This window comes from Paraburkholderia ginsengiterrae, assembly GCF_001645125.1.
GTDB lineage: Bacteria > Pseudomonadota > Gammaproteobacteria > Burkholderiales > Burkholderiaceae > Paraburkholderia > Paraburkholderia ginsengiterrae.
On record NZ_LXKA01000110.1, the window covers coordinates 173,015 to 288,357 of the forward strand.

General features: G+C 60.0%; 104 protein-coding genes, 1 tRNA gene and 2 pseudogenes (2 of these 107 running past the window's edge). 59 read left to right on the forward strand and 48 right to left on the reverse strand.

The features are described 5' to 3' along the window. Positions 1-542: the 5' end (the start) of a phosphoenolpyruvate carboxykinase (GTP) gene (locus A6V37_RS08900; protein ID WP_064266898.1), read on the reverse strand. Its footprint begins 1,315 nt before the window's first position; only the first 542 of its 1,857 coding nucleotides appear in the window; the start codon lies at positions 540-542; its stop codon lies off the left edge, out of view. Between the two features lie 380 nt (positions 543-922). Between A6V37_RS08900 and A6V37_RS08905 the strand changes: the two genes are divergently transcribed. Further along, the gene (locus A6V37_RS08905) at positions 923-1,936 is read left to right on the forward strand and encodes a D-2-hydroxyacid dehydrogenase family protein (RefSeq protein ID WP_064285927.1); all 1,014 of its coding nucleotides are present in this window, start codon (positions 923-925) and stop codon (positions 1,934-1,936) included. 95 nt (positions 1,937-2,031) lie between these two features. Here A6V37_RS08905 and A6V37_RS08910 read toward each other — a convergent pair whose 3' ends face one another. Next, positions 2,032-2,907 carry a patatin-like phospholipase family protein gene (locus tag A6V37_RS08910; protein ID WP_064266900.1) on the reverse strand — a complete coding sequence of 292 codons (876 nt, stop codon included), beginning with the start codon at positions 2,905-2,907 and terminating at the stop codon, positions 2,032-2,034. Positions 2,908-2,944: 37 nt separating this feature from the next. Continuing rightward, positions 2,945-3,349: a PaaI family thioesterase gene (locus A6V37_RS08915; protein WP_064266901.1), complete on the reverse strand. Its 405-nt coding sequence runs from the start codon at positions 3,347-3,349 to the stop codon at positions 2,945-2,947. 201 nt (positions 3,350-3,550) lie between these two features. On the opposite strand from A6V37_RS08915, the gene A6V37_RS08920 reads away from it, so the two are divergent. After that, positions 3,551-3,626: transfer RNA gene (locus tag A6V37_RS08920), tRNA-Lys, on the forward strand. An 89-nt stretch (positions 3,627-3,715) separates the two neighbouring features. On the opposite strand, the gene A6V37_RS08925 is transcribed toward A6V37_RS08920, so the two are convergent. Then, the gene (locus A6V37_RS08925; RefSeq protein WP_100249363.1) at positions 3,716-6,016 is read right to left on the reverse strand and encodes a spermine/spermidine synthase domain-containing protein; all 2,301 of its coding nucleotides are present in this window, start codon (positions 6,014-6,016) and stop codon (positions 3,716-3,718) included. Between the two features lie 314 nt (positions 6,017-6,330). Here A6V37_RS08925 and A6V37_RS08930 point away from each other — a divergent pair, with 314 nt between their 5' ends. After that, positions 6,331-6,918, forward strand: coding sequence for a LysE family translocator (locus A6V37_RS08930; RefSeq protein WP_064266903.1), 588 nt, complete (start codon positions 6,331-6,333; stop codon positions 6,916-6,918). Between the two features lie 21 nt (positions 6,919-6,939). On the opposite strand, the gene A6V37_RS08935 is transcribed toward A6V37_RS08930, so the two are convergent. From A6V37_RS08935 to A6V37_RS42780, 7 genes are all read right to left on the reverse strand, one after another. After that, positions 6,940-7,785: a helix-turn-helix transcriptional regulator gene (locus tag A6V37_RS08935; protein ID WP_064266904.1), complete on the reverse strand. Its 846-nt coding sequence runs from the start codon at positions 7,783-7,785 to the stop codon at positions 6,940-6,942. A 134-nt stretch (positions 7,786-7,919) separates the two neighbouring features. After that, positions 7,920-8,714 carry an ABC transporter substrate-binding protein gene (locus A6V37_RS08940; protein ID WP_064266905.1) on the reverse strand — a complete coding sequence of 265 codons (795 nt, stop codon included), beginning with the start codon at positions 8,712-8,714 and terminating at the stop codon, positions 7,920-7,922. A 118-nt stretch (positions 8,715-8,832) separates the two neighbouring features. Then, positions 8,833-9,987 (reverse strand): pyridoxal phosphate-dependent aminotransferase, encoded by a 1,155-nt coding sequence (locus A6V37_RS08945; RefSeq protein ID WP_064266906.1) that lies wholly within the window; start codon positions 9,985-9,987, stop codon positions 8,833-8,835. 301 nt (positions 9,988-10,288) lie between these two features. After that, positions 10,289-11,692, reverse strand: coding sequence for an ATP-dependent RNA helicase DbpA (gene dbpA, locus A6V37_RS08950; protein WP_064285928.1), 1,404 nt, complete (start codon positions 11,690-11,692; stop codon positions 10,289-10,291). 45 nt (positions 11,693-11,737) lie between these two features. Then, positions 11,738-11,938 (reverse strand): hypothetical protein, encoded by a 201-nt coding sequence (locus tag A6V37_RS08955; protein ID WP_064267182.1) that lies wholly within the window; start codon positions 11,936-11,938, stop codon positions 11,738-11,740. A 97-nt stretch (positions 11,939-12,035) separates the two neighbouring features. Continuing rightward, positions 12,036-12,467, reverse strand: a complete 432-nt coding sequence (gene cadR, locus A6V37_RS08960; RefSeq protein ID WP_064266908.1) for a Cd(II)/Pb(II)-responsive transcriptional regulator — start codon at positions 12,465-12,467, stop codon at positions 12,036-12,038. Positions 12,468-12,516: 49 nt separating this feature from the next. Beyond that, a complete protein-coding gene (locus A6V37_RS42780; protein ID WP_167361431.1) occupies positions 12,517-13,023 on the reverse strand; it encodes a hypothetical protein in 507 nt (168 codons plus the stop codon). Between A6V37_RS42780 and A6V37_RS08970 the strand changes: the two genes are divergently transcribed. After that, a complete protein-coding gene (locus tag A6V37_RS08970) occupies positions 12,970-15,036 on the forward strand; it encodes a heavy metal translocating P-type ATPase (RefSeq protein ID WP_279616157.1) in 2,067 nt (688 codons plus the stop codon). The genes A6V37_RS42780 and A6V37_RS08970 overlap by 54 nt on opposite strands. 52 nt (positions 15,037-15,088) lie before the next feature. Here A6V37_RS08970 and A6V37_RS08975 read toward each other — a convergent pair whose 3' ends face one another. Then, positions 15,089-16,105: a helix-turn-helix domain-containing protein gene (locus A6V37_RS08975; RefSeq protein WP_064266910.1), complete on the reverse strand. Its 1,017-nt coding sequence runs from the start codon at positions 16,103-16,105 to the stop codon at positions 15,089-15,091. Between the two features lie 342 nt (positions 16,106-16,447). Here A6V37_RS08975 and adh point away from each other — a divergent pair, with 342 nt between their 5' ends. Next, positions 16,448-17,968: an aldehyde dehydrogenase gene (gene adh, locus A6V37_RS08980; protein WP_064266911.1), complete on the forward strand. Its 1,521-nt coding sequence runs from the start codon at positions 16,448-16,450 to the stop codon at positions 17,966-17,968. Between the two features lie 64 nt (positions 17,969-18,032). Further along, entirely contained in the window at positions 18,033-18,428 is a 396-nt protein-coding gene (locus tag A6V37_RS08985) for a DUF779 domain-containing protein (RefSeq protein ID WP_064266912.1), read from the forward strand. 47 nt (positions 18,429-18,475) lie between these two features. Here A6V37_RS08985 and eutC read toward each other — a convergent pair whose 3' ends face one another. Genes eutC through eat form a run of 3 tightly spaced genes read right to left on the reverse strand, consistent with a single transcriptional unit; the run spans position 18,476 to position 22,111 of the window. Then, positions 18,476-19,273, reverse strand: a complete 798-nt coding sequence (gene eutC / locus A6V37_RS08990) for an ethanolamine ammonia-lyase subunit EutC (protein ID WP_064266913.1) — start codon at positions 19,271-19,273, stop codon at positions 18,476-18,478. Further along, positions 19,270-20,664 (reverse strand): ethanolamine ammonia-lyase subunit EutB, encoded by a 1,395-nt coding sequence (locus A6V37_RS08995; RefSeq protein WP_064266914.1) that lies wholly within the window; start codon positions 20,662-20,664, stop codon positions 19,270-19,272. The genes eutC and A6V37_RS08995 overlap by 4 nt, the downstream gene beginning before the upstream one ends. A gap of 43 nt (positions 20,665-20,707) precedes the next feature. Further along, the gene (gene eat / locus A6V37_RS09000; RefSeq protein WP_064266915.1) at positions 20,708-22,111 is read right to left on the reverse strand and encodes an ethanolamine permease; all 1,404 of its coding nucleotides are present in this window, start codon (positions 22,109-22,111) and stop codon (positions 20,708-20,710) included. Between the two features lie 250 nt (positions 22,112-22,361). Between eat and A6V37_RS09005 the strand changes: the two genes are divergently transcribed. The 5 genes from A6V37_RS09005 to A6V37_RS09025 all read left to right on the forward strand — a co-directional run bounded on the left by A6V37_RS09005 (position 22,362) and on the right by A6V37_RS09025 (position 28,655). Further along, positions 22,362-23,228 (forward strand): AraC family transcriptional regulator, encoded by an 867-nt coding sequence (locus tag A6V37_RS09005; protein WP_064266916.1) that lies wholly within the window; start codon positions 22,362-22,364, stop codon positions 23,226-23,228. Positions 23,229-23,910: 682 nt separating this feature from the next. Beyond that, positions 23,911-24,213: a hypothetical protein gene (locus tag A6V37_RS41710; RefSeq protein WP_064266917.1), complete on the forward strand. Its 303-nt coding sequence runs from the start codon at positions 23,911-23,913 to the stop codon at positions 24,211-24,213. Between the two features lie 1,078 nt (positions 24,214-25,291). After that, positions 25,292-26,857 (forward strand): recombinase family protein, encoded by a 1,566-nt coding sequence (locus A6V37_RS09015; RefSeq protein ID WP_064266918.1) that lies wholly within the window; start codon positions 25,292-25,294, stop codon positions 26,855-26,857. Between the two features lie 29 nt (positions 26,858-26,886). After that, a complete protein-coding gene (locus A6V37_RS09020; RefSeq protein ID WP_165614422.1) occupies positions 26,887-27,756 on the forward strand; it encodes a ParB/RepB/Spo0J family partition protein in 870 nt (289 codons plus the stop codon). Then, on the forward strand, positions 27,753-28,655 hold the full coding sequence (locus tag A6V37_RS09025) for a plasmid partitioning protein RepB C-terminal domain-containing protein (protein WP_064266920.1): 903 nt from the start codon (positions 27,753-27,755) through the stop codon (positions 28,653-28,655). The genes A6V37_RS09020 and A6V37_RS09025 overlap by 4 nt, the downstream gene beginning before the upstream one ends. Positions 28,656-28,980: 325 nt before the next feature. Here the strand turns inward: A6V37_RS09025 and A6V37_RS09030 are convergent, their stop codons facing one another. Then, positions 28,981-31,434 carry a recombinase family protein gene (locus tag A6V37_RS09030; RefSeq protein WP_242665765.1) on the reverse strand — a complete coding sequence of 818 codons (2,454 nt, stop codon included), beginning with the start codon at positions 31,432-31,434 and terminating at the stop codon, positions 28,981-28,983. 343 nt (positions 31,435-31,777) lie between these two features. On the opposite strand from A6V37_RS09030, the gene A6V37_RS09035 reads away from it, so the two are divergent. From A6V37_RS09035 to A6V37_RS09115, 19 genes and pseudogenes are all read left to right on the forward strand, one after another. Beyond that, the gene (locus A6V37_RS09035; protein ID WP_064266922.1) at positions 31,778-32,149 is read left to right on the forward strand and encodes a hypothetical protein; all 372 of its coding nucleotides are present in this window, start codon (positions 31,778-31,780) and stop codon (positions 32,147-32,149) included. 828 nt (positions 32,150-32,977) lie between these two features. Then, positions 32,978-35,686, forward strand: coding sequence for a type VI secretion system Vgr family protein (locus tag A6V37_RS09040; RefSeq protein ID WP_075643437.1), 2,709 nt, complete (start codon positions 32,978-32,980; stop codon positions 35,684-35,686). 227 nt (positions 35,687-35,913) lie between these two features. Next, positions 35,914-37,854 carry a hypothetical protein gene (locus tag A6V37_RS09045; RefSeq protein ID WP_131799838.1) on the forward strand — a complete coding sequence of 647 codons (1,941 nt, stop codon included), beginning with the start codon at positions 35,914-35,916 and terminating at the stop codon, positions 37,852-37,854. Between the two features lie 42 nt (positions 37,855-37,896). Beyond that, positions 37,897-38,979 (forward strand): formylglycine-generating enzyme family protein, encoded by a 1,083-nt coding sequence (locus A6V37_RS09050; RefSeq protein WP_082902641.1) that lies wholly within the window; start codon positions 37,897-37,899, stop codon positions 38,977-38,979. A gap of 30 nt (positions 38,980-39,009) precedes the next feature. After that, a complete protein-coding gene (locus A6V37_RS09055; RefSeq protein WP_082902642.1) occupies positions 39,010-39,942 on the forward strand; it encodes a DUF3592 domain-containing protein in 933 nt (310 codons plus the stop codon). A 43-nt stretch (positions 39,943-39,985) separates the two neighbouring features. Beyond that, positions 39,986-40,375, forward strand: coding sequence for a PAAR domain-containing protein (locus tag A6V37_RS09060; protein WP_064266926.1), 390 nt, complete (start codon positions 39,986-39,988; stop codon positions 40,373-40,375). Beyond that, a complete protein-coding gene (locus tag A6V37_RS09065) occupies positions 40,372-40,872 on the forward strand; it encodes a DUF4123 domain-containing protein (protein WP_064266927.1) in 501 nt (166 codons plus the stop codon). The genes A6V37_RS09060 and A6V37_RS09065 overlap by 4 nt, the downstream gene beginning before the upstream one ends. Then, a complete protein-coding gene (locus A6V37_RS09070; protein WP_064266928.1) occupies positions 40,865-41,215 on the forward strand; it encodes a hypothetical protein in 351 nt (116 codons plus the stop codon). The genes A6V37_RS09065 and A6V37_RS09070 overlap by 8 nt, the downstream gene beginning before the upstream one ends. Next, positions 41,215-41,799, forward strand: coding sequence for a restriction endonuclease fold toxin 5 domain-containing protein (locus A6V37_RS09075; RefSeq protein ID WP_064266929.1), 585 nt, complete (start codon positions 41,215-41,217; stop codon positions 41,797-41,799). The genes A6V37_RS09070 and A6V37_RS09075 overlap by 1 nt, the downstream gene beginning before the upstream one ends. Positions 41,800-41,827: 28 nt before the next feature. Then, complete coding sequence (locus A6V37_RS09080) at positions 41,828-42,547, forward strand: immunity 52 family protein (protein ID WP_242665772.1); 720 nt, start codon at positions 41,828-41,830, stop codon at positions 42,545-42,547. A gap of 23 nt (positions 42,548-42,570) precedes the next feature. Further along, the gene (locus A6V37_RS40540) at positions 42,571-42,723 is read left to right on the forward strand and encodes a hypothetical protein (protein WP_157447859.1); all 153 of its coding nucleotides are present in this window, start codon (positions 42,571-42,573) and stop codon (positions 42,721-42,723) included. Next, positions 42,711-43,061: a hypothetical protein gene (locus A6V37_RS40545; protein WP_064267186.1), complete on the forward strand. Its 351-nt coding sequence runs from the start codon at positions 42,711-42,713 to the stop codon at positions 43,059-43,061. The genes A6V37_RS40540 and A6V37_RS40545 overlap by 13 nt, the downstream gene beginning before the upstream one ends. Beyond that, entirely contained in the window at positions 43,061-43,666 is a 606-nt protein-coding gene (locus A6V37_RS09090; RefSeq protein WP_064266930.1) for a restriction endonuclease fold toxin 5 domain-containing protein, read from the forward strand. The genes A6V37_RS40545 and A6V37_RS09090 overlap by 1 nt, the downstream gene beginning before the upstream one ends. A gap of 14 nt (positions 43,667-43,680) precedes the next feature. Continuing rightward, positions 43,681-44,391, forward strand: coding sequence for an Imm52 family immunity protein (locus A6V37_RS09095; RefSeq protein WP_064267187.1), 711 nt, complete (start codon positions 43,681-43,683; stop codon positions 44,389-44,391). Positions 44,392-44,695: 304 nt separating this feature from the next. Further along, positions 44,696-45,253, forward strand: coding sequence for a hypothetical protein (locus tag A6V37_RS09100; protein ID WP_064266931.1), 558 nt, complete (start codon positions 44,696-44,698; stop codon positions 45,251-45,253). Between the two features lie 184 nt (positions 45,254-45,437). Then, positions 45,438-45,722: a hypothetical protein gene (locus A6V37_RS09105; RefSeq protein ID WP_157447860.1), complete on the forward strand. Its 285-nt coding sequence runs from the start codon at positions 45,438-45,440 to the stop codon at positions 45,720-45,722. A gap of 223 nt (positions 45,723-45,945) precedes the next feature. Continuing rightward, a complete protein-coding gene (locus A6V37_RS09110; RefSeq protein ID WP_064267188.1) occupies positions 45,946-46,206 on the forward strand; it encodes a hypothetical protein in 261 nt (86 codons plus the stop codon). Positions 46,207-46,460: 254 nt separating this feature from the next. Further along, positions 46,461-46,601 (forward strand): annotated as a pseudogene (locus A6V37_RS42130) (chromosome partitioning protein ParB); the annotation flags it as partial. A gap of 128 nt (positions 46,602-46,729) precedes the next feature. Then, positions 46,730-47,131, forward strand: coding sequence for a ParB/RepB/Spo0J family partition protein (locus A6V37_RS09115; protein ID WP_242665766.1), 402 nt, complete (start codon positions 46,730-46,732; stop codon positions 47,129-47,131). Between the two features lie 69 nt (positions 47,132-47,200). Here the strand turns inward: A6V37_RS09115 and A6V37_RS09120 are convergent, their stop codons facing one another. The 16 genes and pseudogenes from A6V37_RS09120 to A6V37_RS09185 form a co-directional block, all read right to left on the reverse strand. Continuing rightward, a complete protein-coding gene (locus A6V37_RS09120) occupies positions 47,201-48,304 on the reverse strand; it encodes a hypothetical protein (RefSeq protein ID WP_064266934.1) in 1,104 nt (367 codons plus the stop codon). Between the two features lie 61 nt (positions 48,305-48,365). Beyond that, complete coding sequence (locus A6V37_RS09125; protein WP_064266935.1) at positions 48,366-49,121, reverse strand: hypothetical protein; 756 nt, start codon at positions 49,119-49,121, stop codon at positions 48,366-48,368. A gap of 136 nt (positions 49,122-49,257) precedes the next feature. Beyond that, complete coding sequence (locus A6V37_RS09130; RefSeq protein ID WP_064266936.1) at positions 49,258-49,719, reverse strand: ubiquitination-like system serine protease family protein; 462 nt, start codon at positions 49,717-49,719, stop codon at positions 49,258-49,260. Further along, complete coding sequence (locus tag A6V37_RS09135; protein WP_064266937.1) at positions 49,716-50,891, reverse strand: ThiF family adenylyltransferase; 1,176 nt, start codon at positions 50,889-50,891, stop codon at positions 49,716-49,718. The genes A6V37_RS09130 and A6V37_RS09135 overlap by 4 nt, the downstream gene beginning before the upstream one ends. Beyond that, positions 50,866-51,156, reverse strand: coding sequence for a multiubiquitin domain-containing protein (locus A6V37_RS09140; RefSeq protein WP_064266938.1), 291 nt, complete (start codon positions 51,154-51,156; stop codon positions 50,866-50,868). Before A6V37_RS09140 ends, A6V37_RS09135 begins: the two co-directional genes overlap by 26 nt. Before the next feature lie 174 nt (positions 51,157-51,330). Then, a complete protein-coding gene (locus A6V37_RS09145) occupies positions 51,331-51,882 on the reverse strand; it encodes a winged helix-turn-helix transcriptional regulator (protein ID WP_064266939.1) in 552 nt (183 codons plus the stop codon). Between the two features lie 19 nt (positions 51,883-51,901). Further along, positions 51,902-52,999 (reverse strand): hypothetical protein, encoded by a 1,098-nt coding sequence (locus tag A6V37_RS09150; protein WP_064266940.1) that lies wholly within the window; start codon positions 52,997-52,999, stop codon positions 51,902-51,904. Between the two features lie 454 nt (positions 53,000-53,453). Further along, positions 53,454-53,735 carry a hypothetical protein gene (locus A6V37_RS09155; protein WP_064266941.1) on the reverse strand — a complete coding sequence of 94 codons (282 nt, stop codon included), beginning with the start codon at positions 53,733-53,735 and terminating at the stop codon, positions 53,454-53,456. Between the two features lie 104 nt (positions 53,736-53,839). Then, a complete protein-coding gene (locus A6V37_RS09160) occupies positions 53,840-54,550 on the reverse strand; it encodes a hypothetical protein (RefSeq protein ID WP_064266942.1) in 711 nt (236 codons plus the stop codon). Positions 54,551-54,587: 37 nt separating this feature from the next. Next, positions 54,588-55,466: a helix-turn-helix domain-containing protein gene (locus A6V37_RS38880; RefSeq protein ID WP_242665767.1), complete on the reverse strand. Its 879-nt coding sequence runs from the start codon at positions 55,464-55,466 to the stop codon at positions 54,588-54,590. 90 nt (positions 55,467-55,556) lie between these two features. Beyond that, positions 55,557-55,913 (reverse strand): annotated as a pseudogene (locus A6V37_RS43105) (TniQ family protein); the annotation flags it as partial. Positions 55,914-55,917: 4 nt separating this feature from the next. After that, complete coding sequence (locus A6V37_RS43110) at positions 55,918-57,444, reverse strand: TniQ family protein (protein WP_082902646.1); 1,527 nt, start codon at positions 57,442-57,444, stop codon at positions 55,918-55,920. An 87-nt stretch (positions 57,445-57,531) separates the two neighbouring features. Continuing rightward, the gene (locus tag A6V37_RS09170) at positions 57,532-58,581 is read right to left on the reverse strand and encodes a TniB family NTP-binding protein (RefSeq protein ID WP_064266944.1); all 1,050 of its coding nucleotides are present in this window, start codon (positions 58,579-58,581) and stop codon (positions 57,532-57,534) included. 49 nt (positions 58,582-58,630) lie between these two features. Next, complete coding sequence (locus A6V37_RS09175; RefSeq protein WP_064266945.1) at positions 58,631-60,658, reverse strand: DDE-type integrase/transposase/recombinase; 2,028 nt, start codon at positions 60,656-60,658, stop codon at positions 58,631-58,633. Further along, a complete protein-coding gene (locus A6V37_RS09180) occupies positions 60,639-61,334 on the reverse strand; it encodes a TnsA endonuclease N-terminal domain-containing protein (protein WP_082902647.1) in 696 nt (231 codons plus the stop codon). The genes A6V37_RS09175 and A6V37_RS09180 overlap by 20 nt, the downstream gene beginning before the upstream one ends. A 297-nt stretch (positions 61,335-61,631) precedes the next feature. Continuing rightward, positions 61,632-62,054: a helix-turn-helix domain-containing protein gene (locus A6V37_RS09185; protein ID WP_064266947.1), complete on the reverse strand. Its 423-nt coding sequence runs from the start codon at positions 62,052-62,054 to the stop codon at positions 61,632-61,634. Positions 62,055-62,457: 403 nt separating this feature from the next. Here A6V37_RS09185 and hsdR point away from each other — a divergent pair, with 403 nt between their 5' ends. The 4 genes from hsdR (at position 62,458) to A6V37_RS09205 (ending at position 69,560) form a co-directional block, all read left to right on the forward strand. Then, entirely contained in the window at positions 62,458-64,812 is a 2,355-nt protein-coding gene (gene hsdR, locus A6V37_RS09190; RefSeq protein ID WP_064266948.1) for an EcoAI/FtnUII family type I restriction enzme subunit R, read from the forward strand. An 18-nt stretch (positions 64,813-64,830) separates the two neighbouring features. After that, positions 64,831-66,300: a type I restriction-modification system subunit M gene (locus A6V37_RS09195; protein WP_064266949.1), complete on the forward strand. Its 1,470-nt coding sequence runs from the start codon at positions 64,831-64,833 to the stop codon at positions 66,298-66,300. Further along, a complete protein-coding gene (locus A6V37_RS09200) occupies positions 66,297-68,051 on the forward strand; it encodes a restriction endonuclease subunit S (protein ID WP_064266950.1) in 1,755 nt (584 codons plus the stop codon). Before A6V37_RS09195 ends, A6V37_RS09200 begins: the two co-directional genes overlap by 4 nt. A gap of 570 nt (positions 68,052-68,621) precedes the next feature. Continuing rightward, positions 68,622-69,560, forward strand: coding sequence for a 5'-nucleotidase (locus A6V37_RS09205; RefSeq protein WP_064266951.1), 939 nt, complete (start codon positions 68,622-68,624; stop codon positions 69,558-69,560). A 121-nt stretch (positions 69,561-69,681) separates the two neighbouring features. Here A6V37_RS09205 and A6V37_RS09210 read toward each other — a convergent pair whose 3' ends face one another. The 5 genes from A6V37_RS09210 to dnaA form a co-directional block, all read right to left on the reverse strand. After that, positions 69,682-70,353, reverse strand: a complete 672-nt coding sequence (locus A6V37_RS09210) for a hypothetical protein (protein WP_064266952.1) — start codon at positions 70,351-70,353, stop codon at positions 69,682-69,684. Positions 70,354-70,361: 8 nt separating this feature from the next. Continuing rightward, positions 70,362-71,384: a hypothetical protein gene (locus tag A6V37_RS09215; RefSeq protein ID WP_064266953.1), complete on the reverse strand. Its 1,023-nt coding sequence runs from the start codon at positions 71,382-71,384 to the stop codon at positions 70,362-70,364. Positions 71,385-71,907: 523 nt separating this feature from the next. Beyond that, entirely contained in the window at positions 71,908-74,379 is a 2,472-nt protein-coding gene (gyrB, locus tag A6V37_RS09220) for a DNA topoisomerase (ATP-hydrolyzing) subunit B (protein WP_064266954.1), read from the reverse strand. 115 nt (positions 74,380-74,494) lie between these two features. Then, positions 74,495-75,598, reverse strand: a complete 1,104-nt coding sequence (gene dnaN, locus A6V37_RS09225) for a DNA polymerase III subunit beta (RefSeq protein WP_064266955.1) — start codon at positions 75,596-75,598, stop codon at positions 74,495-74,497. A gap of 220 nt (positions 75,599-75,818) precedes the next feature. Continuing rightward, positions 75,819-77,447 carry a chromosomal replication initiator protein DnaA gene (gene dnaA, locus A6V37_RS09230; RefSeq protein ID WP_064285930.1) on the reverse strand — a complete coding sequence of 543 codons (1,629 nt, stop codon included), beginning with the start codon at positions 77,445-77,447 and terminating at the stop codon, positions 75,819-75,821. A 393-nt stretch (positions 77,448-77,840) separates the two neighbouring features. On the opposite strand from dnaA, the gene rpmH reads away from it, so the two are divergent. The 4 genes from rpmH to yidC all read left to right on the forward strand — a co-directional run bounded on the left by rpmH (position 77,841) and on the right by yidC (position 80,486). Further along, positions 77,841-77,975, forward strand: coding sequence for a 50S ribosomal protein L34 (gene rpmH, locus A6V37_RS09235; protein ID WP_004198824.1), 135 nt, complete (start codon positions 77,841-77,843; stop codon positions 77,973-77,975). 23 nt (positions 77,976-77,998) lie between these two features. Next, positions 77,999-78,478: a ribonuclease P protein component gene (locus tag A6V37_RS09240; protein ID WP_064267189.1), complete on the forward strand. Its 480-nt coding sequence runs from the start codon at positions 77,999-78,001 to the stop codon at positions 78,476-78,478. Between the two features lie 88 nt (positions 78,479-78,566). Then, on the forward strand, positions 78,567-78,797 hold the full coding sequence (gene yidD, locus A6V37_RS38895) for a membrane protein insertion efficiency factor YidD (protein WP_075643442.1): 231 nt from the start codon (positions 78,567-78,569) through the stop codon (positions 78,795-78,797). A 30-nt stretch (positions 78,798-78,827) separates the two neighbouring features. Continuing rightward, the gene (gene yidC, locus A6V37_RS09245; RefSeq protein WP_064266957.1) at positions 78,828-80,486 is read left to right on the forward strand and encodes a membrane protein insertase YidC; all 1,659 of its coding nucleotides are present in this window, start codon (positions 78,828-78,830) and stop codon (positions 80,484-80,486) included. A gap of 144 nt (positions 80,487-80,630) precedes the next feature. On the opposite strand, the gene A6V37_RS09250 is transcribed toward yidC, so the two are convergent. Next, positions 80,631-81,038, reverse strand: coding sequence for a transcriptional regulator (locus A6V37_RS09250; protein WP_064266958.1), 408 nt, complete (start codon positions 81,036-81,038; stop codon positions 80,631-80,633). A 369-nt stretch (positions 81,039-81,407) separates the two neighbouring features. Between A6V37_RS09250 and mnmE the strand changes: the two genes are divergently transcribed. From mnmE to A6V37_RS41260, 3 genes are all read left to right on the forward strand, one after another. After that, positions 81,408-82,802 carry a tRNA uridine-5-carboxymethylaminomethyl(34) synthesis GTPase MnmE gene (gene mnmE / locus A6V37_RS09255; protein ID WP_064285957.1) on the forward strand — a complete coding sequence of 465 codons (1,395 nt, stop codon included), beginning with the start codon at positions 81,408-81,410 and terminating at the stop codon, positions 82,800-82,802. A gap of 175 nt (positions 82,803-82,977) precedes the next feature. Next, positions 82,978-84,192 carry a tyrosine-type recombinase/integrase gene (locus A6V37_RS09260; protein ID WP_064266959.1) on the forward strand — a complete coding sequence of 405 codons (1,215 nt, stop codon included), beginning with the start codon at positions 82,978-82,980 and terminating at the stop codon, positions 84,190-84,192. A gap of 246 nt (positions 84,193-84,438) precedes the next feature. After that, positions 84,439-84,600: a hypothetical protein gene (locus tag A6V37_RS41260; protein WP_165614420.1), complete on the forward strand. Its 162-nt coding sequence runs from the start codon at positions 84,439-84,441 to the stop codon at positions 84,598-84,600. Between the two features lie 85 nt (positions 84,601-84,685). On the opposite strand, the gene A6V37_RS09265 is transcribed toward A6V37_RS41260, so the two are convergent. Continuing rightward, positions 84,686-85,012: a hypothetical protein gene (locus A6V37_RS09265; protein ID WP_064266960.1), complete on the reverse strand. Its 327-nt coding sequence runs from the start codon at positions 85,010-85,012 to the stop codon at positions 84,686-84,688. 223 nt (positions 85,013-85,235) lie between these two features. On the opposite strand from A6V37_RS09265, the gene dinD reads away from it, so the two are divergent. From dinD to A6V37_RS09310, 9 genes are all read left to right on the forward strand, one after another. Further along, positions 85,236-86,117 (forward strand): DNA damage-inducible protein D, encoded by an 882-nt coding sequence (gene dinD, locus A6V37_RS09270; RefSeq protein ID WP_242665769.1) that lies wholly within the window; start codon positions 85,236-85,238, stop codon positions 86,115-86,117. A gap of 194 nt (positions 86,118-86,311) precedes the next feature. Next, positions 86,312-87,937, forward strand: a complete 1,626-nt coding sequence (locus A6V37_RS09275; RefSeq protein ID WP_064267192.1) for a methyl-accepting chemotaxis protein — start codon at positions 86,312-86,314, stop codon at positions 87,935-87,937. A 64-nt stretch (positions 87,938-88,001) separates the two neighbouring features. Next, positions 88,002-88,466 (forward strand): chemotaxis protein CheW, encoded by a 465-nt coding sequence (locus A6V37_RS09280; RefSeq protein ID WP_064266961.1) that lies wholly within the window; start codon positions 88,002-88,004, stop codon positions 88,464-88,466. Next, entirely contained in the window at positions 88,463-89,908 is a 1,446-nt protein-coding gene (locus A6V37_RS09285) for a CheR family methyltransferase (RefSeq protein ID WP_064285931.1), read from the forward strand. Before A6V37_RS09280 ends, A6V37_RS09285 begins: the two co-directional genes overlap by 4 nt. Further along, complete coding sequence (locus tag A6V37_RS09290; protein ID WP_064266963.1) at positions 89,901-90,590, forward strand: chemotaxis protein CheW; 690 nt, start codon at positions 89,901-89,903, stop codon at positions 90,588-90,590. Before A6V37_RS09285 ends, A6V37_RS09290 begins: the two co-directional genes overlap by 8 nt. After that, positions 90,587-93,040: a hybrid sensor histidine kinase/response regulator gene (locus A6V37_RS09295; protein WP_064285932.1), complete on the forward strand. Its 2,454-nt coding sequence runs from the start codon at positions 90,587-90,589 to the stop codon at positions 93,038-93,040. Before A6V37_RS09290 ends, A6V37_RS09295 begins: the two co-directional genes overlap by 4 nt. A gap of 5 nt (positions 93,041-93,045) precedes the next feature. Continuing rightward, positions 93,046-94,062, forward strand: a complete 1,017-nt coding sequence (cheB, locus tag A6V37_RS09300; protein WP_064266965.1) for a chemotaxis response regulator protein-glutamate methylesterase — start codon at positions 93,046-93,048, stop codon at positions 94,060-94,062. Between the two features lie 38 nt (positions 94,063-94,100). Next, complete coding sequence (locus A6V37_RS09305; RefSeq protein ID WP_064266966.1) at positions 94,101-95,195, forward strand: diguanylate cyclase; 1,095 nt, start codon at positions 94,101-94,103, stop codon at positions 95,193-95,195. 140 nt (positions 95,196-95,335) lie between these two features. Continuing rightward, positions 95,336-95,761, forward strand: coding sequence for an HIT family protein (locus A6V37_RS09310; protein WP_064266967.1), 426 nt, complete (start codon positions 95,336-95,338; stop codon positions 95,759-95,761). A 212-nt stretch (positions 95,762-95,973) separates the two neighbouring features. On the opposite strand, the gene A6V37_RS09315 is transcribed toward A6V37_RS09310, so the two are convergent. Continuing rightward, entirely contained in the window at positions 95,974-96,162 is a 189-nt protein-coding gene (locus A6V37_RS09315; protein ID WP_064267193.1) for a hypothetical protein, read from the reverse strand. 293 nt (positions 96,163-96,455) lie between these two features. Here A6V37_RS09315 and speG point away from each other — a divergent pair, with 293 nt between their 5' ends. Both speG and sap1 read left to right on the forward strand, forming a co-directional pair. Then, complete coding sequence (gene speG, locus A6V37_RS09320) at positions 96,456-96,998, forward strand: spermidine N1-acetyltransferase (protein WP_064266968.1); 543 nt, start codon at positions 96,456-96,458, stop codon at positions 96,996-96,998. A 451-nt stretch (positions 96,999-97,449) separates the two neighbouring features. After that, a complete protein-coding gene (gene sap1, locus A6V37_RS09325) occupies positions 97,450-97,788 on the forward strand; it encodes a surface attachment protein Sap1 (RefSeq protein ID WP_064266969.1) in 339 nt (112 codons plus the stop codon). Positions 97,789-98,073: 285 nt separating this feature from the next. On the opposite strand, the gene A6V37_RS09330 is transcribed toward sap1, so the two are convergent. The 5 genes from A6V37_RS09330 to A6V37_RS09350 all read right to left on the reverse strand — a co-directional run bounded on the left by A6V37_RS09330 (position 98,074) and on the right by A6V37_RS09350 (position 105,106). Continuing rightward, a complete protein-coding gene (locus A6V37_RS09330; protein ID WP_064266970.1) occupies positions 98,074-99,807 on the reverse strand; it encodes an IlvD/Edd family dehydratase in 1,734 nt (577 codons plus the stop codon). A gap of 33 nt (positions 99,808-99,840) precedes the next feature. Further along, on the reverse strand, positions 99,841-100,845 hold the full coding sequence (gene araH / locus A6V37_RS09335) for an L-arabinose ABC transporter permease AraH (RefSeq protein WP_064266971.1): 1,005 nt from the start codon (positions 100,843-100,845) through the stop codon (positions 99,841-99,843). 88 nt (positions 100,846-100,933) lie between these two features. Beyond that, positions 100,934-102,475 (reverse strand): L-arabinose ABC transporter ATP-binding protein AraG, encoded by a 1,542-nt coding sequence (gene araG, locus A6V37_RS09340; RefSeq protein WP_064266972.1) that lies wholly within the window; start codon positions 102,473-102,475, stop codon positions 100,934-100,936. A gap of 99 nt (positions 102,476-102,574) precedes the next feature. Then, positions 102,575-103,579 carry an arabinose ABC transporter substrate-binding protein gene (locus A6V37_RS09345; RefSeq protein WP_064266973.1) on the reverse strand — a complete coding sequence of 335 codons (1,005 nt, stop codon included), beginning with the start codon at positions 103,577-103,579 and terminating at the stop codon, positions 102,575-102,577. A gap of 78 nt (positions 103,580-103,657) precedes the next feature. Next, on the reverse strand, positions 103,658-105,106 hold the full coding sequence (locus tag A6V37_RS09350) for an aldehyde dehydrogenase family protein (protein WP_064285933.1): 1,449 nt from the start codon (positions 105,104-105,106) through the stop codon (positions 103,658-103,660). 190 nt (positions 105,107-105,296) lie between these two features. Between A6V37_RS09350 and A6V37_RS09355 the strand changes: the two genes are divergently transcribed. Continuing rightward, on the forward strand, positions 105,297-106,274 hold the full coding sequence (locus tag A6V37_RS09355; protein WP_064266975.1) for a LysR family transcriptional regulator: 978 nt from the start codon (positions 105,297-105,299) through the stop codon (positions 106,272-106,274). Positions 106,275-106,419: 145 nt separating this feature from the next. Then, a complete protein-coding gene (locus A6V37_RS09360; protein ID WP_064267194.1) occupies positions 106,420-106,974 on the forward strand; it encodes a YaeQ family protein in 555 nt (184 codons plus the stop codon). A gap of 20 nt (positions 106,975-106,994) precedes the next feature. Here A6V37_RS09360 and A6V37_RS09365 read toward each other — a convergent pair whose 3' ends face one another. Further along, complete coding sequence (locus A6V37_RS09365; RefSeq protein ID WP_064266976.1) at positions 106,995-107,420, reverse strand: VOC family protein; 426 nt, start codon at positions 107,418-107,420, stop codon at positions 106,995-106,997. Positions 107,421-107,814: 394 nt separating this feature from the next. Here A6V37_RS09365 and ada point away from each other — a divergent pair, with 394 nt between their 5' ends. The 4 genes from ada (at position 107,815) to A6V37_RS09385 (ending at position 112,474) form a co-directional block, all read left to right on the forward strand. Then, positions 107,815-108,984, forward strand: a complete 1,170-nt coding sequence (gene ada, locus A6V37_RS09370; RefSeq protein WP_064285934.1) for a bifunctional DNA-binding transcriptional regulator/O6-methylguanine-DNA methyltransferase Ada — start codon at positions 107,815-107,817, stop codon at positions 108,982-108,984. After that, positions 108,981-109,898, forward strand: coding sequence for a DNA-3-methyladenine glycosylase family protein (locus A6V37_RS09375; protein ID WP_064266978.1), 918 nt, complete (start codon positions 108,981-108,983; stop codon positions 109,896-109,898). The genes ada and A6V37_RS09375 overlap by 4 nt, the downstream gene beginning before the upstream one ends. A gap of 244 nt (positions 109,899-110,142) precedes the next feature. Next, a complete protein-coding gene (gshA, locus tag A6V37_RS09380; protein ID WP_064285935.1) occupies positions 110,143-111,759 on the forward strand; it encodes a glutamate--cysteine ligase in 1,617 nt (538 codons plus the stop codon). 214 nt (positions 111,760-111,973) lie between these two features. After that, on the forward strand, positions 111,974-112,474 hold the full coding sequence (locus A6V37_RS09385) for a hypothetical protein (RefSeq protein WP_064266980.1): 501 nt from the start codon (positions 111,974-111,976) through the stop codon (positions 112,472-112,474). Positions 112,475-112,486: 12 nt separating this feature from the next. On the opposite strand, the gene A6V37_RS09390 is transcribed toward A6V37_RS09385, so the two are convergent. Further along, a complete protein-coding gene (locus A6V37_RS09390; RefSeq protein WP_064266981.1) occupies positions 112,487-114,049 on the reverse strand; it encodes a DHA2 family efflux MFS transporter permease subunit in 1,563 nt (520 codons plus the stop codon). A gap of 138 nt (positions 114,050-114,187) precedes the next feature. Beyond that, positions 114,188-114,730 carry a MarR family winged helix-turn-helix transcriptional regulator gene (locus A6V37_RS09395; RefSeq protein WP_064266982.1) on the reverse strand — a complete coding sequence of 181 codons (543 nt, stop codon included), beginning with the start codon at positions 114,728-114,730 and terminating at the stop codon, positions 114,188-114,190. 252 nt (positions 114,731-114,982) lie between these two features. Between A6V37_RS09395 and A6V37_RS09400 the strand changes: the two genes are divergently transcribed. Further along, positions 114,983-115,343, forward strand: partial view of a hypothetical protein gene (locus A6V37_RS09400; RefSeq protein ID WP_064266983.1) — the 5' portion only. The gene runs 2 nt beyond the window's last position; the window shows 361 of its 363 coding nt (coding positions 1-361); its start codon is at positions 114,983-114,985; only part of the stop codon is in view: it crosses the right edge, with 1 base visible at position 115,343.

The following is a 115,343-nucleotide window of genomic DNA, read 5'->3' on the forward strand; positions in this document are numbered from 1 at the left end:
ACGAATTCGCCGTCTTCACCCAGCACGTCGTACACCTTGCGGCCCATGCGCGTCATGATGCGCATGTTGGTCACCACGTAGGGGCTATCGCTCAATTCCACGCCGATGTGCGCGATCGGCGAGCCGAGCGGGCCCATCGAGAACGGCACCACGTACATGGTCCGGCCGCGCATGGCGCCTTCGAACAGACCATTGAGCGTGGAGCGCATTTCAGCGGGCGCGATCCAGTTGTTGGTGGGACCCGCGTCTTCGCGGCGCTGCGAGCAGATGAAGGTGCGATCTTCGACGCGCGCCACGTCGGATGGATCAGACCAGGCCAGATAAGAATTGGGACGCTTAGCCGGATTGAGTTTCCTGAGGGTGCCCGCTTCGACCATCTGCGCGCACAGCCTGTCGTATTCCTCCTGCGAACCGTCGCACCAGACGATTCTGTCCGGCTTGGTCATAGCGGCAACGCGCTGGACCCAGTCGATCAGTTTGGGGTGCTTGACCCACGTGGGCGCCTCGATAGTGGGCTGCCCTTCGAATGAGGGATGATTCATCGACTTGTCTCCGTTCTGAAGCAATAGAAAAACGGTACAAGCCCGGTAAAACACTGCATGCGAGAGGCGTTCCATGCTTCACGCCAGGGTGCCCGCAACCCCGACGCGCCATAGTGCAGGTCATTCCGGGCTACACAGCCTGTTGGGCGGAGAGGCCTACGGACGGGGCTTCTGCAACCGTCTGTAAAGCGACTTGCATCAACACGCAACAAACTGTTAAAAACGATGTCAATCGGCCTTGCCGTGGCGCTGCCGTTCTTCGGCGGCAGCTTCTACGGTAAGGCATTCAGCCAGACCGGCATGTGACCTAAGTCACATGGTGGGACAGTCAGCATAACACTCCGTTCCGCACCTCTAAGGTGCGCCGCAAGACACATACCATGAAGATTGCCATCCTCGACGATTACCAGGACGCCGTTCGTAAGCTCGACTGCTTTCAATTGCTGGCCGACCATGAAGTCAAAGTTTTCAACAACACCGTTCGCGGTCTTGGCCAACTCGCAAGTCGCCTTTCCGAAGTCGACGCGCTCGTCCTCATTCGCGAACGCACACGCATCAGCTCCCAACTACTCGACAAGTTGCCGCGTTTGCGCATGATCAGCCAAACCGGCAAGGTATCGAGCCACATCGATCTGGCGGCCTGTACCGAGCGCGGCATTGCCGTGCTGGAAGGCAGCGGCTCGCCGATCGCACCGGCCGAATTGACGTGGGCTCTTATCATGGCGGCCCAACGGCGTATTCCGCAATACGTAGCAAACCTTAAGCAAGGGGCCTGGCAGCAGTCCGGTTTGAAGACGTCGGCGTTGCCGCCGAACTTTGGTTTGGGTCAAGTGCTGCGTGGTCAGACACTGGGGATCTGGGGTTACGGCAAGATCGGCCGGCTGGTTGCTGGCTACGGCAAGGCGTTCGGCATGAATGTGCTGATCTGGGGCCGCGAGCATTCGCGCGAAGCCGCGCTCGCCGACGGCCATGCTGTGGCCGAGCGCCGCGAGGCGCTGTTCGAGCAGAGCGATGTGCTGTCGTTGCATCTGCGCCTGCATGACGACACGCGCGGCATCGTGAAGCAGGAAGACCTGATGCGGATGAAGCCGACCGCGCTGCTCGTGAACACGAGCCGGGCCGAGTTGCTCGACGAAAACGCGCTGGTGAATGCGCTGTCGCATAACCGTCCGGGGATGGTCGCGATCGACGTGTATGAAAGCGAGCCGATTTTGCAGGGCTACAGCCTGCTGCGCATGGAAAACGTGATCTGCACGCCGCACATCGGCTATGTGGAACGCGAGAGCTACGAGCTGTATTTCAGCGCGGCGTTCAGGAATATTCTGGCTTTCGACAAGGGCGACACGGCCAGCGTGGCGAATCCGGAGGCCCTGCAGGGCGGCCGCCGGCGTTAAACGCCGGACTGCGGCTAGCGGCGCGTCTTCGCGCGCCGCGGATTTTCGCTGGCGGGCGCGTCTGCGCCGCGCCCGCGTTCACCTCGGCGGATGTCTCAACGCGCTTCGTGCGCGCCGGCTTCCAGCAGATCGGGCATGCGCTCGAGGAAAACCTCGCCGTCAGCGCGGCCGAGGTTGTACGCGTGCACCATCTGCGAGGGGCTCGTGTAGTCCCAGCTCGAAATCGGCACCTTGCGCGACGGCTGGACGTAGAGCCGTTGCTGCACACCGTGCGGCACGACGAACATCTGTGGACGCGGGTAGAGACGCGTGACCATGACCAGCACGTTGCCCGGCGCGTCGGCGTCGAGCGCGCCGACCGGCACGTTGTCGACCATGCCGCCGTCCAGCACCGGCCGGCCGTTGCGCCGCAGCACCGGGGTGAACGGCGGCGTACTCGACGATTGCAGGATCAGATCCGCGAGATCCTCGACACTCGCACAGTCCTGCGCGCGCACGAATTCCGGATGAAAACCGAGCGTCTGACCGAGCGTCGGATGCAACGTCTTGCGCACATATTTTTCGATGTTGTATGCGATCAGGCCCGCGGCGACCGCGCTGCGCGCGCCAAGCCAGCGCGGCAGATGCGATACGCCGATGCGGATTTCCGGCGCATTGGCGAGCGTCGAAAACTTTTCGCCGTAGATGTCGAGCAGCGCTTGCCGGTAGATGCGGTAATGCGGAAACACTGACTCGCCGCGCAACAGGTTGCCCCAGTAGGCGTTACGCGTGTTGTGCCGCAGCGCGTCTTCGTAATAGCGCATGACCCAGTCGGAATCGCGTGTGTAGAGCATGCACGCGGTGGCGGCGCCGGCCGAAATGCCGGCGATGACACGCGGACGGATATGCAACTCCGGCTGAACCACGTCCCAGAAACCCGCCTGCCACCAGCAGCGATTGCCGCCGCCGGCGAAAACGACCTGATCGAACATCTTGGCATTTCCCTCTAATGCGGCATTCCGGCCCGTTCTAGTCGAGCAGCGCGTAGGTGGTGGTGGCATGGACGGCCATATTGCCGGACTCGTCGAATAGCTCGACTTCGCCGAACACCAGGTTGCGGCCCATGCGCAGCACGCGCGCGGTAATCAGCACGTCGCCGTTGCGCACCGTGCGCATGAAATTGATGTTGAGCGACACCGTGCTCATCGGTTTGAAGCCGCCGAGCGCGGCGGAAATGGCGACGATCATGGCCGTGTCGGCGGCCGCCATGAAGACCTGCCCGCAGATCACGCCGCCGGAATGGCGCAGGCCGCCGGAAAACGGCAGGCGCAGCGTGGCACTTTCTTCGTCGACCTTGACCGGCGTAAGCGTGAGCGCGCGCACCCACGGCGCGAGGATGCGGTCGAGCAGTTCAATAATCTCTTGGTCACTCATGGCAATCCCCGGTCGAAAGCCGCATGACACCGCGTGCGGCAAGATATCGCGACATGATACCGGGACGATGCATGCAGCGGCTTTTTCACGATAGCGCGCCAGCCGAGGGATGCCTCGAGTCGGGGGATGCAGATTTTTATAAGAAATCTGCTAAAGGGGCTTGGCAAGCTCAAAAAGTTACTGCATAATTTCGCTTCTGTTGGGGCGTTAGCTCAGTTGGTAGAGCAGCGGACTCTTAATCCGTAGGTCGAGTGTTCGAGTCACTCACGCCCCACCAAAGAATTCAAAGGGTTACAAGCGATTGCTTGTAGCCCTTTTTCGTTTACGTCCTTTACGTCCGCCAATCCGAAATCTCCGCAGCGGCGCTCACTCCAGCCCAAGATCGTGGCGCCACTCGCTTCCCATGTTGTCGTCGGTGACCGGCGCCCTGCCCGCCGTGCGCGCGAGAATTCGCGAGCATGGCTCGACCCACTGCTCGTGGCTCGACGCGTCGGTTGCGGTGAACTTAGCCTTCAGCAGCTCCCAACCGCCGCGATCGTCCAACATTTGGCGACTCTCGGAACTGAGCACCGGCCGGCCGTCGATCCGATAGGCATCCAGCGTGCGGTGCCAGTTTTCGAAATCCCAGTTCAACGGCGAAAGCGACACGACCATGTGATTGGAAAACCGCGCCCCGTAGGGAAACGCGAGGCAAGCGGTGCGCTGTACCCGCTCGGAGTCAGTTGTGTTGTAGAAGAAAACGCCGTCCGGCTTCAGATGGGCTTTGACCAAGGCCAGAAATTCGCTCGACAGCAGATTCGCCGCATTGGCCCTGAAGTACCACGTGGTATTTGAAACGACCACATCGAACCGGCGTCCCGCGTTCAGAAGCAGCCAGCGACGACCATCGTCGGTAACAATATGCACTTTCGGATTGGTCAGCACCGACGCCACCTCGGGCGTTTGAGCCAGCAGCTGCAGATAACCAGGGTTGATCTCGACGATGGTCAGCGACGCGACCTGCGGGTTGTTGGCAATGACCTGCGCCCATGAGCCCGATGCGAGCCCGATCATCAGCACGTCGCGCGGCTGGCGATGAAAGAGGCTCAGCGCATAGGGCCGCACGATGCCGTTGGTATCGTTCATCAGGTCGGTGTTGAAGCGGCCGTCATACATCCCGTTCCCGTAAACCGTTCCGGTTCGGTCGACGGTGATGATGCCGCTGCGGTTCTCTATGACATGTGTGAACTGTCCCTTGGCGTCGGGCGAGCCTTTCCAAAGCAACGCTTCGAGAACGCCGGACGTCACCGCAGGCAGCAACGGCACGACGAGGGCGCCCACGGCGACAGCCAGTCCCGCCTGCCGCCATTTCGCACGTCGCGTGGCCGGCAACGCGGCCGCAAGAAGCAGCCCGCAAGTGAGCCCCGTGCCGACCAGCACCGTGGCGATCTGGACCAGGCTGAGCCTGTCCATCAGCACGAAGCCGGTGAGCACGCTGCCGACCGCAGACCCCGCAATATTGGCGAGATACAGCAGCGCGGTGCGCATTCCTGCCCGGTCGTCGGGCGTCACGCCGAGATGGGCGAGGCACGGCAGCAAGGTCCCCCAGTAACGGGCGAACACATACACCATCAGCAATGCAACGCCCAGCAATCCGCGCTCGAGCCACGCAAGATGCGCAAGCAAAGGCAGAAACAGCAAGCCGACGAGGTTAGCCTTCAAGAGGCTCCCGACAACCCGCCGCGGCGCGTCATCGCCGGACGTCGCGCACCAATCTCCTGCTTGGCGCGAGCCGGAAGCCAAGCCGACGAGAAACGCGCCCAGCGTCACTGAGAAAGCTGCGGCGCTACCGCCCGTCGCATAGGACAGGGTGCGAACAAAGAAGACCTCGTAGGACAGCGAAATGAAGCCGCCCGCGAAGGCCAGGGCAGTGACCGGCGCGAAGCGCAGCGTCGCCGTCTTCGCCACGGACGCCATCTGATCGAACGCGACCGAGGACGTAGCGCGATCGCTGCGCCAGTAGGCACCGAGCGCGCCCAAGGCCACCATGACGTTCATCGAGACGGCCAGGTAGACAGACAATTGCATGCCGAGGAACGGAAACAGCAGCACGGTGGAGATCAGGCAGGCCGCACCTGCCCCAAGCGTGTTGACGTAATACAGACGCCCGACCGAACTCCCCACATTGCCGGACCGGTTGGCGAGATGACCGACCAGCACCGGCAAAGTCGCGCCCATCAGTAGCGTAGGCACGGCCACGAGGGCAAGAGTCACCATGCCGATCACAGGAAGTGGCATGCCCAACGCGAGCACCCCGACTTTATCGAAGACGCCGAGCGATACGATGCCGAAGCTTCCGGTCAACAATTCGATTGTGGCGAGCAGAAGCAGCAGTGGAATATTCCGCCGCTTTGACAGCCATCCCCCTGCCAGGCTGCCGAGCCCGAGGCCAAGCATGAAGGCCGTGACGACAATCGTCACCGACTCGATGTTGACACCAAAAATGCGAAACAGCGCGCGCTGCCAGACGAGCTGATAAATGAGCGCGGGAAAGCCGGAAAAGAAAAAAAGCGTACACAGAAGGCGGGTCCATCGTCCGCCCGGCTCGCCTGCACTTTCTTGGCCGACGGATCGTGAGGACACGAGCGCCGACGTGATTGGCTGTTCAGGTGATTCCGTAGAATTCACGATAGCCCCCGGTATGTTGTTATTGCTTGTTTTCTATTTGGTACGCCTGACGGTGCGCATCAGTCGTAGGTCCTGCAGATTAGCCGACTTCGCGCTCCGCCCATGGTTGACTATCGCACATATCGGGAAATGGCTGTGGTGCGATTCAACAGTCGCTCCCAGCGAGATGGCAGTGCGACGCGCTGTTCATCTGGGCAGGCTGAGCGACAGACTTCGAGCTAGCGCCCCCAAAGCAATTTCCTTCAATACACCCCATCCCCGCCCCGATACCGTTGACGTCGCAAATCCCGCGCACCTACGTATCGAGGCATCAGATGACCGCACTACTCTCCATGGCCGCGTTCGCGCTCGCCTGCTCCATTTCTCCCGGCCCGGTGAACGTCGTGGCGCTCAGCGCCGGCGCCCAGCACGGACTCGCCGCGAGCATGCGGCATGTCACCGGCGCGACCGTCGGTTTCACCGTACTGCTTCTACTGATAGGCTTGGGGCTGCACGAACTGCTCGCCCATTTCCCCCATCTGATCACCATCGTCAAATGGACGGGCGTCGCCTTCCTGCTCTATATGGCCTACAAACTCGCCGTCGACGACGGCAAGCTCGGCGCGGACAAACCCGCCCGCGGCCCCTCCTTCGCCTACGGCGCGGCGATGCAGTGGCTCAACCCGAAAGCGTGGCTCGCGTCGCTGGCCGGCATGGGCGCGTATGCGGCCGACGGCGACGGCAGGCTCGTCTGGCAATTCACCGTGGTGTACTTCGTGATCTGCTATGTGTCGATTGCGAGTTGGGCGTACGCCGGCACGTTCCTGCGGAAATACCTGCAGGAACCGCAGCGAATAAGGCTATTCAATCGCTCGATGGCGGCGCTGCTCGCCGCTAGCGCGCTCTATCTGCTGGTCGCCTGACGCGCCGCGCAGCCTCGCGATTCAAGTGCGATATTGCCCCGGCGTCGCCGCGACCAGCCGCTTGAAGGTGCGCTGTAAATGCGCCTGATCGGCGAACCCGGCGTCGAGTGCGACATCCGCGATCACACGGCCGCGCCGGAGTTGCGCGCGACTGTACTGAATGCGCCGGTTTATCAGGTAAGCGTGCGGGGTCATGCCATAGCGCTGTTTGAAAGCGCGAATCAGGTGCGATGGGGACAGCTCGGCCGCCTCGCACACTTCTTCCAGTTTCAGCGAACGCGTGCAGTTTTCAGCGATGAACTCCGCCGCACGCGTGATCTGACGGCTCGCGTCGTAATCCGGCGGTGCCGCCGGATTCAGCGAATGTTGCACTTCGGAGAAGAAAGTGATTGCCGCGCTTTCCTTGCGCAGCATGTCGGCGTCGTGATCGACGAGAATCGTGTAGAGCCGGTTCAATCCGTCGAACAACGCCTCATCCAGTGTCATGGTTTGGGAGAACGCGCGGAACGCCTGGTTCCCGCTGAAACCCAGATCGTGTTGCAGCTTGGTGAGCCACGCCACATCGACATGCAGCATGCGGTACGACCAGCGCTCGTCGGCAACCGGATTGCACGCATGCACGTCGTCCGGATTCATCATGACGACCGCCCCCGCGCCGATCCACTCACGCGCGTGGCGATTCACATACACGCTGCGCCCACCGGTGACCGCGCCAATCGAGAACGTCTCGTGCGAGTGCTTCGCGTAGCAAACCTCACGGCCGTCTTCAATGGAACGCGCCTCGATGAACGGCAGCGCGTCACTGCGCCAGAACTTCGGCGCCCTGGCGCTGTTCGCGTGAATTGCCGTCTCCGTCATCTCGCTCATCTCGCGCGCTCCGATCGTTGCGTGGGCGTCGCTATCTTAGCGAGGCCCACGTATCGTAGCCGCCAAACGCACAGTCAACAAGCCAACTGACGGACAACCCACACAGCGCTATATCCGGATAGATACGCAGCGGATTATTTCGCCGACACGTCGATGTTGCCGAGATATTTCGCGGCCAGCGTCTTTACCGTACCGTCGGCCTGCACCTTCGCGATCGCGGCGTTCAACTGGTCACGCAGCGCCGTATCGCCCTTGCGAATGCCGTAGGCGATGCCGCTACCCAGAATCTTGTCGTCACGCACAGGCTCGCCGACAAAGGCATAGCCGTTGCCGCTCGGCTTCGACAGAAAGCCCGTTTGCCCCGCAGGCGCCAACACGAGCGTTGCGTCGAGACGGCCCGCCACGAGATCCGTATAGACCTGGTTCTGATCCTGATACGGCACGATAGTCACACCGGCCGGTTCCCAGTGCGTTTTCGCGAACGTTTCCTGAATCGACGCCTGCAACACGCCGACGCGCTTGCCCTTCAGCGAAGCGGGCGTCGGCAGCAGACCGCTGTCGCGTTTCGCGATCAGTTGCGTCGGCACGCGATACACGACAGTCGTGAAATCGATCGCCTGGCGGCGCTGCTCGGTCGCGTTCATCGCCGAATTGATCGCGTCGAACTTGCGGCCCTGCAGCGCGGGAATCAGCCCGTCGAACGAGGTTTCGACCCATTTGCATGTCAGGTGCGCAGCAGCGCAAACCGCATTGCCGACGTCGATATCGAGCCCCTGCAGGTCACCATTCGGGCCTTTCGATTCGAACGGCGGATACTGCGCTTCGAGTCCGAAACGCAGCGTCGAGGTATCGGCAGCGCTCGCGGCAGACGTCGCAGCGAGCGACGCGAATGCGCAGGCCAGCGCCAATAGAGGCTTGAGCAACTTCATAACAGGTCTCCCTTTCCCATCGATTGTGTTGTCACGCCGCCATGCGGCGCGCTGTTGCGTGACGGCGCGACGATCATACTGCGTTCAAAAATGCCGCCGTCGCGTGTCGCATACCAGATCAGATCTCGCACAAACGCCGCGCGCCTTCGATCAAGGTCGCGTCATCCTTCGAAAAGCTCAGGCGGATCAGGCCCGAATCCGTGCCGTCGGTATAAAACGCCGACAGCGGAATCGTTGCGACACGCGCATCGCGAATCAGGCGCAGCACGAAGTCGCTATCGCTTTCCTCGGAGAATCCACGAAACCGCGCGAGCATGAAGAAGCTGCCTTCGCTCGGCAACAGCTCGAAGCGCGATTCACGCAGCGCATGCGTGAGCAGGTCGCGCTTCCTCTCGTAGAACGCGGACAGGCCGAGGTAGCTTTCGCGATTGGCCAACGCGTCGACGAACGCGTGCTGCATCGGTGTATCGGCAGAAAACACCATGAACTGATGGACTTTGCGAATCTCGTTCATCAACGCGGCGGGTGCGAGGCAATAGCCGACGCGCCAGCCCGTCACGTGATACGACTTGCCGAACGACGAGACGATCACGCTGCGCTCCGCGAGCTCCGCATGGCAAGCCATGCTCTGATGTTTCGCGCCGTCGAACACCACGTGCTCGTAGACCTCGTCGGCGAGAATCACGATATCGGTGTTGCGGGTGATGGCCTTCAGGCGCGCGACGTCGGCTTCGCTGAACACGGTCGCGGTCGGATTGTGCGGCGTGTTGATGATGATCATGCGGGTCTTCGGCGTGATCGCGGCGGCAACCTCGTCCCAGTCCACGCGGAAGTCGCTCAAGGACAGTTTGATCGCCACCGGCGTGGCGCCTTGCAGACGGACAATCGGGCCGTAGCTGTCGAACGAGGGCTCGAAGTAGATCACTTCATCGCCGGGGTGCACCAATGCGCTGATGGTCGAATACAGCCCTTCGCTGGCGCTGGCGATCACGGTCACTTCGCTGGCCGGGTCGTAGCGCACGCCGTACAGCGTTTCGACCTTGTCGGCGAGCGCTTCGCGCAAGGCGGTGATGCCGGCCATCGGTGCGTACTGGTTGTGGCCGGCGCGCATGGCTTGCGCAACACCGTCGATCAGCTTCGCGTCCGGCGCAAAATTCGGCGCGCCCTGCGACAGGTTCAGCGCATCGTGTTGCGCAGCCAGTTGGCCGATCACGGTAAAAATCGTCGTGCCCACATCAGGCAATTTCGAGCGGGCTTGCATGGCGCTCTGCATAAGGCTGTCTCCCTTTCTTCATCCGGCAGCGGATTCGCGGACGGCCGACTGTGCGGCGGTCCGTTCCAGTGTGGTGATTAGGCATCAGCCAATGAACCGTCACAATCGAAACTTTGTCATGCGTGGCATGCGTTTACGTCATGGCTGGCGCGAACGGGCGCCTGGCCAGGAAAGGCAGGCCGGATCGGGGCTTGAAGGGAAGAATTGGCGCGACGGGAAGAACGCGGAAAACTGCAGAGGTATGACGTAATGTGATGCGGACGACCGCGGGCACCGCGCCTGCGGCCGTCCTCGCCTTCGATCAGGCGTCGTCCATCCGCCGGACTTTGACTTTCTTGCCCTTCACCTTGCCGGCACTGAGCTTGCGCAACGCATCGCGCGCGATGCTGCGCTCCACCGCCACATACGTGGACATTTCCGTCACGTTGATCTTGCCGATCTGCGAACCTGCGAAACCGGCCTCACCGGTCATCGCGCCGAGCACGTCGCCGGGGCGGATCTTTTCCTTGCGGCCGCCGAGAATCTGCAGCGTTTCCATGGGCGGCAGCAACGGCTCGTTGCTCGCCGCTTCGAGTTCGGACAGCTTGTGCCATTCGACATCGCGTTTTTGCGCCTGTTCGAGACTGCCGACGCGGCCCATCTCGTTCATGCTCGCGAGACTCAGCGCCCAGCCTTCCTGATCGGCGCGCCCCGTGCGGCCGATGCGGTGCACGTGCACTTCCGGATCCGGCGTCACGTCGACGTTGATCACCGCTTCGAGTTGCGCGATGTCGAGACCGCGCGCGGCGACGTCGGTGGCAACCAGCACCGAGCAACTGCGATTGGCAAACTGGATCAGCACCTGATCGCGTTCGCGCTGGTCGAGTTCGCCATGCAGCGCGAGCGCATGAAAACCCTGCGCGCGCAGCACGTCGAGCAGATCGCGGCATTGCTGCTTGGTATTGCAGAAGGCGAGCGTGCTCACCGGACGATAGTGATTCAGCAGCAGACCGACGGCGTGCAAGCGCTGATCTTCGGTCACTTCATAGAAGCGCTGCCGAATCTTGGTGTTGTCGTGCCGTTCGGTGAGTTTTACTTCCTTCGGATTCCGGAGGAATTGTTGGCTCAGCTTGCCAATGCCGTCGGGAAACGTCGCCGAGAACAGCAGCGTTTGGCGTTCTTTCGGGCATTGCTTCACGACGGTGGCGATATCGTCGAAGAAACCCATGTCGAGCATGCGGTCCGCTTCGTCGAGCACCAGCGTGTTGAGCGACTGCAACGGCAGGCTGCCGCGCTCGAGGTGATCCATGATGCGGCCCGGCGTGCCGACCACGATGTGCGCGCCGTGCTCGAGGCTTGCGGTTTGCGGACGCATCGGCGTGCCGCCGCACAGCGTCAGCACTTTGATGTTTTCTTCCGCGCGGGCGAGACGCCGGATTTCCTGCGTGACCTGATCGGCGAGTTCGCGCGTCGGGCACAGAACCATGGCCTGCACGGCGAAGTTGCGCACGTCGAGGCGCGCCAGCAGCGCCAGCGAAAACGCCGCGGTCTTACCGCTGCCGGTTTTCGCCTGGGCAATCAGATCGTGGCCGGCGAGCGCGATCGGCAGGCTCGCGGCCTGAATCGGCGTCATCTCGACATAACCGAGCTGCGTCAGGTTAGCGAGCGCCGCGGGCGGCAGCGGCAGCAGGCTAAACGGCGCGCCGGCGGTGGTGGGGCTGTTCATAGGGGTAATGGCTCGTTGTCGGCTGGAGGCGGCTAAAGGCAAAAATTATTCGGCCATGGGGCCATGGTCGGGACGGCCTTCGAGCTGTTCGTACAGGACCGAACCGTCCTCCCCGTCGAAACGCTCCACGTAATTGCGCGCGCCGCACATCGGACAACGAAACAGGAGCCCCTGCCCTTCATTCTTGATGACGACGTCCGATTGCTCCCACTGCGCCTCGCAGGACTGATTTCTACAGGTAAACACGTTGATTCTCCAACTGGATTCGATGATGTATTGGACAGGCCGCACGAGCGGCCCAGCCATGAACGAGGTCGCCGCCGCGGATTACCGCTGACGCGCTTCAGCCCAGGTGCGTGTGCCGCGCACGCGGCGCGCTCACATCCATTTCGTTGAGGCCTTGCACGATGCCGCAATCTTCCACGGCCTGGTCGCCGTGGCACTGCTCGCGCAGTGCGGTCAGTTGCATTTTCAGCTGCTTTAGCTCGTCGATGCGCGTGTCGACGTGCGCAATGTGCTCGTCGATCAGGTCATTGATGCCGCCGCAGCCGTTCGCGGGCGCGTCCGTCAGACTCAGCAACGCCCGGATTTCGTCGTGGGTCATGTCGAGCGCGCGGCAATTCCGGATGAAGCGCAGCCGCTCGACGTGCTTCGCCGTGTAGCTGCGGTAATTGGCCTCAGTGCGCTCCGTTTCGGGCAACAGGCCCTCTTTTTCGTAGAAACGGATGGTTTCGGTCGTGCAATGGGCGATTTTCGCCAATTCGCCGATTTTCATGGCCCCTCCGGATGGCGGTCTTGACCTTGTAGTGGCTTCAAGGTGTTTACTAGACCACAAATCGAACCAGGAAGCCACCATGCCTCAAGCCAATCTCGCCGAAGCTGACCGCCTCGAACCGGTGAAACCCCGCGCCGACGGGCACGAAGGGCATGCTCACGAGCATCAGCACGCGCATGGGCACGACGCGCCGTGCAAGGGGCTTAGCCACGAAGCGCACGAACATGAAAACCACGGCCACGGGCAACAACGCAAGCACGGGGACGAGCATGGCCACGGCCACGACCACACTCATGGGCGTAAACATGACCACGGCCACGACCACCCTCACGCGCATAAGCATGACCACGGCCACGACCACCCTCACGCCCATAAGCATGAGCACGGCCACGCGCACGACCACGCCGCCTCGGCTTGCTGCTCCGCAGCCCCCGCGCCCACACCCATCCGGCTGCCGCAATCCGAGGCCGTCGGCGGCGATCTGCGCACGGCGATCCGCATCATGCAGATGGACTGCCCGACCGAAGAAGCGCTGATCCGCAAGAAACTCGGCCACATGCCGCACGTGCGCAGCATGGACTTCAACCTGATGCAACGCGTGTTGACGGTCGTGCACGCACCGGAAGCGCTCGACACGATCCTCGCCGCGCTGCGCTCGCTCGACTTCACACCGGAACTGGCGGACGCCAATCCGGGCGCCGCGCCGCAAACGCCGTCCAAGCCGTGGTGGCCGCTCGCTCTCGCCGCCGTCGCCGCGGCGGGCTCAGAGGCCGCTGGCTGGCTCGGCGCACCGGTCTGGCTACCGGCGGGTCTGGCGATCCTCGCCATCCTCTCCTGCGGCCTCACGACGTACCGGAAAGGGTGGCTCGCGATCCGCAACGGCAACCTGAACATCAATGCGCTCATGAGCATTGCGGTGACCGGTGCGCTGCTCCTGCGCCAATGGCCTGAAGCCGCGATGGTGATGGTGCTCTTTACCGTCGCCGAACTGATCGAAGCGAAGTCGCTCGACCGCGCCCGCAATGCGATCCAGGGCCTCATGCAACTCACGCCCGAGCAGGCGAGCGTGCAGCAGCCCGACGGCAGCTGGCGCCTCACCGACCTCAAGGCGATCGCGCCAGGCGCCGTGGTTCGCGTGAAACCCGGCGAGCGGATCGCACTCGACGGCGAGATCGTGACGGGCCGCTCCAGCGTGGATCAGGCGCCGATCACTGGCGAAAGCCTGCCGGTCGACAAGACCGTAGGTGACACCGTGTTCGCCGGCACGATCAATCAAGCCGGCTCATTCGACTACCGCGTCACGGCCGCGGCCAGCAATACGACGCTGGCGCGCATCATCCACGCGGTCGAGGAAGCTCAAGGCGCCAAGGCGCCGACGCAGCGTTTCGTGGATCAGTTCGCCCGCGTGTATACGCCCATCGTGTTCGCCGTGGCGCTGGCCGTGGCGGTCGTGCCGCCGCTGCTGTTCGGCGGGGCGTGGCAGGTGTGGGTCTACAAGGCGCTGGTGATGCTGGTGATCGCCTGCCCCTGCGCGCTGGTGATCTCGACGCCGGTGACCATCGTCAGCGGTCTCGCGGCGGCGGCCCGCAAAGGCATTCTGATCAAAGGCGGCGCTTACCTCGAACAAGGCCGCAAGCTGGCCTGGCTCGCGCTCGACAAAACCGGCACGATCACCCACGGCAAGCCCGTGCAAACCGAGTTCGAGCTGTTCGCCGATGTTGAGGTCGTGCGTAGCCGGACGCTTGCGGCGAGTCTCGCGGGGCGCTCCGATCATCCGGTATCGCTGGCGATCGCAGCAGCGGCGAAGGCAGACGGCATGTCCACCGCTACCGTCGACGCCTTCGAGGCGCTCGCCCGCCGCGGCGTGCGCGGCGAGATCGACGGCTTGCCGTACTGGCTCGGCAATCATCGGCTGGTCGAAGAACTCGGGCGTTGCTCGGGGGCGCTGGAAGCCCGGCTGGACGAACTCGAGGGCCAAGGCAAAACGGTCGCGATGCTGGTGGACAGCGAGCGCGTGCTGGCCCTCTTCGCGGTCGCCGATACGGTGAAAGAGACGAGTCGCGCCGCCATCGCCGACTTGCATCGCCTCGGCGTGAACACGGCCATGCTCACCGGCGACAACCCGCACACCGCCGCCGCGATCGCGCAGAAAGTCGGTATCGACGAAGCGCGCGGCAACCAGTTGCCGGAAGACAAGCTGAGCGCGGTTGCGCAATGGTCGTCGCAGGGTGCGACAGTCGGCATGGTCGGCGACGGCATCAACGACGCGCCCGCGCTGGCCCGCGCCGACATCGGCTTCGCGATGGGCGCGATGGGCACCGACACGGCAATCGAGACCGCCGACGTCGCGCTGATGGACGACGACCTGCGCAAGATTCCGTCGTTCATTCGCCTGTCGAAGTCGACGCATTCGGTGCTGGTGCAGAACATCACGCTGGCGCTCGGGATCAAGAGCGTGTTCCTCGTGCTGACCGTGATCGGTCTGGGCACCATGTGGATGGCCGTGTTCGCCGATGTGGGCGCAAGTCTGCTGGTGGTGACGAACGGGTTGCGGCTGCTGCGCAAGTGAGAGCTTTGCGGGCCTGAAGCCAAGCTAGTGACGCGCGGTTGTGGGCAGCAACTCAGGCTAGCGCAGCGCCCGCGGCCTTCAATGTATCCGACGGCCGCATGCCAAAGAGCTTGCGGTAGTCGGTGGCGAACTGGCTAAGATGCCAGAAGCCCCACGCCGCCGCGACATCCTGCACCGAGCGCGATTCAACCGATGCATTCGATAGATCGCGCCGCGCGCCGTTCAGGCGAATCGTCCGCAGATAAGTGGCGGGCGCCATGCCGAGCACGTCCTGAAAGCAGTATTGCAGCGTGCGCCGGCTCACGTGCAGCCGTTCACACAATTCCGGCACGTTCACCGCGCGCTCGCGATTGACCAGCACATACTCCCGCGCTTCCGACACGATCGACTGACGACGCGGCCGCGCGGGCATCGCCGCCGGCTCCGAAGCCGGCAACGCACCGACGTCGAACAGCGACGCCAGCACCGAGGCCTGCAGGTTGTTGCGCGCGAACGAGGACAGCGGTGCGCTGCTTGCCGCGCCATCGTCAAGCAATCTGCGCAATGACGCGCACAACTGCGCCTTGCGCGCCATGCCGATCGGCACGACCTCCGTGTTCGGCACATGATCGGCGAGGCCGACGCGCTCCACCTCCGCCGCATAACGGCGCAACGCCTCGCCTTTCACCACCACCCCGAAAATTTCGTAACCCGCCGAGGTCAGCAGCTCGAATTCGATCCCGCCCGGACGGAACGCAAGTGCGTCGCCCGCGATCACCTGGGCGTCGATGCGTCCCGAACCCTCGGGACATGTCGGAATGCCGAACCAGTAAGCGTCTTTCTGCACTTCGCAGGTTTGCCGCAGCGTATGGCTAGTCGTTTCGACGAACACCTGCATGTGGTCGAGGCACAGCTCAGTCAGGGCGCCGACGAAACATCCCGCAGTCAACTGGTCATAGGTCTGGCTCCAGCCGTGAAGACTGCGCGCCTGCTCGTCCGCATCGTGAGCGACACGGGTCTGCACGCGGAAGCTCGGCTGCGGCGTGAGCGTCGGATCTGACAGGCTTTCGTTTGAAGTGGCTATCGTCATACCGGATCTGCGCAAACAGAATATCGAGTAGTAAGGCGAGAGGGCACGCAATTCCTATGCCGAACGGGCTCGCGGCCCGCCTCGCGCGAATCGCATCCGCAAGCGCACAGCAGCTGTTCAACCCCTGCTCAATGAATGAACAACGCTGCGCACATTGCTCAGAAACAGGACGTTCGCCCAACACCAATTGAACAGCGTACCGCATCACACCGCGCGAGAGTGCCTGTTGCACGTGCACAGATCACCAGCGCGGTGCATTGGCACGCTTCTGGCTCTTGCCTGTCGCGGCCAAGCGAAATATCGCGCCGAATATAGCCCATTCAACATGTGAGGAGCACACAGATGAATCACGCAGAGATGCAGTTTCTGACCACCGAATTCCCGTACAAGAAGCAGTATGCGAATTTTATCGGCGGCGAATGGGTGAAGCCCGCGGGCGGTGAGTACTTCGATAACGTATCGCCGATCACTGGCGAGCCGTTTACGTCGATTCCGCGTTCGCGCGAAGCCGATATCGAACTCGCGCTCGACGCCGCGCATCGCGCGAAAGCGGCGTGGGGCAAGACCTCGACCACCGAGCGCGCGAACATCCTGAACCGCATTGCCGACCGGATGGAAGCGAACCTGCAACGTCTCGCCGTAGCCGAGACGATCGACAACGGCAAGCCGTTGCGCGAAACCATGGCCGCGGACATTCCTCTCGCCATCGACCACTTCCGCTACTTCGCGGGCGCCGTGCGCGCCCAGGAAGGCTCGATCTCCGAGATCGACGACGACACGGTTGCGTATCACTTTCACGAACCGCTCGGCGTGGTCGGCCAGATCATTCCGTGGAATTTCCCGATCCTGATGGCCGTGTGGAAGCTCGCTCCCGCGCTCGCCGCCGGCAACTGCGTAGTGCTCAAACCGGCCGAGCAAACGCCGGCGTCGATTCTCGTGCTGGTCGAACTGATTCACGACCTGCTGCCCGCGGGCGTGCTGAACGTGGTCAACGGCTTCGGCCTCGAAGCCGGCAAGCCACTCGCTTCCAGCAAGCGCATCGCCAAGATCGCGTTTACCGGCGAGACCACGACCGGCCGCCTGATCATGCAGTACGCGAGCCAGAACATCATTCCGGTGACGCTCGAACTCGGCGGCAAGAGCCCGAATATTTTCTTCGCCGACGTGATGAATGCGGACGACAGCTACTTCGACAAGGCGCTCGAAGGCTTCGCGATGTTCGCGCTGAATCAGGGTGAAGTGTGCACGTGCCCGTCGCGCGTATTGATCGATGAAAAGATCTACGACCGCTTCATGGAGCGTGCGTTAAAGCGCGTCGCGGCGATTGCGCAAGGGCATCCGCTCGACACCAAGACGATGATTGGCGCCCAGGCCTCGCAGGAGCAACTGGAAAAGATTCTCTCGTACGTCGACCTCGGCAAACAGGAAGGCGCCCAATGTCTGATTGGCGGTGAACGCAATACGCTTGGCGGTGAGTTGAGCAAGGGCTATTACGTGAAGCCGACTGTGTTCCGCGGCCACAACAAGATGCGCATCTTCCAGGAAGAGATCTTTGGGCCGGTGGTGTCGGTCACGACGTTCAAGACCGAAGACGAAGCGCTCGAGATCGCCAACGACACGCTCTACGGCCTCGGCGCCGGCGTGTGGACGCGCGACGGCACGCGCGCCTATCGCTTCGGCCGTCAGATTCAGGCGGGCCGCGTCTGGACCAATTGCTATCACGCCTATCCGGCACACGCCGCGTTCGGCGGCTACAAGCAATCGGGCATTGGCCGCGAGAATCACAAGATGATGCTCGACCATTATCAGCAGACCAAGAACCTGCTCGTCAGCTATAGCGAGAAGCCGCTCGGCTTCTTCTAAACGCGACGATCCCGTTCGAGCGAGCCGCATGACGCGGCTCGCTCTTTTTACACGAGGGCATGTGATGGCTAATGAGAAAGAAGTCGCCCGCGTAATCGCAACGCCTGCCGCGGTCGAGTTGATCGACAAACTGCGCGCCGAACATGGGGCCGTGCTGTTCCATCAATCCGGTGGATGCTGCGACGGCAGCGCACCGATGATGTTTCCGCAGGGCGAATTTATGGTCGGCTCGTCCGATGTGAAGCTCGGCATGATTGCGAACGTGCCGTTCTACATGAGCGAATCGCAGTTCGAATACTGGCAGCACACGCAGTTGATCATCGACGTGGTGCCGGGAAATGGCGGAATGTTTTCTTTGGAGCGGCCCAGCGGTTTGCGCTTTCTCACGCGCTCACGCCTTTTCGAGGATGACGAGAACGCGTGGCTGGAAACACATCCTGTAGAACGGGCCGATGCTTGAAGAGGCACGAGCGTGCGTGAATGCGTTCGAGTGCCTAGTTTACGTTCTTACGCCGCGCCCGGATTTGAGTTGTCGCTAACCGCAGGTGCCGCTGGTGTATGCGCCAGCGCTGCATCGCTATCGTCTTTCAGGCCTACACCGGTGAGACCCAAACGCCGCGCATGCGTCAGCAGGTAGTGCAACTTGTGCGCGGCCAGCGGATAGTCGAGTCCTTCCGGGCGCACGTTAGAAATACAGTTGCGCTGCGCGTCGCTACAACCGACTTTCGGCCCATACGTCAGGTAAATACCGAGGCTATCGGGCGAACTCAAACCTGGCCGCTCACCAATCAGCATCACCACCAGTTTCGCGCCGAGCAATTCGCCAATCTCATCACCCAGCGCGACGCGTGCCTGACGCGCCACCACCACAGGCCCAATCTTCCAATCCGCGAGACGCGGAATGACTGCTTGCAACAGCGGGATAGTTTGCTTCGAAGCGGCGAACGCTGAAAGGCCATCGCCGATCACAAACACCACTTCCGGCGACTCGTTCGGCACCGCCGTCAGTGCAGCACGACTTGCTTCCGACAAGCGCCTTCCGAGATCAGGACGCCGCAAGTAATGCTCCCGATCCGGCGCTGCGCTCTGCACGTCGAGCGTGCTGAAGTTTTGCGCGCGCAACTGTTCGTGAAGCACGTCCGCATCGAGTGGATGATGCACGGCGTCACGCGCCTGCGCGTGCGACAGGTTGAACGCCAGCAGCGGCGCCGTCGGCAAACTGCTGCCCGCGCGGCCCAGCGCGATGCGCGCGTTGGTGAACTGACGCAACGCGTTCCACGGATTCTTTTCGAGGAAGTCGCTCATGCTATGCCCATCCAATCACGCGCGCCTTCCAGAAGCGGTTGCTGTGTCGTTGCACTCAGCAACGCGCCGCGCGCATCGGTGATCTGCATCGACTCCAGCCATTCTTCGAATTCAGGCGCGCGCCGCAAACCGAGCACATCGCGCACGTACAGTGCGTCGTGGAAAGACGTGCTTTGATAATTGAGCATCACGTCGTCCGCGCCGGGAATGCCCATGATGAAGTTGATACCCGCGACGCCGAGCAGCGTGAGCAGGTTGTCCATGTCGTCCTGATCGGCCTCGGCGTGGTTCGTGTAGCAGATATCGCAACCCATGGGCACGCCGAGCAGCTTGCCGCAGAAGTGATCTTCGAGACCGGCGCGCGTGATCTGTTTACCGTCGTACAGATACTCCGGCCCGATGAAACCCACCACCGTGTTCACGAGGAACGGATTGAACTTGCGCGCGACCGCGTAGGCGCGCACTTCGCACGTCTGCTGATCGACGCCAAAGTGCGCGTCCGCCGACAACGCGCTGCCCTGTCCCGTTTCGAAGTACATCAGATTGTTGCCGACCGTTCCGCGCTTCAGCGACAACCCTGCTTCATACGCTTCCTGCAACAGCGCGAGCGAAATGCCAAAGCCGGCATTCGCTTTCTCCGTGCCCGCGATCGACTGAAACACCAGATCGACCGGCGCGCCTTTTTCAATCGCGGCGATCGTATTGGTGACGTGAGTCAACACGCACGATTGCGTCGGCACCTGATAGCGCTGACGGAACTCGTCGATCATCACCAGCAGCTTGGTGATCGCGGCGAGATTGTCGCTGGCCGGGTTGATGCCGATCATCGCGTCGCCGCAGCCGTACATCAGACCATCGAGCATCGAGGCGGCGATGCCCTTGACGTCGTCGGTGGGATGATTCGGTTGCAAACGCACCGACATGTGCCCCGGCAACCCCACCGTGTTGCGAAAGCGCGTAATCACCGGACGTTTACGCGCGGCCGCTATCAGGTCCTGATTGCGCATGAGCTTCGATACCGCCGCGACCATCTCAGGAGTGAGGCCCGCAGTGATGCGCGTGAGCGCGTCGGCATCGGTCGTATTGCTCAGCAGCCAGTTGCGAAAATCGCCAACCGTGAGATGCGCGATCTCCGCGAACGCCTGCGGTGAATGATCGTCGATCACGAGACGCGTGACTTCGTCGCTTTCGTACGGAATCAGCGCTTCGTTGAGGAAGGTGCGCAACGGCACCTGCGCGAGCGCCATCTTGGCCGCCACGCGCTCTTCCTCGCTCGCTGCCGCAACGCCCGCGAGCTGGTCGCCAGAACGCTGCGGACTGGCCTTCGCCATCAGGGTTTTCAGATCGGCAAAGCGATAGGTGCGGCTGCCAATCGTCTCGGTATAGCTCATTTCCACGACTCCATCGCCGCTGCTCACGCAGCGGCTCGATCCGTCACTCTTCGAGCAAAACGTCCGCCGGCGCGGTTTCGCGTTGATGGCGCGTCAACAGGAAGTAGACGTAGCCCAGCGCGAGAAAGATCGCAAACACGATCGCCACCAGAAAATTGAAGTAAACCATCGTCGCCAGACAGATTACCGCGGCCACCAGCGCGAACGCCGGAAACACCGGAAACAGCGGCGCGCGGAACGGGCGCTCCATGTTCGGCTCGACGCGGCGCAGCTTGAACAGCGACAACATGCTGATGATATACATCACGATAGCGCCAAATACCGACATCGTCACGATGTTCGCGGTCAGCGTCTGGCCGCCGAACTGGATCAGCTCGTCGCTATAGATCGCCGCGATGCCGACCACGCCGCCCGCAAGGATCGCGCGATGCGGCGTCTTGAAGCGCGGATGCACCTTCGAGAGCCACTCCGGCAGATAGCCCGCGCGAGCCAGCGCGAAGATCTGCCGCGAATAGCCGAGGATGATGCCGTGAAACGAAGCAACCAGCCCGAACAGGCCCAGCCACACCAGCATATGCATCCAGCCGCTATGCTCGCCGACGATGAATTTCATCGCTTGCGGAAGCGGATCGTTGATGTTCGACAGCTTGGTCCAGTCGCCTGCCGCGCCGGCAAACACCATCACGCCAATGGCCAGCACGACCAGCGTGAGAATGCCGGTGATGTAGGCGATCGGGATCGAGCGCTTCGGGTTCTTCGCTTCTTCAGCGGCCATGGCAACGCCTTCGATGGCGAGGAAAAACCAGATCGCGAACGGAATCGCCGCGAACATGCCATGAAACGAGCCCATGCTGAAAGTGTCCGCGCCGGACCAGCCGCCCTTCGTGAAGTTGGACCACTGAAAACCCGGCGACACCACGCCCATGAAGACCAGCAACTCGAAGATCGCGAGTAGCGTCACGCACAACTCGAACGCCGCGGCAATCTGCACGCCGACGATATTCAACGCCATGAAGACGAGATACGCGCCCATCGCCGCGTGTTTCGGTTCGAGCCCCGGAAACTGCACGTGCAGATACGCGCCGATGGCCAGCGCAATGGCCGGCGGTGCGAAGACGAATTCGACGAGCGTCGCCGCGCCCGCCAGATAACCGCCGGTCGGACCGAACGCGTGGCGCGCGTAGGCGAACGGGCCGCCGGCATGCGGGATCGACGTGGTGAGTTCCGTGAAACTGAAAATGAAGGTCGTATACATCGCGGCGATGAAGATGGCCGTGATGACGAACCCGAGCGTGCCCGCGCTCGCCCAGCCATAGCTCCAGCCGAAATACTCGCCGGAAATGACCAGACCGACCGCGATGCCCCACAGTTGCCACGTGCCGAGCGTCTGCTTCAACTCGTGATGCGTAACTTTGCCGACGTGCTGATTTTTGGACTCTGATTTCATCGGGCGCTCCCAGATGTTGCCGCTCGCTCGGCGCCGCAAGGCTTTGCGGTGCTTGGACGGACAGGCTTCAGCCGATGGTAGTGAGCCATTATTCGGGGTGTTATCGAAATTCGGCAAAGTTGTGGGCGGCCGCGTATCAGCGGCCGCTTAATTGCGCACCGGATTGAGCGTGAAGTTCGCAGGATTTGGTAAATGGGGACGTGGTACTTTGGTTCGCGTCCGTTCGACAATTTTTCAGGTTAACTGCGTCATGAACGATTCAGGCAATCGCGCACGCTACGAAACCCGGCTCGGCCGCGTGCTCGACCATATTTACGATCATCTCGACGAACCGCTCGACATCGAACGGCTGGCGGAGATTGCCTGTTTGTCGCCATATCACTGGCACAGGATTTATCAGGCGATGTATGGCGAGACGGTGGCAACGACGGTGCGCCGCTTGCGGCTGCATCGCGCGGCGGGCTACCTGGCGAACGGGTCCATGCCGATTGCGGAGATTGCCGAGCGCTCGGGTTACAGCAGTCTGCAATCTTTCTCGCGCATTTTTCGCGCGGTATACGGCGTGCCGCCGGCGCAGTATCGCAAGCAAGGCACCCATAGCCGGTTTCGACCGGCGCTCTCAGGAGACGATCAAATGACGATGCGTGAAGTGGTGATTCGTCACGTGGAACCGATGGAAATTTTGTCGGTGGATCACGTGGGACCGTATATGCAAATCGGCAAAGCGTTCGATGCGCTGTTCGGCTGGCTCGCGAAACATAATTTGCTGGCCGCGCAGCTCAGGATGATCGGCGTTTACTACGACGATCCTGGCGTGGTGGAAGAACACGCGTTGCGCTCGAAGGCCGGTGTGTTGTTGCCGCATCCGGTTCAGGCATCCGTGACGGTGAGCTCGCCGGTTTCGGTGACGCAAGTGAAAGGCGGTGAGTATGCGGTGTTGCGGCATCGCGGGCCGTATAGCGATATGCGGGCTGCGTATGAGTGGTTGTATGGATCGTGGCTCGTGCAGTCCGGGCGCGAAGCGGCCGATGCCCCGGTGTTCGAAGAGTATCTGAATAGCCCGAAGGAGACCGCGCCGGCTGATTTGCTCACGGAGATCTGTTTACCGCTGGCCTGAAGCGGTTGGCGCCGTTCTGGCTGCTTTGTCTGCTTCGTGCACGCTTGTGCGGCGTGCTTTGCGTATACCTCTCTGGTTTTTATATTCTTTGTATACGTATACGTAGTAATAGTTAACAAGCCTCGCATTCCGCTGTGGATAACCTGAAACTTCGTTTACGGATCAAGGGACTGCGGAATCGATAACCCTGCGGAGCGTACGCTGACAGGAATGTGGAGCCAGGGAAAACTTTTGTGCGGCCTGGCGAGGTGGTGTTTTTATCAAGGTTTCGCCCACAACGTGTCAGGTAGCTTGTACAAACGTTGTCCAGAGGGGGCTGTGGATAAGTTGGGGTGTGGTGTGCGTTGCGGAACCTGAGCGCTCTGGTTTGTTTTGAACGTTCTCCTGTTCCATTCCACTCGGGCGACGCGGCGATCAGATTGTCGCGGTCCGTCCAGGGGGGAAAATCGCTTCGTACTCCCGATGCGTTGACAAGCCGCTGCAGGCTCGCTTATCGTCGGCACGCGGGACGGCCGGTCAAGCATGCCTGGGTACTGGCTGACTATGTTCCGGGCACTACGGGGCTACCCCGTGGATCAGAATGACTCCGCAGTTCGTCGCATGAGCCGCAGTTGCGCGTTGCGCAAGACCGCTCACGCAGCACAAGACGTGTTGACCGTGCCGCCCCGCACTCATTTGCACTATGTCCTCATCTACGCTGAAGCACGTCACCTACGCGATTGCCGATGCCATGCTGGCCGGGCCCGCCGAGCCAGACGCGATGGTCGAGCGAATGACGCACGTGCTGGGTGGGCCTGCCGACTGGATGAACGGTTTGGCGCGGCAGGTGGCGAAGCGGTTTGCTGCACGGTGGGATACCCCACTTGGTCTTCATGCGCTGCAGGAAGTAGACGTCGCTTTTCTGTTCAGAGTTGCAGTTTACACAGTTCTTGAAAGGGTTCTCTACGCAACCTCAGCAGTGAGGCCCCCCGGAGACAGCCTTTGAGGAAGTCTTCGGCGGGCGATGGGATGGCTCATTGTCGGTCCGGCGATTGCTCGCTGAATTTGCTGGTCCGCAAGGCACAAAGGGTTACAAGCAAATGACTTGTAACCCTTTGAATTTGGTGATTGGACGTGAGTTGCTCGAAAACTAGTCCAGCTATTTCAGTTTCCTAGAAAGCAACTGAAGGGAGACCGAATTCGTTAGACTGACCTCCCTTATTAATCAATAACTTGCTAACTAATTCGGACCGATCGCTCGCCGCATCCGAACCGAATTAGTTGGACTGCCCGGATTTGCGTCGCGAATTCGTTAGACTGAGTCACCTGCCCCAAAAAACGCGCTGATCGAGCGCTCGCAGCCTTCGCCGATACTCATCAGCGTTGTTTCTCAGGCCGGTTGGACGCCCGGCTGCCAACGTGCTCCAGATCACTACCCCACGTATGGAGCGCGTGATGAATAACGCCCGCCGTTGCGTTGCCTGTGGCAGCCTCTTCCATCCCCTGTCTCACGTCCCAAATCAGCGTTTCTGTTCGGCCCCGAACTGCCAGCGAGAGCGACGCCGTCGTTGGCAACGACAGCACATTCGCGCCGACGCGGACTATCGCGAAAACCAGCATCGCGCACAGGCGAGCTGGCGTGCTCGCCACCCAGATTACTGGCGGCAGTACCGATCGACCCATCCCGCCTATCGCGAAAGAAATTCCGTTTTGCAACGCAAGCGCAACGCGTTGAGGCGCACTGGGGTCGTTGCAAACATGGACGCGTCTCACATCGCTCGACCGTTGACGTCCGGCTACTACGTATTGCGCCGCGCATCCGAGGTCAAGATTGCAAAGATGAACGCGTACATCGTCCATATCACTGTGCTATCACCGCCTGGTGGGCCATCGGTTCCTGATTGCAAAGAGATGATGTGATCGACAACGGCGCTGCGCCTGCTACTTTTCTACCTGTACCCGCTCTCACCCGATCGTCGGACTCGGTCCGCGATGTAGTTTTTTTAAAGCAGAAATCTGCCATGGTCGACGTTTCCGCACCGGCAGCTTTGGAGAGAGGGAATGATTCTGCCTGGAGCAGGACCATGTCACCCGACGACACAGGCAATGTAGCTGGCACGCAGGCCCCGACAACACGGGCTGCTGAGTATGTGCGAATGTCGACCGAGCATCAGCAATATTCGACCGAAAACCAGCGCGACAGAATTCGGGAGTATGCAACCCGACATGGGATCGAGATCGTACGTACGTATGCTGATGAAGGAAAAAGTGGTCTCAGAATCGACGGGCGGCAGGCGCTACAGCAACTCATCCGAGACGTAGAAAGCGGTCATGCCGAATTCCAGGCAATTCTCGTCTATGACGTGAGCCGCTGGGGACGATTCCAGGATGCAGACGAAAGCGCCTACTACGAATACATCTGCCGACGCGCTGGCATTCAGGTCACCTACTGCGCGGAGCAGTTCGAGAATGACGGCTCACCTGTCTCGACTATTGTCAAAGGAGTAAAGCGGGCGATGGCCGGTGAATACAGCCGGGAGCTTTCTGCGAAGGTGTTTGCGGGCCAGTGCCGGCTAATCGAACTTGGCTTTCGGCAAGGGGGGCCAGCGGGCTATGGCCTGCGTAGAGTGCTGATCGACCAACACGGCTTAATGAAGGGAGAATTGAGCCGAGGCGAACACAAGAGTCTCCAGACGGATCGGGTCATTCTGATGCCAGGCCCTGACAGCGAGACTCGCATTGTCAACCTCGTTTACACATGGTTCATTGAAGAGTCGCTCAACGAGTATGAAATTGCAGCTCGCCTTAACGGCATGCGCGTACGCACAGACCTTGACCGTGAATGGACGAGAGCTACCGTGCGGGAAGTGCTGACTAACGAAAAGTACATTGGAAACAACGTCTATAACCGCGTTTCGTTCAAACTTAAGCAGATGCGCGTAACAAACACGCCAGACATGTGGATCAGGAAGGATGGCGCGTTTCAGTCAATTGTCGCAAGCGAAACCTTTTATACGGCCCAAGGGATCATGCGGGCGCGCGCCCGGCGCTATTCAAACGAGGAATTGATTGATCGCCTCCGCAATCTGTATCGCAACCGTGGCTACCTTTCGGGCGTCGTAATCGACGAGACGGAAGGCATGCCGTCGACTTCCGTCTACATGTACCGCTTCGGCAGTCTTATTCGCGCCTATCAAACTGTCGGTTTCACACCCGGTCGCGACTACCGTTATATCGAAACGAACCGCTTTCTCCGACAACTGCATCCAGAAATCGTCGCGCAAACTGAAAGGAAGATTGCCGACCTCGGTGGTGCCGTCAGACGTGATCCCGCCACCGACCTCCTTACCGTCAATGAGGAGTTTACTGCGTGTCTAGTACTTGCCCGATGCCAGGCGCAGGTCGCGACTCGCAATCACTGGAAGATCAGATTCGATACAAGCCTACTGCCTGACATCACAGTCGCAGTGAGGCTGAATCACGATAACTCTGCGGCACTTGACTACTACCTGCCGCCGCGTCTCGATTTCGGTCAACCTCGAATTCGCCTGGCCGACAGGAACCCCATCGAGTTCGAGAGCTATCGGTTCGATACGCTTGAATATCTCTACGGCATGGCGGAACGCTCAAAGTTGAGGAGAATAGCGTGAACCACCTGCCGCGGACCGGTGAAGTCCGGATGATTCCGATAGACAGGATTGAGGTCATCAATCCGCGGGAGCGCGACAGCCACACGTTTGGCGAGATCGTTAAAAATATCCAGACCGTTGGCCTGAAGAAGCCGATCAAAGTTACACCGCGCACGGGCGCAGACGGCGCGGAAAAGTACCTCCTCGTGTGCGGCGAAGGCCGGCTTAAGGCGTACAAATCACTCGGTGAGACAGCGATCCCCGCGCTGGTCGTTAATGTCAACGACGAAGATGCGTTCATCATGAGCCTCGCTGAGAATATTGCCAGGCGCTGCTACCGTCCACTTGAGCTACTTGCTGGCATCCGGCGGTTAGAGGAGCACGGTTACGGTGCAAGGGCCATTGCAGAGAAGACAGGGCTGAAACCGGACTATGTTGCCGGCATCTTACGGCTGCTTCATCAGGGCGAGGAGCGATTGGTGATAGCCGTGGAAGCCGGTCGCATTTCACTGACCGCGGCACTCATGATCGCCGGCGCTGGTGACAATGATGCGGCTGTTCAGGCAGCGCTTCAGGAAGCGTACGAATCCGGAAAATTGCGAGGTAAGCCCCTGATGGCGGCTCGGCGCATCATAGAGCGAAGAAAAACGCTCGGACGCTCCGCCAACCGGATCCTGTCACCCAGGACTACCGGGGTGACCACCTCAAGTCTCCTACGGGCATACCAAACCGAGGTCGCGCGCCAAAAAGCAATGGTACGCAAAGCCGAGTTCGCGCAGCAGCGCCTAGTCTTCGTCGTGGGTGCGCTGCGACAACTATATGCCGACGAAAATTTCGTTAATCTCCTGCGAGCGGAGGGATTGGCGACGTTGCCGAAATATCTCTCCGAACGCGTTTGGTCCAGCGGGAGCCCAGCATGACTGGCGTTACACTGGCATTCATTCCCGAACCACTATTAGTATCGCTTGACAACCTTCTTCCCTCAAGGAGGGTGTCAGCACACATCTTTGAAACCGGGAAATTCAAACAGATCAAGGCTTCCATTCAGGAGGTTGGGCTTATCGAGCCTCTGTCTGTGACTCCCGCAGACAAAGCTTCTGGACAACATGTGATCCTTGATGGCCACTTACGCTTGCTTGCCATGCGGGAGCTGGAGTTTTCAGATGCCCCGTGCCTGATTGCCACAGATGACGAAAACTACACATACAACAACCACGTGAACAGGCTCCCCACAATTCAGGAACACTACATGATCCGCAGAGTCATTGAACGAGGCGTTTCTCCAGAGCGACTCGCAAAAGCGCTTGCCGTGGACGTGACTTCGATTATGAAAAAGATGTCGCTCCTCGACGGAATCTGTGCGGAGGCTGCTGAACTACTTGGCGACCGTCAGTTTTCCGCAGAGCTGTCACGCGTACTTCGGAAAATGAAGCCGACGAGGCAGGTCGAATGCGTGGAATTGATGGTTGCGGCGAACAGCGTAACCGTTCGGTATGCCGAGGCGCTTCTTGTTGCGACTCCCGCCACCGGCCTTGTCGCCGGCAAAAAAGCCAAAAAGCTGACAGGAATCAGTTCCGAACAAATGCTGAAGATGGAATCCGAGATGACCAATCTGCAGGAACAATACAAGCTTGTGGAGCAGACGTACGGTCAGGACGTGTTAAACCTCGTGCTTGCCAAGGGTTACCTTGCCAAGCTTCTCGAAAACGAGCCCGCCAGTCATTATTTACAGCGACACCAGCCCGATCTATTTTCCGAATTCGAATCCATCGTCGCGACAATTTCGCTCGATCACAAGCAGCTCGCGATCAATGCATAAGTTTCCCAGAGGGCTCTTCATTGCAACGGTGATGAAGAGGCAATCAAGACCTCCTCTGCATAGAGCCGGGGCGAATCGGAATCTGTCCAGCATGATTTCTCGTTCCAGCATCGCACCGGACTGATCCAGCATAGAAGACTCACCTACTGCATGGCGTTAGCTGTGACAGGAGTAAGGCACCGTTTTAGAAAGCGAACGTGAGTGCACGAAGAAGTTCCAGGTCCTGTCAGTGTGCTTGTGCGTAGAGGTCGGCAAGCGCCCGCCAGCGCTGTTCCCGGCGCGCACCTCGAACGGGCTGACGTCGGAGATCCAGATGGCCATTGGTCTAACCAGCCACCTTCATCGGGCGTCGTGGCTGCTTCCGGGATTTGTGCGGCAACGTGAGTTCACTGATGATGGAGCGTAACTCGGGCCTTGATGCATCAAGCCATCCGCAGATCGCTGCATTGCTGAGCAAACGGCGCACATATGCCCGGTAAATGGCAGTCTCGGTGAGACTGAAATCATGGGTTGGGGAATGGTACCTGACCGCTGTCAACGCGAACCCGAGCCGACGTTCCGTCCGAACAAGTGTCCTCACGTCAGGGGCGGCGTAGGCGTTTAGCGATACGCCTTCAGCAAGCTGCGATTTCGGGGTAGCCGCCAGCAGCGCGGTGGCAAAATCGCCGCTGTAGCAACCCACGGAATACATCAGGTCGATTGCCGTATCACGCCGGGGCCCCGACATCATTTTCAGTGCTTTGCTGGTCCGGACCGATAGTGATCGTGTGCCCAGTTGGTGCACGCTTTGGGCGCCACATCCATCTGGTTCGCGCGTGACGGCATCGGGAGACTCAGTGATAGGTCTATGTGACGTCCCGGCGTTCCCGGCGGTTCCAGCATATGCAGCCATGGCAGCCAGTACCCGAACAGGAATTAGCGTCATGCCCAGATCTTTGAGCAAATGGACAAAGTCCGCGTCCGTAGCCAGTAGCAGCAAAAGTTTCGGCCACAGCTCGGCCTGGACAGCAAAGCGTCGCATGTTCTCTGCACGCAGTTGAACGGCTTTGCACTGCTGATTCATTACGCTCTTCATCTGTTCGATGACAGGTAACCGTCCACAACTGCCTTTTCGCAGCTTACGCAGCGCTGGGATCTGCATGACGGCAGCAGCCAGCGCGGCATGGCCATCCGGCAGATCATCAACTTGGGTCGTGTCTGTTGCCTCTTTCACTAGGCGGCTCACTTCCTCAAGTCCGGTCGTCCCGGTCATTTCAATCAGTAACCGCAGGTCCGCGTGCCTGAACGATCTGTATGGCTGCCTGTCTCGCCCTTGAAGCGTTGTAAATTCGCCCGGCGGAAGGCTGCCATAGGGGAGGACAAAAAAGTCGAGAATTTCCGCGCTGCCGCGCGGCAGACGGCAATAGATCATGAAGTCGATGTCGAAACAGTCGGGCCAGCGGGCGACCCAACAGGGCTCTTTCCGGTGAAACGTCCATGGGCAGCGCGCGACGATCTGGAAGCGCAGCATGGCGTCAATGCACAGGGTGCTGGAGTGCTTCTCGTAGTGGACCTGGTGCCCCTTCTCCGCAAGGATCCGGCCGGTCACCTGCGCCACCATGGTCTCGACGCGTCGCTCGATGTCACGGTTTTCGGATCGCTCGGGATCCAGATTCGGCGCGTAGCCAATCTCCCTGTACGCTGCGTTCAGGCTGCCAAACTCGCGCATCACGCATTCCACCGATGGCGCCTTGCAGGACGCACGTAACGTGGACTGGCTCAGACGTCCTTTGCTCGCTACGACTTTTCTTAGTCCCGCCAATATCTCCGCACGATCCGGAACGCGGTGGAAGCTATCCAGCCGGCGCCGGACGGCCGCAAAAGTCTTCGCATCCACGATCGCTTCGAATGCGTGAGGTACGCGAACCCACTCCTCTTCCGGCAACTGTTCCCAGCGAGCGGCCAGCTTTGACGACGTGCGGCTGTAAACGTTGGTACCGATGTACTTCTCGTTGTGCAGCATCTGGAGAATATGACGAGCCCGCCACGGGCGGCCGGCGCGATTACAGATGCCGAAACCGTTCAGCCGGTTGGCAATTGCGTTCGAGTCCAGCTTCTGCCAGGCGTACCATTCGAATATTTTCCGCACGACCCCGATCTCATGGAGCGGCCCGGGTGCGAGGGACACACGATCCGTCTGGAGGTTTTTGTACTCGTATACGTCCAGTGTTCGCTGTGTACCTCGTCGCCCGTCATGAAGAACGCGCTGCAATCCATAACCCGGCGGGCCGCCGCAGTGATATCCACGCTGGACGTTGAGGCAGTGCCCGAGGAAAACCTTGCGCGAAAGCTCGCGGCTGAATTCACTCGCCATGGCTCGCTTGAGCGCTTTCATTACGCACATGGCGGGACTATCGTTGTCTTCAAACGGTTCTGCAACATACACGACCCTGACGCCCGCCCGGCGGCAGGTATATTCGTAGAATGCCGCTTCGTCAACGTCCTGAAAGCGACCCCACCGGCTTACGTCGTAGACGAGCACGATCGAAAATTTTCTCGCTGGATCGGCCACATCAACCAGCAGCCTGCTCAGCCCCGGTCTCGCCTGCAGGGTAAGGCCGCTGATGCCTTCGTCCTCGTATTCACACACAATGCGGATGCCGTGGCGCGCAGAATAGTCCGCGATTGCCTGACGTTGAAATACTGGTGAGTATTGCTGATGGTCGGTGGACATGCGAATGTACTGGGCTGCCCGGATCGGCACAGCGGGTCTCGCGCGACCGGATGAACTGGATTTCATGGAACGTGCCTAGGCATGTCATGCTTATGCATAGCGCGTGGCTGGCCAAAGTCAAGGCATATCGTGAGTGCCACATGGTGGCCGGATCGTGTTCCAGCCACCCCCGACGCTCACGATATTGTCGTAGCTGAAGGAAGGGCTGATTGCCCCGTTGATATCAGAATTGGGCGCGTTCGAGCATGGACGGCGCAGAGGGACGACACCACGGCCCGGAAAGGATAACCATGGCAGAGACGAAGGAAAGAAACACAGTCGAACTCCGGCGATTGCAAGCCGCGCATATGCTGGGCGCGAAAGCATGCATCAAGAGCGTTGCCGTGCATCGGTTGGGGTGGGGCACGAAATGACTCGGCCTCGCCTGGACACGCCGGATCCCGACGGCCTTGACGACGAAGCTCAGGCCGAGCTGCTGTGCTATCTGGTGGTTGCGCAGTTGATCACCCGGACTCGCACCGGTCACTGGCTGCGAACCGATCACCTGGTTGAGTCGACACGGATCTGGCTGACTGGCAACGGTGCGCACGCCAACTGGTCAGAGCGCATTCGCCTCGCGGCATTGTCGGAGAAGCTCGCACAGAACGTTACCAGCCAGCTCCAGACTGCCGCGCCTGAGGCGCTCGCAAAGCTGTTCACCGACGGCTGGCGACTGGACTATCGGTCGCCGGTCGTGCGCGGCATCCACGCTGCCTGCAAGAACAGATTGCAGGCCTGCTGATCCCGTCACCTATTGTCCGGCGTAGACACCGCGTTGGGAGAATCGGTCATCGGTACAGCGAGTGACACTATGATCTGTGACTCGCAAGGTGGTCTCGCGCCCGGTGCCAAATGCACAGCGAGAGCACCACGCCTCCAAGGCATTTGGTGTAGCCAATCCGCTAGCGCCTGAAGAAGCAGCAGACCATTAGTCGCATCCCGACCGATAAGCACACCGACGGCACGTACGCCAGCCACAATTGCCAGTCGCTCACTTATGGTGGCGGCAGCCATGACGACTTCACTCCCATAGCTTGCGAAAAGATGACAGGTTGATTTGGTTCGAATGCTGCGCTTCCCAAGTGTTCATCACATCAAAAACGGGCAACGCAGCGCCAGTGATTGCTCCAGACGACCGGCGTCCAATCTTGAGTCCGGCGTGCTCTCGCACCCCAAGCGCCCATCATTCGAAATGAACGACGAAACCGGATGAGTTGGCGTCGTCTTACCCGGGCAGCGCAAAACACGATCTGGATTGATGCTTAATGCATCAAAATAACCCCCTGCAATTGGATAACAGTCTTGGCTTTGCATTTTTCAAATAACCGCGTGTTAAAACATTAAATGCTACGGGCGCACCAACTCTAAACACCTACCGGTCGAAAACACCTACCGGTCGAAAGCTGAGGAAATCATTGCCGACAGCAATTTGATTTAACATTTTATATCGGAAACATTTACCTGACTATTTTTATATCTTTTCGCACCCAGGCATGTTTACCATTTTTATCATCAGACTTAAAATCTCTCGGCGCCAAGCAGGCGTGACACGCGACGGAGCATAATCAAAATGGGGGCAGCGGACATAATCAACCAGATTCGATCTGGTGTTTTTCAAACCGAACGACTCGTTAAACTCGACACCCCGCTTGGCTCCAACACATTGCTTGTTCAGCGCGTCGTTGGAAGCAGCCGGGTTGGGCGCGATTACTCCTTCACGGTGGACGTTGCATCCCTGGACGAGTCGATTGAGCTCAAAAGCTTGATCGCTCAACCCGTTACGCTTTGGTTGCAGCAGACCGACAAGTCGTATCGGCCAGTAAACGGATTTGTCCACACTGCGCGACGACTGGGTTCAGACGGTGGTCTCACCAGCTATCAGGTCAGTTTTGCCTGCTGGCTGCATTTTCTACGTTTCCGTCGCGATGCACGCATTTGGCAGGACGTAACCGTTGATGAAATCGTTACCGACGTCTTTAATCAACATCCCCAGGCACAAGGCGCCTTTCGATTTGCGTTGAGCAAGGCGTTGCAACCGCGGTCATTCTGCGTTCAATACGAAGACGACTGGAATTTTGTCAATCGCTTGATGGAGGCGGAAGGCTGGTACGGCTATTTCGAGCAGGCCGGAGATGGCCAGTCGCACAAGCTGGTCATTACTGACAATCTGGACTCATTCAAGCCCGCGTCCCCGCAGACCGTCCCGTTCTATCGCGCCGGCACGAACAGCGAAACAGATGCGTTGGTGCAATGGTCGGGGACTAGAACGCTGCAGAGCTCGTCGATTGTGACCAGCACATTCGACTACAAATCCCCGCTCTATGCAAAAGGCACCAATATTCCGACCGTCGGAAATCAGGGGGCGCTGCCATCGCAGGCCGAGGTCTACGAATATTCCGGTGCGTACACATACCGCGAGCAGGAGCGCGGTGACGCATTGTCCAAAATCCGAATGGAGGAGTGGGAGTCGCGCGCCAAACGATTTTATGGCGTGGGCGCGGTGCGCCGGCTCGATACCGGCCAATGGTTCGAACTGGCGAATCACCAGGATCATGGCAGCGGCGATGCGCAAGAACGGCAGTTCGCGATCCTCTCTGTCGAATGGGTGATCGAGAACAACCTGCCGATATCGCGCACCAACGTCGAGTTTCCACACAGCCTGCAATCGAAGGTGGACGCGTTTCGTGCAAGTTTTGGGACGACCCAACCGTCAGCTACGATTACGGCCGGCGACGGTAGCACCGGGTTCTTCATGGCGAGCATCGAGGCGCAGCGACGATCCGTACCTTTTCGTAGTCCCCTGGAACACCGCAAGCCGGTGATGCCAACGCAAACCGCGACGGTGGTTGGCCCATCGGGCGAGGAGGTGTTCACTGATCAATTGAACCGCGTAAAAGTGCACATGCACTGGGACAGGTTGAACAGTGGAGATGAAAAAGCGTCGTGCTGGGTTCGCGTGTCTTATCCGAATGCTGGTGGCAATTGGGGTGGCGTATTTGTGCCGCGCATCGGTCAAGAAGTCATCATCACCTATATGGATGGTGACCCAGACCGTCCGTTGATTACCGGGCGTGTTTACAACAGTGCCTCTGCACCTCAATGGCATACGCAAGGCCAACTGTCCGGATATAAGTCAAAGGAACATAAAGGCTCGGGGTATAACCAGCTCGTACTCGATGATTCGACAGGTCAGAATCGCGCGCAGCTTTACAGCACGCAAACCGCAGCACAGTTGAATCTCGGCTATCTGGTCTCGCAAACCGACAACACGCGTGGCGCATTCCGCGGCACGGGCTTCGAACTTGCCACCGACGCCTACGGCGCGATCCGCTCCCAGAAAGGGCTCTACATCAGCACGTTTGGCCGTCCGGCAGCGAGCGGTGAGCAACTCGACGCCACCGAGGCGCGCGGTCAGTTGACTGCAGGTCAGCAGTTGCTGAGCGCAACGGCGGACACTGCGCGACAACACGGTGCAGCCGATATGCAAGCGATCGACTCGCTGAAGACGTTCACAAATGCCACCCAATCCAGCTACGGCGGAAGCGCTTCGCCTGCCTTGTCGGCTTCCTCCGCGCAGGGACAGGAGACGTCGGGCGGCACTGGCCAAGCCAACGGCTTCAGCGATCCCGTGCTGTTGCTCGCTTCCCCCAAAGGCGTAGGGATCACCACGCCGGAAAGCGTCCATATTCACGCGGGCGAGAACGCGACGATATCCGCGAACACCGATATCAACGTTGCGATCGGCAAGAGCCTCGTCGCAAATGCGGTCGATAAGATCAGCCTGTTCGCATACAAGCTCGGCATGAAACTGATCGCCGCGCGCGGCAAGCTCGAGATTCAGGCGCAGACAGACGGCATCGACGTGCTTGCGAGCAAAGGCATCAAGATTTCATCCTCCACCGATGCCATCCAGTTGAGCGCGGAAAAAGAAATTCTGCTCACGTCGGGCGGCGCCTATATCCGCATCAGCGGCGGCAGCATCCAGGTTCACGCGCCGAGCCAGGTGGATATCAAAGGCTCCGAACATTCGTTCACCGGCCCGACGCGCTACGACGGGCAACCCGCAGCATTGCCCAAGAGTGTGGTCAACGACCAGCAATTCATCCTGAAGGACGAGACCACCGGCAACGTGATGCCGCTCGCGCCTTACCGCATCGAAAGCGGTGATGGTCAGGTGCTGGCTCGCGGCATTACCGACGCCGAGGGCAAAACCGTGCGGGTCTTCACCGGTACTCAGGAACAGGAGTTGAAGATGTTCCATGAGGACGATCAGGCCTAGGATCGACAACAACATGACGGGTGAGTCGAGATCAAATCATGAATAGTCAGAACGCAGCTGGGACAAGCCAATCGAACGCGCAGGAAGGTCAGAACGCAGCTGGGACAACCCATTCGAACGCGCAGGAAGGCAGCACCGCCGACGCCAAGGGTACGCAGCGGCCGCTCCTCTTTTTTTATCCGGATACAGCCGAGCTTTTCGAATGCCCGGTCGAATCCGTCGATGCTGTGGCGAAAGAGATTGCGCTGATGAGTCGGCTATCTGAGAACCTGATCGAGGCACGACAGGCACTGGGCGTCGCGCACGCTGCTTGGCTGGAGCAACAGGCAAATGTGGCGTTGCGTCCGCAACTCGAAGCGAACCTGAAAGAAGCGATCAAGAAAGAAGAAGCCGCAACCGCGGAAGTTCACGAGCACCTCGAGGAGACGCCCGCCTTCAACAAGGACGGCGTGTGGGAGCTTTTGCCCTTGCGCAAGACAGCGGCCGGCAAAGATAAGTACAGCGGTCAGCGCTTTACGTACGTGCGGTCGTCGAAAGTGAAGAACCATTTTCGACGCTACAAGCTGGACTCCGACAAGCCCCAACTCAAATCCTTTCTCGTCAAGGACGCGACGACGGGCAACTATAAGCTGGATCACGAGAAGATCCAGGAGAAGCTCGACGAAGCGTTCAAGAAAGCGAAGCTCCACGAATGGAAGACACCGCCTTGGGGTCGCGAGTGGGCACCTGAGTTTGCAGAGGCGTTCAACAAGGCCGCCAAATTCAAATCACCGGACGATCCCAACGCAATGTGCGAGTTCTCCGGTGGCACTCAGATCCTGCGGCTGTTCGCCGGCGCTGGCGCGAGCGCCAAAGCGGAAAGCACCATCAAGTCGTTCGACGACCTGTTGCACCTGCGCGGCGAAGTCGCCGCATCGGCGAAAGCGAAGGGTGAAGTCGGCGGAGTGCTGGCTGACGGAAACATCAAAGCCACGCTTTATCTGCCGTGGAAATCCGGGCTTGAACTATGGATTCCGGCACCGACCGAGAGCCAGAGTGGCGCGATCTCGTGGAAGAGCACGCCCGACACCACGCTGGGCTTCTTCAGGATCTCGCTCGCGGCAAAGGCGGAAGCTTCTTGCGGTGCGAGCCTCCTCGCGGAAGGCGGGGTCGAATTCAAACTTGGTCGCGACGGTAAGACGCAGAAGGTCAAAGGTACGCGTGCTACTCGCAACGCGGCGCAAATGCAGCAGCCCAAACTCGATGTCACAAAGGTCGAAGTCAAGGCTGATGCGGGCGGTGATCTGAAGGCCTTTGCCGGCGTCGAGGCGGAGGCCTCCGTGGAGGGAGCATTCGAATGGCGGCGCCCGCAGGAAAAGGTCAAATGGACCTCGTTCGCGTCCGTCAAGCCGGGCGTGAGCGGCCAGGCCGGCGCCGGCGCGCAGGCCGCGTTCCACATTACCTATGACGACAAGTTTCGCATTCTGATGAGGGCGGGCTTATGCGTCGGTGTTGGCTTGAAGGGCGAAGTGGAAGCCGCGGTCGACGTCGTCAACATGGCCGAGTTCGCCTGGTGGGCCAAAACCCAAATTGCCTATGCTGGCGACAAAAACCTTCAGTACTTCGCCAAGGATGCCTTCAGGACGTTCGTGGCGATGTACACGTTGGCGATTGCCAAGGGTAAGGAGATCGGCGCCTACGTCGGCAAACAGTTCGACGAAATGAGAACCGAGCTGACCGACTTTATCCGTACCCAGCCTCGGGCATTTCTCAACGCAATCAGGAACGCGCATGACTCGCTGCTGAACAGTCTTGCGGAGGTGAAGGGCTATATCGTTTATGCGTTAAAGTCCATCGCCGACCGATTCGACGAATGGCGGCTGGAAGCGACCGATGCGATCAGCCGTATTCTTGCAGCCGCCCAGATAAGGAACGAACTGGAGAACGTCTACCAGTTCACCTCGTCGGAAATTGCGGTAAAGGGCAATGCGCAAGTTGCGCGCAATGAGATCGGACAGTTCGTCGGCACGAGCCAGCTGGCGATGGTGGAAAGCCGTATGCGTGTCGACCCGGCACCGGGTTTCGGCTTTGTCTTCAACGATTCGGCTGCGTACCGGATGCAGCAAGGAACCGCGCTCGCCTGGATGGATCCAAAAACGACCGCGGGCGACGGCTCCCAGATGGCTTGAGCGGCGACATCGGTTCAATAGAGAATATAGGAGTGGTGCTGCATGGGTTATCGGTCTCGTCTGGCTCAAGAGAAATCACGGGCGCTGTTGGTTGCTGGAATATCGTTGCTGTTGTCGGGCAGCGTTTTTGCACAGAAAGTCGACGTGAACGCACCCGCTGACAAAGATCGATTGATCCGCGAGATTACGACACCGTCACCGAAGAAGGACACGTGGGAACATCTCAGCACTGTGCTGAACTGGGGAACCGGTAAGCCGTACGACGACACCATCCGCATCTTGCAGGATTACTTCAAGTCGTTGCCGCCGCCTTCTAATGACGAACTCGCCAGATTCAAGGACAAGGTGCATCGCGAACTGGTCTTCGTCAAAGGCGGCCAGTTCCTGATGGGCGATTTCGGTCCGGAAAAGTCGCAGGACAGACTGCCCTACTCCGCCAACGACGGCGCCGCGCCCGCACACAACGTGACGCTCGACAGTTACTCGATTTTCAAGCATCGCGTGACTTACGCCGACTATGACCTTTACACACGCGCCAATGGCTTGCCGCCGATCGCGATCAGCAAACACGAAGACCTGGAGTTCCGTTTTCCCGACTACCCCGTGGCGCATATCACGTGGCAACAGTCGCGCGATTTCTGCGCATGGGTCGGTAAGCTCGTGAGTCTGCCAGTCGATTTGCCGACTGAGGCGCAGTGGGAATATGCAGCACGTTCGCGCGGCGAGTTGTGGGTGATTCCCAGCGCCGCGGTGCCGGTTGTCGACGGCAAATACAACCTCGAACAGCTCGACAACATCATCGACAAAATGGAAGAGAACGGCACCAGCCCCGAGCCGCTGGTTAGCCGGCCGGTAGGCACGTATGGCGACAATCGGCTGGGCGTGTCGGACGTGTTCGGCCGTGGCAAGGAATGGACTTATGACTGGTTCGACAAGAACTACTATAGCCACGCGGCGCCGCACGATCCGCGAGGTCCGGAGCGAGGCAGCCTGCGCAGCATCCGGTATGCAACCGATAGTCGCACGCGACTCGTCATCGACCGCACGGGCCTCGCGCCCGATACCGCGAAGGCCGATCTCGGGTTTCGATGCGTGCTCAACGAGTCTTCGCCAACAGGTCAGTGAGATGCGCACGCACGCTCCAACCGTCCACTCATGATGAATTCAGCCGCCGTCCCGTCGCCGCACAGCCGAAGCACGCTCGTAATCCTGACGCTCAGTCTAGGCGCGCTGCTTTTTTCGCTGTGCTGGCTCGTGTCTTCGCTGATCGCCACGCATCGCATGACGGTCGCCGAAGGAACCGTGGTGAGTTACGACCAGGGCGGCCGAAGCTGGCGTTCGTATCAACCCGTGATCGTCTTCACGACCGCACGCGGCGAGCGCGAACAGATCACGGGCCAGACGTCGTCGACGCAGCCGGCCTACGATATCGGCCAAACGTTGCGCGTGTTCTACGACCCTGCGAACCCCGCACGCTCGGCGATTATCGACGACTTTGGGCAGCGCTGGTTTCCTGTCGGCGTAGTGATGTTGCTCAGCGTGGTGTTTTCAGCGATTGGCGCGGTGATGTTCGTAATCGAACGCAGCAATGTTAAACATGTCACGCCTTCGTCGTACTCGCAGGCGAGGCGCAAACGCGGCCGACAGAATCTACTGATCTGCCTGATTCCGATTGTCATCGGCGCGGGATTTCTGCTGGGCGCTGCCGCTTCGGCGATGCGCGAACGGCAGATCATTGGAAGCTATACGCGCACGACTGGCAAAGTCGTCGAAGTCCAGGAAGCCGAGCGGCCTTATCAGCCGCGCTCGCACATGTACTCGGCGATTGTCGCGTTCAAAACCACGACGGGGAAAGAAGTCACCTTTGCGCAGGGGTCGTCGTCATCGCATAACGATCTCGGCAGCGGTGATGAGGTCAGTGTTCTCTACGATGCGAATACGCCCGATCGCGCGATGATCGACAGCTTCTGGGAGCACTGGGGACTGCCTGCCATCCTCTTTGCCATCGGCTTGCCGTTCTTCGCCGTTGGTGTGTTCTTTGTCAGCAACGTCGACTTCAGCGATGGGCGCCACAGCAAACGGACCTAGCTTTGAACGTGATTCGACATTCGAGATTGATGGCAGGTGACTTATGACTTCGATCGCATGTGAAGGCGATAGCACGTCGCACGGCGGCAAGATCGTTTCCGCTTCGGCGAGCATCGGCGTCGGCGACAGCGGACGGCGCGCCGCCCGGCTCGGTGACCTCGTCCATTGTCCGAAATGCGACGGCACGTTTCCGATTGTGACATCGCAGAATCCGGCGATGACCGTGGAAGGTGTGCCGCTCGCTTTTCATGGCGACAAGACCTCGTGCGGTGCGGTGTTGATCGCCGCGCAATCTGAAACCACTGGCAATGTACCTGCGTCGATGCAGGGCACGACAGCCGCGGCGGCGGAGTCCACAGTCGCGCCGACCTTGTGTCGCGAGTGCCTCGCTCATGCCGCAGAAACGGGCGCTTCCACTGTCGTGCGCTCATGATTCCAACGACTCTCGCTGAACGGCTGGAGCGTTTGCGTGCTGATGCGCCGGGGCTGCGTGCGTATGCGCTGGTCGATGGCCTGCAGTACGAACAGCATTTCGGCCGCAGCTTGCGGCGCCGCTGGGGCACTGTGCACACGCTTTTCGCCGGGACAGAAGATGAGCCATTGGCATCCGCTGGACCATGGCTTGTCGACATCGCGCAACCCGATGCCGACGTGGTGGCTTCACTCGATGAACTGGAAACAGCGCGGCCTGGTGTGATGTGGTTGTTCAGCACGCAGGATATCGAGTCGCTCGTGCGGACACTGCAACGCAAGCTCAACAGCAAACTGCCGAATGGCAAGATTGCGTTGCTCCGGTTCTGGGATCCGCGTGTTTTCGTGCCGCTCTTCAATGCGCTCGACACCGAAAGACGTCGCGCTTATTTCGGCGATGTGGACGAGTGGCACGGCCTCGCGGATGGCAAACGCTTTCACGTCTCTCACCATGCTTGAACTGACCGCAGAACAATGGGCCGCTTTGTGCGCGAGCGACGAACGCAATTTTGTCGCGACGATTCGTGACGATATCGTGCGCGACGCCCCGCGTTACGCCAACGATCCGACCTTACTCGACCGCCTGGTGCGGGCGTATGGGGACGCCAAGCGCATGGGGTTTCAGCAGGACAAGGAGCTGGTGGAGTTTCTTTATATCGAAGCGGATGTGCCAGAGTTTTATCGCAAGCCGGGGATCGCGGCCTGGCTCGCGAAGCCGGGACGACCGGTCGAGGAGCGGTTCGAGGATCTGCTGGCGGTGACGCGGCGGAAGTTGATTGATCGGGAAAGGGAGAAGCGGTGATGGCTGTATTGGCAATTCCGCTCGTTGAAGGAGCGGGCGCATTGCTTGCCGAAGCATTCCCCGCTTTGCTAGGCGGGACCGCTGCGGCGGGAATCCTGTCGCTACCCGGCGATCAGGCGCAAGACAAGAGCAAGACCCAACCGGTCGCGCGAACCATGCCGAAGACAGACGAAGCGTGCAAGAAGTGTCCACCGGATGCGGGTAACCTCGTGACGCGTAACTGGAATATGTCAGACACCTCGCGCACGTATCAGGCGCAGGTGACAGGCTTCGCGCCGAATACGGAGTGGAGTTTCAGCGGGCTCGACTTCGATGGGTTTCGTGCGTCGCTTTGTCAGCTGGAAGAAGCAAAGGCGAATTACGATCAGTTTTTTGATCCGGAGACGGGCAATCCAAAGCAATTCTTCCTGATTTCTGGTGTTGAAAAAATGCGCAACCAGGCGAGAGAACAAAACCTCGTTGCGGCGGCCAATACACCGACGCTGTTGCATTGGTATTTTATGCAGCCGCTGAGCTATCGGTACTTCACGCGCAGTTTTCGCACCACCGCGCCGCTGGTCAACACAGAATTGAAGCCACTTTAATGAGTACGAGCACTGAACGTTGACGAACATGGCCTTTCATTTGAACATTGATGTCACCTATCGCGTGGCTGCCCCGCAATTGCCGACCATCGAGTCGGAGTACGACCGACTTTGGCAGTTTGCGAACATCCTGACGCGAGCCGGCTTACCCGTGGACAAATGGTATCCAGCGGCGGATACGGAAAAAGCGTCGCTGCTAAACGCTGCCTTCGATGCCAATGGACCGACCAGCGCGGCGATTGCCATGGCGAAGAATTCCGCTTTATCCAATGGCACTAGCGTCAGGTCGCTCGGGGTATGGAATGGCTTGGAGGGAGACGGTGGAGCTGCTTTTTCCGACTCGCAGGGCATTGATAGTGTGTGCTCGGTGACCTTCCAGATGAAAGGCATTGTCGGATTTCAGCAGACAACGCTCGTGGCGGATGTTGTTTCGGAAGCGGCGCGCATCTGGTCCGCGTCGAGCGTTCAGGTCGGGCCATTCAAGTATTTTTCGCAGCAGCAGGTCTTCGAAAAACGACCCGGCGCCGGTTGGATGCTTTATTTGCCGAGAGTTTTCACCGCTCAGCAAGTGCCCGAGGCTCGCGACCTGATTCCGGTCATGGATGGTAAGAAGCGGATAGGCACCCTCATCGTCAGTGTTGTCGATGAGCCTTTCTCTGCTTCAAATCCGGAACATGTGAAGATCGCCAACGCAATTGAAGAGCGATTGGTCGATCAGGACTTGCTGCCCTTATTCACCGAACTTTAGCTCGGAGGAAATTGGCCGATACCATGAAGTTCAGTCTGAACCTTGAATTGGCATTTCGTCTGTCGGAGCCGGTGTTGCCCGCCATCGAAACCGAATGCGCCTGGCTGTGGGAGTTCGCAAGCGTGTTGCAACGCGCGAATTTGCCGATCGACGGTTGGTATCCATGCTTGAACTGACGGTAGAACAATGGGCGGCCCTGTGCGCCAGTGACGAACGTAACTTCGTCGCAACGATCCGAGATGACATTGTGCGCGATGCTCCCCATTTCTCGGACGATCCGACGTTGCTTGACAGACTAGTCCGTGCGTACCAGGACGCTAAACACATGGGATTTGCGCAGGGCGAGGCGCTTGATGAATTTCTCTACGTGGAGGCTGACGTTCCCGAGTTTTATCGCAAACCGGCTATCGCCGCGTGGCTCGCCAAACCGGGCCGTCCGATCGAGGAGCGTTTCGAAGATGTCCTTGCGGTAGCACGACACAAGCTTATAGACAGAGCGCAAAGGGGAGACTGATGGCTGTATTGGCTATTCCGCTGATCGAAGCGGCTGGCGCCGCGCTTGCCGAAGCGTTTCCTGCATTGCTTGGTGGAACGGCAGTGGCGGCAATACTTTCGATTCCGGGTGATCACGCGGAGGACCAGAGCAAGACTCAACCCGTGGCTCGGACAATTCCGAAGACTGATGAGCCTTGCAAGAAATGTCCGCCCGATGCAGGCAGTCTCGTCACTCGCAATTGGAACATGTCGGACATTTCCCGCGAGTATCAGGCTCAGGTGACGGGCTTCGCGCCGGGAACAGAGTGGAATTTTAGCGGGCTCGATTTCGACGGTTTTCGCTCGTCCATGTGCCAACTGGAAGAGGCCAAGGCAAAATATGATCAGTTTTTCGATCAGGACACCGGGCGGCCCAAGCGCTTCTTCAGGCTATTCGGCGTTCAGAAAATGAGAGCGCAAGCACAAGCGCAGAGCGTTGCTGTTGGCGCTAATCCACCGGCTCTGTTGCACTGGTATTTTATGCAGCCGATAAGCTATGAATATTTCACGCGGGATTTTCGGATGCTCGCCCCATTGGTCCAGACAGAATTAAGAGGCCTCGTGGCGGGCCCCGTGGCACAGTAAATTTGACGACGACTATGAACCTTAATATAGATCTGAGCTTCCGGTTGCAAAGGAAGGAACTGCCCTCCGTTGAAGAGCAATACGGGTGGCTGTGGAAGTTCGCTTGCTCGTTGCAGAAAGCTGGGTTACCACTCGACAATTGGTATCCGTCTGCGAGCACCCCGGCCGCCTCGCTCCTGAACAAGGCCTTCGATGCCTCGGGCCCTACCACCGCTGCGATCGCGATGGCGAAGGCGGACACGGAAACCTACCCTGGCATTCGAGGGTTGGGGGTGTGGAACGGCATCGAGGGAGCTGGGGGAATCGTACTGACCGATCTGGTCAGCGTCGCAGGTTTGTCAACATGCGAACTCGAATCAGACGGCATCGCCGGGCTCTCGGATCCGAAAATTCTTACGGACATCATTGCCGATGCGACTCGCATATGGCCCGCATCTAGCATTCAGGCGGGTCCGTACAAATACTTTGCGAAGCAACAGATCTTTGAGAAGCGGCCTGGCGCTGGTTGGATGCTTTATTTACCTAAACCATTGACGGTAAAGCAGGTGCCAGACGCACGCGAATTGATACCTGTCATGGGTGACAGGCAGCAAACAGGAACGATCATCGTTAGCGTCATTGACGAGCCGTTTTCGGCCGATAACCCCGAGCACGTGAAGGTTGCAAACGCTATAGAGGTCCGCCTGGTAGATCAGGACCTTTTGCCGCTATTTACAGAACTGTGAAAAGGGTTGTCGTTGTGTAGTTTGCTGACGGCCGGTGATTCATTTGGCTGCATCGGGAGACAGTGGTGCTGACAGACCTTGCCGCGCCCCTTTCGGTCGTGCTGGTGTTATGCACAATTTTTGTGCGGGTTTCGGCCTCCCCGGCTCTTTGCTCTTCTTCGCGTATTTTGACCGTTCATCTAACGTTAGAGGAAACTTCGGCTTTTGATGTAACCTTGGCGGAAACAATGATTTGTGAAGCCCCAGACCAGCCAACGTTGTAGGGTACGTCTATGTCAAGCCGTGATTTTGTTAGAGTCGCCGAATGACCAAAATCTTCATCGCCGGGTCGATCAGCATCACGCGTCTGGACTTCAGGGTACGCAATCGCATTGACAACATCATCCAAGCGAACCACACCGTAATCGTAGGTGATGCTGACGGCGCCGATAGGTCAATACAGGCCTACCTGTTTGAAAGGCGCGCCAGTGCTACTGTTGTTTATTGCAGCGGCGATAAGCCGCGGAACAACATTGGTCAATGGCCTATCAACTGCGTTCAGGTGAAGCACGCGGCGCCGGGTTCTCGCTTATTTTTCACGGCGAAGGACATAGAAATGGTGAGGGCCGCTGACTTCGGGCTAATGATCTGGGACGCCCAGAGTACCGGAACATTACATAATGTCATCGAGCTCCTTCGTTGCAGGAAAAAATCAGTCGTTTTTGTGAACCATGCGAAGCAATTTCAGATCGTCGGCAACGTGTCCCAGCTCGAAAATCTGATTGGCTTTATGTCGGAACCGGCAATGCACAAAGCGGACAAGAAAATCCGACTTCACGACATGATCAACGAACTAAGGCACGGCCAGTCCGAGATTTTTTAGCCAGTCCTCATCACTCTGCGGCCTGCGAACCAATGGTCAGCCTCGCTGCGCGCGACGCTGATGCTCACCACTTTGCGCAAGACGACAGATCCACCCTCGTATCCGCTCAACAGCGTCCTTCGCCTGCCGATCGTAGGCGCCCAGCAAACCCATGTTGAGTCTGGCTGCGGCGCTTGGGAGTATCGTGCCCACTAAACGCGACGAGGCTGGGCATCGGGAAGAAATCCAGTCGCTGCAGCGTCAGCTTCGCGATGCGCGTCATCAAGCGGGTGTCATGGAGGTGAGCCTGGAAGTCCTTCGCGATTCGAACACGTCATACGTCGCAGAACTCAGCGCATTGAGACTGCAACTGGCGACAGCCATGGCGAACCAGTCGGAGAAACCGAGGCGCCCGCAATCAACTGTCGATGCCAGCAAGCCTCGCCGTGTCGCACACAAAGTCGCGGCGAGGAAGCAATCGGCATCCTGATTTCAATCCCGGTCACGTGGCGCTGAACCGATGGATCCGGGCGGCCGCGACCGTCCCACCGGGTTTTCCGAGGAACTAGCCTGACTCGCGGCCGTCCGTTGTGCCAGACCCAAATTGCGTCCATACTTTCTCGTAACGCAACCAAGATGACCCGTATTACAGTATGCCAAGATCACGGGTTACCGGTCACGGCATGATTGTGAGTGTAAATCAGGGGATCGACATGACCATTCCGGAAATTCCGACGATTGGGCTGCGTAAATTTATCGCCGATCTGGCGAAGCGTCACGGCGTGGTATACGTCAGGGACGATACCAGCGCATTAGCAGCGGTCATCACCCGCCTTTCGGACGATGACTTAACTCCCGATGAGACCGAAAAACTGGTCATCGCGCTGGGGCGCGCGAACATCATTGATGATTCGACGGTCGTGACGCTCTTAGGTCGTTACTTTGACGAGACGCGCGATATTCGACCTGTTTAAGGATTTCGCGACGGCCGGGTATCTCCGGAATGTCAGACGGATAAGGTTCCGCAGATAATCAAGCGCTTCGAGCATGACCTGTTCGAGATTAACCGCGGGTGGTTGGCCTGGATGGACGAGCGGAAGGGCCCTCCCGGAAGAAACAAATGAGCAGCGAGAACGTGGTATGACAGAACTGAGCGAGCTTCGGCGACGACCACGCAAACGATATCACGTGAGTCGATGCAAAGTGTTGTCGCTGGTCTATGCACCGCAGACCGCAAAAGCTGGTTAGAAAGGCGGAGTTCGCGCAGCAGCGGCTGATGTTCGTCGTGGGCGCGCTGAGGCAGCTTTACGCGGACGAGAACTTCGTCAACCTCTTACGTGCGGAGGGGCTGGCGACATTTCCTAAATAGCTTTCCGAGCGAGTCTGGTCAGGTGGGAGTCTCGCCCGACGGGCGTGACACTTAGGTTGATACGGGGATCCCTATCAGTTCCGGTCGTCTGCATCCTCGCGTCGCGCAGGACGCCGGTGGAGATAATCGTGTCGCGCAGGTTCAAACAGATTAGGGCCTCGATCGGGAAGATCGGACTGATTGAGCCATTGTCCGTTAATGCCGCTGACCCGGCCACCGGACAATATGTGCTGCTTGACGGTCACCTACGGCTGCGGGCGATGCAGGATCTGGGTTGCATTGAGGCACCCTGCCTGGTGGCCACGGACGACGAAAGTTACACGTACAACGCCAATCTTGAGCAACGCGCGTCCGCTTTTGTTCACCCCTTGAAGAAACGCGTAACGCCATCCGTCGAGTTGCCATTCCCATCTAAACAACCAATCCTCAAATCCAAAGCCATTGATGCTGTTGAAGCTGTTGGACTCGTGCTCGCGTGCTTCACCAGTGGGCTTGTGCCATCCCGAGGAGTTCACCGATATACGCGTTAGCTTTTTCATCAGGCCAATACTTACTTAAGTCGTTTGATCCAAGCCATGACGGCGGCGATTGAATCCGAGTCAGTTGTGACCGTTGGGCAGAATAGCCTGCTTGTCCCTCGCGATTCGATTCAGGAGAGTGAAGTCGAACAGCGGTAGTCCGTAGGTGAAACTCGGCAAAATTGTGTCGCGCTTCACCTTCTTGGTCGCATTCACATGCCAATGATCCGGACCAAACGGCACTTCCGGATGGTGAGCCGCCGAATCTACCTTAGCCCTGTGCTCTCCAGAAGGGTCCATGAGAACGTATGCGTAGTCGGTGAAGGATTGCAAACGCAGCTTCCATTGCCAACCTGACGGGTAAGCGAAAGTGAGATGAACTCCATTTTCTCGGTCATCTCTGTCCACGGAAGTCGCCCCTAAACTCTCTCGCATATATTCAGAGAGAGGATCGATAAGCTCCTTCGGTATTGCGGTCGTCTTGACGAGGTTTGAGAGATCCAGACCCATCGAAAACACGATGTTCATGAAAGCAAGAACCGACGGGTGGGCCTGTACCTCTTCCTGATGTTGAGCACAAAGCTGCAACATGAACATCACGGCCGCATTGCAACCGACGGTAGAATGCGCGTAGCGCGTCGCCCGCTTGCCACACACCAAGCAACCTTCGCCGCTTCCAATGATGTACGTTTTCTCTACCGATGTATTGCTGATTCGGCCCTCGGCCATTTTCGTAGGAGCAGCGTAGCGTCGTGTCTGCTCTTCGCTCCATTGTCGAAAGAATTGAATCGTGCTCTCAGTCTGAAAGAAACTGATTAACGAGTACTCGTCGTTGAACACCTCAGCAACTGTACGCATAAAAGCCTGTCCGGAAGACACGCCTGCAGCTATCGACGGACCTCGGTATCGGTACGTGCGGATGAAGCCACAGTTTTTGCGCGCTCCGTACACTGCAAGCTCAATACCTTCGTATGCCAGCCAAATCCGTCGATCGGCGTCACGTCGAACCGCGTCCCAAATTCGTGGAGAATAGGTAACCTGCTGCCACAACCACTCAGGCTGCTTTACGTATTCAGCGAAGCTATATGACATCGTCGCGAGGAAGTTGTCGATACTCTTTCCTGCGCTGTCCGCGAGACCTACTTCTTGAAGCTGCTTGTCAATGTTGAAAAGAGGAGACTTCATTCGTGGCTCGTATCTAAAAGTTTCAACGGATGACAAAAGTGAATGCCAGTTTGAACAGGCGTCATTGTTTGCGAGCGCTGTCGATAGAAAAGCGGCGCACGCTGCGCGGCACGCGCAGATTTACGACAAACTCAACACCGTAAACAATAAGAAGAAATTCTCCAGGTGCGAGCAACAGCAATGCGAGGATCGCTCTCGGATCAGGAGGAATCTTCAATGCCGCAACAGCCCAAATTCCAAATGCAAACAAAGGGACTGACAGGGCCGGGGCCAATCTGTACAGCCACCGTCGGCGCGCGGGCAGAAAAGCGCCGGTCGTCACCCGGCCAAGAGACTTAACTGGCTGAAATCCGTCTACGGTTCCGACCACTTTCGGCACGAGTGCCGATGACGTATGAAGTACCTCGAAAATTACACATGCACCGCGTGCCCAATGGGAGAAGTTGATTCGCCAGCTGCCGTCGTCCGAAGGAGCTACCTCAGCCTTCACGACATCGTCGTCACAGCGAACGGTTCTGACGGAAAGGATCCTCTCGTTATCGTTGAGTACGATGCGCAAAGGATTGTCTGCGACCACGTCATCTGGTTTAACCGGCCCCTTACCTGCGTTCCAGATCGAGACAAGGGATCGCGTTATCCGGTCGACCGGCTCACCGTTGTGGGACACGACCAATCCATCCAGCGCATCGCGCTTGTGAATTACCGTCTCACCGTCTGCGCAGTACTTGATGTGACGGCGGTCGTTCCAGCGGGCGTACCCCGTGCCCAGCACGAAAGTGATGATGGGCGACAAAAAACTCCAACTACCAATGGCCATTTTTTTCCTCGTTATTTTAGGTCTGTAGCTAACGTGAAGCATGGGCTGCTTCTGCAGGGGTCACCAGAACGGTATCCGCCTCGAGCCTGTTCGATAAGCAAATTCACAAGCAGCTGACTCAAATGCGGTGGAGCGCCTAACGCACGAGCCATCGACACAATTTTTCCCAGATGCTTTTCTCCGCGTGCCGTTCCTGGACAGCTGGCGCTGCCGCGATCAATGGCGCCGGGGATTTGTCCGGCTGCCGATCAACCTGCGCGTAGAACTCCGCCTTGCCCTTCTTATCTCGCCGTTGCTCGGCTTCGATCTTTGCCTTATTCCACGCTCCCGCTTCGATTACTTTGTTGCTGCGGATCACGTAATGCGACTGGCACGGCAGATTCCAGTTGCCAACGGACGGCCAGAGCGAGATGGCTTCGCCGTTGAAGGTCAGACTCCAGTCGGTCGGCGTCAGTGGCGTGACGACCTCGTTACCGCAACCGCAACAGCAGCCGTGAACGACCGTGCCGTACTCCATCGATACGTAAAGGACGCCTAGCTCCAACTCTCGCGGAATGCTTTTAACGAAACGGGGTTCGAGCTGCTTGAAGCGCATCATTCTTGATTCCCGTTCAGCAGCATGTTTCCGTCGGTCGTGTACGTGCAGTGATGCTCGTTCTCCAGATCGCGATAGAAGCCTCTGAGCTTTTTCCACTTGATGACGGCAAGTGCGGCGTTGAGCATATTGAGGTCGGCGACCTGAATATTTGACGTGTATACGTTTTCATTGCCGCCACCTTCAAAGGAGACGCGTTCCCTGACATGGTCCCGCTTTTCGGGCGTACTGGCGGTAACACGCAGGATTCCGCCAAGTGTGCCGTTGACCAGTTCCAGGCCCATCCCGACATCAATGAAAGGCGTTCCACGGGCTTCCAGCATTTCCACGACAAGGCGCTTCGACTCGCCAGCGTCCATGCACAGAAAAGCGAACGTTATGCCGTCAAGCAGATTTGCGGTGCTCGTATCGAGCTGAACAGCATGCGGTACGATGTAACGATGCATTCGCGAGTAATTGCTGGCTAGATAGTCCACCTTCTTCGGCACGTCGCGGAGCGTCTCAATTGAAGGAGCACCGGGAGCACGGAACGCATTGTGCTGAAGGAAGTCGTCGCCATCGATCAACCGGATCTCGCGAACGGGCGTTTTTGCAACTTGGTCCAGTACGTAGGAACCGGTGCCGCCCACGCCAATGATCGCGATGCGTTCACACTCCAGTTTGGCTGTAAGGTGGCCGATCCCCACGCGATCCGATGCCGTCTCCAGGTAGTTGAAAACACTATCCTCGTCGGCGTCGGGCTGCCGGTACACGCGCGGCGTTGCACCCGCCTGCACAACTGCCGCGGGACCGGCCACGATCGTGGCGTAAGTGGACATCTTTTGATAGTAGTCCTCGTATCCCTGCTGCGGTCCCGGTTTGCTGGAAAGTGTGTGCTTTCCAACCACGAGCGGGTCCGCCGGTATGGACCCGCCAGGCGTAATGCCCAGAATTGGCGTTCCGTCCGCGTTACAGGGAAACTCGCCGTGGAATTCGACCGTGTGGGGCTCCGGCTTCTGAGTCGTGTCCCCGGACAGGCAGAGACTGGACATGAGCGTGCCGATCTTCACTTCGCGCCGCGCGTTAACGTAGGGAACTTCCTGCATCACGAGACACCCGCCCGTGATGCGCATTGCGTACCCCTCCTCACGAAGACGCTTGAGGTCGGAATTAAGATTGAACAGTGCGGCCGACATTGAAGATGCTCCCATGTTTGACTTCAACACTGCCGCCGGCAGCCAACTCACCGCTATGAGGCTTCGAAACGACCCCACGGTAGGTAATCGAATACTTGATGTTCGGCATTGGCGGTTCACCGGGATACGCGATTGTGACCAGTTGTTCAAAGGTCACATGACGGTCGTTGACCTCGGCTTCGCGGCCGTTGACGACGATTTCGAAGTGTTCATGCCCGCTGATGGAGCGCTCATCGGCGCCATCAAAGTTCTGCTGGGTTTCCATATGCTCAATTCCTTTCGGGTTTGGTGGACAACGCATCCCCCCTTTAACCACGCGCGGATCTGAGCACCATATTCTGCTTCAATGATGCTGTTTAACAAAATGCGCACGTCTGGAGCGGACACAGAACCAACCGTATCACATCATTTCTCCTTCATGCAAGCAGTTTAAGCAGAATCAGTGGATGGCGACGTACTTGTATTCGATACCGCCGCTGCTGGCGATGTCCTCGACGCGCAGGATGTATCCGTCGTCGACCAGTTTTTTCAGCCTTGTGCTCGCGTTCTGAACAGAAAGGTCGAGGTCAGCAGCGACCTGGGACGCCAGAACGGATCCGTGTTTGAGGACGTAGTTCAGCAGATCACGGCCTGAAGAACTTATTTCGGGACCGATGACCTCGAAGGAGTCGTCACGCCAGATGACGAGCGGCTGCTCCTTCGCCTGCGCTGCATACTTCCAGTTATCAATTAGGTCTCGATCATCCAGATGCTCGAGAAAGAGTCCTCTCTCCCGTCTGAACTGCTTCGCGATCGAAATTACGCTCTCTCGGGGGAACGAAGCGTCTGTTGCCTCGATCCCTTCCAAGGAAATGCCGATCACACAGACGTCGGGACGCTTGCTGATGAATTCAGAAAGCTTTTGGTAAACTTCCTTCCCCTGGACGTTTCCAAATGGTTGGGACGTTGTGGTGAAGTCGCGGAGCTTGACGCGGAGGCAGGTCTGGTTCATCCGCGTAATTTAAAGAGAGTCACCGCGTACCGTCAAGCAAAAAGTCGAAACAGATGTGGGTGCCACGAAGCTCGCGCAAGTTGACTCGATGGGAAAATTCGATGTCCCCGTGCTTGTTGTAGTCAACCTTGACCTCGAACGTCTCCTGTCGCACGCAGATACGTGCGTTGAATTTGTTGGCCACGTCACCGGTCCTCTTCAGTCCGAGCCCGCGCGCCTCGTCTTCGTTGCTGCTGATGCCGCCCTTCACGAAAATCTCCTGTATAAGCGCTACCCCAGGATGCATGCCAGAAGTGCGGATTGCTTCAGCCACGCTCGGGTAGCGTGTTTCGAGTACGGGGGCCAGCGTCCCTAGTATTCCACGGCCACTATCGGATATGACTGCCTGGATGTGTGGCTTACGGACTCTTGAATAAAATTGCAACGCAGCAAAGCCGGGAATCGGCGAGTTCGAGTGATCCCTGACGTTGCCAAAAAGCTCAGAAAGCACAGTGAAGGCGCCGACCGAATACTGCGCCCCTGCACAGCTGACGAAGCTCTTTTGCAGGCGACCGGGGATTGTCTCGTCAGGCGAGACCGGATCAATCAGCGCCACTTCCACGACACCGTCATTGCCTCCTTTGTACAGGCCGGCCTTCGATGTTTCCGGCCTTGAGGGAACAACGGAAATCGAAGGATCCAGAAAATCAAAAAAACCAATCCTGTTGAAATAGTCGAGTGTCGAATAGCAATCACTGAAATCGACGGAAACCTTCTTGCCTACATGTACAAGCTGATTGCAAAGAGCAAGCAGGCGGGCCGTGGCTTCGAGTAGGAGTTTGCTATCCTTCGCGAGTACAAACACTACATGCTCGCACGTGCTCAAGAGCGCGGACTCAGACAACGTCAACGCGTCTTCAAACAGGTCGGCCGTCAGCCATTTTCCTGCCACCAGCTCGATCCGAAGTTCACCGGTTTTCGCCAACGACCAGCCAAAGGCTCCGTCCTGCAAGAAGAGTTCTGGATGGTCGTGCAGGTATGCGCTGACTGCACCTCTGTCTTTGCCAATTCTGCTTGCGATCACCCGAGCTTTTATCCCCGGCTCCTTCTTCAATACCTTTTCTATTTCTTTGTACATGATCCAGCTACCTGCAATACACCGTCCGATGCGAAGCGGCGAAGAATTAAGGCATAGTCCTTTCCAATGCTAGCACCAAACTGGTTTTCACTTGCGAACTATGACTGATGCAACCGTCACGCGTAACCGACGCTCGGCTATACAGCGCCCGCCCGTGACCTCTCTGCCAAGGTGCGCGCGAACGCGATAGCCATTTGATGCATGAGGTCTACCGCTGCTTGGAAATTTCCTGACGGTCCGCACGATGCGGCCTGGCCTTGCGCGAATCCATCCATGCCAACCAGCCTTTGCGATAAGCGCGCGCGTCTACCAATGGGTGATGCTCGCGATTGTCAGTCCGATAGTGAGCCATTACGGCATGGTGATATACGGGGGTATCGATCAGTGGCCGCAGGTCGTACGGTACTGCCGCAAGATTGGATGGCTTCGATTCGCCGAGTATCAGCAAAAGAAATCAGAAGTCCGTCATCGAGTCGCAAGCGGCACGCACCGTACGCGGAGAAGCGCTGAACCAATCAAGGAGCCTTTCACGAGCTTGCAGCAGTGACACGGCCGCTCCACCAAGCAACGGCAGGACCTTCCGTCGAACAAAATCAGAGCAGTCTTCAAGCTTCCATGTGTCTTCGAGCTCAACGTAAAACTCCCTTTGCCCGTCCTCCGTCACGATCCCCAAGCTAATTAGCTTCGGTGACAGTTGACCAAGCCCGGTGTACTCGGTGTCTAGAAAGACAAGCATATCTGGGCCTCCCGGCGAAAACATTAGGACGCAGTCGTGTGGCGGCCTTCGGCAACTCTGCCGACGCGCACCGTTGAAGTTGCATCGCCAGGAATGCGCAGGCTCTACCTAGCCGGAGCGAATAACTGATTAGTCAGCTCGCTAACGATCTCGAATGTGCGCAAAACCGCGTTATGCAGAGTGCCCGAGCCATGAGCGTATGTGTTTCGAATCCTGGGTAAAGTATCGATGAATGTGCCGATCCAGTCGTGGTCGAAATCCTCGGGTAGCGGTTTCACATTCGAGTAGTTGACCTCGATCGTCGTCAGTCCAAGGCGCTGCATCTCCTGGATCTCTTGAAGCTCGGCGCGTTGTCTGGCACGTTGCAGTGCTCGCTCCTCAGCCCATGAAAACCGGTCGTTCGATACCAGTCCTCGGTCCCGTGCTTCCTTCAGCAAGTTTTTTAGACCACGCGGGTGCCTAACCCCAACTCGCGACGATTGCGCCACCTCGGCAGCGAGCCGTTCGCGGAGTGCGAACTCGAGGGACGTGAGTGCTTGCTGCTCTGCCACAGGGAAAAAGCGATAGACAAACCATGCGTAGGCGTAGAGATTCTTCGCGGTTTCGAAGTGGACTTGAATCGACCGGGGTACTGTTGTGCTAAGGCTGAATGCTGCTACGTCCGCGAGATGCTCGGAAACACTGTCTGGTCGGATCTCACCAGTATCAGCATCTCTACGCGAAAAAAATCCGTTTCGGACGTCAGGTTCGTAGAGCGAGTCGATCGCCCTTAGCAGATCGCACGTGTCCAAAGTCTCGGGCGGCTTTTCTTCCATTTTCTACCTGCGTTAAGGTTAATCGATCATCATTGGCTCAGCGATGTTCAGCGGTTGACGCCACATCAGATAGTGTCGACATCAATGCCATCACTTCGCGCGTAGAAAATTTCCATACCGGCGAGCCGTCCACTGATGGACCTCCGACTGGCCGCAGCACGCTTGAACGAAGTAATGCATACGCTCGCTTGCGCGAAATCATCAAGAGTTTTCGCACATCCGTAAGTGTCAACCACTGTGCTTTCTCGTCGCGGAGCGCCTCGACGCTGCACCTGCTTACGGTACCCGACGTTCGGCCTGAAGCCGTCCTATGTGTTTGTCCCTCCAGAGTACCTTGCGTGATCAATACTGACACGGTGTCCCGCTTGATCCCCAGCAGCTTGGCCGCCGATGTAAGTGAAATCCACGCATGTCGACGACGGGTCGCAGGCGACAATCGCCGATTCCGTTCGGCTAGTTGGCCGACCCATTCACGGCTAACAAACGAGTCAAACTCCCGACGAAGAAATTCGAACTGTTCGGCTTCGAAGCGTTTGTACAACGCAGTATAAAAGTAACCGAACCGGGCAGTCAGGCGGGCGCACGAATCCTCGCTTCCTCTGTTCCGGCAAACAATGCCGAGTAGCTCGTGATATCCGTGCGGCCAATCGATAAATGCCTGCCCTGCAGCGTTTGCTACAGCGGTCGCCACAGAGACGTTATCGAGATTGGCGATTTTGGTAGGCTTCGCCCCATTGCTGCACGCATATCCACCGAGAAAAGTGCAGACTGCCAGCAGGTCCGGAAGTACCAGGCGCCCAACGTCTGTTCGATAGTCAGCGCCATTTACGCCCCCTTCATCAGCCAATGCTGAAGACAGATAGGCGCTAACAGCAATCTCTGCGTTCGTAGCTATTTCCGAGGCGGTATCTGTCAACGGTCTGCCGCAGTTGCACATAGAAATACTGTGCCGCTTCCAGGATACCGGTCTATTACAGCTGGGACAGCTATCGCGCAGTCGAGCGCGATGAGTCGGGCAGGCCACCATCAGCGTCAAATCCCATTCTGCGCGCCACTTCGGTCTTTCCGCGAGGCATTCGGGGCAGTAGCGCGGTCTACGTCCGTTCCAGTACTTCATGCTAAGGCCACCCGGATCTGCAGTCTTGAGGTGACGAAAGTGACTTACCTGACCACGGAGCGACTGCAGCGACACCCCAGGGAGCATAGAGCCGACCCTCGCGAGACCATCACCGCCATGTTCGACAGAGACGAGAAGCTCGAGATCGAGCAACGATGAGAAGCCATTGCCTTCCGATAGACGAAGAAAGTAGCCCGTCGTGCTTTCACCTGGCATTGGCGCAAAACGAACCAGAAGTTTGGTCACGTTGCTACCTCACGAGCGCGGCAAGTGAGCTCTTTGTGATAAAGCAAGTGTCTAATCTCGCGCTATCTCCGGACTGTCGAAAAAATCCTACGCGTCCTTCGATGGCAGCAGTCATCACTCGTTGCAATAACATACGCCCCGTTGGCGCAAGCTCGCTCAGTGGCACCATGCTACTCAGGCTCATAGTCAACGTACTATTGTCTCGCAGCCATCGCAGGAAGCGATCAATCTCAGACGACAATACGAACGTGCTTCCCTCCAAAGGGCGCAAGAGCCCGAGGCGAATCAATGCAAGACGCTGACGGCTCGTTGCACCTATGAGTTCTTCAGCCTCGCGAGTGCCGTGAAGCACGATGTTCATTTGCCGAATCGCCCGAGTGAGATTTCGCAGGGGAATAAATTCCAGTTTGCTGGAGGCCGCGGAACCGTCGGTGCTCGTCTCCCCCCGTAGTGATATGCCTAGACATCCATCGCTGCCTGCTTCTAGCTTGTCTGGGTTGACCGCGAACCCCCGTCCCTCCCGATACACAATGAGGTCGTCGATATAGTGATGTAGCAATTCGGTTAAGGAAGTTGGGAGTGCCATTACGCCGCCACGGCGACTCATGTAACGGGTCGGCGCCCTCGCGATCAGGTTTTCGGAAGAGATGAGTAGCGGCTTCCATCCGTCCGTGTGGCTCTGCGCGAACCTATTCAGTTCCTGCATAGCATTTGCCGGCGACGCCATGAGCAGCTTGGCCGCAAGAAGCGTGGCGCGTTTCTCAATCTCAAGGGCAGCCTTAGTGGTTGGATGGAAGTGATATGACCGTGAAATAGTCGTGGACAGGAAGTTGGAGACAGCTAGCCACTCCAACGCGCTTATTCGACGCACTTTGGTACAAAAAAGCTGCTGCTCAATCAGATCAGGTTCTGCGACGCCGAGAACTGCCGCCAAAATCTGCTTACTGATAAGACCAGCCTCGATAGGAGCGGGCGTTGTCTCCGTCTGGCCAAGATCAAATCCGCATTTGCACCGAGTGGGTCCAGGTCGGTCCCATCCTACGAGCTCGGTACATTGCGGGCAGTGCTCGACAAGCCATAGACCATGCAACTCGCATACGGTGACAGCGCGAAAATTCCAGATGGCCCTGAAAAGTCCACGCTCACGAATGCATGCTGGGCAATATGCGATATACGGCTCGCGAAAAAAGTAGCGCGTTGCCCAATATAGTGAACTAGTCTGCACGCCCGGAACACGCCGATGTCGGTGTAGAAGCTCGTTTAGGATACATACGTCGAGATCCACAAGGCGAGCAACCGTGGTCACCTCGTCCGCCTTACAAAGGCTGGCTTTGATCGACCGCACAAACCGTCCAAGCGCTGGTTGTCCGGTATACCCGTTCACCACCCCCAGTCGCAGTAAATAGCTCAGTACATGCTCGTCGTGAGCCGGGCGAGGACGGCAGACAAATCGTCGACCTGTGTGGGCAGTGTGCGTAGCCAAAGAATGGTTTCCCGGCATTGTGCAGTGGTCTCCAGATGGAGCGACCATGACACGGACTGATATGTAGGCACATATCCGGCCAGAGACTCAAAATGGCACGGGTGCATACATCTCAACGGATAGGGGGAACACTTTTCATACAGAACGATCTCGACTGACGTGGTCGCGATCGTCCTTGTAACCAAAGAATGGCTCGCGAGCGTTCATCAGCGGCCTATTAATAAACTTGGGGTGAAATGGATTCAGACGATCTATGCCTTCTGGCCAGATGGCGTCGGAGAACGCCCGGCTAAGGATTTGCCGATCGATTGCCGCGCGACCTTCCTCAATAACGATCTCGACTGAGGCGGTAATGAGCGTCATCACATAGCCGATCAGACCAAAAGTCGCGTAGTGCATCTGCTCAACGCTGGTTCCGCCACCGGTGAGTTCAGGAGCGCACGGAACTGGCAAGCTGCCAAATATTGTACGCAGCAGGCCGTCAAAAATGCGTCGCGACCGTTTGTCAGCAATGCTGAACGGTTCAAGTGATATCTGCCTTGAAAAGCGCCGGCGCAACTGCTCGTTGCTCTGGAGAATTCGCCTGCATCGGCGCAAGCCCATTAGCACGAAGGGAACTTTCGTTTCGTTGATGAGACTCTTCAACCAGTCGGCGACCGCCGTCTCGATCTTTTCACTCGAGTGATCGATAAAGTGTTGGAACTCATCCAGGATAACCAGTTCTAACTGGCAGTTCTTGAATAACATGACGATCCGTTCGGTCATATCCACGGCGGTTCCGCGAGCGAATAGCGGGTCGCCCAATGCTAAAAGGATGCGTTCTGCGACGTTCTTTATCGTCGGCTTCGCTGGTAACTCAAGATGCAGAACGGGAATGATCGTCCCATCCTCGGTTTCACGACGCGGATGATGCTTGGCGTATTCCTTGCGAAGCGTAGACTTGCCGCTACCAGATACTCCCGTAATGATCAGACATCCTGGCTCCTCAAGTCCGAATCGCCCCATCCGATGACACCGCCGGATAGCGCTGATACCGTAAGAAAACGCTGGATGTTCGATAAGCGTCTCACGCACCGTGGCCACAGACTCATACTTCCTGTCGATAAGATCCTCAAACTGGGTTCTATGTTTTTTATTGCTTTCATTATGTTCGTTATCCGAATTATCTGGATAATTTAGTTCCATGATATTTTCTCCGGGCAGCCCGCCGCTTCGGGCTGCCAAAAGTAAAGTTTTAGGTGCCGTGAGACTTTGGATTTACACGATCTGGCGGAGTCGTTCCTCGCCTGACTGGAAACAAGGGCGTATCGACGTCATCATTCTGAATGTCATCCGGCTCATCCGCTTCCTCGATTGGTTCAAGGGGTAACTGTATCTGACGTGTTTCTTCTCGCTGCATTAGAGCCTCCCGGTCCGCATTTGTAGCTTTTGTGGGCTTCGACTTTGAGTTCGTTGGCGAACACTCCCTGATGAGGCGATCAGTGTCGTCACGTAACGCGGACTTTGCCGCGAGTAGAGCAAGGCGGAGCGGTGACGTATCGTAGTCTTTCCTCGCCTTAGCAAGCATCCACCTGTGCTGCTCGGCAGTAATCCCCTCGGCATATCCGGCTATCGTGCATTTAGCCTCTATGTAGCACTTGTTCTCTTTATCAAATACAAAGATGGCGCCAAGGTTATCGGGATCTGTACGTACCGTGACTTCGATGTCGCCGCATCGCCGTCGCAGGTCCTGAAGCGCGGGCGACGTGTACTGTAGCGAATGCACTTCGATCCCATTTTTGCTGAGAGTGCGAATTGCGGTGTTACCGAGATAGACATTCACAACGTCGGTTGACGGCGGTAACCGGGCGGGAAATTTCGCAATGCCTTCGTCCCATTTCTGCTTTGGTGTGGTCTGGATTCCTCGATGGAAGCTCACGGAATAGACGTCCACGATCCATCGATGAACGAGTTCCTGTAGCGCCTCCAAAGTCAGCACTGCTGTCCGTTCAGAATCGTATGCATGCCGCTCACCGTAGGTGGCGAACGTTGTTCCTGGCTGGAGATGAACCAGCCCGTAGTTAAGGGTCTTGAGTGAGCGTTCAATGCGTCCCTTCATCTGGGGCGCCCGGGTTGGGCAGTAGATCACGTGAATTCCGAGTTCTGCACATGCCGCCTCAAGATCCTGCGCATGAAACTCGAGGCCGTTGTCACACACAAGCTGGTCGATAAGTCCGTAGACGTCCCAGTCGCCAATCACCCTCGCGAACCGCTCCTTAACATATGCCTTCGGTAAGATCGCATGCTTTAGACATCGAAGCACAGAACGAACGCTTGGCTTACGGAAAGAGATGTGGATGCCGACAATCATCCGTGAATACGCATCAATCATGACGGTTATCCACGGTCTGCCAAGTTGAAGTCGAGTGGTGGAATCGATCACCAGAATATCGAGTGGCGTGTGATCAACTTCCACCCGTTCGAGCGGCCGTGTGCAGCTAGGTCCCTTCCCGTATACCCGTGTTGCTTCCTTCGCATATCGTTCACCGTACCGCCTCTTTAGAATTGCATAGCGGTCGAGGTGCGCAACGGCACGATTGAGCATACGGCGGGTAACGCGGGGCAAAGCATCCTCGGGCGCCCGGCGCCGGTTCTCCTTTTCGACTTCATGCTGCACCCAGTCGAGCGCTTCGCGTAGTGACTCACGCTGCGGAGTCAGATAGATTTTTTCAATTCCTTCGTTTATCAATTCCGATAGCTTGTCCGGGAGTGCCGAAGGCCGTCGACCTCGAAGTTCCCACTTGTCTATGAGTGCGCGAATATCAAAATTCGCCCATACCCACCGTGTTCGCCAACGATAGAAGCTTGGTATTGATGGCGGACGTTCGCTGCGATACTTCGGGTCAAGCTCAGTCCAGACCTTATGGAGAAGGTTGGTCACCACCTTGCGTGGATAACCCAGTCGCCCGTCGGGACAGATAGCGTCCAGATACTTCCACTTTGCTATCGCGTTCGTCTGGACGCGTTGAGGAAAATTCGAGAGACCGCGTTCCATACACCGTTCCGAAGCCATGTCGGGCGACGCGTTCTGAACTTCTTCGCGCGAGAGGAATTTTAGTTCTCCACTTGCAAATCGCGAGAGAAGCTCGGCGACTACATGTGTGGATTTGCTTGCGTCTTTGAGAGACATAACGTGCACCAATCGATCGGTCACCTGCTCAATCAGATAATTCACGTCCTGGAGCGAGAAAAACTCACCCGCTTTAAACGAATAGCGCGTCATCGTGACTCTCCTCAAAGGGCAACAGAACGGTGGATCCACTGATCTCTGTATCCAGACAGCAGGTCAACTCGCGGGCGGCCAGTCGATGCACAATGGCCCGCCCCGACGCACCGATTCGAAGTGCCTCGGCGATGGTCCGGTTCTCCAGACCGGATGGGACAGCAGGTCGACTCGCTCCGTCCAGCCATTTTCCATAACGCACCTGCAGCAGTGTTTTGACCTGAGCCAATCTGATTGTCTTCCGAATCTGTAGATCGGTAAGGACGAGGAACTGCTCTCCCTGGCTTTTAAACACCTCCGAAAGTCGGTCGAACTTTTCCTGGTTTCGCTGCTCGGCAAGTACGTCGGCTGGCTTCACTTCTATGAGCCAACGGCGACCGTCGCACCAATCTACGGCGAAGTCCGGCGTGTAGGTTCGCGAACCTGCTCCGAGGCGGTACCTAATGGTCTTCGGCTGCTCGACAAACCGAACGACACCCCGCGCAAATTCGAACAAGTGGAGGCAGTCAAATTCCAGAAGACTCTCGCAGCGGACAAGCCGGTTGTTTTTGGGCGAGAAAAACTTGGCGCGAAAGCCTCTGCCTGATGGCGTAACAGGATTGCGCGCCGGATGTCTGGAAGTTTGCGGGGGAGAAGTGTTGGCCCGACTGCCGCCGCCATCATATGGGACGTCCATGATTGCTCCTACGACCGAACCGCTACTCGTCACCTATGACGAGCAGTTATCTTTAGCAATCCACGGTAGGGATGAGCGATGCCACCAAGCAGCGTCGGCCGCTGCCCGATAACGAAATTGCCCGAATCCGGACGAAATAGTGTCCCAACACGGGCAAATCTGTCCCGTGCGTTTTCCCATGAATCGCGGAAAAGCGGCTTGACTGTCGCGGAGGGGCGGACGATACTAAGGGCGTCAACCGGGTTAGTGTCGTTCGCTAGCTCGCAACGGGGCAAGCCGCAAGGTCTTGTCCCGTTTTTACATTGGTGCCTCCTCTTTCGATCGTCGTTTTATGCGACCAGGCCGATACGCCGGTTGTGAACGTATCTCCTCGTCGAGCCGGACAATCGCGCGGATGGTCGCAATTTGCCCGGGCGACAGCCTTCCGAGCTTTCGGCCAAGCTCCGCGTACATCCGGTACTCATCGGTAGGTAAATCCGGAATCAGCTGAATGCTCGTCGGCGAGTCCGCGAGCTCCCTCTTCAAGCCTGCTTTCTCGTCAGCCGCAAGCTGCAACGATTCAGCGAAACGCTCCAGGAACTCCGGAGATGGATTCTTGCGCCCCAGTTCCACGCCGGACACATGCGATGCATCGTATCCAACCTTTTCAGCGAGCTCTTGCTGCCTCAGTCCAGCTCTCAATCGAAGGGCTCGGAGGAAAATTCCTAGGGGCGTTGACATAGAGGAATGGCGATAGATGGTCACACGATGTACCAACCATAGGCCAAAGTTCAAATCCCGTCAACACGCAAGTATTTGATTATAAAAACTAATTTCTCTATTTCACAATGACGCCATGCTCGATTTTTCTGACGTTGGAAGTCGAGAGCAAGGCGCGGAATCCTGTGATCGAAGACTACTGGTGCTGCGACTCGACGAGGGGCACTTATCGTGCCGTGTATGGATTCCGGCCATTTCCAGGCTATTTGCTGCGGCCATTTATAATCCCATACTGATATTGGCACCCGCGTTTTCTCCTAGGGCAAGTCATTCGAAGGTTTTGCCCAAGGCGAGGAACCCATGCGCGCCGGGAACTGAAACTTTCATTGGGTCGGCGGGCCAGTGAATCGGGGGATGATCGACAATGGAAAAAAAATCGCTATCTGAGCGCGACGTCTGCAGTAAGTTCATCACCCCGGCACTAACGGCAGCCGGCTGGGACCTGCACACTCAGCTACTTGAAGAAGTAGCTCTAACAAGTGGTCGAGTTGTGGTTCGTGGCAACAAGGCGAAGCGCGACGAAAAGACCATACGACGCGCGGATTACGTACTGTACTTCAAGCCCGGAATCCCGCTCGCGATCGTCGAGGCGAAGGACAACAACCACACGGTACGCGATGGCATCCAGCAGGCGCTTGCCTATGCCGACATGCTCGACGTCCCGTTCGCCTTTTCGAGTAACGGCGACGGCTTCGTCTGGCATGACAGGACCCTGCATGACGGCGTGCTCGAGCGCGAGATCGCGATGGACCAGTTTCCGTCGCCGGCGGATCTGTGGCAGCGCTACCTTGCGTGGAAGGGCATCGGGCCGGACGCCGAGCCGGTCTATGCGCAGGACTACTACCCCGGCAAGCCGGCTCGCTATTACCAGCTGAACGCGGTGAACCGCGCAATCGAGGCGGTCACGAAGGAGCAGTCGCGGATCCTGCTGGTGATGGCAACGGGCACCGGCAAGACGTACACGGCGTTCCAGATCATCTGGCGGCTGTGGAAGGCGCGGGCGGCGAAGCGCATCCTGTTCCTCGCCGATCGAAACATCCTGGTGGACCAGACCAAGACCAACGACTTCAAGCCATTCGCCGGCGCGATGACCAAGATCGAAAATCGCGAGGTCGACAAGTCGTATGAGATTTACCTGTCGCTGTATCAGGCAGTGACGGGCACGGAAGAAACGCAGAACATTTACCGCCAGTTCAGCCGCGATTTCTTCGACCTCGTGGTGATCGACGAATGCCATCGCGGCAGTGCGGCCGAGGATTCGGCCTGGCGCGAGATCCTCGAGTATTTCAGCTCGGCCACCCATCTCGGGCTGACCGCGACGCCAAAAGAAACCGCCGAAGTGTCGAACATCACCTACTTCGGTGAGCCGGTCTATACGTATTCGTTGCGGCAAGGCATCGAGGACGGCTTCCTGGCGCCGTACAAGGTGATCCGGGTCGATCTCGACAAGGACTTGGGCTGGCGGCCCACGGCCGGGATGGTCGACAGGCTGGGGCAGCTGGTCGAAGACCGGATCTACAACCAGTCCGACATGAACCGGTCGCTGGTGCTGACGCGACGCGACGAAGCGGTCGCGAGACGCATCACTGAATTCCTGCATGCGACCGACCGGATGGCGAAGACCATTGTGTTCTGCGAGGACATCGACCACGCGGCCCGGATGCGCCAGGCGCTAGCCAACGCGAACCCCGACCTGGCGGGCGCCAATCCGAAGTACGTGATGCAGATCACCGGCGACAACCTGGAAGGCAAGCTCGAGCTCGACAACTTCATCAATCCCCGCAAGGACTATCCGGTGATTGCCACCACGTCGCGCCTGATGACAACCGGCGTCGATGCGAAGACCTGCAAGCTAGTCGTACTCGATCGTACGATCAGGTCGATGACCGAGTTCAAGCAGATCATCGGCCGCGGCACGCGGATCGACGAGGAGTACGGCAAGCTGTGGTTTACCATTCTGGACTTCAAGAAGGCGACCGAGCTGTTTGCCGACCCGGCCTTTGACGGCGATCCCGTCGTAGTGTTCGAACCCGAGCCTGACGAACCCGTCGTTCCGCCGGAAGAGGACGGCGATCCGATGGGTGACCCCGCTGGCGGTCTGGACAGAGACGCCGGCGGCATGTCAATTATTATTGGTGGGCCTGACGGACCAGCCACGGGCCGAACGAGGTACGTCATTGACGAAGTGCCCGTGTATGTCGTCAATGAGCGGGTCCAGTATCTTAGCCCCGACGGCAGACTGATCACGGAGTCACTGCGCGACTTCACGCGGATCCAGATCGGCAAGCGCTTCGTGTCGCTCGACGCGTTCCTGCAGGCCTGGAACGATGCCGACAGGAAGCAGGCAATCGTCGCCGAGCTCGAGGAACAGGGCATCCTGTTCGACGAACTTGCGAAAGAGGCCGGCAAGGACCTCGACCCGTTCGACCTGGTTTGCCATATCGCGTTTGGCCAGAAGCCGCTGACCCGGCGGGAACGTGCCGAGAACGTCAGGAAGCGCGACTATTTCGGCAAGTACGGCGAGACCGCGCGGCAGGTGCTGCAGGCGCTGCTCGAGAAATATGCCGACGACGGCATTGAAAACATCGAACGTCCGGAAGTGCTGCGGCTCGCGCCGCTCGACCAGCTCGGCTCGCCCGTCGAACTGGTTCAGGCGTTTGGTGGCCGGCAGCAATACCAGGCTGCGATCCGCGAGCTTGAACGCTCGCTCTATCAATAAGGTTTCACCGGTTCACTCATGACAATCAGCTCTACCTTTATCAAGTCGGTCCAGGACATCATGCGCCAGGACGCCGGCGTCGACGGCGACGCGCAGCGGATCTCGCAGCTGACCTGGCTGCTGTTCCTGAAGATTTTCGACGACCAGGAAACCGAGCTCGAACTGATGCGCGACGCCTACCGGTCGCCGCTGCCCGAGCGGCTGCGCTGGCGCAACTGGGCCGCCGACCCGGAAGGCATCACCGGCGACGAGCTGCTGACGTTCGTCAATACTGACCTGTTCCCGTCGATCAAGGCGCTCAATGCGGACCTGCAGCGCAACGCGCGCGGCTTCGTGGCCCGCGAGGTGTTTAGCGACGCGTACAACTACATGAAGTCCGGCCAACTGCTGCGCCAGGTGATCAACCGGATCAACGAGATCGACTTCAACAATCGCGCGGACCGTCACCTGTTCAACGATCTGTACGAGCGGATCCTGAAGGACCTGCAGAGCGCCGGCAACGCGGGCGAGTTCTATACGCCGCGGGCGGTGACGCAGTTCATGGTGGATCAGGTCAACCCGCAGCTCGGCGAACGCATCCTGGATCCGGCATGCGGCACCGGTGGCTTTCTGGCGTGTGCGCTCGAGCACCTGAAAGCGCAGCGCCGGAGCATCGAGGATGACATCGTGGTGCAGAATGCGATCAACGGTGTCGAGAAGAAGCAGCTGCCGCATCTGCTGTGCGTCACGAACATGATGCTGCACGGCATCGAGGTGCCGTCGTTGATCCGCCACGACAACACCCTGACGCGGCCGCTCGCCGACTATGGCACGCGCGACATGGTCGATGTGATCCTGACCAATCCGCCGTTTGGGGGCACCGAAGAACCGGGTATCGAGGGCAATTTTCCGGCCGATGTGCGCACGCGCGAAACCGCGGACCTGTTCCTGGTGCTGATCATCGAGCTGCTGAAGCACGACGGCCGCGCGGCCGTGGTGCTCCCGGATGGCACGCTGTTCGGCGAAGGCGTGAAGAGCCGCATCAAGGAAAAGCTGCTGACCGAGTGCAACCTGCACACGATCGTGCGGCTGCCGAATGGCGTATTCGCGCCGTACACGGGCATCAGGACCAACCTGCTGTTCTTCACGAAGGGCGCACCGACCAAGTCGGTCTGGTACTACGAGCACCCGTATCCGGTCGGCTACAAGAGCTATTCGAAGACCAAGCCGATCCGGATCAAGGAGTTCGCGGCCGCGAAGGCGTGGTGGGGCAATGAGGCCGACGGCTTTGCCAGCCGCACCGAGAACGAGTTTGCGTGGAAGGTGAACATCGAGACTATCAAGGCCAGTGGTTTCAACCTCGACCAGAAAAATCCTCATCGGGCCGACGAGATCGGCCATGACCCGGACGAACTGCTGGCCCAGTACCAGCAGCTGACAGGCCAGGCCCAGACGCTGCGCGACCAGCTCAAAGGCATCCTGGCGGACGCGCTGGAGGGCCGGGCATGAAGCTCAATGAAGGGTTTCAGCTGTTAGCCACCGCACCGGATGGCGTGGCGCGTCTGCGCGAGTTGATTGTGTCTCTCGCTGTACAAGGGAAGCTGGTTTCGCAGGATCCGAGTGACGAGCCTGCAACCACGCTACTCCAGAGAGTGCGACACGAGAAGGATAGTCTGATTGCCGACGGCCATGTCAAGCGCGACAAACCCATGCAGCTTATCGGCCATGTGGATGCGCCGTTCGCAGTTCCGACCGCATGGGTGTGGACCAGATTCGGCGCAGTAGTTATGGACAGCGAAGCCGGTTGGAGTCCCAGTTGCGAGAATGTTCCACGAACTACGGGACAATGGGGCGTTTTGAAAGTCAGCGCAGTTTCGTGGGGAAAGTTTCGGCCCGAGGAGAATAAGGGACTTCCGGGCGACCTGCAGCCTAGGCCCGAGTACGAGGTGCGCCGTGGTGATTTTCTGGTGTCACGTGCCAATACCGAGGAGCTTGTCGCTCGGTCAGTGATCGTGGAGACGGATGAACAGGCGTTGATGATGAGCGACAAGATCATTCGACTTCGGCTCTCAGGGTTGTGTGAACCGCAGTACTTGAATCTCTTCAACAACGGCGAGGACGCCCGCCGTCACTACATTAAGCATGCGTCAGGCACGAGCAGTTCTATGAAGAACGTCTCGCGTGACGTCATCTTGAATTTGCCGATTCCTTTACCGCCAGCAGCTGAGCAGGCCCGCGTCGTTGCCAAAGTGAACGAACTGATGGGGATCTGCGACGAACTGGAAGAGCAAGGTCGCCTCGAGGCCGAGCAGCATGCCCGGCTGACCACCACGCTGTTTGATGCGCTAGCGGGAAGCGAGTCGCCTCACGCGCTCGCTGAAAACTGGGCTCGGGTCGCCGCGCATTTCGACCTGCTGCTTGACCGACCCGAAGCGGTCGACGGGCTGGAACAGGTCATTCTGCAGCTTGCTGTGCGTGGCAGGTTGGTCCCGCAGGATCCGAAGGACGAACCGGCCAGTGACTTGCTCAAGCAGATCCGCGCCTGGAGAGGCCGTCAGATCGGCGAAGGCAAGATCAAGCGCGGAAACCCGCTACCTGAATTTAGCGAGGAAGATGATGCTTTCGAATTACCCGAGGGATGGGAGGCGATTCGCTTCGGCGAAATCTGGGACCATTCCTTTTACGGACCGCGCTTCTCGAACGACGATTACGTGAGTAAGGGGGGGCTTCCCACTATTCGCACGACAGATATGTCCGGCGGTCGAATCGTCCTCAAGGACGCTCCGTGCGTGCAGGTACCTGACGATAAACGGGATGCCTACCTTGTGCAAAGGGGCGATTTGCTCGTAACCCGGTCTGGCAGCATTGGGGTAATGGCTCTTTTTGACTTAGAGCTGGATGCCATTCCGAGTGCCTACCTAATCCGTATCCGGTTCGCTGAACAAGTGGTGCCGGACTATTGCCTATTATTTTTAACTAGCCCAGATGGACAGGAACAGATGGGGCTGAACACGACGTCCGTTGGTGTTCCAAACGTTAATGCGACAAAAATGGCCTCATTTATGATGCCGTTGCCCCCCCGTGCTGAGCAGCTCCGTATCGTCGCCCGCGTCGAAGAGCTGCGCCGTCTCTGTGAGGACTTGCGCGCGTGCCTGATCGCACGCCGAACGTGCCAAGCGCGTTTTGCCGAAGTGCTGGTCGAGCAGGCCACGTCGACCGCGCCATTGGTGAACACGGGCGCCCTGGCAGCGGCCGCCTGAAGGGAGTTGGCGGCGGCCGGACGCTGCGTCGTCGGAGAGGGGATGCGGGTCCGGTTGACGCCGGCCCGCCGGCTGCGGCCGGGCCGCTCCGGAGCGGACGCTCAGCTATTGATAAAACAGGTTTTCAATAGTTGTCGTCGTACTTGGAAGCGTGGCGACAAACGTCCTGCTTTGCTTGGTAGCACGCTGATCGTTATCTTTTCGGGTCACCCAGTGTCGTTCGCAGCAAGCAAGCACCGACCGCGTAGAAACAGCTCAATCACTCGCCGGAACGACCGTTCTGCAGTCAAAGAGTCCTGTTGCTGGGACAGTCGCTCCCCGCGCACACTTGAGTTCAAGAAGCGTTATATTGAGTAAAGTCGGTTGCCTTCTCTCGCTCACGGCACGTCGCTTTGACTTCGAAGCTCGACCATCACATACGACATTTATAGATCGGGAATGCTAGCGTCGGTTGACGAACGATGACTTTTGAGCGAAGTTTCAGGCTGACGTTCGATGCGGATTCCGCGCGCTTCAGCATCTCCTCCACCCGAGAGACGTTTCGTACGGGTTCAAACAACTAAGAAAGCCATGGCTTACCCCATAGAACGCAAATTAGTCGTAGGTGTTGCCTCGAGCGCACTGTTTGATTTGACTGAGTCAGACGAGATCTACCGATCCAAGGGAATAGACGAATATCGGGACCATCAAGAAAAACACATTGATGTGCCCCTCCCGAAAGGGGTCGCCTTTCCTTTCATCAAGCGTTTTCTCGGGATTAATCAAGTCTTTGCCAAACAGCTACCTGTTGAAGTAATTCTTTTGTCGCGGAATTCTCCGGAGACGGGCCTTCGCGTTTTTCGATCCATCTCACATTACGGACTCGACATCACGCGAGCAGCGTTTATGGCCGGGAGGTCGCCACATCAGTACATTCCGGCATTCAACGCGTCCCTTTTCCTCACCGCGAATGAAACGGACGTCCAAAGTGCCATCGATGCGAATTATCCTGCCGGCCTCGTCTTACCTTCGAAAGTCTACGATGACGAGCATGACATGGAGTTGCGCGTAGCATTTGACTTCGACGGAGTCATTGCCGATGACGAGGCGGAGTCGGTATACAAGAAGAACAATGACTTGACCGAATTTCAGGAACATGAACTCAAGAAGCGAACTGTCCCACACCAACCTGGACTGCTCGCAGATCTTTTCAGGAAGCTCGCTTTCCTCCAGAAACTCGAGGAGAAGAGGATGAAACAGGAGCCAAGCTATCGAAAGCTTGTGCGAATCGCAATCGTCACCGCCCGCAACGCACCGGCGCATGAGCGCATGGTCACCACACTAAAAAGCTGGGGAGTTTCGCCGGATGAGTCGTTTTTTCTTGGCGGCATGGAGAAGGCCAGAATCCTAAATGTTCTGAAGCCGCACATGTACTTTGACGACCAACTCAGTCACTTGAAGTCGGCGGCCGGTGACATCCCCATGGTTCACATCCCATTTGGCATTGCGAATCGCGGACCTACCTTATAGCACGCTGACGGAGGAACCTCACAGAATACGTCGGCGTCCTGAATGCCAACCTATCGTCGATCAGCAAGCTATCAGTGATAGCTGGGAACGAATAAACAGAGCAGAGAGTGGATTCGATCCGTCAGAATATGAGTAGCGATTTTCGAGCGCTCTCCAATTGTTCGAGTACTTCTTGCTTCTGCGCGATCCGGCGGTTATATGCCAAACCGAAGCCCCCTGTGGCCCCGATCACGCGTGGTCGCGCTCCAAATTGACTCCGAACAAGCGTGGTGGCAAGAACAGTGACTGCGAATGAAGATCTTAGCGCGGTGCGATGCAATATGCCGGATTGCATCTCGTATGTCTGGCCTTCCTCGTACACCGTCGCGGACGTCATCGTGAGCATTGCTGGGTCTCCGGTTGCGATCAGCGTGGATTGCTCCCGCGTATAGTCGACCTCGAATATCTTGCACATCCGACCTTTGCCTTGCTCAGAGAGGGTATAAATCTTGTTTTGTACTTTTCCCAAAAGAATCACACTCTTAAATGAAAAGATATGGTCATGGATGGGCCAGTTGGGTTCCTGACGATAACGCATGTCCTGACCCCATACGTGAATTCTCAGGGATCTAGATGCGTCAATGTTCCACTTCACACACAAGAATCCAAGCGGGTGCTGTTGCACGGTAACGGCTGAATGGTCCTCACGATCGACGGCTTTTAACGCTCCAGACAAGAGGTCAGCAGCTGATCGGTTAAGCGCGTGACGTTCTCCGCAGGCGACTAGTTCGAATGCACTTTCAATTGCCAACATCCTCTTCCTCAATATGCGTGTGTTGGATTAGCTATTCTCTTCGCGGCTAGAGAAAGCATACCCGGACGTGCCGTCAGATTTTTCAAATGTGGGAAGCCGTGCAGCAACCTCTCAATTGCCTCTTCGATCTCTGCAACGGGGTACGACGGCGCCGCAAGACGCAGGTTTTGTACTTTGCCCCTTTCACTGGCGAAATCAAGCACGGTCGCTTGGACCTGCTGCGCATCCGCCTCCTTATGGTACCAACCGTAGAAATGACCAGTTGACGAAAAGGCAACCGCCGAGTCCTCAGCCGACTCTTGTGTCAAAACTACTTCGGAGTCTGTCATATCAGCTCGAAGGGGTGTGAACGATCGACGCAGGTATACCGTAACCGTCATTGTCGATTGCAAGGATGACCAAGCCGCCAAGTAAATTGCTGCGGTAACTTTCGCCGCGATTTCATCCGCCGTTTCGCCTTTTGCCGGTTGCGCGCGTGGAACCCAGCGCGCCAGATTTATGTCGGCGACCTTCGAGTCAGTCTGGGCAACTCGCAACTTAAACGATGAATAACTCTCAACCGACTGCTCGTCCAAGGGATCCAATAGAAAGAGCTTGACAATTCGCGGATGGCCACTTATCCGAGCCGCGTCCACAAGGACGGGTAGTACCGCAGCCGTTACGAACGTCGCAGTGTTCCCAAGAAACACATAGTTTCGGCTACGCCGAGCATTCTTTAGGAGACGTTCGGTGATGGACTCGGGCGATACTTCAATCACTCTATCGCGAGGATCTATAAACGCCACGATCCACCGATAGGTTAGCGCTAATATCAAGGCCGCGAACGCGCCGGCGATCAGATTTTCCAAAACCGATCTAACTAACGTAAAGTTCTGCTTCCAAAAGGGGGAAATGGCTTTGTCATCAATGAGATTGGCGATCTGAAAATCGAGCATATACAGCGCGATACCGATCAAGATCACTACTCCGACTGAAGCCGCGACCTGTCGTGAAGCGTGCGGCAAGTCGTCTGCCAGAAAGTCTTTGCTCATTTTTCCCGTTTAGCGTGGATTTGAATTTTCGGGATTGTAGAGCATCGACGCGTCCGCGCATCGTGCAGCGCAAAGCGACTTTACGGGCCTCGTGAAAGACGATCACCTAAGGGCGGCCTGTCTCTACCAAATGAGAAACACGTTGCAACAAGGGGACGTTGTCGGTTCGAAGGCCATCACAACGCGCAGCTCAGAATTGTCAGCAGCAGCACCTCCCACGAAACAGCATATCCGGCAACCTTTGCCTCTCGATCAACGCTTTCCGCTGTTGTCGTGGTGACAGGCGTTGGCACGGAACGTTGACCAAGTCGTCGCTGGCTGAGATGACAAAGGGTCAGTCGAACCTGACCCTTTGCTTTGATAGGCGAAAAATCAAGGGCCAGGGCCCTATCGAAGGACGCGACAGCAAACCGAGAAGAGCACTGACCCGTGCGTTATCCGGCCAGTCTCATCATTTCGGTTTTTCTAGTCTCACGAACTGCGCTGCAGTCTCATGAATTCCGTTTTCCTGCAGCAACTACCCTCAAACATCAATATTCCCCGCCCGCAACGCATTAGACTCAATGAAAGCCCTACGCGGCTCCACATCATCGCCCATGAGGGTCGTGAAAATACCGTCGGCCGCAATAGCATCCTCAATCTGCACGCGAAGCAAACGACGCACAGCCGGATCCATCGTCGTCTCCCAAAGCTGCTCAGGATTCATCTCGCCGAGGCCTTTGTAGCGCTGCTTGGAAATATTCCGCTCAGCATCCGCCAGCAGCCACTTCATAGCGCTCTTGAAGTCGGTCACAGCCATACTCCGCTCACCACGTTTAATGACAGCCCCAGTCCCAATCAACCCCTTAAACGTATTAGCGGTATTGATCAGCTGTTGGTAATCAGCGGTCAGCTGAAAATCTTCATCCAGCACAGAAATCTTCTGATTCCCGTGATGCGTCCGAGCAACCCGCAGCGAGCGCAGCTCACGCACCGGGTCATACATCGTCGTAACCGTGACTTCAGGCTTCAGCGCATCATCCCGCAACTTAGCCTCAAGCGCCTTAGCCGAAGCCTCAGCCGCCGCCTCACTGGAGAGATCAACCACAACCCCATCCATCACAGCCTCGAGCGCCCCAGCGTCATACAACCGGCTCAACCGATTAACCACCGCCTGCGCAAGCAAATAAGCCCGAGCCAACTCACCCAACGCATCACCGGTAATTGGCGTAGCGCCTTCAGAAGCCAACAGCTCCGACCCCTGCAACGCCAGCTTCAGAATGTGAGCATTGACCTCAGCCTCATCCTTCAAATACCGCTCATCCTTACCCGCCTTGATCTTGAACAGCGGCGGCTGCGCGATATAGATATACCCGCGCTCGATCATGTCCGGCATCTGACGATAGAAGAACGTCAGCAGCAGCGTCCGGATGTGCGCGCCGTCCACGTCAGCATCGGTCATGATGATGATGCGGTGATAACGCAGCTTGTCGAGGTTGTAGTCTTCCTTGCCGATCCCGCATCCGAGCGCGGTAATCAACGTCACAATCTGCTCCGAAGAAAGCAGCTTGTCATACCGCGCCTTCTCGACGTTCAGCACCTTACCCCGCAGCGGCAAGATTGCCTGAAACTTCCGATCCCGCCCCTGCTTCGCCGACCCGCCTGCCGAGTCACCCTCGACGATATAAATTTCCGACTTCGCCGGATCCTTCTCCTGGCAATCCGCCAGCTTCCCAGGCAAACCGACGCCATCCAGCACGCCCTTACGCCGCGTCATCTCACGCGCTTTCCGAGCCGCATCCCGCGCCCGCGCCGCATCAACAATCTTGCCGCAAATGATCTTCGCGTCGTTCGGCGTTTCCAGCAAAAATTCCTCGAGCGCCTTCGCGACCACATCTTCCACCGGCGCGCGCACTTCCGACGACACCAGCTTGTCCTTGGTCTGCGCGCTGAACTTCGGCTCCGGCACCTTCACCGACAGCACGCACGACAACCCTTCGCGCATATCATCACCAGACGTCTCGACCTTCGCTTTCTTCGCGACTTCGTGATCGTTGATGTACTTGTTCAACACGCGCGTCATCGCCGCACGCAACCCGGTCAGGTGCGTGCCGCCGTCGCGCTGCGGAATGTTGTTCGTGAAGCACAGCACGTTTTCGTTGTAGCTGTCGTTCCACTGCATCGCCACTTCCACGCCCACGCCGTCTTTCTCGCCGCTGATGTGGAAAATGTTCGGGTGCAGCACGGCCTTGTTCTTGTTGATGTACTCGACAAAGCCCTTCACGCCGCCCACGAATGCGAAATCTTCTTCCTTGCCCGTGCGCTGGTCGGTCAGCTTGATCCGCACGCCGTTATTCAGGAACGACAGTTCGCGAATCCGCTTGGCCAGAATGTCGTAGTGATACTCGATGTTGCCGAAGATCGTCTCGTCGGCGAGGAAGTGCACTTCGGTGCCGCGGTTCTCGGTGTCGCCCGTCACCTGGATCGGCGAGACCATCACGCCGTCGATCTCTTCGAGCACGCGGTTCTGCGGCACGCCACGGTGGAATTCCATGAAGTGCTTCTTGCCGTCGCGGCGAATGGTCAAACGCAACCAGGCCGACAGCGCGTTCACGCAAGAAACGCCCACGCCGTGCAGGCCGCCCGACACCTTGTAGCTGTTCTGGTCGAACTTGCCGCCGGCGTGCAGCTCCGTCATCACGATTTCAGCGGCGCTGCGCTTCGGATCGTGCTTGTCGTCCATCTTCAGACCGGTCGGCACACCGCGGCCGTTGTCGGTGATCGAAATGGAATTGTCCGCGTGGATGATCACCTGAATGTCGTTGCAATGCCCGGCCAACGCTTCGTCGATGGAGTTGTCCAGCACTTCGAATACGAGGTGGTGCAAACCGGTCCCGTCCGATGTATCCCCGATGTACATCCCCGGCCGCTTGCGCACCGCCTCCAGACCTTCGAGGATCTGAATCGAGGATGCGCCGTAGCTGTTGTCGGGTTGCGAATTGTTCAGTTCAGTCATGGATTTTTTCCGGTTCTGCGTTGCTGCAAGGTTGCTGCTCGGGACTTTTCAAAACACCATAAAAACGCCAAAGGGGCACTGCGCCCCTTGGTGTTGTTCTTAGGTTTTCGCCGCGTTAGATGCGCATCGGCATCACGACGTACTTGAATTCGTCGTTCTCGGGAATCGTGATCAACGCGCTGGAGCTGGCGTCGCCCAGGCTCACTTGCAACATGTCGACCTTCAGGTTCGCGAGCACGTCGAGCAGATACGTGACGTTGAACCCGATATCGACGCTGTCGCCGGTGTAAGCGATTTCCAGTTCTTCCTGCGCCTCTTCCTGATCGGCGTTGGTGGACATGATCTTCAGCTGGCCCGGCTCGATAATGCAGCGCACGCCCTTGAATTTGTCCGAGGTCAGAATCGCGGCACGTTGCAGCGAGCGCTGCAGTTCTTCACGGCCGATCACGAACTGATTCTTGTGCGACTTCGGAATCACGCGCTGGAAGTCGGGGAATTTGCCTTCCACCAGCTTCGACACCAGTTCGACCTGGCCGAACGTGAACTTGACCTGCGTCTGCGCGATGTCGATCTTCAGCGTGTCATCGATATCTTCCAGCAGGCGCTGCAGTTCCAGAATCGTCTTGCGCGGAATGATCACTTCCTGACGCGAGAACGAGCCTTCAATCTTCATGGACGAAAACGCCAGACGGTGGCCGTCCGTCGCGACCGCCATCAGCTGGTCGCCGTCCACCACCAGCAGCATGCCGTTCAGGTAGTAGCGGATGTCCTGCTGGGCCATCGAAAAATGGACCATGCCAAGCAGCTGGCGGAACGTCTTTTGCGGAACCACGAGGTTCGCGCCGTAGTCTTTGGCTTGCGCGACGGTCGGGAATTCGTCAGCGGCGAGGGTTTGCAGCGCAAAGCGGCTCTTGCCGGATTGCACGGTCAAACGCTTGTCGTTCAGCGTGAGCGTGACCTGCCCGTCGGGCATGGCGCGCAGAATGTCGAGGAGCTTTCTTGCTGCCACCGTGGTCGCCACCGAATCGCCGCCCACGCCGAAATCCGCACGCGTGGTGATCTGCAATTCGAGGTCGGTCGACAGGAACGACACGTCCGGGCCGTTCTTGGTAATCAGCAAATTGGCGAGGATCGGCAACGTATGGCGGCGTTCGACGATGCCGCTCACAGTTTGCAGCGGCCTGAGGAGGTTATCGCGTTCGGTCTTGACCAGTTGCATAGAGTTCCTTCGTTGATATAACGGCCTGCGCGCCTTGCCTGCCAAGCTTTCCGGCACGCAGCCGCGGCTCCCCGCCGGCGCCACGCAGCGCCTGTCACGGCGTGAAATCCGCCCGCGGCCGCCGGGCGGTTAAACCTGTATTGTGCCTGAAAACGGAACCGCCTCACTAAAATGGGGGCGAGTTCCGAAATAAACAGGTCGATTTTTTTGTCCGGGCCGCTTAGCCCTTCAAGGTCTGTTCCAGCACGTGCAATTCGTGGTTCAGTTGCGCGTCCTTGCTGCGCTCATCCGCAATCTTGCGCACCGCGTGCAGCACCGTGGTGTGGTCGCGCCCGCCGAACAGCTCGCCGATCTCCGGCAAGCTCTTCTGGGTCAGCTCCTTCGCCAGATACATAGCGATCTGCCGCGGCCGCGCAATGTTCGCCGGACGCTTCTTCGAATACATATCCGCGACCTTGATGCTGTAGAAGTCAGCCGTGGTCTTCTGGATGTTTTCCACCGAAATCTGCCGGTTCTGTACCGTCAGCAGGTCTTTCAGCGCTTCTTTCGTCACTTCAATCGTGATTTCGCGGCCGTGGAACTTCGAGTACGCGAGGATCTTGCGCAGCGCGCCTTCGAGTTCACGCACGTTCGAGCGCAAGTGCTTCGCGACGAAGAACGCGACGTCTTCATTCAGGCTCACGAACTCCGATTGCGCCTTGCGCATCAGAATCGCCACCCGCATTTCCAGCTCGGGCGGCTCGATCGCCACCGTCAGGCCGGAGTCGAAGCGCGAGATCAGGCGGTCGTCGATACCCGAAATTTCCTTCGGATACGTGTCGCTGGTGATGATCACCTGCGCCTTGTTCGCCACCAGCGCCTCGAACGCGTAGAAGAATTCCTCTTGTGTGCGCGACTTGCCTGAGAAAAATTGAATATCGTCGATCAGCAGCAGGTCGAGCGAGTGGTAATAGCGCTTGAAATCGTCGAACGCCTTGCGCTGGTACGCCTTCACCACGTCGGACACATACTGTTCCGCGTGAATGTAGCGAATCCGCGCGCCGGCCTTGTCCATCAGAAGCTGGTTGCCGATCGCGTGAATCAGGTGAGTCTTGCCCAGACCCACGCCGCCATACAGGAACAGTGGGTTGTACGAGATGCCCGGGTTGTCCGCGACCTGGATCGCCGCGGCGCGCGCCAGCTGGTTGGCCTTACCGGTCACGAAGTTGTCGAACGTCAGAACCGGGTTCAGCTTGGAGCGCTCGTACATCGAGTCGTTGTCGCCGCTACCCGCGGCGCCCGCGCCCTGGCCCGGACGCCACGTGCGGCGGGCCGCGGCGCGTTCGTTCGCGTCGAGGCTGGGGAGGTCGAGGTCGGCGGCATCGTCAGCGGCTGCGGCCGCTGCACGCGCATTGGCGTTCTGTTCGGCCGCCGCGCGTGCATTCGCGTTGAGGTTTGCCATCGCGCTGTTTGCGCTACCCATGCGCGCGGCCTGCGCTGCCTGCACGGCGCCGACGGCGGCGTCCACCGCTGCCGCAACGCCGGCGTTACCGGCGAGCGAGCCTGGCGAGGAAGCTGGACGTGCCGGTGCCGGCGCGGCTGGCGCGGGCGCGCGCATGCCGGCTTTCGGATCCAGCACGAATTGCACGTCGACCGGAGCGTGCCAGAAATCGCGGGCCATATCCGCGATACGTCCGGAGAACTGGCTCTTGACCCAGTCGAGCTTGAAACGGTTCGGCGCGGCGATGCTAAGCGTGTTCGCAGCGGCGTCGAAGGCGACCGGGGCCAACGGTTTGATCCACGTCACATACTGCTGGGGCGTAAGCTCACGCTCCAGCAATGCGGAACAGTGTTGCCAGAAATCGTTCATCGAGTTGCTGTCGTTATGGTGTGCACGGCGGTTCGCCGCTGCCCCTGTCGCGCGTACGCAACAAGGCCCTGAGCAGCCGGACAAACCAGGCGCAATGGCCCCAGGCGCTTGTGCCACAAGGGTTTGCGGGTCAAGCGAGCCGGAGCGGCGTGCAGCATTTTTGGGAAGTAAGGCGAGATTCTAACGCCAAATCGGAGCCGAAAGGGAGTTATCCACAGGGCCTGATCACCTGGCGAATCGGACCCGGCGCGCGGCTGAACCAGGCTAAACTATTGACGGCCAACGGTAAACGGGTTTAAATAGCGGGTTCCGCGAAAACCAATTCAGTAAACCTCCGGCCATTGCGCTTTCAGCGATGATCGCGCGGTTATTTTTCGATCAAGTGAGAGCAACATGAAACGTACTTACCAACCTTCCGTTACCCGTCGCAAGCGCACCCACGGCTTCCGCGTTCGCATGAAGACCGCAGGTGGCCGCAAGGTCATCAACGCACGTCGCGCGAAGGGCCGCAAGCGCCTCGCCATCTAAGGCAGGCTAGCGGATTGCGCGCTGTGACTGGTGCCCGCGTTGAAGCGGGAACGGCTGGGGCGCAGCAACCGGGCTCGGTTCCGTTGCGAGCGCAAGCCGCCTTCCCCAAAGCCGCAAGGCTGCTGAAAACGGATGAATTTTCATCCGTTTTTCGTTTGCGCCCGTGGCGCCGCACCGCGCACTTCGTGGTGTACGGCCGGCCCACCGGCAACGACGCTCGCTTAGGGCTAGTGATCGGCAAGAAGTATGCGCCGCGCGCGGCCACGCGTAATCTGGTGCGTCGAATCGCGCGTGAGGCCTTCCGGCTTCGTCGCGAAGAATTCGGCGGTTGGGATGTGCTGCTGCGTTTGCACACGCGCTTCGACAAGAAAGCTTTGCCGAGCGCTTCGTCGCCGCCGTTGAGGGCGCTGTGCCGCAGCGAAATCGAGGCGTTGCTCGACAAGGCAGCGCGCGAAGTTGTCCGTCGCCAGGCGCCGCCCGCGGAAGCGCCCAAGACGGAATGATGCTCAAGTGACAGCCCGCCTTGCAGCCCTGCTGCGCGGGCGTCGCCCGGTACTTCACGTTGCGCGGCGCCGTCCGGCCGCACCAGCCATGCAAACGGTACTCTTCGCTTTATTGCGTTTCTACAAGGTTGCCATCAGCCCCATGCTTGGCAACCGGTGCCGTTTTTACCCTTCCTGCTCTGATTACGCGCGCGAAGCAATCCAGTATCATGGCGCCGCGCGCGGGACTTATCTCGCCGCCAGGCGTATTTGCCGCTGCCACCCGTTTTCCGCGGGCGGCGTCGATCTCGTCCCGCCACCCACTTCTGAAAAGCGCTGACGCGCCGTTCCATCGACACTGAGACAACGCATGGATATCAAACGCACCGTCCTATGGGTCATCTTTTTCATGTCAGCGGTCATGCTGTTCGACAACTGGCAACGCGACCACGGACGCCCGTCGATGTTCTTCCCGAGCAGCACACCGACGCAAACCGTCGCTAGCGCCACACCGGGAACCACGACGCCGGGAACCCAGCCCGCCGATCTGCCGGCCACGAACGCAGCCGCACCGGGCAACGCGCCGGCGGCAACGCAATCGCAACTGGTCAAGTTCAGCACCGACGTCTATAGCGGCGAAATCGACACCCGCGGCGGCACGCTGTCGAAGCTGTCGCTCATCAAGCAAGGCGACGGCAAGACGCCGGATCTCGTCATCACGCTGTTCGACCGCACCGCGAACCACACGTATCTCGCGCGCACGGGCCTGCTCGGCGGCGATTTCCCGAACCACAACGACATCTTCACCCCGCTGCCGAACCAGCCGCACGACCTCACGGGCGACGCCAAGTCGTTCCAGCTCAGCTTCGAGTCGCCGGAGAAAGGTGGCGTGAAGGTCATCAAGACCTACACGTTCACGCGCGGCAGCTACGTGATTGGCGTGGACACGAAGATCCAGAACGTCGGCACGGCGCCGGTGAGCCCGTCGGTCTATATGGAGCTGGTGCGTGACGACACGCCGGTGGAAACGCCGCGCTTCTCGCACACCTTCATCGGACCGGCTGTCTACACCGACCAGCATCATTTCCAGAAAATGACGTTCGGCGACATCGACAAGAACAAGCAGGATTACGCGACCTCGGCCGACAACGGCTGGATTGCGATGGTCCAGCACTACTTCGCGTCGGCCTGGATTCCGCAGCAAGGTGCCAAGCGCGACATCTACGTCGAGAAGATCGATCCGACGCTGTATCGCGTCGGCGTGAAGCAGCCGGTGGCAACCATCGCTCCGGGCCAAACCGTCGACGTCTCCGCGCGCCTGTTCGCCGGTCCGGAAGAAGAGCGCATGCTCGAAGGCATCGCGCCGGGTCTGGAACTGGTGAAGGACTACGGCTGGGTCACGATCATCGCGAAGCCGCTGTTCTGGCTGCTGGAGAAGATCCACAGCTATGTCGGCAATTGGGGCTGGTCGATCGTCCTGCTCACGCTGTTGATCAAGGCGGTGTTCTTCCCGCTGTCGGCTGCGAGCTACAAGTCGATGGCGCGCATGAAGGCGATCACGCCGCGCATGCAGGCGCTGCGCGAACGCTTCAAGGGCGATCCGCAGAAGATGAACGCCGCGCTGATGGAGCTGTACAAGACCGAGAAGGTCAATCCGTTCGGCGGCTGTCTGCCGGTCGTGATTCAGATTCCGGTGTTCATCTCGCTGTACTGGGTGCTGCTGTCGTCGGTGGAAATGCGCGGCGCGCCGTGGATGCTGTGGATTCACGATCTGTCGCAGCAAGACCCGTTCTTCATCCTGCCGGTGCTGATGGCCGTCTCGATGTTCCTGCAGACCAAGCTGAACCCGACGCCGCCGGACCCGGTTCAAGCCAAGATGATGATGTTCATGCCGATCGCGTTCTCGGTCATGTTCTTCTTCTTCCCGGCCGGTCTGGTGCTGTACTACGTCGTGAACAACGTGCTGTCGATCGCCCAGCAGTACTACATCACGCGGATGATGGGGCAGTCGAAGGTCAAAGCGGCCTGATGTTTTGCCTGAGGCGGGCGGAAACGCCCGCTGGCAGCAAGGCACACGCTGGCTGAGAGAACAGCGGTTAAGAAAAAGCCGCCCGGTTTGCACCGGGCGGCTTTTTTCATGGTCGGTTCTGGATCACATGGTGCGACGCACCGCCTACTCTTCTTCCGCGTCCTCACCATAAAAGCGCACGATCATCTCTTCGACCAGAAAGCGATCTTTCGGCGTAAGCGACTGGATCTTGGAAGCGAGTTCGATCGTCTCAGGTGTCGGCGGATATTTCTCGCCACGCGCCAGTGGTCTCGCACTCGTACCCGGCGGCGGTCCATAGTGAAGCCAATGCTCCTTCACGTTCAGCCATTCGGCGAGCGCACGCAACTTATCGGGCTTGGGAATCGTCGTACCGGAGAGCCACTTATGAGCGGTTTGCGGCGTCACCTCACGCTCACCGCGGTAGCGAAGATTGAATTGCTCGGCGAGCTTGGTCCCGCCGCGGATCTTGAGCGGCTCCAGCAGGTCCTTCAACCGTTTGGCGAAGGCGGCTTTTTCTTTGTTGGTCGGCATGGGCCAGATTGTGCAATTCAGAGTCCGGCCTGTTGACAACCAAGCAAGTTTCGTTTTAGCGTATTTGAGATAGATTTAGCTTGCAGCCCGCTTCAGACAAAGCTTCCAACGAATTGTATTTTTTTGATCTTTTCCTTATCTAGCCGCCATCTTCGCGATTTCTCCGTCTCACCAAGTCCAATTTATTCTGTGGTTGAGCAGTAGAAATCCTAGCTTAATTGAGATAAATCCAAAATCGTCTTAATGCAGCCGCGAACGTGACGAGCGGCGGAGGTGCGGTGCGGTCGTCGCATGCGCCCGCGTTACAATGCCTCGCGCCGTGTCGATCGTCGCCGCGCATCCCTCTATCTCCGTTTTTGCCACGCTTTTATGCTCACCACCGATTTCGATCCCATCGTCGCCATTGCCACCGCGCCCGGTCGAGGCGGCATCGGTGTCGTGCGGATTTCGTTCGGCCGAGCGGGCGAAGCCGCGGCTCAACCGCTGATGCAGGCGCTCACCGGTCAGGCGCTCGCGCCGCGCCACGCGAGCTATGTGCCGTTCCTCGACGCCAGCGGCAATGCGCTCGATCGCGGCATCGCGCTGTACTTTCCGGCGCCGCATTCCTACACCGGTGAACACGTGCTGGAATTGCAGGGGCACGGCGGTCCGGTCGTGCTGCAACTCGTGCTGCAGCGCTGCATCCACGCAGGCCGCGCGTTCGGCCTGCGCCTTGCCGAACCGGGTGAATTCACGCGTCGGGCGTTCCTGAATGACAAGCTGGATCTGGCGCAGGCCGAGGCCGTTGCAGACCTGATCGAGGCCAGCACTGAAGCCGCCGCACGTTCGGCGGGCCGCTCGCTCGACGGCGCGTTTTCGCGCGACATTCACGCGCTGGTCGAAGAGGTGATCACGCTGCGCATGCTGGTCGAAGCCACGCTCGATTTCCCCGAGGAAGAGATCGACTTCCTGGAAGCCGCCGACGCCCGCGGCAAGCTCACCCGCATTCGCGAGCGCCTCGCGCACGTGCTGAGCGAAGCGCGGCAAGGGGCGTTGCTGCGCGAAGGGTTGTCGGTGGTGCTCGCGGGGCAGCCGAACGTCGGCAAGTCGTCGCTGCTGCATGCGCTGGCCGGCGCGGAGCTGGCCATCGTCACGCCGATCGCCGGCACGACGCGTGACAAGGTCGCGCAGACCATCCAGATCGAAGGCATTCCGCTGCATGTGATCGACACCGCCGGCCTGCGCGATACCGAAGACGAGGTCGAAAAAATCGGCATTGCGCGCACGTGGAGCGAGATCGAACGCGCTGACGTGGTGCTGCATCTGCTCGACGCACGCACCGGCATGACCGGCGAAGACGAGACAATCGCCGGGCGCTTTCCTGGCGGTGTGCCGGTGGTGCGTGTGTTGAACAAGACGGATCTGATCGGCCTCGCGCCTGCTGCAAGGCCGCTCGACGCTGACCTCGACCTCAGCGAAGTGCGGCTGTCGGCCAAGCAAGGTGATGGCGTTGCACTGTTGCGCGAAGAGTTGTTGCGGATCGCCGGCTGGCAGGCCGGAGCGGAGAGCGTCTACCTGGCGCGCGAGCGGCATCTGATTGCACTGCGCGCAGCCGAGGAGCACCTGGAAACCGCAGCCGCGCACGCCGATCAGAACTCGCAAGCGCTAGATCTGTTCGCGGAAGAACTGCGGCTCGCACAAGATCAACTGAACTCGATCACCGGCGAATTCAGCTCGGACGACCTGCTCGGAGTGATTTTTAGCAGGTTCTGTATTGGAAAGTAGGCGAGAGTCGGGTACTCGGTCATTATGCTTAATACAAAAGGCTTTGGTCGCCATATCGGACTCGTCTTTGTAGACCCTCAGCCCATGTCGGTTGACCCAAAATCCACTGAATCTTTGGTACACAAGCGATATACGGTTTAGAATCACCGCTGTCCGCATATCGGCCACCCAAAGCATGCCCCGCCTAGCCGTCCCGCTCACCGAAGCCCAGATCCGCGCGCTCGAACCGCGCGCCACACGCTATTGCGTCGCTGACGGCAACGGCCTCGTCATCGAAGTCATGACAACCGGCACCAAGGTGTGGCGCTTCCGCTATACGCTGGACGGCCAGCGCCAGCCACTCGTCACCATCGGCGACTACCGGATGATCTCGTTGCGCGTTGCGCGGGCCAAGGCGCAGAAGTATGCGGAGCTGGTCGCGCAAGGCCTGTCGCCGGTCTCCACGGCGCGGCGCGACCGGGGCGCCGAAAGCAAAGCCGACCTCCTGCGCGAGGCCGCCGAGCTCTATCTCGCCACGGAAATGGCGGGCAAGTCGGAGGAATATCGGCGCACCACGCGGCGGGCGCTCGACAAGGACGTGCTGCCCGCCATCGGCAACATGCCGATCAAGGCCGTCACCGCAGAGCACATCGTCGCCATATGCGAACGGATCAAAAGCCGCGGCTCGCCGAAGATGGCGTTGCATACACGCCACGTGATCAAGCGACTCTTCGCCTATCTGATGGCCCGGCAGCTCGCGACCCGCAATCCGGCGGAGGTGGTGCCTGCCCGCTCGATTGCCACCTTCGACAGCCGTGCTCGCGTGCTCTCGGGTGATGAGATCGGCATCATGCTCCGCTCAATCGACGCGTCGAGCATTCGCCGGCCGCTCAAGCTGGCGCTGCACCTGCTCGTCCTGACGATGGTGCGCAAATCCGACCTCGTGGAAGCGACATGGACGGAGTTCGATCTGGACCGCGCGCTGTGGACGCTCCCCGCCGCACGTCTGAAGAAAGACCGCGATCAGCTCGTGCCACTTTCGCGGCAGGCGGTTTTCATGCTGCGCGAACTCCAGTACCCCAGGGCCAGCCGCAATTTCGTTTTCCCTAGCGTGCGCGGCAATGACCGGCCGATCGCCAAAAGCACGTTGAATCAGGCAGTCAAGGCACTCGGGCTCGACGTGGAGCATTTTGTCCTGCATGACTTCCGGCGCACGGCGGCCGCGCACTTGCGCGAGCTTGCGCAGCAACCGGACGCGCTAAACAGCAACTCGGCAGAGACGCCTCAGAACGGCGAGCAAGACGCGGATGCGGACAATGCCACGGAACCGCGCCGCAGCATGCAGCGTTGGGCGGACTTTGTCGATGCGCAGATTGAAAGCGGTCGCCAAGCGGCGCTCGGCACGCCCTGACGGACCGCGCCACAGATTTGGCATTCGCTACGCCAACCATCGAAATCACGAATTTTATTGGTACACATATTCCAAAGGCTCGATTACAACCCACTGTTTTAAACAGATAATTTCGTTTTTTGCTAGGTTTTAAAGGTGAGGAATCAAGTGCCAAATAGCCCTGCCACGTGCGCTTCACGTCGCCCTTCCCTCCCGCGTTTCATCGCCTAAACTGAAGGCTGGACGCAACTCGACACGGAGGCTCCCATGTCCGAATCCTTGATGGCTTATTTGCTGGGGCCCGTCGTCATGCTGCTTGTCGGCGTTGTCATCTGGGCGGCGTCCCGCTATCACCACAAGGCTGGCCCGCAAAGAATCGAGCGCTGGCTCGACACGCACTATGCGGAGTGGCTGCATCACAAGCACTAAGCGGCACACGAAATGAAAAGGCCGTCGCGCAATTGCGACGGCCTTTCTGTCTATGGCGCGCGCCTGCATGAGGCGCGGCGCGCGATCACCAACCCGGTTGAGGCTGCTGCGGATACCAGTCCTGTGCGGGCGGCGGTGCTCCGCACGCCACATAGCCGCGCTGGTACTGGTCATAGCAGTATCCCGGCGGCGGCCCCGCATAGACCGGCGCGGGCTGATACGCCGGCTGTGCATAAACGGGCTGCTGGTACGCGACCACCGGCGCCGGATTGAGCACCGAGGTCACCACCGCCCCCAGCACGGCACCGCCGATCAGCGCACCCACGACATCGCCACCATCACCATGAGCCGAAGCTTGCCCCGCGACGCTCAGGCTCCCAATCATCACCAACGCCACTGCGATCTTTTTCATGTTTGACTCCCGCCGTTCAGGCATGGAGCAGATTGTGGCTGGCGCGCGCAGAAATAGATGCTGCAAGTGGTAACGGGGCATTACCCGTGTAACGCATAGCCGAGTTAGCTGGCTGCACCGGTCCTCAGCGGCGAAAGAAAAAACGCGTCGCCGCTCATGAATTTTCTGACGTGATGGCTCCGCCGTCTGATGGTCCAGCCGAGGCTCTCTTCATAGAATCGACATGCAGTTGCTGGTGGCTGAACGCGACAACCGCCGCCTTCCTGCACAACTTTTCAAGGGAGCGACAATGACGAATCACACTTTTGACGGCATCAAGCAAGTCAGCGAGCACCATATTGAGTTCTGGTCGGCGCGAGAACTCCAGCCGCTTCTCGAATACTCGACGTGGGACAAGTTCAAGCGTGTTATTGAAAAGGCCAGCGAGGCGTGCGAGCGCTCCGGCCATCGCGTCGCGGACCATTTTTCCCAAGTGGGAAAAATGGTTGAACTGGGCTCCGGTGCGCAGCGTACAGTCGAAGACTTCCGGCTTTCCCGCTACGCCTGCTACCTCGTCGTACAGAACGGCGATCCCTCCAAGCCCGTGATTGCAAACGGTCAGACCTACTTTGCTATTCAGACGCGGCGTCAGGAAATTGGGGACGAGAAGGCGTTCGCCGGAATGGTGGAAGATCAGCGTCGACTGATGCTGCGAGGCGAACTGACACATCACAACAAGAAGCTCAGCGCCGCCGCCAGGAATGCTGGCGTGCAAACCACGCTCGACTACGCGGTCTTCCAGGACCACGGCTATCGTGGTCTCTACGGCGGCTTGAGCGCCAAGGAGATTCACGTGCACAAGCGCTTGAAGAGGAGCCAGAAAATTCTCGATCACATAGGTAGCACCGAGCTCGCCGCCAACCTTTTCCGCGCAACACAGACCGAAGACAAACTCCGGCGCGACGGTGTGCAAGGCAAGCTGCACGCGAATCAGACGCACTTCGAAGTGGGCGGCAAAGTTCGGGACACGATCCGCGAACTCGGCGGAACCATGCCCGAAGCGCTGCCGACGCCAAAGACAAGCATTCGCCAGCTTGCGCGGGAAAGCAAAAAATCAGAAAACTGATTCCGCAAGACTTGCCGTGTCCATCACCAGAAGTAAATTGACGCCCGCGCCCCCGATCCCCCGATCAATGTAGAATCCGCCGCATAACCCGTCGGAAAAATCCGACGATCCATCAAGCTTTCCGACCCGTCGATCTCAATCCGGACCACGTCGACAACCCCCGGTCGAGAAAAGCCAAAGTAAGGGGCGTGCGCGTGAAACAATGGACCATCCGGCAACGGATTTTGTGCAGCTTCGGCATCGTGCTGATTGTGATGCTGGCAATGGCAATCGTCACATTCGAGCAGCTCGGCGGCATTGACCGCGACGCGCGGAGCCAGCAGCAGGACTCCATGCCGGGCCTCTACTACGCCACGGCCATGCGCGCGGCCTGGTTCGAGAACTACAGCGTCACGCAGCGCCTCATCTATGCCGACGCGGACCCCGAGTCCTTCAAACGCGACACCGCGCGTCTGCAGGAAACCCAGCAGACGCTGCAGAAGCTGCTCAGCGACTACGGCACGACCATCTTCCGCGAATCGGATCGCGCGCTCTTCAGCGATTTCCGTCAGCAGCACACGCAATACCTGCCGATCCAGACCTCATTGCTGAGCGCGCTGACGAGTTCGAAAGAAGACGCCGCGCGCATCTTCAATACGCAACTCACGCCTGCCTGGGAAACCGGCCGGGTCGCGGTGCGCAAGCTGGTCGACGACAACAAGAGCTACGCCGATCAATCCGCCGAAAGTATTCGCCACTCGGTCGAGACGACCCGCATCGTGCTGCTCGTCATGCTGCTGATTGCCGCTGTCGCCGCGGTGCTGGCTGGTTACTGGCTGCTGCGCGCCGTCACCACGCCGATGGCCAAGGTGCTGCAGGTCGTCGACGTCATGCGCACGGGCGACCTCACGCAACGCCTGCAACTGAATCGCGCGGACGAAATCGGCGCGCTCGAGGCGGGCTTTAACCGCATGACCGACGAGCTCACCGCGCTGGTCGGCCAGGCCCAGAAATCGGCGGTGCAGGTCACCACGTCGGTGACAGAAATCGCCGCGACCTCGCGTGAGCAGCAAGCCACCGCCAACGAAACCGCCGCCACCACCACCGAGATCGGCGCCACGTCGCGTGAAATCTTCGCCACGTCGCGGGATCTGCTGCGCACCATGAACGAAGTCTCGGAAGTGGCCAGCGAATCCGCGGCGCTCGCGGGCACCGGTCACGCCGGCCTCACCCGCATGGAAGAAACCATGCGCCTCGTGATGGAAGCGGCCGGCTCGGTCAACGCCAAACTCGCGATCCTCAACGAGAAGGCCAGCAACATCAACCAGGTCGTCGCCACCATCACCAAGGTCGCGGATCAGACCAATCTGCTCTCGCTGAATGCGGCGATCGAAGCGGAAAAAGCCGGCGAATACGGCCGCGGCTTCGCGGTCGTGGCGACGGAGATCCGCCGCCTTGCCGATCAAACCGCCGTGGCGACCTACGACATCGAACAGATGGTGAAAGAGATTCAATCCGCGGTCGCGGCCGGTGTGATGGGCATGGACAAGTTCTCTGAAGAAGTGCGGCGCGGCATGCTCGACGTGCAGAACGTGGGCGGCCATCTCACGCAGATCATCCAGCAGGTGCAGCAGCTCGCACCGCGCTTCTCGATGGTCAACGAAGGCATGCAGACGCAGGCCACCGGCGCCGAGCAGATCACCCAGGCGTTGACGCAGCTCTCCGAGGCCGCGCAACAGACGGCGGAATCGCTGCGCCAGTCGACCCAGGCAATCGACGATCTGACGCACGTCGCCAACAGCCTGCGCACCGGCGTGTCGCGCTTCAAGGTGGCGGCCTGACGGCCCGCGGCGCATTACCCGAAGCCGCCCGCCGCACGTTCGTCCACAGCTCACGCCTACGCCGATGCTTTTCATCCTCTTCACGCTCGATAGCGAACGCTACGTGATCGACGCGACGCAGGTGGAGCGCCTGATGCCGCTCACGCCGCAGTCGCCGCCCAAGACGATCCCCGGCGCGCCGGCCTGGGTGGCGGGCGTGCTCGATCACGAAGGCATGCCGCTGCCGGTGATCGATCTGCCCGCGCTCGCGCTCGGCCGTCCCGCCGCGCAACTCATGTCGACGCGCGTCGTGCTGGTGCGCTATCCGCACGCGGGCGCCACCCGCCTGCTCGCGCTGCTGCTCGAAGGCGCGACGCGCACGATTCGCCTGAATGAGGATGCGTTTCACGATGCCGGCATCGACATGCCGCACGCGCGCTATCTCGGTCCGGTCGCGAGCGAAGCGGGCGGCCTCGTGCAATGGATTCGCGTCGAGCATCTGTTGCCCGACGACGTCAAAACGCTGCTGTTTCCCGAGGCGCACGCATGAACGCGCATCACGACAACGCCCCGCTGTATCGGCATTTCGCCGAACTCCTGCATCGGACCATCGGGCTCGACGCGGCCTCGCTCGGTCATAGCGCGATCGAACGTGCGGTCGACCAGCGCGCCGCTGCGTGGTACGCCGACGGTCACGCCGACGCCACCCTCGCTGACTACTGCCAGGCAGCGCAAAACTCGCCTGCTATCTTGCAGGCACTGATCGAAGCAGTGGTGGTGCCGGAGACCTGGTTCTATCGCGACGCGGACGCATTCAAAGCGCTCGCGAAGCTCGCGCGTGAGCGCCTGGACGAACGCGGTACCGCGCTGCCGCTGCGCATCCTGAGCCTGCCCTGCTCGACCGGTGAAGAGCCGTACACGATTGCGATGACCTTGCTCGACGCGGGCATCGAGCCCACGCAGCTGCGCATCGACGCAATGGATATCAGCGAACGTTCGCTCGCCGTCGCGCGGCGCGCGGTCTACGGACGCAATTCGTTCCGCGGCAATGCGTTTCCGTTTCGCGACGCGCACTTCACCCGCGCCGAGGACGGCTGGCGTCTCGCGCAGCGCGTCGTCGAAACGGTGCAGTTCGCGCGCGCCAATCTGATGCAGCTCGATGCGTCGGCGCTCGGTGTCTACGACTTCGTGTTTTGCCGCAACGTGCTGATTTACTTCGATCGTGAAGCGCAACAAACCGCCTTGCACGTGCTCAATAGCATGCTGGCCGGCAAAGGCACGCTGTTCGTGGGCCCCGCGGAAACCGGATTGCTGATGCGCTACGGCATGCAGTCCGCGAAGATTCCGTTGGCTTTCGCGTTCCATCGCGGCGCCCCCGAAGACGCGTCGCTCAACACCTGGCACACCGCGCCGCTCTCTAACGCCGCGGCACTTGCGATGACCTCTGCCCGGATGCCCGCGTTCGCGCCCGCACAGGTGTTTTCCGCCAAGCCGTTCGCATGGCTCGATCCGGTTGCGCCCGCGACCGTCGACGCAGTTGCGCGGGACGTGCCGCGTCATGAAACCACGCGCTCCACGCCGGTTGGCAGCCGTGCGCCGCATGCACGCAAAGCGTCGATCCTCGAATCGCAGACGCCTGATCGGCTGTCGTCACAGATCGCCGCGCCGACTCGCACAGCAAGCGATACGCTGAAAACCGCGCACACGCTGGCCGATGCCGGACGTCTCGAGGAAGCCGCCACTGCGCTCAATACGTACCTGGCGCATCACGCCCCGCATGCCGAGGCGTTTTACCTGCTCGGCGTGCTGGCCGACGCCAACAGCGAGCCGGCCGTCGCACGCGCGCACTATCGCAAGGCGCTCTATCTCGATCCTCAGCATGCCGAAGCACTTGCGCATCTCGCCACGCTGCTCGAACTCGAAGGCGACCGCCACGGCGCGAGTCTGTTGAAGCAACGCGCGACGCGCGCACAAGGAGCCCAACGTGGCTGACGCGCAAACCACGGGTTTCGACGATTGCTGGAATCGCATCGGCGTGCGCGGCGATTCGTCATGCGAACGTCTGGACGAATACGTGCGCTGCCTGAATTGCCCCGTGTTCGAAGCGGCTGCGGCCAAACTGCTGGAGCGGCCGATTCCGCGCGTGGATCTGTCGCTGCACGACGTTCGCGCGTCGCAATGGGAACAGCCTGATGCGCAAGGCGCGAGCGAATCGTTCCTGGTCTTTCGCATCGGCGAAGAATGGCTCGCGCTGCCCACGCCGACTTTCAAGCGCATCGTGCAGACGCGGCCGATTCACACCTTGCCGCATCGGCAGCATGGCGCGGTGCTGGGTGTGGTGAACGTGCAGGGCGAGTTGCTGGTGTGCCTGTCGCTCGCCCATCTGCTCGGCTTCGAGTCCGGGCCCGCGGCACGCAACGATCGCGACGATCGCGTGCGCCACGATCTGCCACGCATGCTGGTGGTCGCGCGGGCGGAAGAACACGCGGTGTTCCCCGTCGATCAGGTCGACGGCGTGCATCGTATCGCGACCGCCAGCTTCTGCACTCCGCCCGCCACGCTCTCGCACGCCGCGGCCGCGCATACGCGGGCGGTCGCGCCGTGGCGGGGCGTGAGCGTGGGACTGCTCGACGCCCACGCGCTTTTCGACACCTTGAACCGGAGCCTCGGATGACGGACGATCCGCGCCGCCCGTCGTTGATCGATCTTTTCCGCGAAGAAGCGCGGACCCAGGCACGCGTGCTCAACGACGGGCTGCTCGCCCTCGATCGCGCGCCGCGCGACGCCGCCGCACTCGAGGCCTGCATGCGGGCCGCGCATTCGCTCAAGGGCGCGGCTCGCATTGTCGGCGTGCAGGTCGGCGTCGAACTGGCGCACGAAATGGAAGAGTGCTTCGTCGCCGCCCAGGAAGGACGCGTGCTGCTCGACGCCGGCTGGATCGACGCACTGCTGCGCGGTGTCGATATCGTCGCGCGCATCGGCAACGATGATGACGAGTCGGCGCGCGAGGCCGTCGGTGCATGTGTGGCGTCGTTGCAGGCATTGATGGCGGGTAGAGTGCCGCATGGCGCGGCGACGCGGCGCGACGTGACGCCGCCGGCTGGCGCTGCGTCAACCGCCAACACGCACAGTGCAGCCGTTGAACCGCCTGCCTCGGCCTCCGCCGGCGCAGATGCAAGCGCGGACGCTGACGCCGAATTCAACCTGCTCGCCGCCGCCCTGCGCGCCGAGGCCGCACCGGCCATCGCCGCAACCGCCACGACCACCGCAGACGTGACAAGCAGGACAATCGCACCAGCCGCGACGCCTGCCACCGTTCCCGCCTCGACCACCAGCGGCAACACAAGCGGCGCCGCCACCGAACCTGGCCGCATGCTGCGCGTGCGCGCCGACAACCTCGACCGCCTGCTATCGCTATCGGGCGAATCGCTGGTCGAATCGCGCTGGCTCAAACCGTTCGCGCAATCGATGCTGCGCGTCAAACGCGTGCAGCGCGACAGCGCCCGCGCGCTGGACAAGCTGCACGAAACGCTCGCCGACCTGAAGCTCGACCCGCGCGCCCAGACTGCGCTCGAGGAAGTTCGCCGCCTCACCGCGGAGTCCCAGCATCTGCTCGCCGAGCGCCTCGCCGATCTGGAGAGCTTCGACCGCCGCTCGACGCACTTGTCCCAACAGCTCTACGACGCCGCCCTGCAATGCCGCATGCGTCCGTTCGGCGACAGCGCCGGCGGCCTCGCGCGGATGGTGCGCGACGTGGCGCGTTCGCTGGGCAAAAAGGTGCGCTGGCAACTGGTCGGCGAATCGACGCAGGTGGATCGCGACATTCTCGATCTGCTCGAAGCGCCGCTTGGCCACATGCTGCGCAACGCCCTCGACCATGGCATCGAAACCCCCGCCGTGCGCCTCGCGCGCGGCAAGCCGGAAGAAGGCACCCTGACGCTCGACGCGCGTCACACCGCCGGCGCGCTGCTCATTACGGTCTCAGACGACGGCGCGGGCATCGATCTCGACGCACTGCGCGCGTCGATCATTCGCAAGAACCTGGCAAGCGAGGAAACCGCCGCGCGTCTCTCTGAAGCCGAGCTGCTCGAGTTCCTGTTGCTGCCGGGCTTTTCCCTGCGCGATCAGGTGACCGACGTGTCGGGTCGCGGCGTCGGTCTCGATGCGGTGCATGACGTCGTCAAGCGCGTGCGCGGCACGGTGCGGATCACGCATGAGCCCGGTCTCGGCACGCGCGTGCAATTGCAGTTGCCGTTGACGCTGTCGGTCATTCGCAGCCTGCTGATCGAAGTCGCGGGCGAGCCGTACGCGGTGCCGCTCGCGCATGTGAATCGCACGCTGCACGTGAGCCGCGCGGAGATCGAACTGCTCGAAGGCCATCAGCACATCGCTCTCGCCGGCCGGCGCGTCGGCGTCGTCACTGCCCACCAGATTCTCGACACGGCGCCGCCTGCGGATGAAGGCGATACCGTCAGCGTGATCGTGATCGGCGATGGTCCGCAAACCTACGGCGTGGTGGTCGATCGCTTTCTTGGCGAGCGGATGCTGGTCGTGCAGCCGCTCGACCCGCGTCTGGGCAAGATCAGGAACATCACCGCCGGCGCGTTGATGGAAAACGGCGATCCGGTGCTGATCGCCGATGTCGACGACTGGCTGCGTTCGGTCGAACGGCTCGTCGCGGGTGGCAATCTGCAGCACACGCAACACGGCGTCGCGCATGCCGCGCAGCGCACCACGCGGCGCGTGCTGGTGGTTGACGATTCGCTCACCGTGCGCGAGCTCGAACGCAAACTGCTGGCCACGCGCGGCTATGACGTGACCATTGCCGTCGACGGTATGGATGGCTGGAACGCGGTGCGCGGCGAACGCTTCGATCTCGTCATCACCGACATCGACATGCCGCGCATGGACGGCATCGAGCTTGTCACGCTCATCAAGCGCGATCCGCAGTTGCAATGGCTGCCGGTGATGATCGTGTCGTACAAGGATCGCGAAGAAGACCGCCGTGCCGGCCTGGACGCGGGCGCGGACTACTATCTGGCGAAAGGCAGCTTTCACGACGAAGCACTGCTCGATGCGGTGCGCGATCTGATCGGCGAAGCGCACGGTCAAACCCACGGGTAAAACGGATGAAAATCGGAATCGTCAACGATATGCCGCTCGCCGTCGAGGCACTGCGCCGCGCGCTCGCGGCGCGCCACGACTACACCGTCCTGTGGGTCGCGCAGGACGGCCAGCAGGCGATCGATTTCTGCACCGCGCAGCGGCCCGACATCGTGCTGATGGACCTGGTGATGCCGAACGTCGACGGGATCGAGGCCACGCGGCGCATCATGGCGAGCGCGCCGTGCGCGATCCTGATCGTCACCGTCGACGTGGGCGCGAACGCCTGGCGCGTCTATGAAGCGATGGGCGCGGGCGCGCTCGACGCCGTCGATACGCCGTCGCTGAGCGGTCCCGACGCGCCGAGAAGCATCGCCACATTGATCGCGAAAATCGACCGCATTGCCGCGCTCGTGCAGGAGCGCAACGGAGCCGGCGCGGTGGCGGCGGGCGCGCCGGCCGGCACGCCGAATCGCGACACGCCGCTCGTGGCGATCGGCGCATCGGCGGGCGGTCCGTCGGCGCTCGCCACGCTGCTCGCCGGCCTGCCGAAGGATTTCGCGGCGGCCATCGTGGTTGTCCAGCACGTCGACGCGGCGTTCGCGGCCGGCATGGCGGACTGGCTGAACCAGCAATCGGCGTTGCCCGTGCGGATTGCCCGCGAAGGCGACCGGCCGCAGCCGGGCGTCGTGCTGCTCGCCGCCACCGACGACCATCTGCATCTGAAACTGCCGAACGTGCTCGGCTACACGCGTGTGCCGGAAGAAACGCCTTACCGCCCTTCCGTCGACGTGTTTTTCCACAGCGTGGTGGCACGCTGGCCCGCGCGCGCGATCGGCGTGCTGTTGACCGGCATGGGCCGCGACGGCGCGATTGGCCTCAAGGCGATGCGCACCAAGGGCTATCACACGATCGCGCAGGACGAGGCAACGAGCGCCGTGTACGGCATGCCGAAAGCCGCCGCGGCGCTCGACGCCGCCGCCGCGATCCTGCCGTTGCCGCGCATCGCCGCCGCGCTCGCCAGCGCAGTCAACGCACGGTAGCCGCCTCGAAACACTGATATTTATTCTGGCTGAACGACATGAACACGTCTAACCCACATCAGAACGCCGCCGCGCCGGATCTCGCAGAAAACGGCGCGAACGTGCTGGACGCCCCCAACCTCGCTATCGATGACGCGTTGGCACGCATCCTCGGCAATCCCCCCGCGGCCGAGTGCCCGATCATGGTGCTGCTGGTCGACGACCAGGCGATCATCGCCGAGGCGGTTCGCCAGGCGCTGGCCGGCGAAGCGAGCGTCGACTTCCACTACTGCGCGTCGCCCGAAGAGGCGCTGCGCTGCGCCGAGGACACGCGCGCGACGGTGATCCTGCAAGACCTCGTGATGCCGGGCACCGACGGCCTCACCCTCGTGCGCCAGTATCGGCAAAACCCGGCCACGCGCGACATTCCGATCATCGTGCTGTCGACCAAGGAAGAGCCGCTCGTGAAAAGCGCGGCCTTCGCCGCCGGTGCCAACGACTATCTGGTGAAGCTGCCGGACCGCATCGAGCTGATTGCTCGCGTGCGCTACCACTCGCGCTCGTATCTGAACCTGTTGCAGCGGGACGAGGCCTATCAGGCGCTGCGCCAATCGCAGCAGCAGTTGCTCGCGACTAACCTGGAATTGCAGCGGCTCACCCATTCGGACGGCCTGACGGGGCTGTCGAACCGCCGTTACCTCGATCAGTACCTGACCGCCGAATGGCGGCGCGGCGCGCGCGACAAGACCGGCCTCGGCTTTCTGATGATCGACGTGGATAACTTCAAGGCCTACAACGACACCTACGGGCACGTCGCGGGTGACGACGTCCTCAAACGCGTCGCGCAAACCATCGAGTCGTGCCTTGGCCGCTCGCCAGATCTGGCGGCACGCTTCGGCGGCGAAGAGTTCGCCGTGGTGGTGCCTGGCACGTCCGCAGGCGGATTGCACCTGCTCGCGGAGAAGATCCGCATCGCCATCGAAGGGCTGGCGATCCCGCATGCGGGCTCCGTTGCGGGCGTCGTGACGATCAGCATCGGCGCGGCGACCGTCGTGCCCTCGCCCGCCGAGCCGGTCACCAAACTGATCGAAACTGCCGACGTCGGGCTGTATCGCGCGAAACGCGACGGGAAGAATCAGGTCGCGGTGAGTTGAGCTGCGCCTTCCTTGGGGTGCGCAGAGCCAGCCACCGCAGGCGATTGAACGCGCAACACGCGTGGTGTAACACAGGTAGTGGACAATATCGGCAACGATGGCATCACTCGATATGACCCTTCCACCCTGAGAGGAACGTGATGAACTACGACGACAGCAATCCCTTCGCCAGGATTCTGCGCGGCGAACTACCGTGCATTAAGGTGGCCGAAACCGATGCCGCCCTCGCCTTCATGGACCTGATGCCGCAAGCCGACGGCCATCTGCTGGTGGTGCCGAAGGAAGCCGTGGCGGAGATTTTCGACCTGTCGGACGCTTCGACGGTGGCCTGCATGCGCATGGCGCAGAAGCTGGCGATTGCCGTGCGCGCGGCCTTGCGCCCGGACGGCGTGTTCATCGGACAATTCAACGGCGCCGCTGCGGGGCAAACCGTGCCGCACGTGCACTTTCACGTCATCCCGCGCTGGGAGGGCCAGCCGCTGCGCATGCACGCGCGCGACGTCGCCGATGCGGATACGCTCGAGGCCCTCGCCACGCGGATCCGCTCACATTGGCGCGCCGATTGAGGCGGAGTGCTCCGGATCGGTGTGTGGTTATGCGCCGTAATATCTGTAAAAGCTTCTGAAACCAGCCGCGCGCGCTGTGCAGCTAGACTTCTCTTTGCCTTGTACCCACAAGGCATTGAGTGTGGATCTCTTTTCAGCCTGCCCGAAACGGCAGGCTTTTTTATTGGCGCGCCGATTCGACTGACTCGACCCACAGTGCAATGCTGTGCGTGTCAAAGGCGGTCCCGCGCGCGCCGCAGCGGATGCCGCCAGTCGATGCGGCGCGCACGTGCGTGCACGGGCCGCGGGTCATGCAGATCGTGCAGGTGCCGGTGTTCTTGCCACAATTCGTCGGAGAAAAGAAACAGGACGATGAGCAGCGGAATCACCAGAAAGGCGCCCAGTATCAAGTGCTCGATCACGTTAGCCTCCGGTTGCAGGAGCATGATTTCATTGTAGAGCACCGCTCATACCCACACCGTGCCGCGCCACTCATAAGCGTCCTGATCGTCCCAGTCACCCCCAATTTCCAGCCTGCGACAACGCGACGCCCCGGCCCCGCCAAACCCGCGCCCCGCCTCACTTATCGCAAAAATACGCTGCGCGGGAAGCCGCCATGGCAAGAACTCCATGCCTGAAGCCGTGACTAACTGAAACGTGCCTCGTCCGGCAACGGACACACACATTCAGACCAATAATTCTCAAGGGGAATCCAATGACGATTGAACGCAGCAGCGAACTGACTTTGCGCCCGCTCGAGCGCACCGATCTGCGCTTCGTCCATGAAGTGAACAACAACGCGAAAATCATGCGGTACTGGTTCGAGGAACCGTACGAAACCTTTTCGGAGCTGACCCAGCTTTATGATCAGCACGTGCACGACTTGCGCGAGCGGCGCTTCGTGGCGATCGACAACGAAGGGCAAACGGTCGGCGTGGTCGAGTTGATCGAGTTGGACTATATCCATCGGCGCGGCGAATTTCAGATCATCATCGCGCCGCACGCCCAGGGCCGCGGCTACGCGACAGTCGCTACCCGGCTCGCAATCGACTATGCGTTCTCCGTGCTGAACCTGCGCAAGGTCTACCTGATTGTCGACAAGTCGAACACCGCGGCCATCCACGTTTATGAAAAGTGTGGTTTCAGGCACGAGGCTGAACTGATCGAGGAGTTTTTCGGCAATGGGCGCTATCACAACGCCTTGCGCATGTGCATGTTCCAATCCGAGTTCTTCACGGCCAATCAGCGCGCCGACTGAACCTGCCTCCTCGCCGCAGACGCCGTTCGGCGCGTCTGCGCGCGCCGCGAGCCACACCTGGCACCATTTATATTCTGCAAATACCCCGTTATTTCGCGATTCCGGCCTGTCCGGTTGAATGACTTTGTGTGCAACGCACCAAAGGCGTCATTTAATAGTAGTAAATCACTTAATTGCGGCCTCTCGTTTACGCCAATACGTACCGCAAAGCTTTACTGGTTAAAGCGATGCGTCCTATTCGTCTTTTAGTTATCCGTTGCGATCTCGATCAATTAAGCAGTTGCTCAAGGATTAGGCAGGTGCGACAGCCGGTGCGACAATTCGCCGCTGTTGCGACCGCACACAAGATGTGCTTGTCGTTCTCCACGATTCTCCTAAAGTCGAATGTGCGGGTCCGACGTTAAAGTTAAATACATAGCTAACCTGAGTATCTCCCCGCACCGGAGGACATATGAAAATGCGAATCGCCCTTGTTTTCGCCATTGCGGGATTGGCTGCCGCGACTGTTCAGGCGCAAGACGTCATGATCAAGCCGCAACAAACCATCCAGTTCAAGGCCAATGCTTATGGCTGCCTGTCGAAGGATAAACTCGACGCCGCCGACCAGCATGCGCAAGCCGGCGAACAGCAAAAGATGCAGGAATTCTTCTCCGGATATCAATGCATTTCTACCCCGGAAAATTCAGACTTCCGCGTGGTCCGCGTGGTCGGACACGACGTCGAATTCGTGAATTCCGGTAACAGCGATACCCAAGGCCTCTGGGCGAACGATCGGTTCATCAAGCAATAAATTGAACGCTGACATTCCGGCGAAACGCCGGGGTGTGATTTTGCGCGTGTGGATCGCTGGCTGCTGAAAGTTAGGGACTGAGTTTCTGCGAGTTAAAAAAACGGCTGGGCATTTTATGCCCGGCCGTTTTTGCTGGCATTCGCGCATGAAGCTGTAACGCATCGGTGCGGACGGAAAAAAGCCGATGCGGAATGTGTCGGTCCGCATCGGCAGCACGCCTTCTCGCAAAGCGCAGGAAACCGTAGCTAACTCACCATCACGGCACAACGCGCCACGTCGTGCCGGTCAATGAGAGTCGCGCGGCACCGGCGCGCCGCTCGATCCGACCAGAAAGTCCAGATCCGCTCCCTCGTCCGCTTGCAGCACGTGTTCGACGTAGAGCTTGTAGTAGCCGCGTTTGGGGACCTCCGGCGCTTGCCACGTGGCCCGCCGGCGCGCGAGTTCCTCATCGGTGACGTCGAGGTGCAGGCGGCGTGCTTCGACGTCGAGTTCGATCATGTCGCCGGTCCGCACGAACGCCAACGGACCGCCCGCGGCCGCTTCCGGCGACACGTGCAGTACTACTGCGCCATAGGCCGTGCCGCTCATGCGGCCATCGGAAATGCGCACCATGTCCGTGATGCCTTTTTGCAGCACCTTTTTTGGCAGCGGCATGTTGCCGACTTCCGCAAATCCCGGATAGCCCTTTGGCCCCGCGCCCTTGAGCACCATGATGCAGTGTTCGTCGATATCGAGCGACTCGTCGTCGATCTTCGCGTGCAACTCCTCGATGTTCTCGAATACGACCGCGCGGCCGCGATGCTTCAGCAACTGCGCGGTGGCCGCCGACGGCTTGATCACCGCGCCGTTCGGCGCCAGGTTGCCCTTGAGCACCGCAATGCCGGCCTTTGGCTTGAACGGCTCGGCAAACGTGGTGATGACTTTCTCGTCGTGATTCGGCGCGTTGCGCACGTTGTCCCAGATCGTCTTGCCATTCACCGTCAGTGCTTCGCGGTGCAGCAGGCCTTGTTCGCCGAGTTGCTTCAACACCGCCGGCAAGCCGCCTGCGTAGTAAAAATCCTCCATCAGATACTCACCCGACGGCTGCAGATTCACGAGGCACGGCACGTTCGAACCCAGTTCCCAGTCTTGCAGCGACAACTCCACGCCCATGCGCCGCGCCAGCGCGATCAGATGCACCACCGCATTGGTCGATCCGCCAATCGCCGCATTCGTGCGGATCGCGTTCTCGAACGCCTTGCGCGTGAGAATCTTGTCCATGGTCAGATCTTCGCGAACCATGTCGACAATGCGCCGGCCGGCGAGATGCGCCAGCACCTGGCGGCGTGCGTCCACCGCGGGAATCGCCGCGTTGTGCGGCAAGCCCATGCCGAGCGATTCGACCATCGAGGCCATCGTCGAGGCCGTGCCCATCGTCATGCAGTGGCCGCGTGAGCGGTTCATGCAGGACTCGGCTTCGGTGAATTCCTCCTCCGTCATCGTGCCGGCGCGCACTTCCTCCGACATCTGCCACACGCCCGTGCCCGAACCTATGTTCTTGCCGCGAAACCGGCCATTGAGCATTGGGCCACCCGACACGGCGAGTGCCGGCAAATTGCACGACGCGGCGCCCATCAGCAGCGCGGGTGTGGTCTTGTCGCAGCCCACCAGCAGGATCACGCCGTCCATTGGATTGCCGCGAATCGATTCCTCGACATCCATGGAAGCGAGATTGCGAAACAGCATGGCGGTAGGCCGCAAATTGGTTTCGCCCAGCGACATGACCGGAAACTCGAGCGGCAAGCCGCCCGCTTCGTGCACGCCTTTTTTCACGTACTCCGCCAGCTCGCGAAAATGCGCATTGCACGGCGTTAGTTCGGACCACGTATTACAGATCCCGATCACCGGGCGTCCGTCGAATTCGTCGTGAGGAATGCCCTGGTTCTTCATCCACGAGCGATGCAGGAAACCGTCGCGGTCCTTGAGGCCGAACCACGCCTGGCTGCGCAGCGGCTTTTTAGTCTGGTTCGAATCAGCCATGAAGTCTCCTGTTGGCAAATGTTTTGAAGCGCGTCAGTGCACGCGCTTGCTGCGGCGGAACTGGTCGAACAGCACGGCGAGCAGCAAAATTCCGCCTCGAATCAGGTATTGGTAGAAGGTCGGCACGTTCAGAAGACTCATGGCGTCCTGCACGGAGCCCATGATCAGCACGCCGACCAGCACGCCGGAAATCGTCGCGACGCCGCCCGTGAGCGAGACGCCACCGAGCACGCACGCAGAAATCACGCCCAGTTCGAGCCCGACCGAGGTTTTCGGGTCGCCCAGACTCATGCGCGACGCCAGCATCACACCCGCAAAGCCCGTCACGAGACCTTGCAATACGAACACTGTGATCTTGATACGCGTCACCGGCAAGCCCGCCAGCAAGGCCGCTTCGCCGTTGCCGCCGACCGCCAGCACGTTCTTGCCGAACACGGTTTTCTTCAACAAAAAGCCGAACAGCACGAAGCCGACGATGTTGCTCCAGATCGGGTAGGAAATGCCGAGGAACGAACCGCCGCCGAGGTCGAAGAAACGCTCTTCGGAGATCATCACGGCGTCGCCGTTCGACGTGATGTAGGCGAGGCCGCGCACGACCTCCATCATGGCGAGCGTGACAATCAGCGAGTTGATCTTGTAGCGCGCGACGAGCACGCCGTTCACGAGGCCGACCGCGCCTCCCGCGAGCACACCGGCGGCCACGCCGAGGGTTACGCTATGCGTCGCGGTAATCAAGGTGGAGGCGACCACGCCCGCGAACGCGACGATCGATGCCACCGACAAATCCACTTCGCCGAGCGCGAGCACAAACATCATGGTCACCGAGATCGAACCGATCAGCGTGACGGAGAGCAGCAGGCCCTGAATATTGCGCGCGCTCAGAAAGTCCGGCACGGTGAACGACAGGACCGCGAACAGAATCACGAACACCATGACGATGCCGGACCGGTTGATCAGGTCCCAGGTGCGCGCGGCACGCGCGCTCAGCCCGGCTGACGCGACAGCGGGAGTCGAGGAGTCGGTTGAAGGGGTATGCATGGTGTTTATTCCGTTTCAATGGCGCGCTTGAGTCGCCTTCGTTTGTCGGGTGAGTGCGGCGGTGAATGCGGTGACGAACGCGGTCGCGTCAGCGGGGCAGGGCGAGCTTGATCAACGCATCCGGCGTGGCCTGAGCCTTGGGCAAATTGCCAACGATGCGTCCTTCCTTCATCACGATCACGCGATCCGCCACACCGATCACTTCGGCGAGGTCGCTCGACACGACAATCACGGTGCGGCCCGCTTCCGCGAGCCCATACAGCAGCCCATAAATTTCGCTGCGCGCGCCGACGTCGATACCGCGCGTGGGTTCGTCCATCAGGAACACGTCGATCTCTTCAGCCAGCCAGCGCGACAGAATCACCTTCTGCTGATTGCCGCCGGAGAGCGTGCCAATCGGCGTGTCGCCGTCGCGCGTCTTGATCGCGAGCTTGCTGATGAACGCTTTCGCGGTCTGCGCTTCCTTGCGGCCGTCGAGTACGTTGAAGCGGCTGAAATGGCGGCGGCAGCTGATGTTCAGGTTGTCCGACACCGAGGCAATCGACACGATGCCTTCCTGCTTGCGGTCCTCGGGACACAACGCCACGCCCGCGCGCACGGCATCGCGCGGCGTGGTGAAATGCACGCGTTTGCCTTTGAGCGTGATCTCGCCCGATGTGGGTTTGACCGCGCCGTAAATCAGCTTCATCAACTCCGAACGGCCCGCGCCAACCAGCCCGAAGAAGCCGACGATCTCGCCCTGGCGCGCGGTGAACGAAGCGGGCTCACGCAAGCCACGCCCCATCACCGCGTTGACGTCGAGTTGCACGCCGCCGAGTTCTCGAGCGCGATAGCCGTACACGTCCGCGATTGAACGGCCCACCATGCAACTGATCAGACGATCGCGATCGAGTCCTTCACCGGCTTCGAACGTATCGATGTGGCGGCCATCGCGAAACACTGTCACGCGGTCACACAGTTCGTAGACTTCGTCCATGCGATGCGTGACGTAGATGATCGCGCGGCCTTCGGCCTTCAACCCGCGGATGATCCGGAAGAGTTGAGTGGTCTCACGCGACGACAAGGAGCTGGTCGGTTCGTCGAAGGCAATCACGCGCGCATCGCGCATCAGCGCCTTGCCGATCTCGATCATCTGCCGCTGGCCGATCGAGAGATGCTTCACCTGCTGCAACGGATCGATCTTTTCACCGAGCCGTTCGAGCTCGCGCACCGCGCGTGCCACCAACGCCTTTTCATCCAGTACACCGAAGCGATTCGGCATGGCGCCGAGCATCAGGTTGTCGGCCACCGTCAGTTCCGGCACCAGATGCAGTTCCTGGTAGATGATCGCCACACCCGCTGCGATGGCAGCCTTTGTCGAACCGAAATGCTGCTCGACGCCATCGAGCGACAAGGTGCCCGCTGCGGGCTGGTTCACTCCGGACAACACCTTGAGCAGCGTCGACTTGCCGGCGCCGTTTTCGCCCATCAGGCCGTGCACTTCGCCGCGGCGCACGTCCAGCGACACCTGGTCGAGCGCGAGTACACCAGGAAAGCGCACGGTGATGCCGTCGAGTTGCAGATACGGCTCGCCGGATGCAGGCGAGGGCGCCGCTTCGGCGGTGGGGGACTCCGTGTATGAAGACGTCATCGACAAACCTCAAGCAGATGAAAACCTGTGGCAGGCCGCTCCCGCGCAAACGGAAGCGCGAACGGAAAACGGCCCGCCGTGCGCAATCTGGAACCCCGCTTAAATGCCGAGTTCCTTACGCACTTCCTGCCAGTTGTCGCGCACCATCAGCTTGCCGGTGGTCTGTGTATCCGCAGGCGGCTGCTTGCCGTCCTTGATCCACTCGACGAGGTTCTCCGTGCTCTCCCTGCCGTGCATCGTCGAGCTCACCGCGATCGTGCCGTAGAAGCCGGTCGGCTCCTTCTTCTGGAATTCGGCAAACGCTTCGCCCGCGCCGTTGATGCCGACGCCGATCACGTCCGCCGCCGGAATATGCAGTTGCTCGGTGGCGCGCACGCCACCCAGCACGCTTTCTTCGTTGAGCGCGAAGATCACCCACTTCTTGATGTTCGGATGCTGCGCAAGCACGGGCGACGAGGCATTGAATCCGCCTTCGTCATCGGTCGTTTTCTGCGGCGCGTCGAAGATGTTGTCCTTCTTGAAGCCGCCGGCCAGCAGCGATTGCGTCGCGCCGTCGGTGCGCAGTTTCGCGGTCGGCAGTTCGTAGTTCGTAATACGCAGCGCGCCGACTTCTTCCGGCTTCCAGCCGCGCCGCTTCATCTCTTCGGAGATCGCGGTGCCGACCTGATTACCGATCTTGAGCGCGGACATGCCCAGATGCGGCACGTTCGCGAGCGGCTTGCCGGTGGAGTCGACCAGTTGATCGTCGACGGTAACGAACTTCATGTTGTAGCGCTTCGCGCGCGCCTGAATCGCGGGTCCGAGACGCACGTCGGGTGCGCAGATCACGAAGCCCTGCGCACCTTGCGCGCCGAGGTTGTCGATCGCGGCCAGCACTTTTTCACCGTCCGGCGTGCCGATGTTCACCACCGAGAATCCATCCTTCTGGCCGAGTGCGGTCGCGGCTTTCTGTTCGTTGATGAACCATGCCTGTTCCGGCATCTTCACGAGAAAGCCGACTTTGAGCGGCTGATCCGCCCGCGCGGACAGTTGCGTGGCGAAGGGAGCGGCGAGGGCGGCGGCGGCCATCGCGGATAGCGTTAAACGGCGAAGCTTGCTGGTCATGTCTGTCTCCTGTCGATTGGTGTTAGATGGCACTGACTTCGATCCCATGCAACCAGGTTGCTGAGCTTGAAAAGCTGTTCAGCCCGCCACGTAAGCCGTTTTCACGGCTGTCCAGAACGCGGCATCCGCGGTGCCATAGGCGGACGCCTTACGGCCGCCGCCGGGTACGTGATGCTCCACGGCGGTGGTCGGCAGATTGATCGTGACAAAGCCGCTGTGTACATGACGGCGAAAATGCCGCGCGCGAGTGAGCGAGCGTGTGCAGATGCCGGCGCACAAGCCGTACGCGTTGTCGTTCGCGAGATGCAGTGCGTGCTCGTAGTCATCTGCGCGCAGAACCACTGCGAGCGGTCCAAAAATGTCTTCCTGCGCGATACGGTGTGCGGGTTCGCCCACGAACAGCGCCGGCTCGAAAAAGTAGCCGCGCGTCGCGCGTTCCAACCGGCGTCCGCCATGCAGCAATTGCGCGCCTTCCTGCAAACCGATGCGCACATAGTCGAGACCGCGCTCCAACTGCGCGGCGTTGGCCACCGGGCCGATATCCGTGCCATGCTTCAGCGCGTGATCGATCGTGAGTCGGGCGAGCTTTGCCCGCAACGCGTCCACGAACGGCTCGAACACCGCGCGCTCGACGATCAGCCGGGCCGCCGCCGTGCTGCGTTGACCGGCCGACCCATACGCGCCGCTCAAGGCGGCATCGACAGCGCCATCCAGATCGGCATCAGCCAGTACAACGAACGGATTTTTGCCGCCCATATCCAGTTGCACGCGCGCCTGGCGAGCAGCGGCGGATTGCAGCACGCGCGTCCCGGTTTCCGCAGAACCGGTCAGGCTGATCGCGGCCACCAGCGGATGGGCGGCAATCCGCGCGCCGACTTGCCGGCCGCTGCCCATCACCAGATTGAACACGCCTGCGGGCAGACCGGCACGGCTGATCAGCGATCCCAGCGCCGCAGCGCAAGCCGGCACCGATTCGGCCGGCTTGAACACGACACAATTGCCATAGGCAAGCGCGGCGCCTATCTTCGCCGCGGCGATGGCGAGCGGCGCGCTCCACGGCGCGATGATGCCCACCACGCCGAGCGGCTCCCGCGTCACGTCGATCTCGACGCCGGCGCGCGCCGACGCGACCGGTTCGGCAAAAGCGCCTAACGCTTCGGCGGCGAATCGCTTGAAGAGCTGGCCGGCGCGCGTGGCTTCGGCGAGCGCCTCGGGCAAGGTCTTGCCAACTTCACGCGCAAGCAGCCGGGCCAGCTCGTCGCGACGCGCGAGCATCTCGCTGCCGATGGCATCGAGCGCGTCCGCGCGACGCTGCGCCGAGCCGACCGACCATTCGCGAAAAGCCTCGTGCGCGGCTTCAATGGCGGCATCCGTCTGCCGCACGTCGGCCCGCGCATAATCGCCGACCGGTTCGTCCAGGTCCGACGGATTGAGCGAGACGCCCGTGGTCGCGCCCGTTTCCCAGCCACCATTGATGTAGTGGCGAAACGGACTGGCAACGAGCGGGACGAGCGGATCGCGGTTCATCAGCGGCAAGGGGCGGCGTGGAGAAGGCTGGAAAGTCCACGAATGGTATGAGCCGGCCCAATAACTTTCCAATCCCTTTTTAGGCCATCCCGATATCAATTCAGGTATGGCATCATGGATGTCGTGTCGAGGCAGACTGCTCGGCGGAAGGCGCCGGATCGCCTCGAATAAAACGTGCTGGAGACACGCCATGACGCGTAGCTACTCGAACTGGTTCGTGCGTGCACGGCTCAAGACGCGACAGCTGCTGCTGCTCGCCGCGATGGACGAGGAGGGCAACGTCCGGCGGGCCGCCGACGTGCTCGGCATGACCCAGCCCGCGGCGTCGCGCCTCCTGAAAGAACTGGAGGACATGCTGGGCGTGAGCCTGTTCGACCGCACGCCGCACGGCATGCACGCCACGCTGTACGGCGAGGTAATGATCCGCCACGCCCGCATGGTGCTATCCAATCTGAGCCACGCGCACGACGAGATTTCCGCGCTGCGCGCCGGTCTCGCGGGCCAGGTGCGGATCGGCGTGATCGCCGCGGCGGCGGCCACGATGGTGCCGCGCGCGATCGCCGGTGTGAAGGAGCGCTACCCGCAGTTGCAGATCTGGGTCGAGGTGGAAACGTCAGACGTGATGCTGCCGCGGTTGGCGGAAGGGGAACTGGATCTCATGATCGGGCGCGTGCTGGAGCGGCAGAACCAGTTCAAGACCGAAGTCCGCTATGAACCGCTCGCCGACGAACCGCTCTGCGTGGTGGCGCGTCCCGGGCATCCTCTCGAAAATGAAACAGGTTTGACACTGCGCGCAATCGTCAACGCAAGCTGGGTTTTGCACCCGCCGGGCAGCGTGTTGCGGCATCGCTTTGATCTGATGTTTTCGCAGATTGGACTCAATCCTCCGCAGAATGTGGTGAATACGAACAATTTTCTGGCAATTTCCAGCTTGCTATTGCAAAGCGACATGTTGGCGGTTTTGCCTGACGAAGTGGCGCGCCAGTACCAACAGTACGGCGTTTTGAAGCGTATACCGATCGATTTACCGTACAGGATGGATACATTCGGTATCATCACGCGCCAGTCGCACCTGCTCTCGCCGGCGGCCTCGGTCGTGCTCGAAGCCTTGCGGGGAGCGGCTGGCGAGGTTTACGGCAGCACTTTCGAGCCGCTCATGGCGCGATAAATGCTCCTTCCGTGGTCATGGCTGCCGGCAAACGGCGCGGAAGGAGCAAACGATGTACAACGACCAACACCGAAAACGGCAACGTGCCGTCGACGATTCTTTTTCAGTTCGCTCCGGCGGAGCGAGCGCCTGGTTTAGCAACGGCATGGCTCTCAAATCGACGATTTACAAAGCGGAACTGCAGATCGCCAACATGGACCGGCACTATTACGCCGACCATTCGCTGACGATCGCCCGCCATCCCTCCGAAACCGACGAACGGATGATGGTCCGCGTCGCCGCGTTCGCGCTGTTCGCGCAGGAACGCCTCGAATTCTGCAAAGGCTTGTCTGACGTGGACGAGCCCGACCTGTGGGAAAAGGATCTGACCGGCGCGATCGATACCTGGATCGAAGTCGGCCAGCCGGACGAACGGCGTATTGCCAAAGCAAGCGGCCGCGCCAACCACGTGATCGTGATGGCGTACGGCGGCCGCGCGTCGGACATCTGGTGGCAGGGCGTGCGCAACAAGGTGGAACGCCTGCGCAATGTGACGGTGTGGACGCTCGGCGAAGACGTCGCCGCGTCGCTCGGCGCGCTGGCCGAACGGACCATGCGCCTGCAGTGCACCGTGCAGGACGGTGAAGCATGGCTCGGCAGCGCCGAAGCCGATGCGGTCAAGATCGATTGGACAGTGCTGAAAGCGCCCGCCGACGCTTGACGTCTGATCGCCGGAAACGCTTACAGCGACGTCATCCGCGCCGCTTCCGGCGGCCCCTTGAGTTCGACCATATTGCCCTCCGGGTCGAACAGATATAGCGACGGCCCAAACCCGTCCGCACCGTAGCGCAGCCCCAGTTCGCCCAGCCGTGCGCCGTGTTCGACCAGGTGCGCCTTGAGTGCATCGGCGTCGAACGGCTCGATGCGCAGGCACACGTGATCCATATTCCGCCCCGCGCCGGGCACGCCGTTTTCAGCGTGATCGAGCCGGGCGCCGACCTGCAGCAGATCGATCAGCGAGCGCCCCGCGCGCAACTGCGTCAGGCCCAGTTCGCGCTGCTCCTTCTCCACGCGGCAGCCAAGCACATCGCAATAGAAGCGCGACATCGCCTCGACATTGGTTGCCCGAATGACGATGTGATCGATCTCGCGAATGTGGATTTTCATGTCGAACGCCCCTTGGCCGGCTCACCGAACGGATGGAATAGCCAGTGTAGAAGAAAGGGCGGGGCTGCGAGTGCGAGTCGTGCAAACGCGGCGAGGGTCAGATCCCAGAGTACGGACGAAAAAAAGCCCGCTCTATGTGGAGCGGGCTGAATCCATATCAGGAGGAGACATGGAGGAGACAGGTACTAATATACACACGAGGTTGATGCGACGCAATAACTTTTTAAGGGAAAACCCGATATCGGGCCAAATTGTCGCAGTTTGCGGTGAACCGGTTGCCTGGCGGGCGCCTCGGGCCTACGGGGAAGCGCAATGACAGAGCAAGAACCGGAGCGTACTGTGTTGGCAGGCGGCCTACATTGGTGAGCATCGACACCGCCTATTCGAGACCATCATGAACCGCAATCTTGCCGATACCGCCTCCCGCGCGCCCCGCTGGACTTCCGACGACGAGCGCTGGGACGCCGTGACACGCCGCGAGCCGCAAGCCGACGGCGCGTTCTTCTACGCCGTCAAAACGACTGGCGTGTTTTGCCGGCCGTCGTGCGCGTCGCGCCAGCCACGCCGCGAAAATGTCGCTTTCTTCGCCGATGCCGCCGCGGCGCGTGCCGCGGGCTATCGCGACTGTAAGCGTTGCCAGCCGGGCGGCCTGCCGCGCGAACTGGAAATCGTGAATCGCGCCTGCGCCGCGCTGGACGCCGATCCGCAGCAGCGCCTCACGCTCGCGCAATTGAGCGACGCCGTGCACGTGAGCCCGTTCCACTTGCAGCGTCTGTTCAAGCGCGTCGTCGGCGTGTCACCGCGTCAATACCAGGCCGCACAGCGTGGCGCGGCCTTGCGCGATGCGCTTCAGCGCGGCTCGGACGTCACCCGCGCCACGCTCGACGCGGGCTTTGGCTCGCCGTCGCGGATGTACGACAGCGCGTCGGCGGAACTGGGCATGGCGCCGTCCGCATATCGGCGCAAGGGTGCGGGGCTCACCGTGCGCTATGCCAGCGCGCCTACCTCGCTCGGCTTTGTGCTAGTCGCGGCGACCGACAAGGGCATCTGCAAGATCGGTTTCGGCGACGACGCCGCCATGCTCGCCGACGACCTGCGCGGCGAATTCGCCAACGCCGACCTGCTGGAAGACGTCGAGCGCCTCGCGCCGTTCATCGCGCAGATCGACGCCTATTTGCGCGGCACCCGCCAGGATTTCGACCTGCCGCTGGATATCGCCGCGACGGCGTTCCGGCAGCGTGTATGGGACGCGCTGCGGCGCATTCCGTACGGCGAGACCCGCAGCTACTCGCAAATCGCCGAAGCAGTCGGCTCCCCGCGCGCCGTGCGGGCGGCGGCGAGCGCGTGCGCGACCAATCCGGTGGCGCTGGCGATTCCCTGTCATCGGGTGGTGCAAAAGGGCGGGGCGCTGGCCGGCTATCGCTGGGGTCTTCCGCGCAAGGCCGCGCTGCTCGACAACGAAGCGCAGCACGCCGGTAACATTTCGCGCGACGAGGCCGGGCGCCGCCAACCGGCTCTGGCTGACACGGACAACACCCTGACCAAACTGGACCACGCCGCGTGAGCACGCTCGACGAAGTCGCCACACTCGAACTACCGTTCAAACCACCCCTCGACTGGCCGCGCCTGCTGCGCTTCTTCGGCGGGCGCGCGACCCCGGGCGTCGAAGCGGTGGAAGACGGCGCGTATCGCCGCGCGATCGACTGGGCCGGCGACAGCGGCACGCTGAGCGTGCGCCTGCATCCACGCAAGCGCTGTCTGGTCGCCAGCATCGAAGGGCCAGCGAGCCGTCACGCCGACGCGCTCGCTACGCCGATTGCGAAGATGTTCGACCTGCACGCCGATCCGAAAAAGATCGGCGCCGGACTCGCCGCGGATCCGTGGCTCGCGCCGCTCGTCGAGGCCGTACCCGGCTTGCGCGTGCCGGGCGCATGGTCGGGCTTCGAACTGGTGGTGCGCGCGATCGCCGGCCAGCAGGTCAGCGTGAAAGCGGCCACTACCATCATCGGGCGGCTGGTGCAGCGCGCCGGTGAACGCATTGACGGACATCCGCATGAGAACACCGCATGGCGTTTTCCCACGCCCGCCGCGTTGGCCGCGGTGGACCTCGCGCAAATCGGCATGCCGGGGAAGCGTGTAGCGGCCTTGCAAGGCTTTGCGCACGCGGTCGCAACCGGCGACGTGCCGGTCGACAGCAGCACCGCCGACGCCGACAGCCTGCGCGCCGCGTTGCTCGCGCTGCCCGGCATCGGCCCATGGACGGTCGAGTATGTGGCGATGCGGGCATGGCGCGATGCCGACGCATGGCCCGCGTGGGACCTCGTGCTGATGCAGTCGATCTGCGCGCGCGATCCGGCGCTTCAGCGGCCCGCCCAGCAGCGCATGCGCACTGACGCGTGGCGGCCGTGGCGCGCGTATGCGGCGATGCATCTGTGGAACGAAGTGGCGGACCGCGCCGGCGCCGCGCGAGGCGGCTGACATCGCCGGCCACTCGGCAGGGAGCCGTGCACAAGGTGCGTCGAGAGGCAGGGTGACGATCCGCAAAGCAGGCGTATTCGTCGGGAAAATAGGTGGGGCGAGGGGTGCCGATGAGCCGCCGAAGCGGCCTCAAGCAGCCGTTCTGGCGAGATGTTAAAGTGCCCGCTACTGAAAAATTCCACCGAACGTTGTCGACCGCGCAGAGCTGTGAAGCAGGGCGGCCGTCAACAGCGAACTCGCCTCAATGCCAAACACGACCTCTTCCCGCACGACCGATGCGCTCTTGCATAGCCTGTCCGTGCTGACCTCGGGCCCGCAGCGCGACGCGCTGACTACGGGCCTGCGCGGCATCGAAAGGGAAAGCCTGCGCGTGACGCACGAGGGCCAGCTCGCCTTGACGCCGCATGCGCGCGAGCTCGGCTCGGCGCTCACGCATCATTCGCTCACGACGGACTATTCCGAAGCGCTGCTCGAACTGATCACGCCGGCTGAGCACGACGTCGCGCTCACGCTGGAGAAGCTCGACACGCTGCATCGTTTTGTCTACACGGGGCTTGGCGACGAGATCCTGTGGAACAACTCCATGCCGGGCCTGCTGCCCGACAGCGATGACGGCATTCCGATCGCGCGCTATGGCAGCTCGAACATCGGCAAGCTGAAGTACGTGTATCGCATGGGCCTCGCGCTGCGTTACGGCCGCACCATGCAGTGCATTGCCGGCATCCACTACAACTATTCGCTAAACGAAGAAGTGTGGCGGCTGCTGCATGCGGACCAGCAATCCACCGCGAACGCCGTCGATTTCCAGTCCGACCGCTATCTCGCGCTGATCCGCAATTTCCGCCGCACCAACTGGCTGCTGATGTATCTGTTCGGTGCGTCGCCGGCGCTGGATCGCCGTTTTATCCGCGATCGCCAGCACTCGCTCGAAACCTTCGACGCCGACACGCTCTACCGCCCCTACGCGACCAGTCTGCGCATGAGCGACCTCGGCTACTCGAACACCACGGCGCAGGCGGCGCTGCACGCCGACTACAACACGCTGCCGGGCTATCTCGACGCGCTCGCCAAAGCCGTGAGCCAGCCGTATCCCGCCTATGAGGCGATCGGCACGCAGCGCGACGGCGAGTGGGTGCAGATCAACACGAACGTATTGCAGATCGAAAACGAGTTCTACTCGACGATCCGCCCGAAGCGCGTCACGTATCCGGGCGAGCGGCCGCTCCATGCGCTGGCCGCGCGCGGTGTGCAATACGTGGAAGTGCGTTGCATGGATATCGACCCGTTCGAGCCGACCGGCATTTCGCTGGAAACGTCACGCTTTCTTGACGCCTATCTGCTGGTCTGCGCGCTCGACGACAGCGCGCCGTTGCCTCCGGACGCCTACACTGAAGCCAATCAGAACTTCAGCCGCGTCACGATGGAAGGGCGCAAGCCCGGCCTCGAACTGACACGCGACGGTCAACCGGTCGCGATGATCGATTGGGCGAATCAATTGCTGAGCAAGATCGACGCAGCAGCGGCCGCACTCGACAGTTTGCACGGCGGCGATGCGCACGCCCGCGCCGTCGCGGTTCAGCGCGCGAAGCTGGCGGATGCGTCACTCACGCCGTCGGCGCGTGTGCTGCAGACCATGCGTGAGAAACAGCAGAGCTTCCTCGCATTCGGACTCGAGCAAAGCGAAGCGCACGCCGCCTACTTCCGGTCGCGTCCGCTGGATGCCGAGCAGATGAAGGAGTTCACCGACCTCGCTGAGCGGTCGCTCGCTGAACAGGCGAAGCTCGAGCAGGAAGAAGTCGGTTCGTTCGACGCATTTGTCGCGGCTTACCGCGCCTACACGTTGAACCGCTTCAGCGTCTGAAACCTGCGCGCGTATGCGTGTGACGAAAGAGCGGCCTACCTGGCCGCTTTTTTTATTGCGCACAGGTAACGGCTACGTCATGCGACGTACAGCCTCGAACGCTATCGGCAAATATTCCGTGCGTTCCGGCGATTCTCTGAGGCAGATGAAACACCTCCCCGGCCCCACGGTCCAAACAGATAGGACGCGTTCCACAGAGGGAGGAAGAAAGGTGATGAAAAAGACTCTGTTAGCCGTACTGTGCGTCGCGGCGGCGGGGTGTTCGACACAAGGCCAGGTCGATCCGAACGTCATGCAGATCGCAACAACGCCGTTGACGTGTTCGAACAAGGCCGAATGCGAGGTCTGGTGGCAACGGGCGCACACGTGGGTGACGAGCCACGCGACATACGCGATCGAAGCCTCGACCGACACGCTGATCCAGACTGCCGGACCCGACGGCGGCAAGCGTGCGCTGGCGTATCAGATCACACGCGCCGCGAATCCGGACGGCACCGCCACCATCGGCTTTGCCGCGCATTGCGACGGCGCGATGGGCTGCAAGCCGAATCCGTGGGAAGCCGGCGCCGACTTCAAGCAATACGTGCGGGGCGCGGCTGCAAGTGCGCCGCAGACTGGCGCCAAGCCCTCGCAGCCCGCACCGGCGACCACGCATCCGGAGGCGTCGCAAGGGCAATCGATTCCGCCAACGAATGGCGAAGCCCTGTCGCAGTGATTTCGGCGCGAATCAATGCCCCATCGACGGCCCCACACCCTTGCGCGGCTTGGTAATCCAGACCAGCATCGCGAGCACCAGAAACGCCGCGCACGAGATGCGGAAAAAATCGTTGGTGGCCATCATATAGGCCTGAGCGGTCACCACCTGGTTCAGCTGCGCGGTGAGGCCATCGCCGGAGAGCCCGATGCCGGCTAGCGCATCGGTATAAGCGTTGGTATTGGAGGAGTACACATTGACCGAGTCCGTCAGCATCGCGTGATGGTAGATCGTGTCGTTCTCCCAGTACGTCGTGCTAATGGCCGTGCCGATCGCCCCCGACAACGTTCTGAAGAAATTGGACAGTCCGGACGCACTCGCCAGCCGTTCATCCGGCACGCTTGAGAGGGTGATGGTGGTCATCGGCACGAAGAAGCACGCCACGCCGATGCCTTGGACGAGCCGCGGCCAGATCACGTGATTGAACGGCACGTCGAGCGTAAACGTCGAGTTCCAGAACGACACGAAGGCGAACACGATGAACGCAAAGCTCGCCACCACGCGCAGATTCAGCCGGTGCATGTTCTTGCCGATCATCGGCGAGAGGAACAGCGCGAGCAAACCGACCGGCGCGGTCGCAAGACCCGCCAGCCCCGCGGTGTAACCCATCACGGTTTGCAGCCAGAGCGGGAAAATCACCACCGAGCCGAAAAAGGCCATGAAGCCGAACGAGATGATCACCACGCCGAGCGCGAAGTTGCGATCTTTGAACAGCGAGAGATCGACAACCGGCTCTTTCTCCGTCATCTCCCACACCAGCATGAAGGCGATCGCCACCAGCGCAATCACCGCCAGCGTAACGATGAAGGGCGAGTTGAACCAGTCGCGATCCTTGCCGAGGTCGAGCATCATCTGCAGACACGACACGCCTGTCACGAGCAGCACCAGACCCACCGCGTCAATGCGCTGTTGAGTGATCTTCGTCTCGCGTCCGCGCAGCAGCAGAAACGCGCACACCGCCGAGAACAGGCCGATCGGCACATTGATGTAGAAAATCCACGGCCACGTGAAGTTGTCCGTAATGTAGCCGCCCATCACGGGGCCGAAGATGGGGGCGCAAATCACGGTCATTGCCCAGAGACCCAGCGCGAGGCCGCGTTTTTCCGGCGGATACGAGCGCATCAGAATGGTCTGCGAGAGCGGGACCATCGGCCCGGACACAAGCCCTTGCACCAGCCGGAATGCGATCAGCGACTCGAAGTTGTGCGCGAAACCGCATAGCGCCGAAGCGATCGTGAACAGCAGCACGGACAACGTGAACAGGCGCACTTCGCCGACGCGCCGCGCGAGCCAGCCCGTCAACGGCACGGCGATCGCCGAGGCGACCGAATACGACGAGATCACCCAGGTGCCCTGGCTGGTCGCCACACCGAGGCTGCCGGAAATGGTCGGCACTGCGACGTTCGCAATCGACGTGTCGAGCACCTCCATAAAGGTGCCGAGCGCGAGACCGACCGTCAGCAAGGCCAGCGCACCGCCTTTGAGCGAAGCCGGTTCGGCGGCGGGCAGGGCAGCGGCGGAAGCCGTGGCATTCATGGATTCTTCTCCTCAGCCGGGAAAGCTTGTCGCGGCAGCTTTATCGCATCCACTGACGGGTGCGCTTACATGCCACATCACTCTCTGCCCAGACAGATATCGTCAAACAATCATGCGCGCAAGGGCGCGCTTTCTGGCTTATTGCTCGCCGCGTTTCAGCGGCGACTCTTCGGGTAATTCGTCGGGCGATTCGTGCTGCGGCCCCACTCCGCAGGCCGCGCTTGCGCCTGCGTCGATACCGTTCGCGATGAAACGGCCGAGCAGGTCGATCAGCGTGGCGTGCTCCGCAACAGAAAACCCGCGCAACTGCTCGTTCAGGACTTCGGCACCCAGGCCGGGCAGCAGTTGCGCGGCTTCGTGGCCTTGCGGCGTCAACTCCAGCTTCACCATCCGGCGATCGGTATCGCTGCGCGTGCGCACGATAAAGCCTTTCTTTTCAAGGCGATCGAGCAGACGCGTCATTGAACCGCTGTCGTAGGACATGGCGCGCGACAGCTCGAACGGTGTGCTTGCGCGTCGCGACGAAAGCATCAGAATCACGCCAATCTGCTGCGTGGTCAGCCCCAGCGGTTTGACCGCGCGGTCCGTGCGCTCGACCAGCACATTGCGCGCTTTCGTCAGGTAGTAGCCAAGACTCGATTCGAGATCAATCTCGTCTGCCTTGTAGGGGCCATCAGTCATTGTGTTTCCAGGAACATCGTCGAGCAGAACGGATTTTAGCTGCCTAAGCAGGCAAGTCAAACTGGATTTCACGTAGAGCGAACAGCGGAAAAACAACACCGCAGCTTCATACGAGGCCAAGTATCTTGAAATTTAATTGCATAGTCAATATTATGACAGGCAACGAGTTACGCGCGATCTGCGCCACCCGAGACTATGTTCTGACCGATTGCCTGCACGCCGCGAGCGCGGCATGTACAAAGGATGTTCCCGATGCTGTACCTCAAAAACACGCTTGGCGGCCTGAGCCGCTCCCTGACCGATTCCGCACTGAACAGCTTCCAAGGCCCGCGCCGCTGGTGGAAACTCGCGTTGTTCGCCGTGTTGTTCGTGTTGCCCGGCGGATCGGTGGGCGTGGCGGTGCTGGCGTGGGTGGAGCATCGACGGGGGCAGAAGGGCGACACGCCGGCAAAGGTCAAGTCGGTGCCGGCATCGGTCCCAACGGTGAACACAGCTGTTCCGGCTATCGGCGCCGACAAACATCCAACCGCCTGCCAGGCGCGTGGCGATGCGCCTTGCCGTGCCGCGGCCGGAAAGCTTGCCCGGCAGGCGACGTCGACAGAATCGCGGGTTT

Excerpts from the sequence above, each read along its gene's own strand:
- A6V37_RS08905 (WP_064285927.1), top strand. The coding sequence starts at position 923 with ATGAAGATTGCCATCCTCGACGATTACCAGGACGCCGTTCGTAAGCTC.
- A6V37_RS08910 (WP_064266900.1), bottom strand. The coding sequence starts at position 2,907 with ATGTTCGATCAGGTCGTTTTCGCCGGCGGCGGCAATCGCTGCTGGTGG.
- A6V37_RS08915 (WP_064266901.1), bottom strand. The coding sequence starts at position 3,349 with ATGAGTGACCAAGAGATTATTGAACTGCTCGACCGCATCCTCGCGCCG.
- A6V37_RS08930 (WP_064266903.1), top strand. The coding sequence starts at position 6,331 with ATGACCGCACTACTCTCCATGGCCGCGTTCGCGCTCGCCTGCTCCATT.
- A6V37_RS08935 (WP_064266904.1), bottom strand. The coding sequence starts at position 7,785 with ATGAGCGAGATGACGGAGACGGCAATTCACGCGAACAGCGCCAGGGCG.
- A6V37_RS08940 (WP_064266905.1), bottom strand. The coding sequence starts at position 8,714 with ATGAAGTTGCTCAAGCCTCTATTGGCGCTGGCCTGCGCATTCGCGTCG.
- A6V37_RS08945 (WP_064266906.1), bottom strand. The coding sequence starts at position 9,987 with ATGCAGAGCGCCATGCAAGCCCGCTCGAAATTGCCTGATGTGGGCACG.
- dbpA (WP_064285928.1), bottom strand. The coding sequence starts at position 11,692 with ATGAACAGCCCCACCACCGCCGGCGCGCCGTTTAGCCTGCTGCCGCTG.
- cadR (WP_064266908.1), bottom strand. The coding sequence starts at position 12,467 with ATGAAAATCGGCGAATTGGCGAAAATCGCCCATTGCACGACCGAAACC.
- A6V37_RS08970 (WP_279616157.1), top strand. The coding sequence starts at position 12,970 with ATGCAGATGGACTGCCCGACCGAAGAAGCGCTGATCCGCAAGAAACTC.
- A6V37_RS08975 (WP_064266910.1), bottom strand. The coding sequence starts at position 16,105 with ATGACGATAGCCACTTCAAACGAAAGCCTGTCAGATCCGACGCTCACG.
- adh (WP_064266911.1), top strand. The coding sequence starts at position 16,448 with ATGAATCACGCAGAGATGCAGTTTCTGACCACCGAATTCCCGTACAAG.
- A6V37_RS08985 (WP_064266912.1), top strand. The coding sequence starts at position 18,033 with ATGGCTAATGAGAAAGAAGTCGCCCGCGTAATCGCAACGCCTGCCGCG.
- eutC (WP_064266913.1), bottom strand. The coding sequence starts at position 19,273 with ATGAGCGACTTCCTCGAAAAGAATCCGTGGAACGCGTTGCGTCAGTTC.
- A6V37_RS08995 (WP_064266914.1), bottom strand. The coding sequence starts at position 20,664 with ATGAGCTATACCGAGACGATTGGCAGCCGCACCTATCGCTTTGCCGAT.
- eat (WP_064266915.1), bottom strand. The coding sequence starts at position 22,111 with ATGAAATCAGAGTCCAAAAATCAGCACGTCGGCAAAGTTACGCATCAC.
- A6V37_RS09005 (WP_064266916.1), top strand. The coding sequence starts at position 22,362 with ATGAACGATTCAGGCAATCGCGCACGCTACGAAACCCGGCTCGGCCGC.
- A6V37_RS41710 (WP_064266917.1), top strand. The coding sequence starts at position 23,911 with ATGTCCTCATCTACGCTGAAGCACGTCACCTACGCGATTGCCGATGCC.
- A6V37_RS09015 (WP_064266918.1), top strand. The coding sequence starts at position 25,292 with ATGTCACCCGACGACACAGGCAATGTAGCTGGCACGCAGGCCCCGACA.
- A6V37_RS09020 (WP_165614422.1), top strand. The coding sequence starts at position 26,887 with ATGATTCCGATAGACAGGATTGAGGTCATCAATCCGCGGGAGCGCGAC.
- A6V37_RS09025 (WP_064266920.1), top strand. The coding sequence starts at position 27,753 with ATGACTGGCGTTACACTGGCATTCATTCCCGAACCACTATTAGTATCG.
- A6V37_RS09030 (WP_242665765.1), bottom strand. The coding sequence starts at position 31,434 with ATGAAATCCAGTTCATCCGGTCGCGCGAGACCCGCTGTGCCGATCCGG.
- A6V37_RS09035 (WP_064266922.1), top strand. The coding sequence starts at position 31,778 with ATGACTCGGCCTCGCCTGGACACGCCGGATCCCGACGGCCTTGACGAC.
- A6V37_RS09040 (WP_075643437.1), top strand. The coding sequence starts at position 32,978 with ATGGGGGCAGCGGACATAATCAACCAGATTCGATCTGGTGTTTTTCAA.
- A6V37_RS09050 (WP_082902641.1), top strand. The coding sequence starts at position 37,897 with ATGGGTTATCGGTCTCGTCTGGCTCAAGAGAAATCACGGGCGCTGTTG.
- A6V37_RS09055 (WP_082902642.1), top strand. The coding sequence starts at position 39,010 with ATGATGAATTCAGCCGCCGTCCCGTCGCCGCACAGCCGAAGCACGCTC.
- A6V37_RS09060 (WP_064266926.1), top strand. The coding sequence starts at position 39,986 with ATGACTTCGATCGCATGTGAAGGCGATAGCACGTCGCACGGCGGCAAG.
- A6V37_RS09065 (WP_064266927.1), top strand. The coding sequence starts at position 40,372 with ATGATTCCAACGACTCTCGCTGAACGGCTGGAGCGTTTGCGTGCTGAT.
- A6V37_RS09070 (WP_064266928.1), top strand. The coding sequence starts at position 40,865 with ATGCTTGAACTGACCGCAGAACAATGGGCCGCTTTGTGCGCGAGCGAC.
- A6V37_RS09075 (WP_064266929.1), top strand. The coding sequence starts at position 41,215 with ATGGCTGTATTGGCAATTCCGCTCGTTGAAGGAGCGGGCGCATTGCTT.
- A6V37_RS09080 (WP_242665772.1), top strand. The coding sequence starts at position 41,828 with ATGGCCTTTCATTTGAACATTGATGTCACCTATCGCGTGGCTGCCCCG.
- A6V37_RS40540 (WP_157447859.1), top strand. The coding sequence starts at position 42,571 with ATGAAGTTCAGTCTGAACCTTGAATTGGCATTTCGTCTGTCGGAGCCG.
- A6V37_RS40545 (WP_064267186.1), top strand. The coding sequence starts at position 42,711 with ATGCTTGAACTGACGGTAGAACAATGGGCGGCCCTGTGCGCCAGTGAC.
- A6V37_RS09090 (WP_064266930.1), top strand. The coding sequence starts at position 43,061 with ATGGCTGTATTGGCTATTCCGCTGATCGAAGCGGCTGGCGCCGCGCTT.
- A6V37_RS09095 (WP_064267187.1), top strand. The coding sequence starts at position 43,681 with ATGAACCTTAATATAGATCTGAGCTTCCGGTTGCAAAGGAAGGAACTG.
- A6V37_RS09100 (WP_064266931.1), top strand. The coding sequence starts at position 44,696 with ATGACCAAAATCTTCATCGCCGGGTCGATCAGCATCACGCGTCTGGAC.
- A6V37_RS09110 (WP_064267188.1), top strand. The coding sequence starts at position 45,946 with ATGACCATTCCGGAAATTCCGACGATTGGGCTGCGTAAATTTATCGCC.
- A6V37_RS09120 (WP_064266934.1), bottom strand. The coding sequence starts at position 48,304 with ATGAAGTCTCCTCTTTTCAACATTGACAAGCAGCTTCAAGAAGTAGGT.
- A6V37_RS09125 (WP_064266935.1), bottom strand. The coding sequence starts at position 49,121 with ATGGCCATTGGTAGTTGGAGTTTTTTGTCGCCCATCATCACTTTCGTG.
- A6V37_RS09130 (WP_064266936.1), bottom strand. The coding sequence starts at position 49,719 with ATGATGCGCTTCAAGCAGCTCGAACCCCGTTTCGTTAAAAGCATTCCG.
- A6V37_RS09135 (WP_064266937.1), bottom strand. The coding sequence starts at position 50,891 with ATGTCGGCCGCACTGTTCAATCTTAATTCCGACCTCAAGCGTCTTCGT.
- A6V37_RS09140 (WP_064266938.1), bottom strand. The coding sequence starts at position 51,156 with ATGGAAACCCAGCAGAACTTTGATGGCGCCGATGAGCGCTCCATCAGC.
- A6V37_RS09145 (WP_064266939.1), bottom strand. The coding sequence starts at position 51,882 with ATGAACCAGACCTGCCTCCGCGTCAAGCTCCGCGACTTCACCACAACG.
- A6V37_RS09150 (WP_064266940.1), bottom strand. The coding sequence starts at position 52,999 with ATGTACAAAGAAATAGAAAAGGTATTGAAGAAGGAGCCGGGGATAAAA.
- A6V37_RS09155 (WP_064266941.1), bottom strand. The coding sequence starts at position 53,735 with ATGCTTGTCTTTCTAGACACCGAGTACACCGGGCTTGGTCAACTGTCA.
- A6V37_RS09160 (WP_064266942.1), bottom strand. The coding sequence starts at position 54,550 with ATGGAAGAAAAGCCGCCCGAGACTTTGGACACGTGCGATCTGCTAAGG.
- A6V37_RS43110 (WP_082902646.1), bottom strand. The coding sequence starts at position 57,444 with ATGGTCGCTCCATCTGGAGACCACTGCACAATGCCGGGAAACCATTCT.
- A6V37_RS09170 (WP_064266944.1), bottom strand. The coding sequence starts at position 58,581 with ATGGAACTAAATTATCCAGATAATTCGGATAACGAACATAATGAAAGC.
- A6V37_RS09175 (WP_064266945.1), bottom strand. The coding sequence starts at position 60,658 with ATGACGCGCTATTCGTTTAAAGCGGGTGAGTTTTTCTCGCTCCAGGAC.
- A6V37_RS09180 (WP_082902647.1), bottom strand. The coding sequence starts at position 61,334 with ATGGACGTCCCATATGATGGCGGCGGCAGTCGGGCCAACACTTCTCCC.
- A6V37_RS09185 (WP_064266947.1), bottom strand. The coding sequence starts at position 62,054 with ATGTCAACGCCCCTAGGAATTTTCCTCCGAGCCCTTCGATTGAGAGCT.
- hsdR (WP_064266948.1), top strand. The coding sequence starts at position 62,458 with ATGGAAAAAAAATCGCTATCTGAGCGCGACGTCTGCAGTAAGTTCATC.
- A6V37_RS09195 (WP_064266949.1), top strand. The coding sequence starts at position 64,831 with ATGACAATCAGCTCTACCTTTATCAAGTCGGTCCAGGACATCATGCGC.
- A6V37_RS09200 (WP_064266950.1), top strand. The coding sequence starts at position 66,297 with ATGAAGCTCAATGAAGGGTTTCAGCTGTTAGCCACCGCACCGGATGGC.
- A6V37_RS09205 (WP_064266951.1), top strand. The coding sequence starts at position 68,622 with ATGGCTTACCCCATAGAACGCAAATTAGTCGTAGGTGTTGCCTCGAGC.
- A6V37_RS09210 (WP_064266952.1), bottom strand. The coding sequence starts at position 70,353 with ATGTTGGCAATTGAAAGTGCATTCGAACTAGTCGCCTGCGGAGAACGT.
- A6V37_RS09215 (WP_064266953.1), bottom strand. The coding sequence starts at position 71,384 with ATGAGCAAAGACTTTCTGGCAGACGACTTGCCGCACGCTTCACGACAG.
- gyrB (WP_064266954.1), bottom strand. The coding sequence starts at position 74,379 with ATGACTGAACTGAACAATTCGCAACCCGACAACAGCTACGGCGCATCC.
- dnaN (WP_064266955.1), bottom strand. The coding sequence starts at position 75,598 with ATGCAACTGGTCAAGACCGAACGCGATAACCTCCTCAGGCCGCTGCAA.
- dnaA (WP_064285930.1), bottom strand. The coding sequence starts at position 77,447 with ATGAACGATTTCTGGCAACACTGTTCCGCATTGCTGGAGCGTGAGCTT.
- rpmH (WP_004198824.1), top strand. The coding sequence starts at position 77,841 with ATGAAACGTACTTACCAACCTTCCGTTACCCGTCGCAAGCGCACCCAC.
- yidD (WP_075643442.1), top strand. The coding sequence starts at position 78,567 with ATGCAAACGGTACTCTTCGCTTTATTGCGTTTCTACAAGGTTGCCATC.
- yidC (WP_064266957.1), top strand. The coding sequence starts at position 78,828 with ATGGATATCAAACGCACCGTCCTATGGGTCATCTTTTTCATGTCAGCG.
- A6V37_RS09250 (WP_064266958.1), bottom strand. The coding sequence starts at position 81,038 with ATGCCGACCAACAAAGAAAAAGCCGCCTTCGCCAAACGGTTGAAGGAC.
- mnmE (WP_064285957.1), top strand. The coding sequence starts at position 81,408 with ATGCTCACCACCGATTTCGATCCCATCGTCGCCATTGCCACCGCGCCC.
- A6V37_RS09260 (WP_064266959.1), top strand. The coding sequence starts at position 82,978 with ATGCCCCGCCTAGCCGTCCCGCTCACCGAAGCCCAGATCCGCGCGCTC.
- A6V37_RS41260 (WP_165614420.1), top strand. The coding sequence starts at position 84,439 with ATGTCCGAATCCTTGATGGCTTATTTGCTGGGGCCCGTCGTCATGCTG.
- A6V37_RS09265 (WP_064266960.1), bottom strand. The coding sequence starts at position 85,012 with ATGAAAAAGATCGCAGTGGCGTTGGTGATGATTGGGAGCCTGAGCGTC.
- dinD (WP_242665769.1), top strand. The coding sequence starts at position 85,236 with ATGCAGTTGCTGGTGGCTGAACGCGACAACCGCCGCCTTCCTGCACAA.
- A6V37_RS09280 (WP_064266961.1), top strand. The coding sequence starts at position 88,002 with ATGCTTTTCATCCTCTTCACGCTCGATAGCGAACGCTACGTGATCGAC.
- A6V37_RS09285 (WP_064285931.1), top strand. The coding sequence starts at position 88,463 with ATGAACGCGCATCACGACAACGCCCCGCTGTATCGGCATTTCGCCGAA.
- A6V37_RS09295 (WP_064285932.1), top strand. The coding sequence starts at position 90,587 with ATGACGGACGATCCGCGCCGCCCGTCGTTGATCGATCTTTTCCGCGAA.
- cheB (WP_064266965.1), top strand. The coding sequence starts at position 93,046 with ATGAAAATCGGAATCGTCAACGATATGCCGCTCGCCGTCGAGGCACTG.
- A6V37_RS09305 (WP_064266966.1), top strand. The coding sequence starts at position 94,101 with ATGAACACGTCTAACCCACATCAGAACGCCGCCGCGCCGGATCTCGCA.
- A6V37_RS09310 (WP_064266967.1), top strand. The coding sequence starts at position 95,336 with ATGAACTACGACGACAGCAATCCCTTCGCCAGGATTCTGCGCGGCGAA.
- speG (WP_064266968.1), top strand. The coding sequence starts at position 96,456 with ATGACGATTGAACGCAGCAGCGAACTGACTTTGCGCCCGCTCGAGCGC.
- sap1 (WP_064266969.1), top strand. The coding sequence starts at position 97,450 with ATGAAAATGCGAATCGCCCTTGTTTTCGCCATTGCGGGATTGGCTGCC.
- A6V37_RS09330 (WP_064266970.1), bottom strand. The coding sequence starts at position 99,807 with ATGGCTGATTCGAACCAGACTAAAAAGCCGCTGCGCAGCCAGGCGTGG.
- araH (WP_064266971.1), bottom strand. The coding sequence starts at position 100,845 with ATGCATACCCCTTCAACCGACTCCTCGACTCCCGCTGTCGCGTCAGCC.
- araG (WP_064266972.1), bottom strand. The coding sequence starts at position 102,475 with ATGACGTCTTCATACACGGAGTCCCCCACCGCCGAAGCGGCGCCCTCG.
- A6V37_RS09345 (WP_064266973.1), bottom strand. The coding sequence starts at position 103,579 with ATGACCAGCAAGCTTCGCCGTTTAACGCTATCCGCGATGGCCGCCGCC.
- A6V37_RS09350 (WP_064285933.1), bottom strand. The coding sequence starts at position 105,106 with ATGAACCGCGATCCGCTCGTCCCGCTCGTTGCCAGTCCGTTTCGCCAC.
- A6V37_RS09355 (WP_064266975.1), top strand. The coding sequence starts at position 105,297 with ATGACGCGTAGCTACTCGAACTGGTTCGTGCGTGCACGGCTCAAGACG.
- A6V37_RS09360 (WP_064267194.1), top strand. The coding sequence starts at position 106,420 with ATGGCTCTCAAATCGACGATTTACAAAGCGGAACTGCAGATCGCCAAC.
- A6V37_RS09365 (WP_064266976.1), bottom strand. The coding sequence starts at position 107,420 with ATGAAAATCCACATTCGCGAGATCGATCACATCGTCATTCGGGCAACC.
- ada (WP_064285934.1), top strand. The coding sequence starts at position 107,815 with ATGAACCGCAATCTTGCCGATACCGCCTCCCGCGCGCCCCGCTGGACT.
- gshA (WP_064285935.1), top strand. The coding sequence starts at position 110,143 with ATGCCAAACACGACCTCTTCCCGCACGACCGATGCGCTCTTGCATAGC.
- A6V37_RS09385 (WP_064266980.1), top strand. The coding sequence starts at position 111,974 with ATGAAAAAGACTCTGTTAGCCGTACTGTGCGTCGCGGCGGCGGGGTGT.
- A6V37_RS09390 (WP_064266981.1), bottom strand. The coding sequence starts at position 114,049 with ATGAATGCCACGGCTTCCGCCGCTGCCCTGCCCGCCGCCGAACCGGCT.
- A6V37_RS09395 (WP_064266982.1), bottom strand. The coding sequence starts at position 114,730 with ATGACTGATGGCCCCTACAAGGCAGACGAGATTGATCTCGAATCGAGT.